We start from the raw sequence: 115,343 nt of genomic DNA on the forward strand, positions 1-115,343 counted from the left end.
TATTTTCGTCCAATATTGGCGAGCCGCCCCGCCCCAAAAATGGACTGCGCGCAACTGACTGGGCCCCTTCCCCCGTTCGGAGCACGCCATGAGCAACAACAGTAAAACACAGCCCGAAACGGGCACCGCCGAACCGCACTTTCTCGGCACACGGATTCGTGGCCTGCGCAAACGGCGGGGCATGACCCTGGCGGAACTGGCGCAATTGAGTGAACTGACAGCGGGCTATATCAGCCAGCTCGAACGCAACCTCGCCTACCCGTCGATCCCCGCGCTGTTCAACATCGCCCGCAGCCTGGGCGTGACCATCCAGTGGTTCTTCGCCAGCGAAGCCAACACTGCGCCCGAAGACAACGGTTACGTGGTGCGTAAAAACAGCCGCATGAGCGTGCATTACGAAGATGGCATCGTCGACCAGCTGTTGACCCCGCAACCCAACCGCCAGCTGGAAATGCTCCACTCACGCTTCCCGCCGGGCACCTACAGCCAGGAAAGCTACAGCCACGAAGGCGAAGAAGCCGGCTATCTGCTGTCGGGCAGTTTCGAGTTGTGGGTCGGGGAACGTTATTTTCAGCTCAATGAAGGTGACAGCTTCAGCTTTTCGAGCCAGGAACCCCACCGATATGGCAACCCGGGCGATGTAGATGCCGTGGTGGTCTGGGTGATTACGCCGCCAACCTTCTAACGACGCACGCGCCCATTCGGCTGAGTGGCGCAAGTGCGCTTGAGGGTGTCACTCGGCAATTCCTTGAACAAGGCCCGGTAGCTGCTGGAAAACCGGCCAAGGTGCCAGAACGACCAGTTCATCGCCACTTCGGCCACGGTCGTTTCCGTCGGTGTGCGGCTCAGCAGTTCACGACGCGCACTGTTGAGCCGGCGCAGGCGCAGCCACTGCGTTGGCGCTATGCCAGTGTAGGTTTTGAACGCGTGTTGCAACTGGCGCAGTGAGACTTCGGCGACCTGTGAGAGCTCCAGCAAATTAAGATTCTCCTCCGGGGTGTCCGCTGCCCATTCACCGATCCGCCTCATGATCGTTCGCTCCCCTGCCCGACGCTGCAACGCCCCGCGATCCAGACAGACACACGCGTTGTCGAGAATGAACAAGCAGTCGTCCAGCAGCTGCTGGGTCAGCGCTTCCTTGCTCGGCGGGTCGATGGTTTGCGACAACCGGGTCAGGGTTCCGCTCAGCCAGCGGCTGAACAGCGCGTTCTGCTGAGAATTGAGCGGGGCCATGAACAAACCCTCCAGCCGCTCGACGCTCAGACCGTGGCGCTGAACGAACTCCGGGCCGAACACCACGGCCACTTCCTGGTAGTTCTCCGGAGTGATCCAGATGTTGCGGCTTTCGCCGTTCAACAGATAAAGCGCGTTGTCACTGCGGTCGAAACAGAACGCCAGCGAGCCCGGTGGCGCGCTGAAATTCTGCTCGACGCGGGTGTTCATGCACTCCTCGTAAATCTGCACCCCTTGCAGGTCCAGATAGCGCACCTGGCCTGCGAAATGCCCGGGCGACATCTGCTGATAGTGCTGCACCCACCCAGGGGTCGCCCGTATCTGTTCGGCGACATCAGCGGTGTTGAAAGCCTGCACGTGCAAGGGGTTTGACTCTGTCATGGAATGACCTGTGCGCACTTTTTTGGTGCGTTCTAGTTCTGCTTAAAGTGGATAGATGGAACGAAACGCCTCGCCCAAGATAGTCGTCAACGCGCTACAGGGGAAGTCTCTTGCCGCTTGTACGGGATGCAGAGAAACACTCTGGCGCTGATAAAACCAACAACGAGGTCTTTATGAATGCCCCTTTCGATCAGCTGTACACATGGCTGAAAGATCACAAGATTACCGAAGTCGAATGCGTGGTCAGTGACCTGACCGGCATTGCACGCGGCAAAATTGCACCCACCAACAAGTTCCTGCATGAGCGAGGCATGCGCCTGCCGGAAAGTGTGTTGTTGCAAACGGTAACCGGGGATTTTGTCGACGACGACATCTACTACGACCTGCTCGACCCGGCTGATATCGACATGGTTTGCAAGCCCGTTGCCGACGCCGTTTATGTGGTGCCTTGGGCCATCGAACCGACCGCCATCGTGATTCACGACACCTTCGACAAGCTCGGCAATCCGATCGAACTGTCGCCGCGCAACGTGTTGAAGAAAGTCCTGAAACTCTACGCTGACAAGGGCTGGCAGCCTATCGTCGCGCCGGAAATGGAGTTCTACCTGACCCAACGCTGCGAAGACCCGGACTTGCCACTCAAGGCCCCCTTGGGCCGTTCCGGTCGAGCCGAAAGCGGTCGTCAGTCGTTCTCCATCGACGCGGCCAACGAATTTGATCCGCTGTTCGAAGACGTCTACGACTGGTGCGAACTGCAAGGTCTGGACCTCGACACGCTGATCCACGAAGACGGCCCGGCCCAGATGGAAATCAACTTCCGTCACGGTGACGCGCTGGATCTGGCCGACCAGATCACCGTGTTCAAGCGCACCCTGCGCGAAGCGGCGCTCAAGCACAACGTTACCGCCACCTTCATGGCCAAGCCCATTGGCGATGAGCCGGGTAGCGCGATGCACTTGCACCAGAGCGTGGTCGACATCGCTACCGGCAAGCCGATCTTCGCCACAGACGACGGTCAGATGAGCGAGCTGTTCCTGCACCACATCGGCGGCCTGCAAAAGTACATTCCAAAACTGCTGCCGATGTTCGCGCCCAACGTCAACTCGTTCCGCCGCTTCCTGCCGGACACCTCGGCACCGGTCAACGTCGAATGGGGCGAAGAAAACCGCACCGTTGGTTTGCGTGTGCCGACCTCAAGCCCCGACGCCATGCGCGTGGAAAACCGCCTGCCGGGCGCCGATGCCAACCCGTACCTGGCCATTGCCGCCAGCCTGTTGTGCGGTTACCTGGGCATGATCGAACGCATCGATCCGAGCGCACCAGTGCAGGGCCGAGCCTATGAGCGACGCAACCTGCGCCTGCCGATCACCATCGAGGATGCGCTGGCGCACATGGAAGACTGCCCGACCATCGAGCGTTATCTGGGGACCAAATTCGTGCGCGGCTACGTCGCCGTCAAACGCGCCGAACACGAAAACTTCAAGCGGGTGATCAGTTCCTGGGAACGGGAGTTCCTGTTGCTGAGCGTCTGACGGCACGTCAGATAAAGCATGAAACCTGTGGGAGCGAGCAGGCTCCGGGCGGCGTTCCGACGATGACGGTGCATGAGTCAATGTTGATGTGACTGCCATGTCCTCATCGCGAGCAGGCTCGCTCCCACAAGGACAGCACTTGACTGACCGGCAGTAGCGCCCGGTGCAACAAACAAATCCAACACATCGAAAACAATCATTCAAAGGGGTGTCGAAATGCGTCTATTGAAATCAGTTGTTCCCGCAGCGCTTGCGCTGTTGTGCAGTGTCGGCGCGCAAGCGCAGCCGAGCGTCAGTGTGTACAACTGGACCGACTATATCGGTACGACCACCCTCGCCGACTTCCAGGCGAAAACCGGTATCAAGGTCATCTACGACGTATTCGACTCCAACGAAACCCTGGAAGGCAAACTGCTCGCCGGGCGTACCGGGTATGACGTGGTGGTGCCTTCCAACCACTTCCTGGCCCGTCAGGTCAAAGCCGGGGCGTTCCTCAAACTGGACCGCTCGCAGCTGCCGAACTGGAAAAACCTCGACCCTAAATTGCTGACGCTGCTGGAGAAGAACGACCCGGGTAACGAACACTCGGTGCCGTACCTGTGGGGCACTAACGGCATCGGTTACAACGTCGACAAGATCAAGCAAGTGCTGGGCATCGATCACATCGATTCCTGGGCCGTGCTGTTCGAACCGGAAAACCTGAAAAAGCTCACCCAATGCGGCGTGTCGATGATGGATTCGGCGGATGAAGTGTTCCCGGCGATCCTCAACTACATGGGCATGGACCCACGCAGCTCGAATGTCGAAGACTACAAAAAAGCCGAAGCCAAGCTGCTGACGCTGCGTCCGTACATCACCTACTTCCACTCCTCCAAGTACGTGTCGGACCTGGCCAACGGCGACATCTGCATCGCGTTCGGCTATTCGGGGGACGTGTTCCAGGCAGCGAACCGCGCCAAGGAAGCGAAGAACGGCGTGAACATCGCCTATGCGATTCCCAAGGAAGGCAGCAACCTGTGGTTCGACTTGCTCGCCGTGCCCGCTGACGCCAGCAATGCCAAGCAAGCCCACGAATTCATCAACTACCTGCTGGAGCCAGAGGTGATCGCCAAAGTCAGCGCCACCGTCGGTTACGCCAACCCCAACCCTGCGGCCAAGCAGTTCATGGACGCGGAGCTGGTGAACAACCCTGAGGTTTACCCCTCCCAGGCGGTGCTGGACAAGCTGTACATCTCGACCACGCCGACACCGGAAATCATGCGTCTGATGACCCGGTCCTGGAGCAAAGTGAAGTCCAACAAATGAATCAGGCAATGGCTATGAACCCGTCGACGGAACACGCCCGCTCCTATTACAACGCCTCGGCCAAAGCGATGGTGCAACACCCGACGCTGATGTCGGATCTTGCGGCCGATGTCTGCGTGATTGGCGGCGGTTTTACCGGCGTGAACACGGCCATTGAGCTGGCCCAGCGCGGGCTCTCGGTGATTCTGCTGGAGGGCCGGCGGATCGGCTGGGGCGCCAGCGGCCGCAACGGCGGGCAGTTGATCCGTGGCATTGGCCATGATGTATCGGGCTTTGCCCGCTACGTCGGCCAGGAGGGCGTGCGCTACCTGGAGCGTGCGGGCATTGAATCGGTCGAGGTGGTGGGCAATCGCGTCCGCCAGCACGGCATCGACTGCGACCTGCGTTGGGGCTTCTGCGAGCTGGCCAATACACCCGCACAGTTCGCCGCATTTCAGGTTGAACAGCAAACCCTGAACGCCCAGGGTTATGCCCACGAAACCCGCCTCGTCAGACCCGAAGACATGCGCCAGGTGGTGAATTCCGGTGTTTACGCCGGCGGCCTGGTGGACATGGGCTCCGGCCATCTGCACCCACTCAATCTGGTACTCGGCGAGGCTCGGGTCGCCGAGTCGCTGGGGGTGCGGATCTTCGAGCAAAGCCCGGTGCTGGAGATCATCCATGGCAGCACCGTACAGGTTCGTTGCGCGAGCGGCACGGTGCGCGCCGGCAGTCTGGTGTTGGCCTGCAATGCGCATCTGGAGGAGCTTGAGCCAAAGCTCAGCGGCAAGGTGCTGCCGGCGGGCAGCTACATCATCGCCACCGAGCCGTTATCGGCGCAGGCTGCCGCCGAGTTGATTCCGCAGAATCTGGCACTGTGCGATCAGAAGGTCGGTCTCGACTACTACCGGCTTTCGGCAGACCGGCGCCTGCTGTTTGGTGGCGCCTGTCACTATTCGGGGCGCGATCCAGCGGATATCACTGCCTACATGCGCCCGCACATGCTCAAGGTGTTCCCACAACTGGCCAACGTGCGCATCGACTATCAATGGGGCGGCCGAATTGGCATTTCTGCCAACCGCTTCCCTCAGGTCGGGCGTTTGCCAGAGCACCCGAATGTGTTTTACGCCCAGGGTTATTCGGGGCATGGTCTTAACGTCACGCACTGGACTGCGCGCTTGCTGGGCGAGGCGATTCACGCCGGGCACAGCCAGGGTATGGATGTATTCAGCGCCGTGCCGCACATTACCTTTCCAGGTGGACGCGCCTTGCGCACGCCGCTCCTGGCATTGGGCATGTTGTGGTATCGCCTGCGTGAAATGCTTGGTTGAGGCACCTGGTCTTTACTTCAGTAATGACTGAGGAGCTTCGTGCAATGGCCACGATCGAACTGCACCGCGCACAACGGGACGAACTGGACTGCATCGAAAACCTGATGCAGTTCTACATGTACGACTTCAGCGAATGGCTGCCGCTGAAGATCGGCGCCCATGGTTTTTTCAATATTCAGCCAAAACTCGACTACTGGAGAAAGCCTGCGACGCAGCCGTTCCTGATCAAGGTTGACGGGGACATCGCCGGGTTTGTGACGGTTGACGACGAGGTTCGTTTTGACGACGTGCAGTACAACATCGGCTATCTTTTCGTCAGCCGCCACTATCGAGGTCTTGGCGTCGGGAAGTTTGTGGTGTCTGCCCTGCTCCAGCAGCTTCCCGGCCAGTGGCAGATTTTCCACATCGACGCCAACCAGCCGGCGCAGATGTTTTGGGCCAAGGTCATCCCGGAACTGACCCAGGGTGAGTTCACTCGCCACCAACTGACTGTCGACGGTTACCCGTGCACGCTGTTCAAGTTCCGCTACCTGGCGAATCAAGCAGCCTTCAGGCAGTGAATGATGCTGGCAATGACTGGCGTACTGCCGTCGCTGCGTCCAGACTCTGGTCACTAGCCGATCCCCTGCGCTGACGATTCGAGGCCCTGTGCATGCTGCTTTTCCTGTTACCTCAGGCTGACTACGACCCCACCGAAAGCAGCGTGCCCTGGCAGGCCTTGCACGACGCCGGGATCGAGGTGCGTTTTGCGACGCCGCACGGTTTGCCGGCCTATGCCGACGCGCGCCTGGTGGACATCGGTTTCGGGCCGCTGAATTCGCTGCTGATGACCCGCAGGGAGGATCTTCAGCATTACGCCGCCATGACCGCCGACGAGAGTTTTCGCTCACCCATGGCCTACGCCGGGGTAGACCCCGAGCAGTTCGAGGGGCTGGTGATCCCCGGCGGCCATGCCAAGGGCATGCGCAGCTTGCTGGAATCCGAAGCTGCACGGCGGATCGTCCGGCACTTCTTTGATGCAGAGAAACCGGTCGCGGCGGTCTGCCACGGCGTATTGCTGCTGGCCCGTACGCCGGATGCCGACAACGCACGCTCGGTGCTGCACGGACGCAAGGTGACCGCGTTGCTGGCCAACACCATGGAGTTGCCCGCCTGGCTGGTCACGGCCCCCTGGCTCGGCCGTTACTACCGCACGTACCCGCAAACGGTGCAGGCCGAAGTCACAGCAGCATTGGCCCGGCCGAACGACTTCCTGCCAGGGCCACTGTTCCCGCAGCGTGATTCGGCCGACAAGCCACAACGCGGGTTTACCGTACGCGACGGCAACCTGCTGACCGCACGCTGGCCGGGGGATTGCCACCGCTTTGCAGCGGAACTGGTCAGCATGGTGCGCCAGACTCGCGGTATTCAAACCCCGAGCCGGGCCGACTGGAAAGTCGGCATGCATTGACGGTGACCGGGCGTCTCACCCGCGCCCGCTGACCGACCACCAGCGCGGCAGCAACTGCTGAACCTTGCTTTCGCCAAAGCGATCATCGATCAACATCACGACGCCTTGATCCTGTTGGGTGCGGATCACCCGTCCGGCGGCTTGCACCACCTTCTGCACACCGGGAAACAGGTAGGTGTAGTCGTAACCGGCACCAAAGATCGCGGCCATACGCTGTTTCAGTTGCTCGTTCACCGGGTTCAGTTGCGCCAATCCCAAGGTCGCGATGAAGGCCCCGATCAGCCGTGAACCTGGCAAGTCGATACCTTCACCAAACGCCCCGCCCAACACCGCAAAGCCGATGCCTTGGCTGGCTGGCGTGAACTGTTGAAGGAACTCCTGACGCCGGGCTTCGTCCATGCCACGTGACTGTGACCACTGGTTGATCTGCGGCCACGTCTCGGCGAACAACTGCGCCACTTGTTGCAGATAATCAAAGCTGCTGAAAAACGCCAGGTAGTTGCCGGGGCGCTCCATGAACTGTCGGGCCATCAGCTCGACAATCGGCCCAAGCGAGGCTTGCCGGTGCACGAACCGGGTGGAGATCCGGCTGACGATCTGCACCTTGAGCTGTTCGGCGCTGAACGGCGACTCGACGTCGATCCACACCGTGGTCGCCGGCAACCCGAGCAAGTCGGCGTAATAGCGCTGCGGACTCAAGGTCGCGGAAAACAGCACCGTACTGCGTGCCGCCGTCAGACGCGGGCGGATAAAGCCGGCCGGTACCACGTTGCGCAGGCACAGCTGCGACAGGCTGCGCGTGCTACTGAGGTCACGCTTGCTGATGTCGAACAGGAAGTGCTCATCGAACAGCTCGGCCACCCGACCAAATTGCAACGCGTCGAAGTAGAAGCCCTGCAACGCAGCGTCCAGCCCTTGCGGGTGATCGTTGAGGTAATCGCCGATAGCCGCCGTGCAGAGCGACAGTGCCTGCAACAATTTGTCCGGGGCCTTGGCGTAGGCCTGATAAGGGCCGATTTGTTCTTTGTGCAGCGCATTCCATTCGCGGTTGACCCGCTGCAAGCCCTTTTTCAGAACCTCGGGGGCGCTTTTACGCACTGCATTCAGGGTGAATTGATCGAGGCTGGCGCTGTACATCTGCCGGCCGCGCTCCACCAGGTTATGGGCCTCGTCCACCAGCACCGCGACCTTCCACTGGTTGGCCTGGGCCAAACCGAACAACAACGCACTGAAGTCAAAATAGTAGTTGTAGTCGGCAACCACCACGTCGGCCCAGCGGGCCATTTCCTGACTCAGGTAATACGGACACACCTGATGTTCCAGGGCAATCTGGCGCAGCGCTGCCTGATTAAGCAGTGTCACCTGACTCGCCGCCTCACGGGCCGCCGGCAAACGGTCGTAAAAGCCCTTCGCCAACGGGCAGGATTCGCCGTGGCAGGCTTTGTCCGGGTGCTCGCAGGCTTTGTCGCGAGCAATCATCTCAAGCACTCGCAACGGTAAACCGTCGCTGCCGTCGACGATCACCTGGGTCGCATCCAGCGCCAGTTTGCGCCCGGGCGTCTTGGCCGTGAGGAAGAACACCTTGTCCAGTTGCTGCGGCGCCAACGCCTTGAGCATCGGAAACAGCGTGCCCACCGTCTTGCCGATGCCGGTCGGCGCCTGAGCCATCAGGCAGCGACCGGTGCTGACCGCTTTGAACACCGATTCGGCGAGGTTACGTTGCCCCGGCCGAAAGTCCGGGTACGGGAAACGCAACACCTGCGCTGCCTGATTACGCGCTTCACGATGAGCCATTTCCTGTTCGGCCCACTGCAGAAACAGCCCGCAGTGCAACGTGAAGAAGCGCTCGAGCTCCACCGCGCTCCAGGTTTCGACCAGGCTGGTTTCCTTTTCGCTGACAATGTCGAAATACACCAGTGCCAGATTGATCTCGGCCAATTGCAGCTTCTGGCACATCAACCAGCCGTAGATTTGCGCCTGCGCCCAATGCAACTGACGATGGTTGGCCGGCATCCGCTCAAGTTCGCCACGATAAGTCTTGATTTCTTCGAGGCGGTTCTGGCCGGGGTCATAACCGTCCGCCCTGCCCCTGACCTTCAACTGCCGATATTCGCCTTCAAGGGCGACTTCGTTTTGATAGGTCTCGCTGCGCCGCGAAGCGACAGTACGATGGCCAACAATGCCTTCCAGGGCGGTCGGCGACGGGGTGAAGCGCAGGTCGAGGTCACCGACCTTGGCGGTAAACTCGCACAACGCACGCACCGCAACGCTATAGCTCACGCCTCGGGTTCCGCCCATTGCACGTAGCAAACCGCGATGGGCATCTGATGCTCGTGGCAGAACTCCAGCCAACGCAGCTGGTTGTCTTGCAGGCGGTCACCTGGTCCTTTGACCTCGATCATCCGGTAGGTCTTGTGCTGCGGCCAAAACTGGATCAGATCCGGCATCCCGGCGCGATTGGCCTTGATGTCCAGCAACAGGCGGTTGAACCAGTGCTTGAGGTGTTCGGCCGGCAGACAGGCCAGCGCCTGTTCAAGCAGTTCCTCGGTCAGCACGCCCCAGAACACAAAGGGCGACTGCACACCCGATTTGACGCGAAAACGCAGACGGATGGTCTCGGCATAACGTCCATCGTCCAGCTCCGCCAGGCAGGCCTGGAACAGGTCGGCACGTCGGAAGTGGAAGTCCTCGTTGAGCAGGTCCACCGGGCCGCGCTGGAACGGGTGAAAAAACGCCCCCGGCAACGGTGCGAAGATCGCCGGCCAGCAGAGCAATCCGAACAACGAGTTGATCAGGCTATTCTCGACGTAATGCACTGGCGCCGTGGGTTCATCGAGATGAGCCTGAACGTGGAATTCGACCGACAGCGCCGGGTCGATTCGCGACAGGCTCAGTTCCAGACGCTCCACCTCGCGTGCCTTGACCCGTGGCGTCGGCGGCCCGCCAAGTTTGCGCCGCAACCGGGGCAGCACCCGCAACAGCTGTTGCTGCTCGGCGGCGCTCTCCGGCGCTTGTTCGGCGTAGGTCGCCAACTCCAGGGCCAATTGAATTTCAGTGCAGCGCTCCAGCACCCGGATCAAGCGCAACCTGGCGCCGGGGTATGCGCATGCGCGATAGATCGTCAGCGCAGCCGAGAAGTCGGTGATGCGCTCGCAGTGTTGCCCGATCTGAAACAGCAGCTTGGCGCGCCGCCGCTCAAGCCAAGGGTTGGCGGTTTGCAGTGCCTGGATCTGTTCGACGACCTGCGCCAGCGCCTCCCCGGCCTCGAAACGCAGCAGACAATCGTGCAGATAGAGAAAGGCCTCCACGTCGTCACGACTGCGCAAGCCTCGGGACTCGGCGCAAAACTCGACTTTCTCGTAGGTATAGATGCCAAGATCAGCCAGCACGAACTCCGACCAATCCTGATACAGGTTGCCGAAGAACATCAGCCGCAGGCGGTCACACAGCGCCATGATGGTCAGGCTCAACAACCGCTCATCCAGCATCGGGCACCAGGCTTTGAAGGCCTGCGGCTCGTCGAACTGCTCACGTAGAGCGGTCAGCCAGTCGGTTTTTTTCGCTTTGGGGTGTTCGATGGTCGCGCTGAAACACTGAAGAATCTCCGGTTTGAGCAGCACCTCGAACAGCTCGTCAATCGACAGCGGCACCTGCTCGTCTACCCAGCCAAGGTTCAGCAAGGGTTCCGCCGCGCGGGCGATTTCGCCGATCTCGGTGTAGTGCAACTTGCCGAGGCGAAAATGCAGGCCCTTGCGCATGACCATTCTCACCAGCAACGCCTGAGAGGCGCGCGGCAACTGGCCGAAATCAACGATGAACTGCTGCTCTTCCACGCTGAGCACGTCGGCATAGCGTTGCTCAAGCCAGGCCAGCACTTGTTGGAAGTTGTTCAGGTAATAGAACGGATCGTCGAGCGGATTGACTGTCACAGAAGGAAAGCGCCATGGCGAGCGGATACTGGTTATGCATACAGATATCAGTTAAGCCACGGTGCTGGCAAATGCAAAAAGACCAGCGGGCGGTTTTGCCGGTGCCAGTCAAGCTCGGCGAACGCAAAACCTGTGGCGAGGGAGCTTGCTCCCGCTGGGTTGCGAAGCAACCCTGATATCAACCACCGCAATTATTCAGATGGACCGCGATTGCCGGATTACGACCGCTTCGCGGCCGAGCGGGAGCAAGCTCCCTCGCCACAAATGTCTGCCAGACGAAAGAATTACGTTAAAGGTCTCAGGGCGTCTGCAGTGTGGGGTCTTGCCCCGGAATACTGTTATCGCAGGAAATGTACTGCCCGCCTCGCTGCAGCAATTGCCCTCTGATCGTTTGGCAACGCTCGTACTCCCGGGCATTCGCGTTATCGATGCTGATGTTGCCGGTCACTGGCGGCGGCTTGCCGTCACCCAGGCTGAGTTTCACCCAAGGTTGTTCGGGCTGAATCTGAAAACGGCTTTTCTCGGGTTCAGGCGCGGTCTGTTCGACCTGTGTGGGCATTGGCAGTTGATCGGCAGTCACGCCGTATCGGTTCAGAATCGAGCCATGAGGCAACTCCTCAGCCATCGCGCTTGCCGATAAAACCATCAGCGCTGCTGCGACTGCCTGCCTCTTGCTGGTACTCACTGTGTTCAATCTCCTGTTTTCAGTTCACCGCGTCTGGCGTCTGTGCCGCGCGAAGGGGGGTGTCTCTTGTTGGAAACCCATGGCCTGGCCGCTGCTTGAATGCCAACGCAGAAAAAACCCGGCAAAGCGCTTTTGTCAGGCATTGGAGCCTTCCCAGTGGCGACAAGTCACTCAGCCCGGAAAAGCCCGGCGCGAAACATCGTTCGCGCCGGGCTTTTTAACGTCAGGCGATGACCACGCCTGAACTGGCCAGATGATCGAGCCCAACCCCGACCAGCGTCACCGAGTCGTTGCCGAAGCTCAGCACGGTATCGCTGCCGACCGCTTTGGCGTGATCGTGCACGTCATAGCTCTGGCCGACGCCCTGCACGCCCATGAACACCAGTTTGTCGCTGGCCTGGTAGCCGAGGATCCGGTCGTTGCCGAAGTGGCCGCTGAACAGGAAGGTATTGTTGCCACCGCCCGACTCCATCAGGTCGTTGCCGGTACCGCCAACCAACACGTTATTGCCTTTACCGCCGATCAAATGGTCGTTGCCGTCCAGGCCAAACAACCACTCGCCACTCGCGTCGGCCTTGAGGACGTTGTCGCCCGCCCCCCCTTTGAGCGATGCCGCATACGGAGTCAGGTGGTTCCCCGCGAGCAGGCCTTTGTCGGTGACGCTATGGGTCACGTCATCCTTGAACAAGCCCCAGAGGAACCCCGGCTCTTTGCTGGTGATGCTGCCGATGTCGCGGGTGATACTGATCCCGCCGTACGCATCGCGCACGTACAGGGTGCCAGCACCGTCGTTGGCAAACTCGAAGTTTTTCACCGACTGCTGCAGGTCCAGGGTATTGCTGCCCTTACCGCCCAGGATGATGTTGTAACCACCCGCATCCCTGAAGGTATCGTTGCCGTCGCCACCCTCCAGGTAGTCATTGCCTTTGCCGCCCTGGATCAGATTGTCACCGTTACTGCCGATGATGAAGGTGCTGCCCTTGTGGGGCTCGGCGTTGCGGTTGAGGTCCTGAACCCAGGTGTTAGCGCGTGCCGGATCCGAGAGGTTGGCGACGATAATCGTCGAGTCCTTGTTCATCAGGTCGTAGAACTTCGAATCCAGCACCCGGGTCATGCCATCGCCGTAACCGGTGGGCAGATGGGAAATCCAGGTCGGGACGTTGAGGATCGAAAACGGCAGCAGGTTCCAGGCGGCCGAAGCGTAATAGTCGTTGAAGCTGACGATGTTGTTGGTTGCCGAATCCTGATGGGCATCGTGCACGCCCACCGATGACAGGTTGAACGTTGAACCGTCCAGCGCGCGGAATACCGGATCGTTTTCGTAACCGATGTTCAGCACTTTGTCGGTGCTGCTTTGAGTCGGCGACGCGTAGGCGATGTAGTTGGAATCCTTGTAGAACCCGTTCCAGTGATCGCCGCTCAGGTCCGCCAGGCTATTGACTGCCAGACCGCCGAGGCTGTGGCCGCTGACCAACACGTCCTTGCCACTCAAACCATTGGCTGCGGCAAATGCGGCGACATCCTTGAGCAACGAACCAAAGGCTTCACCGGTGTAGTTCTTGGCGTAGTCCTTGGGCCCCAGCGCCGCCATCAGGTCGTTGATCACATCGCCGATGGAATCCGAGATTTCTATTTCACGCGGGCCGCTGGTGCCACGGAAGGCGACACCGATTTCCGTGAGATGCCCTTGAGCGTCGTGCTTGCCGAGGATCTCGACTTCAGCCGTGGTGTAACCGGCTTTCTCGCCGAAATAGGTTCCCCGTACATCGACCTTGCCGCCATAGCCTAATTGGCTGGCGGTGATCGGTGTCCAGCCAGCCTTTTGCACGGCGTCCAGCGCGGCTTTTTCAGAATCGGGGTTCCACGGAATGCCGGGAACCACCCCTTGCGAATCCGTGCCACCGATCAGCCCGGCGACGAGCGTCGCCGGAAGTCCGAGGCCAAAACCATTGTGCTGATAGCCCGTGGCGAAGCCATTGTCGAGGTTGTGATAGGAATACAGCGTGATCGCCAGCGCATCGGAAAACAGCGCTTTTGAATCGGCTGAGTTGAGGTTTTTGTAGTCATAAACACCCATGGTATTGCCTCTCTCTTTGTTGAAATTTGTCAGAGATAGCTCACGCAGCAGGAACGCCCCGTAGCACGGGACGTTCCGGCGTATTAGTGCAATGCCTTGTGTTGCGGGTTAAACAAATACGATCCCCGCACCTGAGAGGTTGTCCAGGCCGACACCGACCAGCGTCACCGCGTAGTCGCCGACCTTGAGCAGCGTGTCGTTACCCGATTGCGAAACATGCTGGCTGTAGTCATAGCCCTGCCCCGCACCTTGAACCCCCATGAACACCAGTTTGTCGCTGCCCTGGTAGCCATTGATGGTGTCGAAGCCGAACGCGCCGCTGAACAGGAAAGTGTTGTTGCCGCCGTGGGCATACATGACGTCATTGCCCCCGCCGCCCACGAACGTCACCTGGCTTTTGTCACTGCGCAGCACGTCGTTGCCCGACAACCCGAACAGCCAGTCACCGTAGGCGGTCGCCACCAGCGAATTGCCGTAGGCATCGCCATTGAGCGAGTGGTTGTAGTGCGTCAGCTCGGTGCCGGCCAACAGGCCCTTGTCGGTGACGCTGTAGGTGACGTCCTTGTTGAGCAGGCCCCACATGGCCCCCGACTCCTTGCTCACCAGCGCACCGATGTCGCGGGTCATGCTGATGCCGCCGTAGCTGTCGCGCACATACAGCGTGCCGTCGCCATCGTTGGCAAAGGTGAAGTTCTTCAGCGGTTGTTGCAGCTCGAAAACGTTCTGCCCCTTGCCGCCGAGCAGGATGTTGTAGCCGCCCGCGTCCCGGAAGGTGTCATTGCCGTCGCCACCTTCAAGGAAGTCGTTACCTTTGCCGCCCCGCAGCAGATCGTTGCTGTCGGTGCCGATGATGAAGGTCGTGCCGGTGTGTGTTTCACCACTGCGACCCAGGTCTTCGATCCAGGTACTGGCGCGCAACGACTCCGACAACGTGGAAACGATGATGGTCGAGTCCTTGCTGGTGAGGTCGTAGAAGCCCGAGCCAATCACCCGGTTCAAGCCTTCGGCATACCCGAGGGAGCTGTGAGCCGCCCAGTGCTGCGGGTTGGCAATGCTGAACGGAGTCATCTGGGTGGATGCATAGTGGTCGTTGAAGTTGACGATGTTGTTGGTCGCCGACTCTTGGGGCTTGTCGTGTTTGTACAGCGATGAACTGGTGAAGGTGGTGCCGTCGAGCACACGAAACACCGGGTCGTTTTCGTAGCCGATGTTCAACACATGCGTGCTCGCCGAGCTTTGGGTCGGCGAAGCGAAGGTCACGTAGTTGGCGTCCTTGTAGTAACCGCCCCAGTGGTCGGCACTCAATTCGGCCACGCTGTTGGCGCCCAGACCGCCCAGACTGTGGCCGGTAATCAGCACGTCCTTGGCGTTCAGGCCCTTGCTGCCGGCAAACGCGGCGACGTCCTTGAGCAAGGTGTCGAAGGCGCTTTTGGCGTAGTTCTTCGCATAGTCTTTCGGGCCGACAGCAGCCAGCAGATTGTTCTTCATGTCGCCGTAGGTATCGCTGTAACCCAGGCCACCGGTCCCGCGAAACGCGATGCCGAGGGAGATCAGCTTGCCCGCAGTGTCGTACTTGGCCAGCACCTCGGCTTCGGCGCTGGTGAAGCCATCCTGCTCGCCAAAATACGTGCCCTGGGCACCCACCTTGCCCTGATAGCCCAATTGTCCGGCGGTGACCGGCTTCCAGCCGGAGGCCAATGGCTTGCCGGTCGGCGTGTAGGCGTACAGCGTCAATGCGATCGCATCGCTGTACAACGCCTTGCCGGCTTCGCCGCTGAACGTCCTGTAATCAAAAACACCCATTTTCTTGCCTCTTGGTTATTGCCATTACGTATTGCGGTTTTTCAGATCAAAACTGCCAGTCGAGGGTCAGCCCGACGCCGTGGGTCTTGTCCCGTGAGCCCAGCAGTCCGTTGTAATCCAGGTTGAGCGTGATATCGCGTGCCAACGCCAGGCCTGCGCGAACGCCGACCACGGCCGCGTTGCGGTCCATGGAAACGCTTTGCACGGCGAACGGCGCACCGCCAGATGCAAAGGCCAGGTTTTCTTCGGAATGGACGTTGCTCAGGTTGTGCTGCCAGCCCAGGGTCCCGGACAAATCAAGTTGCTGATGCTCGGTGAGCGCCAGGCGTTTGCTCGCTCGCAGGCCCAGCGTGGAGAGCACGGCATCGCGGTTGTCGTCGCCGCCCTTGAGTGCCGCCGCCCCACCGCTCTCGGTGAAGCTGTCGCTGCCCAGGTGCACGTAGGCCAGATTGGCGAACGGTTCCAGCGCCAACGGTTGCAGGTCCAGGCGATAAGCCGCCTCAGTGAACACCTGTGTGGTGTGTGCATCGCGCTTGGATTTCTGCTTGGCGCTGACGTCGCCGAACTGCAGATCGCGTTTTGTGTCGATGCGATGCCAGCTGTACGCCCCACCGACGCTCAGACGCAGCGCATCCATTTCATGCCCGGCGTACAGGCCCAAGTGGTAGCTGTCGACCGAGGCGGAAGAATGGGTGCCATCGCCCATGCTCAACGAGCTGTCGCTGTAGCCGGTGACGAAACCCAGTCGGGTGTGATCGGCGATCAAACCGTCAGCCCCGGCCAGCAGACCGCCAATGGAGCTGTTGTAGTTGGCGTTGTCGTGACCGCTGTTGGTCTTGCCCCAGGCGCCCAGCACTTTGACCCAGGCGTTGTTCTCGTTGTTGTTGGGCGTTGCGGCGTCATAGAGGCCGCCATCGCGCAGGCGCTCACCGACGGCATCACGCAGATAGCGCGAGTCGTTGACCAGCAAGGTACCAATCGCCGGATGGATTTCCCCGGACAACTGCTGGAAGGCTTGCTGCGCAGTCGCCGCGTTCGGTGACAGCAACAGGCTTTCATACACGGCGTTGCCCGTGCCCAACTGCTCGGCGGCAGCGGCCACGGAGCGTTGATTCGGGGTTTGCCCGACGCTGGCAAAGGCGTTGCCGTTACGCTGGATCGCCAACTGCACGCCGGTGGCCGAGTAGTCGAGAGTCCCGCCAATGAACGCGTAGTTCGGCAGCACCGCACCGAACTGACCCTGGATACCACCGGCTGCTTGCAGGATGTTGTACTGGTGACCAAGCAGGCTGCGGACGTCGCTGGGACTCAACAGCGTCGGGCTGTTTTCCAGCGACAGGCTCACGGTCGCGCCCTGGATCGTAGCTGTGCCACCGGCAACGATACTGTCGCTGTTGGTGGGGGACACCTCGACGGCATAGGTCGAACCGGGTTCGAAGGTCACATCGCCGGCAACGTGCAAGGTGCCGATCGAGTTACCCGGCGCGATGGTGCCGCCGCTTTTCGCGGTCAGTGCACCGACCCGCCCGGAACCGCCGAGAATGCCGCTGTCATTGACCGTAACGGCTGAGAGCAGCGAACCGTTGACCGCCAGCCGCCCCTGATTCACCAGGGTTGGCCCGGCGTAGGTGTTGCTGCCGGTCATCACCAGTGTGCCGATGCCTTGTTTGGTCAAACCGCCGTGACCGGAAATGTCGTTGCGCCAGACGTCGTACCCGCAACTGACATCGTTACAGATCCGCTGCGTGGGCTTGCCGGTGTCAATCACCGCGCCAATCCCTGGCAGGTCGGCGACAAACTGGCCTGCACCATAGGCCCCGGCCACGCGAAATTCCTGCGGAATGTCGGCATCAGCGACAAACATGCCGGGACCGTCGATACCTTTGCGCAGGTTGATCATGCCCCAGCCGTACAACGCGTCGATGCCCGGTGCGCCCATGTCGGTGGCGGTGGTTTTCAATACCGTGGCGATCTGCGCGCCGGTCATGTACGGGAAGCGTTCCATCAGCACTGCTGCCGAGCCGGCAACGTGTGGCGCGGCCATCGAGGTACCGTTCTTGTTGGCATAGCCGATGGTCAGATTGTCGGCGTTGGTGCCGCCGATCACCGAACTGTAGATCTTGGTGCCGGGTGCCGACACACAAAAACTCGCGGTATAGCCGCAGCGCGACGAGAAGGTGCTGATGATGTAGGGATCAGGACTGTTGGTGTCGGGGTTCTTTTGCAGGGCGGCAACGGTGACCCAGTTCGCGGCGATGTCTGGCACGAAGTAACCCAGGCCGGCAATTGCATCCGGGTTGTTGAGGTTGTAGTCGTTACCGGCGGCGAAGATGGTCACGATACCGCTGCGAGCCGCGTCGATTGCTCCTCGGTAAGCGCCACCCTGCTTGGTGTTGAGCAGCGGCTGGATCTGATCGAACTGGGCTTGTCCGTCCTGCACGGTGAAATGCGGGAACGCCGGATCCTTGCCGCCCTTGTTGAAGCGGTCGGTGATGCCGATGCCCCAGCTGTTGTTGATGATCCGTGCGCCGCTTTCTCGCAGCGCATCCCAGCCGGCTTTGTAGACTGCACCGTCGTTGCCCAGAATGATCCCGTCCTCGGGGCCTGGGTCGCCGTTGTCGGCGCTGATGATTTGCGCGTTGAAGGCCACGCCGTGCATCGGGTTGCCGTCGCGGCTGCCGGCGGCAATCCCGCCGACGTGGGTGCCGTGGGAGCCCAGTTTGCCATCGGAACCCACCGACGGAGTGCCGTCATAGCGAAACGCGTCCCCGGCTTTGACCGGAATGTACGGGTCGGTGTATTCGCGAATACCGCTGGTAACCAGGGTCACCACTTTGTTCGCGCCGGAAAATTCCGGGTGCTTGGCGTAAACCGGTTGATCGAAGATGCCCAGTTTGATGTCTTTACCGGTGTACCCGGCCGCGTAGGCATCCTGGGCGTTGATCGCGCCCAGCCCCCACTCGGCGTTGAATTCGGGACTGCGCCAGCTGTCGGGATCGCCGAGCTTGCCGGTTTCCACATAAGGCGCGGCCTGAGCGACACCGGTCGCCGCCAGATAAGCGATAAAGGCCCCGTTGAGGGCTTTTGCCTTGCGGCTGATGCCGATGTGCACAGGCGTGTTGTTACGAGACTTGCCTTCCATCCAGCTACCTTCCTTAGTTGTCGTGCTTCAATCCCCGCGTGTTCACCTGCACGCGTCTTGTTGTGTGCGGCGAATTCCCCTGTAGCTGGCGAAGCCTGCGTTCGGCTGCGCAGCAGTCGTAAAACCATCCAGCTCGGTTTTCCTGACCAAACGCGGTTGCCCTGATTGCGACCGCTTCGCGCTCGAACGCAGGCTTCGCCAGCTGCTACAGAAACCGTGGTGTTTTTAGAACTGCCAATTCAGGCTCAGCCCTACTCCATGGCTGTTTTCGCCGCTGGCCAAACGGCCGCTGTAATCGAGGTTCAAACGAACGTCCCTGGCCAATGCCAGTCCTGCCTGAACCCCGACCAGCGCTGCGTTGCGGGCCAGTGGTGAACTTTCCACCGCGAACGTTGGGCCGCCGCTGGCAAACGCCAGATGGTCTTGCGATTGGGTGGCACTCAGGTTGTGCTGCCAGCCGAGGGTGCCGGCCAGGTCGAGCTGTTGCTGGCTGGAAAGCTTGATGGTTTTCAGCGCTCGCACGCCCAACGTGCTGAGCACCGCATCACGCGTGTCGCGGCCACTTTTCAGCGCCGCGGCATCGCCGTTCTCGGTGAAACCGTCAGTGTCCAGGTGCACGTAGGCAAGGTTGGCGAACGGCTCCAGTGCCACTGGCTGCCGGTCCATTCGGTAAGCGGCTTCGGTGAACACTTGCGTGGTGTTGGCGTCGACCTTGGCTTTCTGCTTGGCACTGACATCGCCGTATTGCAGGTCGCGCTTGATGTCCGCCCGGTGCCAGCTGTAAGACCCGCCGAGGCTCAGGCGCAGCGCGCCCAGTTCGCGCCCGGCGTAAGCACCCAGGTGGTAGCTGTCGACCTGCGCCCGGGAATGGGTGCCGCTGCCCAGGTTCAGCGAGCTGTCGCTGTAGCCGGTGACGAAACCCAGACGGGCGTCTTCGTCGAGCAAACCGTCGACCCCGGCCAGCAAGCCGCCAATCGACGTGGTCGAGCCCGCCGTGTCGTTGCGCTCATCGGTCTTGCCCCAGGCACCCAGTGCCTTGACCCAACCGTTACTGCCGGTTGCCGGATCCGACTGCAAACGCTCCGTCACCGCCTCACGCAGGTAACGGCTGTCGTTAACCAGCAAGGTGCCAAGCGCCGGGTAGATTTCCCCGGACAATTGCTGGAACGCCTGCTGAGCGGAGGTTGCCGACGGCGACAGCAAAAGGCTTTCGTACACCGGATTGCCCGTGCCCAATTGCTCGACGGCAGCGGCCACGGAACGTTGATTCGGGGTTTGCCCGACACTGGAAAACGAGTTGCCATTGCGCTGGATCGCCAGCTGCACGTCAGTCGCCGAGTAATCGAGGGTGCCACCGATGAACAGGTAATTGGGCACTACCGCAGCGAATTGCCCTTGAATACCGCCCGCCGCTTGCAGGATGTCGTACTGGTGACCCAACAGGCTTTGGACCTGACTGGCACTCAACAGCGTCGGACTGTTTTCCAGCGCGAGACTGACGGTGGCGCCCGTGACCGTCGCCTTGCCGCTGGCGACGATGCGATCGCTGTTGGTGGGCGACAGTTCCACCGCGTAGGTCGAGCCGGGCGCGAGCGTCACGTCACCGTTGACCTGCAAGGTGCCGATCGAGTTACCCGGCGCGACGGTGGCGCCGCTGTTGGCGGTCAGTGCGCCGACACGTCCGGAGCCGCCCAGGGTACCGCTGTCATTGACCGTCACTGCCGAGTTCAGCGAACCGTTGACCGTCAGCAAGCCGCCGTTGACGGTGGTCGCACCGCGATAACTGTTGTTCCCGGCCAGAATCAATTGGCCTGCACCGGACTTGATCAGGCTGCCTTCATAGACTCGTCTGGTGGCTGCAGCATCGCGCGCCGTGCCCACCGCGTAATCGGTCTTGTCCTGCTGACTGGCGTTGGTCGCAACGCCATTTTCCCAGCCTTTGTCTTTCAGGGGCTGTTGCCAGGCACTGTGCTCGGCGGCATCTTCGCTCTGGCGTTGAATCAGCGCCTTGTCCGAGAGGTCGTTGCTCCACACATCGCGCTGGCCGGCGCCAAGGTTGGCGTCGAATGAGCCGAGCAACTGCCCCGGCCCGCGCATGGCACGCGCAAGGTCGGGCACGCCCCAACCGACCCGAGTGCTCGGTGCATCAGTGATCGAGCCATCAAGCTGGGTCGCGGTGGTCAGCAACACCTGCAGGGCTTGCTGGTTGTTCATGTAAGGGTAGCGTTCCATCACCAACGCCAAGGCGCCGGTGGCATGCGGGGCCGCCATCGAGGTGCCGTTGTAGCTGGCGTAACCGCCGCCGACGATGGTGCTGTAGATCTGCGCGCCCGGCGTGCTGACGCACCAGTACTTGGCGATCCCGCACTGGTTGTATTTTTGCTGGTTGTTCTTGTCCAGCCCCGACACCGCCAGCCAGTGGCCTTCCAGGTCCGGCTCGAAGTACGGCAGGGCCGCACGCACGCTGGCGTTGGCGTAACCGCTGTTGCCGGCGCTAAACACATTGATCACGCCACGGCGCGAGACATCGGCGGCCGCATCGATCCAGGTGTTCTGATTCCAGTGCTGGGCATAGGCGGCATGCAGACTCTCGATCGTCTTGTAGTCGACATCCTTGGGCTGGCTGCCCCAACTGTTGTTGATCACCCGTACGCCGGCATCGGCCAAGGCGTCATAGGCCGCTTTGAAATAACGCGGATCGGGGCCGGGGCCGAAGAGGAAGCTGTCGTTCTGATTGGTGTTGGCAACATACACATCCGCGTTGAACGCCACGCCGTGCATGCCGACACCGTCACGGGCGGCGCCCATGGTTCCGGTGACATGGGTGCCGTGGGAGTCGTTGTTGGCATTGTGGTTGCCGCTGACGCTGAATGGCGTGCCGTTGAGGTAAGTGCCGGTGGCCGTGACCGCATGAAAGCGCGCGGCTTCGGGATGGTTCGGGTCAAAGCCTGAGTCCAGTGCACCGATTTTCACGCCTTTGCCAGTGAAACCTGCGGCATAGGCCTGATTCGCTTGCATGCGGTCCAGGCCCCAGTCCTGTTGGTATTCCGCTGTTCGCCAACTGGCGGGGTCTCCCACCTGCCCCGGATCAAGGTAGGCCGCGTGAACGGCGGCGGGCAGCGCGGCAACGAGCAACAACAATGAGCCGGTGGTGATCGGCTGGCAGCTATAACGACGTACATCCGTGTTCATGACATCTCGCTTTATTAGACGTGTAGTCCCCCATCCCGGGGGAGTGCTGCAGAGAGGCGTTTATCGGGTGGCTTTACGCGGGCCGAAGGCTTCATCGACCTTGGCCAGGTCCTCTTCACGCAAGTTGCCGGCGTAGTAATGCAACTTGGTCCAGGCCATCAAATAGTCATAACGGGCCTGGGCCAGGTCACGGCGCGTGGTGTAGAGCTGCTGTTCGGCGTTCAGGGCGTCGAGATTGACCCGCTCACCGCCGAGGATGCTTTGCTTGGTCGAGACCACCAGCGCTTCGGCCGACGTCAGGGCCTTTTGATAGGCGCGCAGCTTGCTGACACCCGACAGGCAGGCGCTGAACTGGCGACGCAGTTCGATCAGGGTTTCGCGGGTTTTCGAATCCAGGTCGTATTCGGCCTGCTCCATCGAGCGACTGGCCTGACGAGTCGACGCCGACACTCCACCACCGGCATACAGCGGCACACTGACCTCGATACCGATGGTGTTGGTGTCGTAACGCTGGTTGTAGGTGTTGCCGCTTTCCGATTCGTTTTGCCGCACCGTCGCGTAGGCGCTGACCCTGGGCAAATGCCCCGAGCGATTGCGCTCGACTTCGAACCGCGCGACTTCAACCGCCTGACGCTGGGAGGCCAGGTTCGGGTTGTTGGTCAGCGCGAGTTCATGCCAGGTGTCGAAATTGGCCGGCTGCAAGGTGAATGACTGAAAGGAATCGCCCAACGGTTCGAGGTCTTTGATATCAATATCCCGCGTGCCGATCAGCGCGCCCAGCTCACGCAAGGCTGCATCTTGTTCATCACGCGCCTCGATCTCTTCGGCAGTGGCCAGTTCGTAACGCGATTCCGCTTCGAGAATATCGGTGCGGGTGCCCTCGCCCTGACGGAACATCTGTTCGTTCTGCTGGAACTGCTGTTCAAAGGCCTTTTTCTTCGCTTGCGCGATGTCGATCTGGTCCTGGGCAAACAGCGCCTGGGTGTAATAGGTCAGCACCCGAACCAGCAGTTCCTGGCTCTTGCCGCGAAAGTTTTCATCGGCGAACAGCGATTGGGCCACGCCCTTGCGATACGCCGCATAAGCCTCGTAGTCGAACAGCGGTTGCTGCAGGGTGAACGTCGAGCCATAGCTGTTGTAGTTGCGGTCGTCAGTGCGATTACGACGGTTCTCGTCCAGGTAAGTGGCCTTGGAGTTGTTGCGGCCCTTGTTGTAGTTGTACGACAGTTTTGGCAGCAAACCGGCGCGACCGATCGTGCGGTTTTCCAGGCCTGCGTCACGCTCCTTGATCGCGCCGAGGAACACCGGATCGTTGCGCAACGCCTGTTCGTAAACCTCGAATGGCCCCATGGCGTGAACGTTTGTGCAGACCAGCAATGCAATAGCGGTCCCGAGAATGGAAAGCTTGCTCATACGACGGGACATCCTTATTCCTCGGTCAATGCGGAGCCTGCCCGGTCGAGCAGAGGTTTGAACAAATAGTTGAGAAGTGAGCGTTCACCGGTGCGCACGAACATCTCGGCCGGCATGCCCGGCTTGATCACCAGCCCGTTGAGTTTCTCCATGGCGACATCGCTGACGCTGCTGCGCAGCACGTAGTACGGCACGCCGGTTTTCTCGTCGACCATCTGGTCGGCTGAAATCAGGCTGACTTCGCCGGGTACACGCGGGGTTTTGCTCTGGTTGAACGCGGTGAACAGGATGTCCACCGGCAAGTGGCTGCCGACCTTGTCGATCAGGTTCACCGGCAGGTGACCTTCAACCTCCAGGCGCGTGCCTTGGGGCACGATCTCCAGCAAGGTTTCACCGGGGCGAACCACCGCGCCTTCGGTGTGCACGCCAAGGTTGACGGCGATGCCGTCGGCCGGTGCGATGATTTCACTCTGTTGCAGATTGAAACCGGCCGAGGTCAGTTGCTGCTCCAGGGTCAGGCTCTTGAGCTGCGCGTCCGCCAACTGGCTGCGCACCTCTTTCTGGTACTCCTCGCTGTGCTGTTGCAGCTTCAAGCGCGTTTCAAGAATGCCCTGCTCCACGCGCCCGCTTTCGCCGCTGTTCTGCGCCAACTGCTGTTGTACTTGCGAAAGCTGACGCTGGAACTCCATCAGACGGTTGCGCGGGATGTAACCGTTGTCGGCCAAGGGTTGCAGGTTGGTCAGTTGCTGACGCAGGGACTCCGCCTGCGCGGTCAGGTCGGTGCGCGCCCGGCGCATCCCCGCCAGTTGAGCATTGGCGCCTTCGATGTTGGCGCGCATCCCGGCCTGTTCACGATCAAAAGCTTCACGGCGACTGCTGAACAGTTGCCGCTGGCCTTCGAGCACCAACGCCAGACGTGGGTCGGGGTCGCTGCTCAATTCAGCTGGAAAACTGACCTGCTTGAGGTTGTCACGCTCGCTCTGCCAACGCGCCAGACTGGCCCAGGCCATGCGGTATTGAGCTTGCAAGGATTGCACGTCCGCTTCGACCTGAGTCTGGTCGAGGCGAAACAACGGCTGGCCTTGCTTCACCGCCTCGCCTTCACGCACCAGAATCCGGCTGAGCACCCCGCCACTCATCGATTGCACAGCCTTGCGCTTGCCGGACACCACCACCGTGCCCTGTACCGGGAGCCCCTGATCGAGAGGCGCCAGGCTGGCCCAGAGGAAAAAGCTGCCCGCACCGACCACCGCGAGAATCCAGCCCATGCGGGCAAAAAAACCGGCGTCGCGCTCAGGGCGCTCCGACGCATAACCTTGTTCGATTGTCATGCCGCTGTCCTTGCTCATACACCGCTGCTCTTTGTCGGGGCCTGGTACTGGCGGCTCATGCTGAGCCCGGCCGGTGCGGCGGCGGGTTTTTCCCGTGGGTGTTCCTGTTGTGCGCCAGACAGCGCCTTGAGCACTTCCTGACTCGGCCCGAAGGCTTGCAGACGGCCTTCGTTGAGCACCAGCAACTTGTCGGCCTGGGCCAGCGCCGAGGAACGGTGGGTGACCAGAATCACGCTGGTGCCCTGGGCTTTCATTTGCGCGATGGCACTGGCCAACGCAGCCTCACCGAGGGTGTCGAGGTTTGAGTTCGGTTCATCGAGCACCACCAGGCTCGGCCCGCCATACAGCGCTCGAGCCAACGCCACGCGCTGTTTCTGGCCGCCAGACAAACCACCACCATCCTCGCCCAGCACGGTGTCGTAACCCTGTGGCAGGTGCAGAATCATCTCGTGCACGCCGGCTTGCTGCGCAGCCTCGACAACCTTCTGCGAATCCGCCTCGCGAAAGCGTGCGATGTTTTCGGCGACGCTGCCGCTGAACAATTCGATGTCCTGTGGCAGATAGCCAATGTAGGGGCCGAGGTCGTCGCGGTTCCAGCGATGGATATCCGCACCGTCCAACCGCACTGTGCCGGCCAGGGTCGGCCAAACACCCACCAGCACCCGCGCCAGGGTCGACTTGCCGGAGCCGGACGCACCGAGCACCCCCAGCACTTCGCCGGCCCCAAGGTGGAAATTGAGCATGTGCAGGGTTGCCGTGCGTTGGCCCGGCGGGCCGGCACTGACCTGTTCGAAGGTCACCTGGCCTTTAGGCGCGGGCAACTCCATGGCGCCGTCACTCGGCGGGAACTCTTGCAGCAACGCATCCAGCCGTCGATACGCCAGCTTCGCCCCGCTCCATTGCTTCCAGACGGCAATCAACTGATCGATCGGGCTCAGCACCCGCCCCATCAGGATGGAGCCGGCGATCATCATCCCGGCAGTCATCTCGCCCTTGATCACCAGCAATGCACCCAACCCCAACACCAACGATTGCAGGCACAGACGCAGGGTTTTGCTCAGGGAACTGATGACCGCGCCGGTATCACTGGCCTGATTCTGCAGACCCAGAAAGCGCGAATGCACCTGGAACCAGCGTTTGCGCAGCGCACCGAGCATGCCCATCGCCTGAATGGTCTCGGCGTTGTGCAGGTGACTGGTGGCCAGTTGCGTGGACCGTTGCGAGTAACCGCCGGCCTCACCCAAGGGCTTTTTGGTCATTGCCTCGTTGAGGAACGCCAAACCGATCAACAGCACCGCGCCGACGGTCGCGAACACCCCAAGCCAGACGTTGAACAGATAGATCACGAACAGGTAGACCGGAAACCACGGTGCATCGAAGAACGCGAACAGCGCAGGTCCCGTGACGAACTGGCGAATGTGAGTCAGGTCGCCCAACGACTGGCCGGCATTGCCTTCGCCCTTGAACAGATTGCGCTCGAATGCGGCCTGATAGACCCGCAGGTTGAAACGTCGCTCCAGTTGGCTACCGATGCGAATCACAATGAAGCTGCGCACGGTCTCCAGCAAACCGATAAACACGAAAAAGCCCACGACCATCAGCGACAGCATGGCCAGAGTGGTTTCATTCTGTGACGAGAGCACCCGGTCGTAGACCTGGAGCATATATATCGACGGCACCAACATCAGTACGTTAATCAGTGCGGTGAAACAACCGACGCTGATAAGAATACTTTTATAGTCGCCCAGCGCCTTCAATAGCGGTGCAGTGGGAGTGGTCTTCGCCATTCTCATTGATCTTCCCTGAGCTGATAGCCCGCGCGGTAGTTCGACACGGTTCCAATAAACGGCCCAAACGCTTGTCAGGGCATGCTTTGAATAATACAACTGGCAGGCGAACGAACTCTATTCCATGACGATATAGAGTTCAGTTTATTGACCTGCCAGCGAAAAACTGTGGATGAATCCTTATATCCATTACTGGAAAAGATTCAGTTTGCCGTTGTGCTCTTAGTCTTGAGCGCGCTGCAGAACAATCTGTGGATCAGACTGTTTGGTACTTTGGTAGAGCCCTTCTTGCTGTCGACCAAGATGAATAATTCTTGAACCTTCTTTACCGGTCAGCGATATACCGTCGGGTTCCGGGAACCAACCGATGGGTGTTTCACTCAGCCACCCGGCGAGGCACTCGATATCGCCCGCCAATGTTTGATTCTGCTCAAGTTTCAGTGCACAGATGTTCTGCGGCTGCGCCTTCAGATAAATCTGCCATTGCCCGGCCAGTTCCGACGGGTCCGCTAATCTCAGGCTGCTTGCCATGACTACATCTCCAGAAAACAGTATCAGCGTGGCGATCAGCCAAGCCATTGCCCTGTAGGTAAAGGCGTTATGGGTCATAAGGTGTTTCGTTCCAGGTTGTAGCCTATGCAGCCTCGCCCACTGCAGCGGTGTTGGCAAGGACGAAGGGCAGCGCATCAGCGCCACCCTCCGTTTTCCTTCACGTCGTTTGCCCGCCAGTTCAACAGCGCGGGCAAGCTACGCCGTTACGCTGCGATATCCGAGACTGCTGCCTGGCCAACGATGTTGACGAGGAAGTCAGCAACTCCATGCCCGGAGAAGTCTACAGCCAGGGTGCTGTTGCCACCCGAGTTGGTCAGCACTGCGTCGCCTGCCGATCCCGTGAAGGCATTCCCGAAGTTCAGGCCCGCCCCGTGGGTGATGGCGGTCAGGTCGATTTTGTCCAGGCCACTGGTGAAGTCCATGATCCGGTCGGACGCACCCGGTGCCGAGTCCGAACTGGCGGCATATACGAAGGTATCCGCACCCGAACCACCCCAGAGTATGTCCGCACCACCTGCGCCGTAGATGATGTCGTTGCCGGCACCGCCCTTGAGCACGTTGGCGACGTCGTTGCCGATCAGCAGGTCGTTGCCCGAACCGCCAGTGGCGTTCTCGATGGTGACACCCTGGGCAATGGAAACGTTGCCCACCAGGCCACCAACGTCGGAGAACGAACCTTCATGGAGGTTGATCTTCTGGTTTTGGGTGAAGCCGGAGAAGTCCAGGGTGTCGTTGCCACCACCGTCCCACACCGAGAACACCAGTTTGTCCGACGAGGACGTCGCACTCAGGTAATCACGACCGGTGTTGGAGTTGAAACCGTAGGTGGTATCACCGGCACGGGTGCTCATGTTGGCGCCGTAGAGTTTCTGCACCGCGGCAATATCGTCCATCAGCGGGGCGGACGAATAGGCTTCGACACCGCCCTTGCTGAAGTTCTGGCTGGTGTTGCTTTCACTCCAGTAGCTCATAACGCTGTAGCCACGGGTGTCCTGGCCATAGGACGCATCGTTGTAGGTCGGATTGCCGGTCCCGGCGTTGTAGTCGCCAGGGTGAGACAGACCGAGGGTATGCCCGATTTCGTGAGTCAGGGTCTGACGACCGTAGTTGTTCACGCCCGGGGTCTTGTTGACGTTGTAGCCACTGCCGGTCAGGTACCAGGACTCGCCATCATGGCCAGGTTCTGTACCGGGCAGGAAAGCGAATGCTGCTGCACCTTCCTGGCCGCCACTGTAGTTGCCGAAACTCATGTGACCATCGCCACCCTTTGCCGCTTGGGTAAAGGTGACATTGGCCACGTCTGCCCAGGATTGCATGGCGAGCACGGCCTGAGCCTTTTGCAAGGAGCTGAACTGGCTAAAACCGGTGACACCCAGGTCGCTAAAGTTCGACGTTGGGGCTGTCAGAAACGAGTAGGTGAGGTCGATCTTGCCATTGCCGTTGAGGTCGTGCCAGGAGGCACCGTCACGCAGCAGTTGAGTCGCGGCTTGATCTACCGAGTAGGAGGGTTTGCCATTGACCGTGAGATCACCGCCACGGTCATACTGATGGCTAAAGCTATCAATCTGCGACCACTCGGAACTTGAATCTGCTGCTGCCGACTCAATAGCTTTCACTTTTACTTTCGACATAAACACACTTCCTTGTTTAGCAATGGAACAGTTTTTTGTCAGATAGCGACAATCTCTGGCGAGATCGTCCTATCACTCGCCCAATGAAGGCGAAAGAAAACTGACACAATTTGAAATCAGACGTCCACTACTTTTTTGACGTCAAATTGAACTGTTCCACAAAACTCCCGAAAACAATGACCGGCGAGTCGAAATAATCTTTGTAGTTCAATCTCCAGAATGGATTGTCGGACAATGTCCTATTTAAATATTAAATAGCAGTACAGTTGTACTTGATGACTGCATCGCAGTTTTTACATGGTCTTGCACCATCCAGTTAAACTCAAAGCACGCAGTAAATGTTCGGGTTTAAGTGCATCAACCTGGCGACCGTCGTCGCTGCGCATATCCTCACCTGCTAACAGCGCATTGATGATCGCCTCTTCCACGGCTTCGGCCGCGGCACTGAACAACGGCGAAATGTGATCGTTGTTGAGCATGTCCAGTGGCGTGCTCAAGGGCAGGTCCTTGCGCCCGTAATCCGCCGGTGGCAGATCCTGATTACCGGTGGCGAAGGCCAGGAAAATATCACCACTGGAATCCTCGGTGCCGCCGCCGGTACGGGCAATGCCGATCGACGCGCGTTGTGCCAGTCGCTGGCATTGGTGCGGCAGTAACGGCGCATCGGTGGCCAGTATCACCACGATCGAGCCCATGCCCGGCGTACCTTTTTCAGCGAAGGGAGAATTCATGCCCGACATCTGCCGGCCAACCGGGTAACCGTCGACGCGCAACTCGCGGCGCTTGCCGTGATTGGCCTGTACCAGCGCGCCAACGGTGTAGCCACCCTGCTCCGCTGGCAACTGACGCGACGAGGTACCGATACCCCCCTTGAATTCGTGACAGATCATCCCGGTTCCGCCCCCCACCGCGCCTTCGAGAACCGGTCCCGTCGTTGCGTTCTCGGCAGCTTCGCGAACATGGTGCGGGCCGACGTGCTGACCCCAGATATCGTTGAGGACGCCGTCGTAGGTTTCCATCACGGTCGGCATGCACCAGTACACCGCCGGATCCGCCAGACCGTCGCGCTCCAGCGCTACCAGCGCATCCCGAACAACGCCGACGCTGTGGGTGTTGGTGATTGCAATCGGCGTGGCCAGCAGACCCGCCTCGCGAATCCACTCCAGTCCCGTGGCATCACCGTTGCCGTTGAGCACATGGCAACCGGCGAAGCACGGTTGCTGCCGGGCATGGCCTGGGCGAGGTTGAATCAGCGTCACGCCAGTTCTGACCTGCTTGCCATTGACCGTGTCTTTGAGGGTGCTGTGCCCAACCCGAACCCCCGGTACATCGGTAATAGCATTGAACGGACCCGGTGTTCCCAAGCCCAGGCTGATGCCCAGCTCACGTGCGCGCATGATGACTCCTTTGCGTTTTGACGGTGCCGGACTGATCCGGCGAAAGAACGCTACTCTAGAGCGCGCAAGCGGGAGCGCCAATTACCCCGTTGGGGTATGCAAACTCCGATAACGACCGCTGCGCCAGCTGCTACAAAAACCGTGGCGCACATAATCCTGTAGCAGTTGCCGAAGGCGACGTTCGGCTGCGCAGCAGTCGTAAAACCGGGCACCGCGGTATCAGAGCCAGCACGCGTCCCATAACGGGTAATCATGAACACGTTGAACCAGCCCCGCACGAACCGGGTTTTGAATCACATATCGTGCAAGGGTTTTCACGTCCTCGTCCTCACGAACTGCTCGATCGTGATACCCCTTCTGCCACAAACGTCCTTTACGCCCTAACGCCTGATTCACTGCCAGGCTACTGCGTGATTTGATACGACACATCACTTGCGCCAACGTCCTTTCTCGCAGTTCAAGCACACAATGAAAATGATCGGGCATCACAACCCAGGTCAGAAAGTCTGTCGAGTCATCCTCCTGAACCAGCCTGAACTGCTCCACGACCAACCGTCCCAATCGCCAATCCGCAAAAAACGACTGGCACTGATGAACGACTGCCGTCAGCAAATAAATTCGGCCAGCCTCCGATACCCGCCCTTTGCGCAATCTTCCAGCATTCGTTGAAACAGGCATTCCTTGCCCCCTTATCCATTCAAAGGAGGCTCAGAACTTACAACGTTGACGAGATTCAGGCCGACGTAATGCTCAACGAAATGTAACCACTCAACTCCCCGTCCGAATCTTGTTCCACAACCGTGTGCGGACCCGGTCGATGTTCAGCGGCATGGCTTCCAGGGCGAACAACTTGCCCATCATTTCCGGGCTCGGGTACACCTTGGCGTCGTTCTTGATGGCAGGGTCGATCAGGCTGTCGGCCTGTTCGTTGCCGTTGGCGTAGTGCACATAATTGCTGATGCCGGCCATGACCTCCGGGCGCAGCAGGTAGTTCATGAAGGCATAACCGGTCTTTTCATCCGGAGCGTCGGCCGGCATGGCGACCATGTCGAACCAGATCGCTGCGCCTTCCTTGGGAATCGAGTAGCCGATGTCCACGCCATTCCTGGCTTCCTTGGCACGGCTTTCGGCTTGCAGGATGTCGCCGGAGAAACCCACCGCCACACAGATGTCACCGTTGGCCAGGTCGCTGGTGTACTTGGACGAATGGAAATAGCTGACGTAAGGCCGGACCTTCATTAGCAGCTCTTCAGCTTTTTTGTAGTCCGCCGGGTTCTTGCTGTGGTGCGGCAACCCCAGGTAGTTCAACGCGGCGGGCAGCAACTCCGGACCGTTGTCGAGAATTGCCACGCCGCACTTCTGCAGCTTTTTCATGTTCTCGGGTTTGAAGATCAGATCCCAGGAATCTACCGGTGCGTTGTCACCGAGCACCGCTTTGACCTTGGCAATGTTGTAGCCAATGCCAGTGCTGCCCCACAGGTACGGGAAACCATGCTCGTTACCCGGATCGTTGTTTTGCAGGGCCTTGAGCAATACCGGGTTAAGGTTTTTCCAGTTCGGTATCTGGCTTTTGTCGAGTTTCTTCAGTGCCCCGCCCTCGATCTGCCGCGCCATGAAGTGGTTGGACGGAAACACCACGTCGTACCCCGATTTACCGGTCATCAGCTTGCCGTCGAGGGTTTCATTGCTGTCGTAGACGTCATAGCTGAAACCGATGCCGGTTTGCGTCTGGAAGTTTTTCATCGTGTCGGGCGCGATGTAATCCGACCAGTTGTAGATCTTGACGGTCTCGGCGGCGTGGCTGAGTGATGCAGCGAGCATCAGCGAAGCCACCAACAATGGAGCCTTCATTGATGAAGCTTTGAGCGTACGGATCATGATTCGATTCCTGTATGGCGTTTTTATTGGCAGGTTTTCGGGTGATCAGAGGATCAAAAAATCAAGACGTAGGTTTTGCGCACCGTTTCCTGGATGTCCCAGATTCCGGTGCTGTTGGCTGGCAACATCAGTGCATCGCCGGCTTCTATGTGCAGGGTTTCGCCGTTGTCCGGGGTGAACGTGCAACGTCCCTGGATGAAGTGACAGAACTCTTGAGCAACGATCTGCCGCCGCCAGCGCCCGGGGGTGCATTCCCAGATGCCGGTTTCGACGCCGTCGGTGCGTTCCACGCTGGTGGTCGAACTAACCGCCACCGGCGTGCCCAAAGGCACGGTGACCGGTGCCGACTCTTGCAGGGTGACGTGATGAGTGTTCTTGAACTGGGTAATGCTCATGCTGATACCTGTCGAGGGTGGAAACGCGTTTACTGCATGAAACCTTCCATGAAACCCGCCACCCGAGAGGCCAGTTTGCGGCGCCATGGCGCGCTGGTCGGGTCGGCCAGGGTCTGGTCTTCATGGATGAAACTACGAATGATCGCGTTGTAGCCCAGCCAGCGCAGCGGCTCTGGCTCCCAGACTTTGAGCGTGTCGAGACCGCCCTGTGGGATCACCCACGGCTGACGGACCAACTCGGTGTCGCGCCCCAGGATCAAGTCCGCCAGGGTCCTGCCGCCGAGATTGCTCGCGCCGACACCCTCGCCGCCGTAACCGCCCGACAAGGCGATACCGCTGCGCTGATCGCAGAGCATGTGCGGTTTGAAACGTCGGGACATGCCCAGGTTGCCGCCCCAGGAGTGGGTGATGTTGACGTTCTTCAGTTGCGGAAAAAGCTCGCCGAACAGATAGCGACGCAGCTCGACTTCACTCCGGGTCAGGTCAAAGTCGTGGCGCAGTTTGCCGGCAAACTGATAGCCGCCACGGGCACCGAACACCAGACGGTTGTCGGCTGTGCGTTGACCGTAGGTGACCTGCCGGCTGCTCTCACTAAACGCCTGGCCACCGCTGAGACCAATCTCGTCCCAAGTCGCGGCGGACAGCGGCTCGGTCGCAATCAGCAGGCTCTGCACCGGCAACTGATAACGCCCCAACGGCGCCAGTGTCACGGCGTAGCCCTCCACCGCCGGCACGATCCAACGACTGCGCACCGAAGCCTTTGCTGTGCGCAAGCTGCCGGACTGCCACTGATTGACCGGGGTGTTTTCGTAGATGTCGACGCCCATGCGCTCCACCGTACGCGCCAGGCCACGCACTAACTTTGCCGGCTGGATCGTCGCGCAGTGCGGCGCATAGATACCGCCATAGGGTTTGGCGACCCGGATCTGTTGAGCAAGTTGCTCGGGACTGAGCCAACGGTAATCGGCTTCATTCAGGCCCTGACGGTAGAGCGAGTCCAGATAACGGCGCAGGCTGCGTTCCTGCTCGGGATAGCGGGCGGCGCAGTAGAGCACCCCGCCCTTGCGAAAATCGCAGTCGATGCCTTCACGTTCGAGGACAACGTGCACTTCATCGGGAATGCCGTGCAGCAAATCAAACGATTCACGGCGCTGTTCGGCCGGCAAATCGGCCAGTAAACGATCCTCGCCCAACAGATTACCCATCAACCAGCCGCCATTGCGGCCCGATGCGCCGAAACCGGCGGTCTGGGCTTCAATGATGACGATCTTCAGGTCTGGAGCCTGGCGCTTGAGGTAATAAGCGGTCCAGAGGCCGGTATAGCCGGCGCCGATGATTGCCACATCGACGTCCAGATCCTTCTCAAGGGACGGCCGCGCCAGCAGCGGCTCGTCAAGCTGGTCCATCCACAAACTGATAGTGCGCCACGCCGGCATGCAAGACTCCGCCACTCAAACTTCGATGGCGTCGATCCTAGTGCCTCGGTTCAGTGGCTGTCTTGCGCGCGTGCACGCAAAGAAATTTGCTTGGCATAGGCCTTGGGTGACAGGCCGGTGTGCTGGCGAAAGCAGCTGTAGAACGCCGAGAGCGAGTTGAAACCGGCGGCGAACGCCAGCTCGTCGATGCGCAACGGCGGCGTTGCCGTGTCCAGCGCCGCCAGCAAGTGCCGCAGGCGCGCCTGGTTGACGTAGCGATAGAAGCTTTGCCCCAGCACCTGATTCAGCAGATAGGAAATCTGATTGCGGCTATAACCGCACTCCTTCGCCACCCGTTGCAGATCGAGCTCAGGGTCAAGATAAGGTTGCTGACGCTCGAAGTACTGCTGCAAGTCCTCGGCCATGAAACTCAACTGCCGTGGCGAAAGCCCCAGCCGACTGACCGCCGGACGCAAACTGACCGCCGATTTGCTGGGTGCCTGTTCGTGCACCAGGGATGCGTATTCATTGACCCGCCAGATCAGCCCGTCGCGCACGGTGATTGCTTCGCTGGAACGGAACGACACCAGCCCTTCGCCGCCGCGCAAGGTCACACGGTACTGAATGAACGCGGTGTTGCCGTCCAGGCGAATCCGGTCCGAATGCTCCAGCGCCTCATCCGGATCACGCGGCATGCTTGAGCGCACGTACTCACGCAGTTCGCTCAAGCCGAGAACGCGGTTCTGGAAAAAGTCGTTGTATTGGATGTCCGGGTGATACAGCGCCATGACGCCGTCCAGATCCCGGTGCTTCCAGCACAAGTGATAACGCAGCACGGTCTCACCGGTGGCCAGGGTTTGCAGCGGTCCATCATCCTGGGCAGACATAGGGCACTCAACGACAGAAAAACCGAGCTTGCCGAACTTCGGCCAAGGCTTCAATGGTCAATTCAACGGCGATCAACAGCATCGCTTTGCCGATGATCGACAGAACATGATCCAGCTCAAAGGAAACGGTTCAATCGCCAAACGGCCTGAAAGATTTCACAGACTTTTCACGAGCGAGTGCTATTTTTAAACACTCACACGGTTGGGCCAGTGAAGGCTCATCCCTCCTAACATGAGCTAAGGGAAGCGCTCGATGAAGAAGGTGGGCAACACATGAATAGAGTTTCGTTGAGCAAGGTTACGTTTCCGAACGCCTGCCAGCTGATGCGCTGGCATTTTCATCCCATGGGATTCGAGGCGAGCATGGATGCACCGGGCAGCATGATTGCCCGACTGTTTGATCGTGCCAGTGGCGAGACCATGATCGCCATTGCCGGAATTCCCTGCGCCACAGTGATGAACGCCGCCGATGTCGAACGAATAATCGAAGCCGTGGAAGATGAACTTGAAGCCTTCGTTCCTCCTCTTGCCCTGAAAAGTCTTGCTTGAATCGCCACCGTTGATATCAAAGCCCACACTCCGTGGGCTTTTTTATGTTCGACAGTAGTCCCTGTCCCCACACCATCATGTTCAGAGCGAAAGCTTTCCGGCTCGCTGATCCGCGAAGAAGGGTTTGCCTTGCGCGATCCTGTCGGACGCCTTGGGCATATTGACCGACTGGCTGTCCTGGCTATCGACATACCAATAGCAATGCTTCACGGCGCGGGTGATGCCGACGTAAGCCAACCGCAGGATCTCGTCTTTCTGCGCGCCGTCATAAGGTTCCGCGTCACCGTCCTTGCCCAATCCGGCCATGCGATAGACCTGATTCTTGTACGGTGAACTGGTCAGGTGCTGGCAATCGCCGAGCAGGAATACCGCATCAGCCTGAAGCCCCTTGGCACTGTGATAGGTCAACTGCTTGAGCCGCCGGCTCTCGAATGACAAGCTAGAATCAGCATTAACTACTGGCAATATATGCTCTTCAATCAATGACTTATCGCTACCTTTTCGATACAACATCAAGATTGAATCGCCGTTTCGATAGTGTTCCGTCAGACGCTTGGCCATGGCTGCATCATCCCGATCATGGACGTTGACCGGCAACAACTCGCCTGACTCGCCACTGGCCTTGGCCTTTTTGCCCGGGATCGCCGGCGCCGCGCGCACGATATGCTCGGCAGCGTCGATGATGTGCTGATGACTGCGGTAATTTTCGCTGAGCATCACCCGCGTGGTGCAGGGCGACGGGAATTCCTTGTTGAACTCCATGAAGTACTTTGGCGAACTGCCGCGCCAGCCATAAATGGACTGCCAGTCATCGCCGACGCACAGCAGCGACGAGCGTTGCGCCCCGCGTCCGACATGCATAGCCGGACCGCGGCTGCGAATCTCCGTCAGAGTTGCTCGAATCCAGGCGACGATTTGTGGGGAAACGTCCTGAAATTCGTCGATCATCAAGTGCGACATCGGCCGCAGCAGCTCATCGCTCAGCAGCTTGAGATTTTCCGGCGAATGCTCGCTGAACAAGGCGAACATGCGGTTGTAGGTCATCACCGGCGGCGACTGATCCAGCAGGTGATCCTCCAGAGCCCGCCAATACAGGCTGAGTGCCTCAAAGAAGAAGCGATCCGGATCGTCCTTGGCGAAACTCATCTGGCCCACGGCAGCGGGAACATCCAGCCCGAGGTTTTCGATAAAGCTCGCCGCTGCGACAAAACAATCCAGAAGCGGCGCGGAACCCAGCTCACCCTTGACCTTGTAATCGAACCCCGGCCCGGCACTGGCATCCCCTGCCAGCGTGGCTAAAACGCGCTTTGAAGATTCATAGCTATCAAGCCAAATCAAAGGCTTACGGCAGAAAGCTTGAAACAGGGTGCGCTTGACTGCCCATTCGGCGCGAACCGTCAGTTTCGCATTAGGACGACTGACCTGCGGGTTTTCACGGGGATCGAAACCCAACACGACCCAGGCGTCGAGCGTCGGGATGTAGCCGTGACAATGGAAGGTCGAACCGTTGATTTCGAATGTCTGGCGGCTGGGCTCAATGCCCTTGATCGGCCAGGCGCCCGCACGAAACCACAGATCCTCGACGGCATCGCAGAGTTCTTCATCACGCTTGGCCGCCAGATCGGTCACCGCGATGCGCTTTTGCACATCCGGGTGATCGCGCTCCAGCTCCTTGAGCTGCAAGGCATGGCGGGACAGCGGTTTGATCAGTTCGCGAAAGCGCTCGTCTTGAGTAAACAGCCGGTGAAAACAGGCATTGAGTTGCTGGCGCTGAGTGTCGTTGATCCGCAGATCGAACGGGTTGCTGTCGACTTCTGCGTCATCGAGCAGCGAGCGGGCATTGAGGTTCTCGAAGGCTTGCAGCCGCTCGAATCCTGGCAGGCTGCGGACCATCGGCAGAATGCGTGAGTGGAAGGTTCGCACCAGGTCGCGGGCTTCTTTTTGGGTGAGCGTGCGCCCCCACACCGTAAACAGCCCGATCAGCTTGTTGATGAAGTCCTTGCGCGATTCGCGGGTGAAGGTCACCACGGTCAATGAATCAAGCTCAAAGCCCAGGTAATGGGTCAGCAGCAATATGCGCAACGCCAGGGTCGTCGACTTCCCGGCGCCCGCCCCGGCGATCACCGAGGTCGAGGGGGTGTCGCTGAAGATCATCTTCCACTGTGCGGCGCTCGGCTGTGCCGACTCTGGCAACAAACGGGCAACTTCGGCCTTCATGCGCTTCTTGACGTCAGCACTCAGCGGCAGCCGCCAGTCGTCGAACAGGTTTTCATCGATACGCGGCGCCGGATGCTCGGTGGATCGGCTGTCGCGAATCAGCAGCACCTGGCGGCCTTCTTCTATTCCTTCGAGCTTGCCTTCCTTGTAGCCGTAGTCGACGCCCGCGCTATGCCCACTGCGAAAGCCATCGGCCTGGCCATGCAGCCAGGACGCCCGGTGTTGAGCGCGGAGACGAGTGAGGCCGTGGCCAAAAAAACGCGCGGCCAGGCGTTTGAGCAACGGCATCTCGGCCAGGGGCAAGAGCTCGGGGGGAAGATCGGGGATGTGTCGCGGCACGCTGACTCCAGGGTGTGAGGCTGTTGCGGGTTATGGTGTCTTCATTTGCCGGAGAGTTCTAGTCAAATGCTTATCCATCATTGGTTTAAGCGATGAACTGAATGCTGAAACGTAGAATATAGCCTTCAATTAATATCTACTAAACTGATTGGATTGAGGCAATTTTTACGCTTTTTATCGATTATTAATTGATAGATGATGCTCGCCATCAACCACCGGTTCTCGTTTTGCGGCTCAAGCGTTCTGCCCCATGACGAACCTTTTCAGGAGACGATCATGCTTGAACTCAGACCCTTCAATTCCCTGGGCGGCGCCCATCATGGCTGGTTGGATGCCCATCACCACTTTTCGTTCGCCGAGTACCATGACCCCAAGCGCATGAACTGGGGCAACCTGCGGGTGTGGAACGACGATGTGATTGCCGCGGGCACCGGATTCCCGAAACACCCGCATCGGGACATGGAAATCATCACCTACGTTCGCGAAGGTGCGATCAGCCATGAAGACAACCTGGGTAACAAGGGCCGCACCGAGGCTGGTGATGTACAGGTGATGAGCGCCGGCACCGGGATTGCTCACAGCGAGTACAACCTGGAATCGACGGCAACGAAGATCTTCCAGATATGGATCATCCCGAATGAAGCCGGTTCAGCACCGTCCTGGGGCGCCAAACCGTTCCCCAAAGGCCAGCGCGAAGGTTTCGTGACCTTGGCCAGCGGCAAGGCCGGCGACGATCAAAGCCTGCGGATTCGCGCCGATGCGCGGTTGGTGGCGGCAAACCTGAAGGCCGGAGAAACCGCCGAGTACCGACTGGACAACGGTCGCCGGGCGTACCTGGTACCCGCCACCGGTGTCATTGAAATCAATGGCTTGCGTGCACAAGCTCGAGACGGTGTAGCGGTTGCCGACGAGCAACTGCTGCGGGTGACAGCCATCGAGGATAGCGAAATCGTCCTGGTCGACTTGGCTTGATGCACTAAACGCTGGGCAAAAAAAGGGTGACCACTTTGGTCACCCTTTTTACGTGTTGTCATTGTGGCGAGGGGGCTTGCCCCCGCTCGGCTGCGCAGCAGTCGTAAAACCATCAAACGCGGTCTGCCTGACAGACCGAAGTATCAGGATTTTGGGCTGCTCCGCAGCCCAACGGGGGCAAGCCCCCTCGCCACAGAGCCCTCAATCACTTGGCAGAAATAGCGCTATCCACCAGCGTTTGCGCTTCTTGCACCAATTGCTTGAGGTGATCGTCGCCAATGAAGCTTTCGGCGTAGATCTTGTAGATGTCCTCGGTGCCCGAAGGACGGGCCGCGAACCAGCCATTTTCAGTCATGACTTTCAGGCCGCCGATCGCCTGGTCGTTACCCGGCGCCTTGCTGAGAATGCTCTGGATCGCTTCGCCAGCCAGTTGTGTCGACTTGACCTGATCCGGCGAGAGCTTGCCAAGCAAGGCTTTTTGCTCGGGGTTGGCCTTGGCGTCGACACGTACCGAGAACGGTTCGCCCAGCTCATCGGTCAAAGCGCGATAAGCCTGACTTGGATCACGACCGGTGCGAGCGGTCATTTCTGCCGCCAACAAGGCTGGAATCAAACCGTCCTTGTCGGTGCACCAGACGCTGCCATCCTTACGCAGGAACGACGCACCGGCACTTTCTTCGCCGCCAAAACCCAGCGAGCCGTCGAACAAGCCGTCGGCGAACCATTTGAAACCGACCGGCACTTCGTACAGACGACGATTCAGGCGCTTGGCAACGCGGTCGATCAAGCCACTGCTGACCACGGTTTTACCCACGGCCGCATCAGCGCGCCATTGCGGACGGTTCTGGAACAGATAGTCGATGGACACGGCCAGGTAGTTGTTCGGTGCCAGCAAACCACCGGACGGGGTGACGATGCCGTGACGGTCGTGGTCCGGGTCGCAGGCGAACGCCACGTCGAAACGCTCTTTCAGACCGATCAGGCCTTGCATGGCATAGCTGGACGATGGGTCCATGCGAATCTGCCCGTCCCAGTCGACGGACATGAAACGGAACGTTGGATCGACCTGGGTGTTCACCACGTCAAGGTTCAGACGGTAATGCTCGGCAATGGCCGACCAGTAGCGAACCCCGGCTCCGCCCAGCGGATCCACGCCCAGGCGCAGGTCGGCGCCACGGATGGCGTCGAAGTCGATCACATTGACCAGATCGGCGACGTAAGTATTGAGATAGTCGTGACGATGGGTGGTGTCGGCCTTGAGTGCCTGCTCGTAGCTGATGCGTTTGACGCCAGCGAGCTTGTTGGCCAGCAGTTCGTTGGCCTTGGCCTCGATCCACTTGGTGATGTGGGTATCGGCCGGGCCTCCGTTGGTGGGGTTGTACTTGTAACCGCCGCTTTGCGGTGGGTTGTGGGACGGCGTGATGACGATGCCGTCCGCCAGCCCCGAGGTGCGGCCGCGGTTGTAGCAAAGAATGGCGTGGGAGATGGCCGGAGTCGGCGTGTACTCGTCGCCTTCAGCAATCATCACCGTTACGCCATTGGCCGCCAGGACTTCCAGTGCACTGGCGCCGGCTGGCGTCGATAGCGCGTGGGTGTCGATGCCGACAAACAACGGACCGTCGATACCCTGGGCTTCGCGATACAGGCAGATAGCCTGGCTGATGGCCAGAACATGCCATTCGTTGAAACTCAGCTCGAACGAGCTGCCACGGTGGCCTGAAGTGCCAAACGCAACGCGCTGGGTGGCGATCGAGGCATCGGGCTGACCGGTGTAATAGGCCGTTACCAGTCGCGGGATGTCGACCAACAACTCTGCCGGTGCCGGTTTGCCCGCAAAAGGACTGAGTGTCATGCAAAACCTCTAAAAGAGAGTGGTTCAGGAATTGGGGACGCAGTTTACTGACAGTTTGACCCGAGAGCGACGATATCTATCCAGACAAAATCTATCTAGACTTCAGCAGGGTATTCTGCCGACCGGTCAATCGGTAAGTTCGAGCCTCAACGCATCCGCCAGCATCGTCAAGGCAACATCGAGATCATGCTGTCCACTGAACGTATGGCTGAGCCTGACGTTCTGCGCATGCAACCCTTGCAGGCTGAACAACTCGCCTGGCGCAATCACCACGTGTTGCTTGAGCATGCGCTGGAAGACCCGACGCACATCGACCGGTCGCAATGAGCGCGCCCAGATGGTCGCCCCAGCCTCTGGCTCGACAAACTCCAGCGAGTCGCTCAAACGCTCCTGCAGCAGCTGGGTCATCCTGGTTTTGCGCTCTTTCAATAGCCGACGCAGCACCAGCAAATGCTGATCGATTCGACCGCTGCTGTACAAACGTGCGATGGCTTTCTGACGGATTGGCGACAGGCGAAATGAGCGCAGCAAAAAGTGTCGTTGCAACTCCACGCTCATTTGCCGCGACAGCAGATACCCGAAAGGCGCCTCAGGCCCCATGAGCTTCTCGAAGGTGGAAAACACGATCAGGCGATCAGGATCGAGCAGATCGCGAAAGCGACGTTCATTCGGCTCGTGACCGAGTTCGCCGTACACATCGTTCTCCAGCACCCAACTGCCGTGTTGTTCCAACAGCTCGGCGGCGGACTGCCTGTTGTCGGACGGCATCAGGCTGCCGCGCGGCATGCTGACGCCTGACGACAGTACCACCAGGCGAACCGCCTCGGTCTTGAGCAAATGCCCAAGCGACTCAAGGTCAAGGCAGCCGTTGCCATCAATTGGCAGCTCGATCACCTGCACACCGGCAGTCTGGAACAAACGCAGAATGGTCCAGTCACAGGGCGATTCGACCAACACGGTCGCGTCTTTGAGTTCCAGCACCGCGATCAGAATTTCCAGCACGCCACGCAAGTCGGCACCGATGTAGACATCATCGGCGTGCCAGCAGCGTGCCGGCGAGGTGGTGTAGCGGGCCGCCAATGCGGTGCGCAGTTCCAGCTCACCACACGGCTGCGAGTGAAGCTGCGGTTGACGCGGATACTGACGCACCAATTCCCGCTCAAGCAGTAACAACGGACTGTCCAGGGACTGCAACAGCGCCGGCTCGTCGGCACTCAGGATCAGCATCCCCGGACGCCTTGCGCTGACATAGACCGATTCAAGCAGGTCGTTGCCGCTGCTCAATGACGTGTTCAAAGAAACCGGCAACGCGTAATAGCCGGATTTTGCCACCGAATACACCCGCCCTTCTTTCTCCAGCAGCGAATAGGCGTACTGGATGGTGGATATCGACACATTCAACCGGTCTGCAAGCTGCCTCAACGAAGGCAGCTTGATCGGTGTTTCAGCCGTCATTTCATTGATTAGGCTGGTCAAATATCGGTACACGGCCTGGTAGGCAAAATCAGTCTCTCTCGGCCCTTTCATGGGCGGCGGCCGAACGCAGTACAAGTACCCGGCGCCACGACAGTCGGGCCTGGCGTGCGACCCGACACGCTCAGCCCGGAGATCGTGCGGCAGATGTTTTTTGAATCGGTCAAACCAGGCTCCTTCAATGTCTCGCCGACAGTTCACTCAGCGCATCACCATCCTCGAACCCTCCAGCGCCTTCAGTGCTCAAGCCCGGATCACCCGCCTCATGTCCGATCCCGGCTACCGAACGCATGCCGTAGAGCTTGCAGATCAAGCTGACGGGCAAACCACTGACGTCGATCATCCATTGCATGACTTGCTCGGGGGCGGCATTGCCCTGCATCGCTTTGTGCAGCTCAGGCATCGCTACCAGCATGCCGGGATGGCATCGACGCAAAAAATTCTCGAGCCCGGCACCTGCATCGACAAAGGGCGCAAAAAGCAGACACAGCTGCTGTGCCTCATTGAGCCCCAGCGTTTGCTGAGCCTCGGCCGCCGCCTGGGTCCGTATTTCAGCGATGGCCTGCCGATCGCCGTAAAGCTCCAGCACCTGATCGCAAAGGCGCTCGGGCAGGCGTCGTCTGCGCATCCTCAACAACGCCCGCTGGATGTACTCCCTGAACCCGTTTTCGTAGGTCAGTCCTTTCACGAAACCGGCCTGCAGACCCCGTAAATGAGCCGAGAGCAAAGGATTGGCGTATTCGTTTTCGCGCAGGTGAGCGTCAATTTCATCAGGTTGCAGCCCGAGGAAATCGGTGAGCAATGGCCAGCGCTCTTCCATGTTGCCTGTGACCAGGTCCTGGATATCGATGTAGTCTGTACCGCGTCGCGCCTCAAATCGCTCGCGAGGCCGCCACTCGACGGTTTCATGGCCCGCGTAAAGCTCACGATAATAATCGCCGCCCAACTGATCGAGCGTCGAAAACAACCCATCGAAACTGCAGGCGGGATGAGTGATCGCCGGCAGGCCGGCCTTTTGCGCCCCTCGCGTCAGTCCGGCCAGAAACTGCTTCTGCTGGCGTACTGTTTCAGCGCTGATCAACGCATCGACACCACCCTCCCATCGAGCCATCTGCGTGCAAAACTCGCCCGTTGCCAGATAACACTCGTCACACGCTTCAAAGACCCCGTCAGTCCCTCGCAAGTGACCGAGCATCAGCAGGTTTGTGCGGTTCAAATCGCGGCCAGCGTCAGACATCGGTGTCAAATGACTGAAGGGCAACACCTCTCGGTTATCGACCATCAGCACGTCGACCCGGGGATCGTCGTAGACAAACAGGGCACCGTAGCTTTTATGAATATTCTCCATGATCGTCGGCGTCGTCCCGCCCAGACGAAGCGTGGCGACACGTAGCTGGAAGGTCGCTGGCGCTCTGCCCGCGATACTCAACTGCGCGGCGCGCAGGAATGCCAATGTGTAGCAACTGTCTCGGGTGCCCGGGTGCATCATCAGCACCTTGTAAGTGCCGATTCTCTCCATTCCCCCGGCAGCCACCACCAGACGCTGGATTAAAAGCTGCAATGCAGTACGTTCTGCGCGAGAAAAGAAACTCAGCAACCGCTGCAAAACTTGCTGATAGACATAGTTCATCGCTTGATCATGAGTTGTGCTCATCGTCATTTACCTGATATTCAAAAAATCGGCTTCGAACAAACAATCATTTGCTTGCACGACCTGCGATCGGTGATGGCTGATTACGGCTTATCGTGAGTATCTGCTGTCAAATGCTAACACTTTGATTGTGGCAACTATTTGAAACGAATGTTTAGCAAAAATACTCACGAGCGGACAAGCCGCCTAGAACCCCCGACACAGAGGGCTCCAGCAGGCTGGCCAGGCGGCCTAGGACTATTCCGACAACGTCCCACAGACAATGAGCACGAGAAATAAAGAAGCCAGAACAGGGTAATACCTCGATAACTAACAAACAAGCTGATTACTTGCCGTGTTTGAACGCGAGGCGCAGATGAGTAATGGTGCACACACATAGCACCAGAACCAGTGCCCATTAAAAAAAGATGCCCTGCCATGACTCATTCCTTGAGATGAAAGTAATCATTCAATTATCAGGGCTTATATGATGATTAGAAGATACAGATCAGGAGCAAAAACCAGTTCAGTTGCTGAACCAGTAGATGACGAAGGGGAAATGAGCGGTGTGCACGTCCAACAAAACGCAAGAGCCCGTTAACACGGGCTCTTGCGCAAGCGTCATGCCGGTTCGACTTGAAGCGCCACACGTTCGCGGCACGGACACTCGTCCATGTAACGGTGCGCCTTGACAAACTCGGAGAACGGGAAGACCCGGGTCTTGAGTGGCAGCAGAACACGGTCAACCGTCAACTGGTTGATATCGCGTAACGCCCGCTGCAGTGCGACCTGATCCTGAACGATGCCGAGTTCCGGTTTGCCGGTGAAGTTGCCGATGCAGTGGACGAAGAACTGAATGTTTTTCTGGAACGCTGCACACGCCGGGAATGGAGTCTGGTTACCGCCTTGCAGACCATACAACACCAGGCTGCCACGAGGCGCCAGCACGTCACCGAGCATCGACATCTGTGGGCCGCCAAGGCCGTCGAATACCACGTCGACACCGCGGTTGTCGGTGAGTTTGTTGACCTGCATCAGCAGATCCTGCTCTTCAGTGACGATCACCTTCTCGGCACCGAGGGACAACAGGTACTCGCGCTCGTCGGCGGTTTTGGTCGCGGCGATGACCCGAACACCCAGGGCCTTGCCCAGTTGAACAAAGGATGGTCCCGCGCAGTGGCTCGCATCGGTTACCAGTGCAAACTGGCCGGGTTTGACCCGTGCCAGATCGACGTAAGCAAAATAGGCGACCAACAGCGGCGTGTAATGCACGGCAGCTTCGATCGGGCTGAGCACATCCGGGTAGCGCGTCAGCGCCGAACGCGGCAAAACGATTTGCTCGCCATAGACTGGATAGTCATTGGGGCTTTGCGCCGGGAAGCTGGCGACCTTGTCACCCACCGCCAGATCATCGACATCTTCGCCGATGGCGGTGACCACACCGGACATTTCATGGCCGAGGCCAGAGGGTAACCGGGCATGGGAAGACGCCAGGTTCTGACGCCAGAGAATGTCGTACCAACTGATGCCAATCGCTTCGACACGCACCTGCACTTCGCCCGGCGCAGGCAGAGCCGCCGCATGCTCTTCGCATTTGAGCACCTCGGCTGGACCAAACTTGTGAAAACGGATCGTGCGGGACATCGCAAACCTCGTCAAAGTAACCTCTAATGCCCTGAACTCTATCTGGGCTTTCTGACCAAGACCATCAGTGGCTATTAATAGTCGACATGCCTGTCATTGATTCCGCAGCTCCGGCAAAACGTCAATCAACGTAGAAAACCGAACCAGCATTGTGGGAAAACTGAATTACTCGGTGCAGAGTAACAGCCTTTCCCCGTAAGATTCATGCCGGCCATTGTTCCCATATGGCCGCTCTCGTCAAGTTTGCTGACTCTGCCAGGACTCCAGATGAATCGTAATGACCTGCGTCGTGTCGACCTGAACCTGTTGATCGTGTTCGAAACCCTCATGCATGAACGCAGTGTGACCCGCGCAGCGGAGAAGCTGTTTCTCGGCCAGCCGGCCATCAGTGCGGCGTTATCGCGCCTGCGCGGTCTGTTCGACGATCCGCTGTTTGTGCGTACCGGCCGCAGCATGGAGCCTACCGCCCGGGCGGTGGAAATCTTCGCCCTGCTCTCTCCGGCTCTGGATTCGATTTCTACTGCAGTCAGCCGCGCCGCCGAATTCGACCCGGCCACCAGCACTGCGGTGTTTCGCATCGGCCTCTCGGATGATGTCGAGTTTGCCCTGCTGCCGATGCTGTTAAAGCGCTTGCGTGCCGAGGCCCCCGGCATCGTGCTGGTGGTGCGACGCGTCAACTACATATTGATGCCGAGCCTGTTGGCATCGGGCGAAATCTCGATTGGCGTCAGCTACACCACGGATCTGCCGGCCAACGCCAAACGCAAAGTCCTGCGCCGCAGCATGCCCAAGCTGCTGCGCGCCGACACCGTTCCCGGGGCCTTGAGCCTGGACGATTTCTGCGCTCGACCGCATGCGCTGGTGTCCTTTGCCGGCGACCTCAGTGGCTTCATCGATGAAGAGCTGGAGAAGCTCGGGCGCAAGCGTCATGTGGTGCTCGCGGTTCCGCAGTTCAATGGCTTGAGTACATTGCTGGCAGGCACCGACATCGTTGCCATGGTGCCGGACTACACCGCCGATGCGCTGACCGCGGCCGGTGGCGTGCGCGCTGAAGACCCACCGCTACCGGTGAATGCCTTCGAGTTGCACATGGCCTGGCGCGGTTCCCAGGACAACGACCCGGGTGAACGCTGGTTAAGGTCGCGGATTCAGATGTTTTTTGGCGACCCTGAGAGTCTATGACTGCACAGAGATCAGCGATTACGCCGTCTAGATTTTTCGCCCCACAGACACGATAAAGCCCCGATGAATCGAGGCTTTATCGTTAAATCCAGCGAGCATTCCAGCGTGCCGTGTCGTACCGCCAAGACAGGAGAAAGTCGCAGAACTCTCCCCTGCCTCCAGGCTGGCCGACTGTCAGAAATCAACCGATGCTGAAAGCTGAAGGGTACGCGGCGCGCCCAGGCCGCCGGACAGGCCACTGCCGTCGCCGCCGCTGTAGGAACCGATCCAGTATGCCCGGTTGGCGATGTTCTCTACGTTAGCCCGTAAGGTCACAGGTTTGGACATGACTTTGGTGGTGTACCGACCGCCCACATCGAAAACGGTGTAAGACGGCAACTCCATCCGATGGTCGTCCGTGACGTAGCGGCTGCCTACGTAGTTCGTGCCTGCGGTCAGGGTCAGCCCAGGAACCCTCTCCAGGTCGTACTCGGCCCCCAGCTTGGCGATGATCTTCGGAACGCCGGTCACCTGATTGCCTTCGTTCGCCGCTACCAGCGCCTTCGTCAACACCGCCTGCGTGTAGGAAACACCGCCCATCAAACGCAGATCTGGTTGTGCCTCACCGAAGAAGTTCCATTCCACGCCACGGTTGCGCTGCTCACCGTTTACGCCAAAAATGTTGGTGACCGGGTCGGTAAAGGTGCTGGGTTTTTCGATCTGGAACACGGCCAACGTGGTGGCGAACGTCCCCAGGTCAAGCTTGGCGCCCACTTCATACTGCTTTGTCTGAATCGGGCTCAGGACTTCACCCGGGTTGGCTGCCGTCGTCGGAGCCGCCCCCCCCTTAGACAGACCTTCGATGTAGTTCGCGTAGACCGACACATCGTCGGTCACCTTGACCAGCAACGCGGTAGCCGGCGAAACACGGCTCTCGTTGTAGTGAGAGGTTCTGACGCGCGCCGGTGTCAGGTTCGAGCTTTCCACTGTCTGATTCCGCAAGCCCAGCGTCCATTGGATATGGCCATCAAGGAACGAAAGGGTATCGAGCAAAGCAACACTGCCCAGTTTGTCTTCGGTCCGGGAGGTGACAGCGCCGAATTTACCCAAGGGCGGCGTTGGGCCGAAGTCAAGGTTGTAGTAGTTGGTGGTCACGTAGTTGGGTATCTGAAGATCCTTGTAGCTCATCTGCGACTTGTACTGAGTGGCCACCAGCGACCAGTCGTGGCCTACGGGACCGGTGTCGAATCTGCCCTTCAGGCCAGCCTCGCCCGATTTCTGGGTACCCTGCCCATCCGAGCGATAAGCCAGAACGTTGATATCACCGGCGTTGTTGACCAGCGTGTCGCGCGTCATCAGGGCGTTGCGGCCACCGTCCCTCTGCCCATAGGCCGCAAAGGCGGTGAGCGAGTCATTCAAATCGACCTCGCCTCTGAGCAAGAAGGTTTCGGTGTCGTTGGTGGTGTAGGCCCAGTCAGGTGCCAGCGCGTAATCACCCTTCTTCGCGCGGGGTACTTGGGTGACCTTAGGGTTGATCGAGGCAATACCGAAATAGTTGGCGCCCTCCAGATGTTCACGTTGCTTGTAGGCGTCCAACGACAGGCGGATGCGCTCGGCGCGCCAGTCCAGGCCCAGCGCATTGAGCTGCATGTTTTGTTTCTGATCGTCCACGGCGGTGTCGCCGTCGCGGTACACCCCGTTGTAGCGGATACCAAACTGATTCTGCTCGCCAAAGCGCCGACCCACGTCGGCATGCGCACCGTATAAACCATTGGATTCAAAAGATGTCGTCAGACGTGTCAGGGGTTCGTCGCTTGCGCGCTTGGGCACCATATTGATGCTGCCCGCGACGCTACCATCGGGCGGCATGCCGTTCAGCAGAGCGGACGGGCCCTTGAGCACTTCGATGCGCTCGGCCAGCTCGGTCGCGCCGCGCAGGTTCGGCGCCATACCGATCAGGCCGTTGTAGGTGATGTCGTTGGCGCTGGTATTGAAGCCACGAATGAAGAAGGTTTCGATGATGGCCCGTTTGGAGGGGACGTTCACCGATGGGTCGGTTGCACCGATGACCGAACCGATGTCCTTCGCCTGGTGGTTGCGCACGAAGTCATCGGTGTAGCTGATGGCGCTGAAGGGAGTCTCCATAAAGTCCTTGGTGCCCAGCAGCCCGACTCGACTGCCAGTGGCAACCTGCCCTCCCGCATACGCGGGCGGCAGGTCTCCGGATGCACCCATAGTGCCCTCCACCGTCGTTTCGGACAGGACAAGGCCACCTTCGCCAGTGTCCGTCCGGGACTGCGTTGACGGCTCAGGGGCAGGCGCAGCGGCCACGGCCATAGATCCCCCGGTCAGACCCAGCAGCAGCGCCATCTGTACGGCAGAGAAAGTGCGATTCAAGGTAAACGAAAAAGCGCGTTGCGTAGCCTGCGATGAATCAGGGTTGGCGCGACGTGGGCGGCCGTGTTCCGACATGCTGGATTCCTTTCGATACGAAGAGTTGGAGTGCATTCACTAGGTTTCCGTACCAGAACGCCAAATCCTCAATCTAAATGATAAATATTTGCATCAATTACCACTGAGAACACTCGAAGGGTCTGGATCAGTGGGGATTGGGGGCACCGGCATCAGTCGCAGGCCAGTAGCAAAGGCAGGTGGCAAGCCGCCTGAAGAATTGTTCGCCGCGCACTATTCGCAATGTCGCCCGCTACACCGTTGCTCCAATATCGCTTTTGCTCCAGTGGTCAGGCCGTAGCTCTTGTCGTGATTGCAGGCAATGACGCCCACGGAACAAAGGCGCTTGAGCGCGTCACGAACGCTGATGAGCGATAACGCCAGCGCTCCAAGTTGATCATGTACCGACTTCGCATCCACCGTCGTCCCGCTGACAGCCGCAGCGCATAAAACATTAATGATTTTGAAGCGCAGTAAGCTGGTACGTAGCCCATAGCGATAAAGCATCTCGCGAATGTGCTCGTTGTTACTGTCGCAATCGAAGGGGCGATGCGTGGATGAGCTTTGCCATTGCCGGGACGCTGGAGCTTCTTCCGAGGCTGATCTGTGGTACATGCGAATAGTCCATTTCTATTGTTTTAGACGCCATGGTGGCTGCCGTGCCTGAAATCACCGATGGCGACCTCCCCATGACCGAAGCAAAATGCGAAATCCACAAAAAGGGCCGGCGCCTGAATAGCACCAGCCCTTTGTGCTGCAGATACACGTTGCGAATCAGCCCTTGTAGCCCTGAACCACCTCGTCAGCCATTCGATTGAGACAGGTCACGCTAGCGGTACACAGATACCAGGTCTGAGCGTCGACAAAGATCACATGGCCGTTATTCCAGGCCTTGGTCTTGCGCAGCAGCGGGTTATCCAGGCTCTTGATGTCCAATGCCGGACGATGCTCCATCACTGCGGTACGGTCGATTACATAGAGAATGTCGGGATCGGCCTGCTGGATAAATTCATTGGAAATGGGCTGTCCATGCAAACCGGCTTCGATGTCCTGGCTGGCCGGTTTCACGCCCAAGGTGTCGAAGATAAAGCCGTAGCGCGACTTCACACCGTAGGAGGTGAAGGCCCCGTTGTTATGCAGCACGATCAACGCTTTCTCGGGACGCCCTTCGGTGACGCGCCGGGTCTGTTCCACCTTCGCTTCCATTTCAGCGACCTTCTGACGGGCCAGTTCCTCTTTGCCGAGGATGCGTCCCAAGAGGGTCAAATGCTCCTTGGCTGTGCCGATGAGATTGCCTTGTTTGTTGGTCAGGTCCACGTCGTCGTAGACGGTCGGGGCGATCTGGCTGAGCTCCTTATAGCTTTGTGCCTGGAGCGGAGAGATCAGGATCAGGTCGGGCTTGAGTGCATGCAACCGCTCGAGATTAGGCTGAACAGTCGACCCTACATCCATAACATTCGAGTCGTCACGGTACTGGGTAAGAAAGCTGGTGACGTAGTCCTTCGCGATGCCCACCACCGGTGCCCCCAGCTGATCGAGTGTATCGAGCTCGCTCATATCGAAGGCCACTACGCGCTCGGGTAGTTTAGTCACTACGGTTGTGCCCAGAGGGTGCTCGATCTTGACCGGCTCGTAGTGCGCCTGTGCACTCACTGGCGGTGTGGCCTCTGCCGCCGGCTTGTCACATCCCTGCAGTCCGGCCGCTACGGCCATTGCCAGTAGCACTCCACAGAGTTTTTTCGCGTGATCAGTGCTCATATCAGTTCCCTTGACGGTGATGGGTTGAAGTAGTTGCAGACGAACCCTTGTTCGCTCTGCAGGATTTCGAAATCCAGATCAAAGAGTTCGCGCAGGTGCGCCTCGGTAACAACCTCCGCGACCGGGCCGTGGCAGTGAATTCCCCCGCCTTTCATGGCAACGATATGATCGGAATAGTTGGCCGCGAAGTTGATGTCATGGACCACCAGAATCACTGTGCGGCCTTGCTCATCACACAAGCGACGCAGGGCCCGCATGATTTGTACGCCATGCTTCATGTCGAGGTTGTTGAGCGGCTCGTCCAGCAACAGGTAATCCGTTTGCTGGGCAATGGTCATCGCCAGGAACGCCATCTGCCGTTGTCCGCCGCTGAGCTCGTCGATGTAGCAAAGGCGCAGGGACTGCAAAGACAAGAACTCGATGGCCTCGTCGATAGCCTCGCGATCCTGGGCGGTAAGCGCTCCACGACTGTAGGGGAAGCGCCCGAAGGCAACCAGTTCCTCGACGGTCAGGCGCAGGTTGAAGTCCGGGGACTGACGCAAGGTGGCCACGCGCTTGGCATAGTCGCGAACGGGCACATCCGAAATGCTGCGCCCGCCAATCAGAACGTCGCCACGGGTCGGCGCAAGGAGGCGTGCGATCAACATCAGCAGCGTGGTCTTGCCCGCCCCGTTTGGACCGATCAGCGACGTGACCTGCCCCGGTGGAAACTGGACGCTGACGTCACTAAGGACATGCCTGGTGCCATAGGCCTTGTAAACGTGATTGAGGGAGATCATGGGGTGCCTCGGGTTCGAATCATCAGCGCGAGGAAATACACACCACACACCAGGTTGATGAGAATGCTGACGGAGGTGTTGTAGTTGAATAGCTGCTCGACCAGGTACTGGGCGACAATGAAAATGCCAATGGCGATGGCGCAACTCATGGGCAACGTGACCCGGTGCGAAGCGGTTCGGGCAAGCGCATATGAGATGTTCGCAACGAACACTCCCATGAATGCCGTCGGCCCGACGAGGCTCGTCGAGACCGCCACCAGGATTGCGATAAGTGCCAGTTGAAGCCGCACGCTGCGTGGGTAATCGACCCCCAGGGAAATAGCTTGGTCACGCCCCAGGGAAAGCACATCGAGCACCGGCAGGGTTCGTTGGGCGATGCAGCACACCGCGGCCACCAGCACGCCCGAATAGATCACTTGCCCAGGTTGCGCCTTGTTGAAGGAGGCGTAGTTGAATCCTTGGAAAATCGAGAATTCTCCGGGGCTGATCTTCAACTGGATAAATTGGGTAAACGTCCCCATCACCATGCTCAGTACCAGCCCCAACAGGAGCAGCAGGTACACGTTGTTGCTCCCGTCACGGAACAGCCAACGGTGAATGAGCCATGAATAGCCGAGCATCAACAGGACCGACAACAAGACGTTACCGTTACGCCCCAGCAACACCAGGCTCTGGGTGCCCAGCACCAGAATCAGCAGTGCCTGGAACAGCAGGTAGATCGCCTCATACCCCATGATCGCCGGCGTCAGTATCCGGTTGCCGGCAATGGTCTGGAAAATCACCGACGAATAGGCAATGCACACCCCGGCAATGCACATCGCCGCCAAACGAGTGAGTCGCTTGGGAATGACGTAGTCGAAGTCGAGGCCGGACCCCAGCAACAGGAATGCGATCGCCAGCGCCAGAACCAGCAGCCAGAGACCATAACGGGAAGCCACGCGCCTCATGTGTACTTCCTGATCAGCAGCACAAGGAACAATATGCCGCCCACGCTGCCGGCGGTGAGGCCGATGGGCACTTCAAAGGGGTAGATCAGCAGGCGGCCGAGGATATCGCAGGCCAATAACAACGACGCGCCACACAAGGCGACGATGGGCAATGTTCGCTCCAGGTTTTCGCCGTAGTGCAGCGCTACCAGGTTGGGAATCACCAACCCGACAAAGGGGATCGCCCCCACGGTGATGACCGTGGCGGAAACAGTGACCGCCACGAGCATCAGACCTAGCGCCGCATTGGCTGCGTAGTTCAGGCCCAGGCTGCTGGCCATGCCCTCGCCCATCCCCAGTACAGTAAACCGGTGCGCATAAATGTAGGTGAGCACGACGATCGGCAGAACCAGATAGATGATCTCGTAATTGCCCTGGACGATCTTGGAGAAGTCACCGAGCATCCAACCCTGCATGCTCTGCAAGATGTTGTGACGGTAGGCGTAGAACTCGGCGATGGCACTCAATACGCTGCCGTACATCAGACCTATGACCGGAACCATCACCGTATTCTTGAACTTGATACGGCGGATGATCGCGACATAGATCAGGCTTGCGGCAAAGCAGAACGCCAGGGCAAACAGCATCCTGCCGGCAGCACCTGCGGCGGGGGCCACCGTCAGTGAAATCAGAATGCCCAGCTTTGCGGCATCCAGTCCGCCGGAAGTGGCGGGCTCGACGAACCGATTACGCACAATCTGCTGCAGGATCACGCCGCAGACGGCCAGCCCTACCCCGGTGAGTATCAGGGCAGCGAGGCGCGGAAGGCGACTGGCGGTCAGTGTCAGCCAGGCATCGTCGGAAAATGTGTAAAGTGCTGTCCAGGAGACCTGCTTGACTCCCACCATCAGCGAAAGGCAACAGAGCACAACAAACAGGATCAGTAAGGCTGCACGACTCAAGAATCGTCCTCACTGCCAAACGCCCCGGCAATGCGCCAGCCCTTTGCAGCCCGGCGCTGGGCGAGAAAGTGCGCGTAGAGCCCTGGCTTGGCACTCAATTGCGCGTGGGAACCTTGCTCGCTGATCCGGCCGTTATCGAGCACCAGAATCTGGTCGGCCATGGCCACCGTCGAGAGCTGGTGCGCGATGACGATCAGCGTACGTGTACCACGCAAGCGTGCCAGTGCCTCAGCGATAGCGGCCTGATTCTCGGCGTCGAGCGCGGCGGTGGCCTCATCGACCAACAGAATCGGGGCATCCTTGATCAGCGCACGGGCGATGGAAATCCGCTGACGCTCGCCGCCGGACAGTCGGGCGCCGCCCTCGCCCACGGGTGTATCCAGGCCTTGAGGTAGTCGCTCGATGATCTCCACGACGCCGGCTTGTCTTGCCGCTTCCATCACCTGGGCATCGCTGGCATCGGGTTTGCCGATGCGGATGTTGTCGGCGATGCTGCCCTGGAACAGGTAAGCATCCTGGAAGATCTGACTGATCTGGCCGGCCAGTTGCTCGCCGGACATCTGGCGTACATCCACACCGCCTACGATCACAGAGCCCTGAGTCACGTCGAAGAAACGCGCGATCAGCCTCACCAGCGTGGTCTTGCCCGAGCCGGAAGCGCCGACCAGAGCGGTCATGCTACCTGGCTCGATACGCAGGCTGACATCCCGTAATACATCAGCCTGGTCCTTGGCATAACGAAAGCTCACGTTGCGCAGTTCGACGGACGCATCGACTGGCGCCTGTGGCGTCCGCGGCTCAGGCAGGGGCTTGACCGCAAAGATCTCACGCACGGCTCCCAACTGGCCGCGCGCGCCACGCAGCACCTCGCTATAGCCAGCCACTTCCAGCAGCGGATCGATAAAGCGACTGACCAGCAGCAGTGCAACAATGACAGCGATGACCGACCCCGCCTCCAGGCTTGCGCCCAACAGCTCACCCAGCCATAGCGTGGCGGCCACCAGCAAGACCGCGAAGCTCGCCTGTACAGCCCAGGCATTGAACACCACCGACATCGCCGAGACATGAATCAACCGTCTCGCGGAGTGCTGCTGGCGGCCGATAGCCTGCTCAAGAAACTGTGTGCCACCGTCCTCGCCATTGAACGCCCGCAGCACCGATTGCGCTTGGGCGAACTCGACCATGCGCTGGCTGGTGTGGGCCGCGTTGTGCTGGAAGTCCTGGTCTGCACGCTGACCCAAGCGAGCGGTCAACACAAAGACACCCAACAGGATCGGCAGCATCACCAGCGCGATCAGGCCCATTTGCCAGTGCAGGGCGAACAGCGCAATGAGGATCACTACCGGCGTGACCACGCCTGTAATCAGCGGCGTGAAAACGTGGGCGGGAAGCTGAGCCATTTCCATCATGCCCTGGGACGCGACATGGCTTAGCCGCGCGGTGTTTTGTGCGGTGAACCAACCCACCGGCAAACGCGCCACATGGTCGCCGAGCCGATGGCGGCCCCGCTGGAGAACGGCGATGCCTACACGGATACCGGCTTTCTCCACTGTGCGTCGTAGTGCCCAGCAAATCACCACGCCGATCACCAGCGCGACCAACCATTGCCCCGCTGCGCGCGTTTCACTGCCCAGCAGGCTGGTGAGTATCGGCACCAGGGTGACAATCGTCAGTCCGCAGAGCAGACCGTAGACCAGAGTCATATAGAGATAGCGCCGCAGTACCGGGGCATCTTCACCCAGCAGTTGAATAAAGGTTTTCAGCATGACGACACCGCCTGTTCCTTGGCCTGTTCATAGCCGCCCAGCGCCCACAGTCTGGCGTAGCGGCCTTTGCGGGCGAGCAGTTCGTGGTGACGTCCCTGCTCGCAGATCGTACCGTCGTCGATCAGAATGATCTGGTCGGCATGCTTCACCGTATCGAGTCGGTGGGCGATCACCATCAAGGTGCGACCCTGGGCGAATCGCGACAGCGCTTGCTGGAGCTTCACCTCGTTCTCGGCATCGGCTGCCGCCGTGGCTTCATCAAGCACCAGTACCGGCGGGTCCAATAGCACGGCACGGGCGATACTCACGCGCTGCAACTCGCCGCCGGAGAGCTGCGCATCCTCGCCGATCACCGAGTCATAACCCCGCGGCAAGGCGAGGATGCGCTCGTGAATGCTTGCGGTGCGCGCTGCGTCTTCGATTTCCTGCTGGCTGGCCGAGGGCCGACCCAAGGCGATGTTGTCGCGCAGGCTGGCATGGATAAGACGCACTTCCTGCAGCACAAAACCGATGCGCCGGTACAATTGCGCGCTCTCGATCTGCCTGATGTCGACGCCGCCCAGGGTAATGCGCCCTTCAGTCGGATCGAAGAAGCGCAGCAGCAGGCGTGCCAATGTCGACTTGCCGGAGCCGGAAGCACCGACAATCGCCGTCACGGTACCGGGCTTGAGGGTGAAGCCAATGTCCTTGAGCACCGGGTTCTGGCCGTCGTAGCTATAGCCGAGTTGCTCGACGCGAATTTCGGCATTTTCGGGCAACTGCGGTGACTTGCCCGCCAGGGTTTCCAGTACCGGCGTTTCCAGCAGCGTATGCACACGTTGGGCAGCGGCGGTGGCATTGTTCAGGTCGTGGGTGATGTAGCTCAACAGCAGCAGTGGCGCACAGATGCCCGGCGCCACCAAGACGAAGGGCAAGACCTCTACCGGCGTGATCCAGCCCAGGCTTACCAACAAAGTGCCGAAGGCCAGCACCACCCCGAGTACCGCAACCGGGGTAATCATTGCATGGGCGTTGGCCATCGCGCTGACCAGCGGCCGTGTGAAGTCGGTGAACGCCTCGGCGAAGGCATCCACCGCCCCACGGTAGCTGCCATGAGCCTTGCCCTCGACACCGAAGGCCTTGACCACGGGAATGCCGTTGACGAACTCAACCACTGCGTTGTTGATACGTGCCATACCGGCGCCGAACGATTGCATGTTCGCCCCACTGGCCTTGGTAGCCCTGGAGAAAAACAGGAAAAACAGCGGGAATGGCAGCAAGGAGACAATTGCCATGCGCCAGTCCATGGCAAACAGGTACAGGATGGCGATGAGGATCGCACCCACGGTACGGCCCAGCGTGGTAAAGAAATGCGCAGTCAGGCTGTGCAGCGTACCGATGTCATCCTGCATTGCCTGTTTGACTTCGCCCGAAGCCCGGCTGGTGAACCAGCCCAGCGGCACCTTGGCCAGTCGACGGGTAATCGCCAAACGCAAATGGCCGGTGATGTGATTGTCGGCCAGGTGCGCGACCATCTCGGCCACCGAAATCAACGTCATGCCGAGGAACAGGCACACGAGGCTGACGCTGACAACCCGCCAGACCTGATCCTGCATCTGGACCCAGCCGGTAGCCGCCTCGGCCTGCCCCATCGAGAACTGTGCGATATGGGCGATGCCTGCCAGGGGCACCATCGTCAGCATGGTCCCGATGGCGGCCAGTACCGCGGCGACAATCAGCCGGCCGCGTACGGGTCTCAGTATCCCGGATACCGAGCCGGCGGCGGGTTTGTCTTTAACACTCATGAGCTCTCCTGAATAACCACTGCCGGCAGCCTGAAGGCATACCTGACTTCCGTTGTGTTCGAGCGTTTTGCGCGTTGCGTACCTTGTATTCCGAACAGCGACGCAAAATCCTCAATCGAAATACCGATTAATCCGTTCGCCGCCGTGAACCGAACGACCGATCACAGGCCAACCCCCGATGCAAATGGGTGACAGGCCCGAAGGCCCGCAGCGATGTACTTTTCGACGGAGGACACCGACACCTTCAACTCGGCCGCGATATCCCGGTGACCCATGCCATGCAACTTGCACAGCAGCAGCGCTTCGCGGGCCTTGGGTGGCTTGTTATGCAAGGCAACATCGATCTGAGCCAGGGCTTCGGAGGCCAGCGCGCGAACTTCTTCTGATGGCACCAGAGGCTCGGCTTGTTGCATTAGCCCTTCCAGATGGCTGACCTCAAGATGACGGCGGCGATACAGGTCTATCACCATTCCTTTGGCGATTTGGGTCAGATGACTGCGTGGGTTCTCGGTCGAGGGAACCCGGCCTTTCCTGATGAGGTTGAGATAGACATCATGGGCGAGATCCGCGGCATCCACCGAACTGCCCAGCTTGCGACGCAACAAACTGCACAACCAGCGGTGATGGTCGACATACAGTTTTTCAAATTGCGCCTTGGACGCGAACGCTCCGTTGTCCACAACACCTCTCCTGAGAAGATGGCCTTCGCGATCAGATTTTGACTAATGCGAATAGGTATGATTATTATTTAACATCATACGGTGTTCATGGAGCCCCTGCAATGCGACCTGCTTGCAACTCCTCTGACGCCCGGGATCCTGGGCGTTACACCAGACCGAGGATAGGTCTGTCGGCACTCGGTGCCACCTCTACTTCTTACTGTTCAGTTTGATAAGGCGGGAAATTTCCATGATGGAACTCAGTCCAGATTCGTTACCGAAGCAATCTGTTAACGGTCACGAAGAGCATATCTGGCTCTTGCAGCAACAATACCCCGAACGCATCCTCAAACACCTGAGCGCCTGGCGACTCGACGCTGATGTCAATCTTTCAAGGCTCGAGCTGGCGATCAAGACCGTCATCGAGACACTGCCCGATCTGAATGCGCGCTATCAGTTCAACGACGACGGTGAAGTGGACAAAGTCCACGCCAGTGACTGGCAATCCTGCGTTGAACTCATTCGCTCACACTCCGACGCCGAAGCCACCGAGCAATTGCTCTCGCGGCAATCGGCACCGTGGGACGCGCAAAGCCAGCCGCCGTTCAAGGCACTGATGATTCAAACCGGGCAGAACGTTATCCTGGCGTTCGTGATCCATCAGATCCTCGACCAGACCTGCCAGGAGATCGACCTGTATCGCGGGGTCCTGAATGCCTATGTCGGTCACTCGACCAGCGACACCCCCTGGTTGCGCCGTCAGGCAGATGGCAAGGTTGCAGCGCCAGCAGCCAGTGTACCCAGCGCCCAGCCAGCGGCCGACAGCAATGAAGTCGCGACGATTATCCTTGGCGAATTCCGCGGCGCCCTGGCCGAGCCCGACATGCAACTTACGGATGACTTCTTTGATTTCGGCGGCCATTCCCTGCTGGCCACCCGCATCATTGGCAAGCTGTTGAGCAACCACAGCATTGAAGTCCAGTTCAATGACTTTTTCAGCGCCCCTACGGCCGCAGCCCTGGCATCACGCGCCCAGGTCATTGCGCAAAACAACCCGGTGACATCTGCGGCAGGCCTGCCGCAAGACGTGCAGCGCGCGCCTTTTGCCCTGGCCCAGGCCTCCCTTGGGCGGGCCTATGTCGCCTATGAGTTCGGGACGATTTTCAACCTGCCCTTTGCCTTGGATTTCCTCGATAACGTGGATGAAGCGCTATTCGAGCAAGCCTTCAGCGACCTGCTGAAACGCCATGCCAGCCTGCGCACGACCTTCCACTTCCAGAAGGATGAGGCGTACCAGCAAATCGTGCCGATTGCGCAACTGTCCCACTACAAATGGTTCTGGCCTAGCCATGAGAGCCAAGGGGCAACGCTGGAAAGCGAAGCCTCTTATCAGTTCGACCTGGCCCGCGAATTGCCCCTCAGGGTTCGCTTCATTTACGACTCGCAGCGCAAGCGCCAAACCCTGTCTTTGTTGATCCATCACATGGCCATTGATGAATGGTCGCTCAACGTCATGATGGAAGAACTGGCCCAGGCCTACCTCGCCCGTGCCGCCGACAAAGCGCCGACCTGGAAAGCGCCTGCACGGTCATTCCACGAATTCGCCGCGCAAGAACAGAGTACCGGCGTCAATCAGCGGCATCTCGACTATTGGACGAGCATGTTGCATGATGCAACCCGCCACTTGGCGCTGCCCTCCCCTGACCATCAGGCGAGCGCGTCTGCCAATGCCGCTTCGATGAAGGCTCAATGGTTCGAAATCAAACCCGACCAGGACCTCACCGATAACCTGTATGCCTTCGCCAGACAGAACAACTCGTCGCTGTTCGGCGTGGTCTATACGGCCATTGCGCTGTCCCTGCATAAACTGGGTGGCTTGCAAGATCTGGTGATCGGCACATCGGCTTCCGGGCGAACCGACCCCGGGTTTTATGAGACGGTCGGTTACTTCACCACCATGGTGGCGCACCGGGTGCAGTTCGATCCTCAGCAGGCAGTGGGCACGCTGATCGAAAACGTCACCCACCTGATCAATGACTCCATGGCCTATGCCGATGTGCCGCTGGAGTTGATTCAACAGGCCTTGGGTATGACGGCTGCGGACGGCCTGCTGTTCGACGTCTATATCCAGATTCATGCCAACAACGCCTTGAACGGCACCTTGAGCACGCCAGACGCAGGAACGATCCGCTACCGACAGATTGATCCGGACAAGAACCAATCGATGTTCGGTATTCAATTCGAGATCATGGAAAACCTGATCGACGGCAAACGCTCACTGCGCCTGGTGATCACCTACCGTTCGGATCGTTACAGCGCCGAACAGATGGCACGCCTCAGCGCCATGATCGATCACGTGTTCGCACTCTTCACAACGCCCGATGCAGCCGGCATCGCCCTGGATCATATCCGCGCATAAACCTCAACCAGGGTCTTGGTAACGCCAGAGGTGTTAACAAGACCCTGCACATCAAGCTCTACGCCTCATGCATCCCGTAGCGCTGGAACGAAGAGCGCTTGGGCAAGCGGTAGTGCGCTCGACCGAGTAACTGGTTGGCAATCGTCGCATTGCGAATCGCAGCTATCCCGAGATCCGGTGAACCAACACCATGCTGGAAGATCTCCGCGTTCTGCACGAAAATACGGCCCGTGCCTTTGTCGCAGCGGCGCGCCGTAAAATCTTCCTGGACGATACAGTCACCATATTCATCGGTTTCAAGCACGGCGCCCTTGAGCCGCTCAAACCACTGCGGCCAGGCATGCCCGTATCCCGTCGCGGCAACAATGGCATCCGCTTCGAGGGTGCTGGTCTGATCCAGTTCGCGGTGCCGGTAGGCAATTCGCAGCGTACCGTCGACATACTCCACGGTCTCGACCTCGCAGTTGGAAAGCAACGTCAGCCCCGTATCACTGCCGCCAATCGAGCGTTCGTAGATCAGGTCGTAGATCTGGGCAATGGTCGAAAAACTGATGCCCTTGTACAGCAACCCCTGCCCCGCAACGATCTCTCGGCGACGCTCTCGTGGAATACTGTGGAAGTACTCCATATAGGATGGCGTAAAGCACTCCTGCCCAAGTTTTGAATACTCCATGGGGTGGAAGCCTGGCGAACGCGTGATCCAGCGAATCGAAGCACCGGCCGCGATCCGCTCGGGGGTCAACTCGTTGAACAATGCCAGCACGCACTCCGCTGCACTCTGGCCGGAGCCAATGACCGTGACCCGCCGGCACTGCGCCAACTGCTCCTGCCTTTTGCCGAACTCCGCCGAATGCATGACCGGCGCCGTGCTCTTGAGCTGGGCCCACTTCGGCAACAGCGGCACGGTGCCGACGCCAATCGCCAGGTCCCGGCTGTAGTAATGGCGTTTGAAGCCGGACACGGACTGGCTTTCAATCAGGAATCGGTCAACGCTCGCGTCATAGCTCACATCACAGATGTCTTCGCCGAAGTGGCAGGCGGGCAACTGCTGCGACGCCCATCGACAGTAATGGTCGTACTCGCGCCGCGGTACCTGAAAGTTCTCGTAGTAATAGAACTGGTAAAGGCGATCGTGTTGATGCAGGTAGTTCAAGTAACTCAGTTGATGCGTGGGGTCCGCCATCGTCACCAGGTCCGCCAGGAAGGGAACCTGAAGCGTCGTGCCTGGCAAGAGAAGCCCTTCATGCCAGCGAAATTCCGCTTTGCGATCGAGGAAAATACCCGTCACGCCAGGGTGTTTAGACAGTAATGCAGCCAACCCGAGGTTAAAGGGCCCAATGCCAACACCGGCAATATCTACAGTGGGTATATCCGTCATCCGATCCATCTCCCTAAGGACTGCTGTTTGGGTAGAAGGGAGTGCGCTCTGTGGCGCCCCACTCCCTCCACATCAATATTTTTCAAACGCTCACGAACCTTCAGCCATGAGCAGCCGTTCGACGTCTTGTGCGTTGCGGCAACGCAGTAATTGCCCGGGTGAAAGCACCACCGAAAAGTCTTCCTGGAACCGCGCCGAAATGGCTTTCAAATGCTGGGGACGCAACCCCAGGCTAATGAAATCCACTGCGTCATTTACCTCGTCTTCCAACGGGTGACCCAGTACGCTCAAGTAGATGTCCAGCACCTTGTTTCTTTGAGTCGGCACGATCCTGGCGGCAGGCTCGGCCGCTTCATTCGCGGGCGCCGTGAGCAGGCTGCGGGCACGCTGGCGATCAGGCTTGCCGTTTTGCGACAGCGGCAACTGATCCACCCTCAAGAACCGCGTGGGTACATGGGAGTGCGGCAGATGTTGGCGGGCATAGTTGCGCAACTCGGTTGCCGTCAGCTCTGCGGCGCCCTGCTGGCCGACATACAGCGCACCAATGCAGACCTCACCTTGACGCTGCTCGCCATAATCGACGACCAGCACGTGCCTGACCGATGGGTGATTGATCAGTTCGATCTCGATATCCGGGAGCGACACCCGCACACCGCGAACTTTCACATAGCCGTTGACCCGACTGTCGAAGATCAAGGTGCCATCGCGACGGTAGCGTCCACAGTCACCGGTGCGGAAAGCACGAACGACTTGGCCCTGTTCATCGCTGACGGTCACGAACTCGCTCTGTGTCAGCTCGCCGTTTTCCAGGTACCCCAGCGCGAGATTGACACCGGCCGTGTGAATTCGACCGACAACGCCTGCCGGGCAATGCTCACCCTGTGAATCAAGGGTGAAGTAACTGTTACCGGGCAAGGGCCTTCCATAGGGGATCAGCGCACGGTCATCGGCAGTGATTTCGTGCCAGATACTCCAGATGGTTGTCTCCGTCGGCCCCCCAAGGGAGATCAACCGCGAAGCCGGCAGCAGCGCGCGCAACTCGGCAATGACGGCAGGCTTGATGTAGTCACCTCCCTGGGCAATCAGGCGCAGGCTCTTCAAGTCATGAGTGGCGCGGCAAGAAAGGAGCATCTCCAGGATGGCGGGCACCGAACACCACAACGTCACCTGATGCCGGGCAATCAACTGGTTCCAGCGCACCGCATCCTTTTCCTCGCCCAGGCCGGGAAGTACCAGCGTCGCCCCCGCTGTCAGGCAGCCCAACACGTCGAAAACCGACATGTCATGGTGAAGCGGGGTTACCGACATGAACACATCGCGCTCGGTAACGGCCCAGTGCTCAAGGGTGCTACCAATGACATTGGCTGTGGCTCGGTTGCTCAGGACCACACATTTGGGCTTGCCGGTGGTGCCCGAGGTATAGAGGTAATAGGCTGGCGCTTCGCTTAGCGACAGGTCATCCAACGTGGGCGAAACCTGGGCTTGCGCTGCCAAAAGCTCATCGGGTGTCGCGAACGGATGCTCGACAGGCTCGCCCTGGGTGATCACCACCAGATCAGGCCGACAGTTTTCCAACAGGAAATGCCTTCGCTCTCCAGGTGCTGAAGCATCGATGGGAACCCAGATCAAGCCCGTCAATGCACAGGCCAACGTCACCATCGTGTGCTCTGGGCTGCGGGGTAGACATATGGCAACGACATCGCGCCGAGAAAGCCCGCGCGCTTTCAACGCAGCGATCACCTGGCATACGCCGTCGCCAAGTTCGGCATAGCTGATTTGCCGGTCGCCGCTGATGAGGGCGATTCTGGCGTTGGTACGATCAAAAATATTGCTCGCGATCCGCCCGAGAAACCCTGTGTGGCACGCATCAGTGACCGGGCTATTCAATCGGTAGTGACGCCTATCGATAATCGCCGGGGCATCAATGGCAAAAATACCGTTTGCCGTGATCTGACTGATCGCCCTTTCGAAAGCACTCAAGATATCGCTGACCACAGCCGGATCAAGTACTTCGCGCGCATAGTCGATGTCGAACACCAAGGCACCTTCGGCGTTGGCCGAGAAGCGAATATCCATCGCCACCTGGGGTGTCTGGGTCAGCCCGCCACACAAGCTCATGGGACTGTCCGCCGGCGAGACCGGCCAGGAAAAACCGTTGGTGATCACCACGGGCAGGACGGGGCCTGGACCGTGGGATTCGAACAGCAACCGGGCAAGGTCCACCCCTGAAAAAGCCAGATGCTGCAACCCTTCCAGCACATCCACTTGCAGCTGGGTAGCCCGCTGCGCAAAGCCATCTGGATCGGAGTTCCAATTGACCGCGATAAAGCTTGAGCGATTGGCAAAGGCACCAGTCGTTTGCGGGGCAACAGGCACCGCGACACACAATCCCCCCTCATCGACCCAGTGGGAAAGCACTTCCAGCACCAGCGCCATCAGGGTGGAGTTCTTGAACAGCCGTTGCCGCGCGCCCAGTTTGCAGAAGGCGCTGAACGCTTCTTTGGGCACCAGCAGGCTCTGTCGCTCATAGCGAGAAGCGCCCACCTGGTCCAGCGGGGTGATCCACGGCAAACGTGGAGCACCGCTCACGGAGGCGAGTTTGGCTTTCCAATAAGCGGCATCCGCCTTGCGTTGGCGGGTGAGGTCTTCTGGCTCAGGCGCAACCTCCGTGAGCGGTTCCTCGCCTACTGCACCGTCAAACAGTTCAACCATGAGGGTTGCGATCGAGCGTCCATCGAGAATCAAGGCATCAAGGCGCACAAAAACGCTCAAATGACCTTCCGGGAGCCGGAAGACCGTGACATTCCAGGGCGAACGATCCAGCTCGAACAGCGCATGCGCATAAGCCTCACGGCGCTCCTCAACGTAGCCAAGCGCTTCTTCTGGCGACAGGCCAGTGAGGTCGACTTCCTGCAGGTTTATCTGCACCTCATCACTGACAAACTGCGCGAGTCTCTTCGCATCGATCCGTGTTCTCAGGCTTTCGTGGCGCTGGACCATCCCGGCCAAACGGCTTCGCAGCAGAGCAGGATCCAAAGCGCCGCGGTACTCGCGAAACTCCTGCATCGCCACGCCGCCCAGCGGCATCTGCGCGCTACGCCCAAGCAGATAAGCCTGCTGAAGAGCGCTCAGTGGCTTCTCGACCAACGTGCGCTGAGAAAACGGTTGATCCAGGACAGCGGAACAGACAGACACCTCACGCACGACCGCCACGAAGCGATCGAACAGGTCCGACACCCAGGCTCGCGGCAGGGCATCAAGACGAATGTCCCAATTGATCAATATGCCGCCGTCGGCGCAGGCAATCTGCGCGTCGAGCGCAACCTGGGGCCCCTGGGAGATCACCCAGTTCATCGGCCCGAAGACACGCCGGACGCGCTCCGAGAGAAGATCGCCGCCCGGCATGTCCAGCGCTGCGGTAAACACCACCGGCGCCAGTTGCGGCGAACCATGATGGCGAGAAAGATCGCGCATCAGGTTCACCCCGGGATAGGCGCAATGTTCGAGTAAATCGACCATCTTTTCCGCCAATTGCGTACAAAGGGCTGCGGGGCTCCGGGCCGACTCGATATCCACATCGAGGATCAGCACGTTGGCAAAATCGCCGACTACCCGCTCGACCTCATCCACCAGCGGCGGGCGCCAGAATGTGGGCACGTTGAGGCGGAATTTCCGGTCCCCTGTCTGCGCCCCGAGAACAGCCGCGAAAAGCCCCATCATCAAGGTCGACAGGGTCATTCTTCGCTCACGGGCCAGACGCTGTAACGCACGACGCTCATCGGGGCCAAGCCATGTGCTTAATCGATGGCTCCGGGCTTGATCCGGCTGGACCTCGAGAAACGGCAATGTGGGCGCAGGGGCGACGTCAGCCAGGCGCTCACGCCACCAAATGCGGTCTCGTTCCCGGGCGACTTTGAGCGAGGTATCGGTACGCGCCTTGTCGTACCAATCGAAGAAAGAAGGCGTGTGTGGAACCGGTCCGTCGGGGTCATCATAAAACCGTGCGAGGTCTTCCATTAACGTGCGGAAACTCGACGGATCGATGGCGATCATGTCCGTATCGACATGCAAGCGGCACTTATCGTCCGCCAGCAGGCTGACCGAGAAACGGGCGCCCGGGCAATGGCCGAGATCAAGCTGCTGATGAGTCCATTCCTCACGCTTGCAGAGCAGATGCCGCGCCACTTCCTGCTCGGTCATCAAGCGCAGGTCTTCGACCTCCAATTGCGGCGACTGGTCCATCGAAGCAATGGATTGCAGCCCTTGTGCATTCAGCCGAACCCGAAGCATTGGATGCAGCAGGCATACCCGTTCAAGCGCCTTGCGAAGCCGTTCCAGCTCAATGGAACGACCATCAAACTCGGCATAAAGATGAGCCGAAACTCTCCCTAAAGACGCATGAGCAGCGCGCCCGATCCAACAGGCGGCTTGCATTGAAGTTAACTCTCTCATGGCTCACTCATGTGGTTGACAAATCTTAATGATTTACGTTCTTATTAAAAACGAAAATGATTATATTTCAAGATTTAATTTTTTGACCCATAGGCCACGGAGGCTTCCCCCAAATGAGAACGGGCACCCTAAGAGCGAGTAACACGGATGAGGTGCAAGCCATTGATGAAAAAGAGAGTTTTTCATTCACCTCCGGCGATCGAGAACTAACCGTCGCCGGGATGCTCCAGCGAATCGAAACACCTGCAATCGGCGGCGATAACGCCAAAGGCCTGTTCCAGAAAACCGTTGTGCAAGCCCTCGACCGGGCGCGCAAGGCCGGCCAGAGCAATCCGATAATCGTCGGCGCCATCCCCTTCGATCCTGCCGAAGCCTCTTGCCTCTACATCCCCGAACACGCCGAGTGGCGAGCACGAAGCGCAACTGTGCGGACAGGCGTCGCAACACTGCCTGAACTGATCGAGCAAAAAAACATACCGGACGAGCAAGGCTTCAAACGCGCGGTAGAGCACGCCATCGTCAACTTCCGCCACAGTGACGTGCGCAAGGCCGTGCTCTCGGTGCAACGCGAGTTGGTATTTGCGCAGGATGTTGACGTGGGCGCCATGCAGAACAATCTGCGAGCCCAGAATCAAAGCGGCTATCACTTCCGTGTACCCATGCCGGACGGCGCTACGCTGATCGGCGTCAGCCCCGAGTTGCTTGTCCACAAGGACGGGCTGAGCTTCGTTTCCAACCCGCTGGCAGGTTCGGCCAAACGCATGGCCGATCCACAAGCGGACCGGCGCAACGCAGAGTGGCTATCAGCCTCGGAAAAGGATCACTACGAGCACCGCCTCGTGACCGAGGACATCGCCACTCAACTGGGGGAGCTGTGCACTCAGTTGAATGTGCCCCAGCGCCCTGCCCTCATCAGCACGCCCGCACTTTGGCATCTCTCCACACGCATCGAAGGCACGCTGGCAGATCCGTCGGTCTCGGCCTTGCAGCTTGCCTGCCGCCTGCATCCAACGCCTGCCGTCTGCGGGTTCCCCACCGAGCGCGCCCGGCGCCTGATCCGCTTCGTCGAACCCTTCGAGCGTGGCCTGTTCACCGGCATGGTTGGCTGGTGCGACGCCCAGGGCAATGGCGAGTGGGTGGTGACCATCCGCTGCGGTACCGTCAAGCGCAACAGGGTCCGCCTGTTCGCCGGCGCTGGCATCGTCGAAGCCTCGAGCCCCGACTCCGAATGGACAGAAGTCCAGACCAAACTCGGCACCATGCTGCGCGCATGCGGTCTGGCCCACTAATACGAACTTTTTCAGTAGTGACAATCATGACTATAGAATTTAATCACTGGCCCCTCGACAGAGCGCAGAGCTATCGGGAAAAAGGCTACTGGATCGACAAACCGCTCACACAAATTCTCCGGGCACGCAGCCAGTCGCAACCTCACGCATCGGCGATTATTTGCGGTGACCGTCGTTTCAGCTATGTCGAGCTGGAGCAACTGTCGTCCAACCTGGCTTCGCGTCTGGCGGCCAGCGGGCTTGGCAAAGGCGACACCGCCTTGGTGCAATTACCCAATATCGCGGAGTTTTACATTGTCTTGTTCGCGCTGCTCAAGGCCGGGATTGCGCCCCTCAACGCGCTCTACAGCCATCGGAAACTGGAACTCAAGAGCTACGCCAAACAAATCACGCCAAAGCTACTGATCGCCTCTCGAGAGCATGAAGTCTTTCGCGACGACAGCTACATCGCAGACCTCAAGGAAGTGGGTTCCAGCCCTGAAATCACCCTGCTGCTGGGCGAACCGCGTCACGAAAACAACCTCGCCGCCTGGATCGAAACCCCAAGTGAGAACCACATGGACTTCTCCCCCAGCGAACCGGGTGAAGTGGCGCTATTCCAATTGTCGGGCGGCAGCACAGGCACCCCCAAACTCATCCCGCGCACCCATAACGACTATCACTACAACGCTCGGGCGAGTGCGCAAGTATGCGAGCTCACACCACAGACGCGCTTTCTGTGCGCCCTGCCTGCGGCGCACAACTTCTTGCTCAGCTCGCCCGGCGCCTTGGGTGTCCTGTATGCCGGCGGCACTATCGTCATGGCTCCCAGCCCGGAGCCGCTGACCTGCTTTTCGATCATTCAGCGCCATGAAGTGAATACCGTGGCCCTGGTTCCAAGTGCGGTCGCCTTGTGGTTGCAGGCCGCGCCGGAGCACAAAGAGCAACTGCAGTCGCTGGAATTCCTCCAGGTCGGCGGCGCCTGTTTCGCCGACTCGCTGGCACGCCAGGTTCCCGGAGTGCTCGGTTGCAAGTTGCAGCAGGTGTTCGGCATGGCCGAGGGCCTGATCAACTACACCCGCCTGGACGACTCCAACGAACAGATCTTCACCACCCAAGGCCGTCCGATCAGCCCGGACGACGAAATCAAAATCGTCGATGAACAAGGCATTCCCGTCCTGGACGGCGAGCCTGGCATGCTCGCCACTCGCGGTCCCTACACGTTCTGCGGGTATTACCGAAGCCCCGAACAGAATGCCCAGGCCTTTGACAATGACGGTTACTACTATTCCGGCGACCTCGTTCAGCTCACACCGACAGGCGATTTGCGGGTCGTCGGCAGGGTCAAGGACCAGATCAACCGCGGCGGTGAAAAAGTGGCCTCGGAGGAAATCGAAAACCTTATCGTCCTCCACCCGGACGTGACCCACGCCGGCCTGGTGGCCATGCCCGACGACGCACTGGGGGAAAAGAGCTGCGCCTTCGTCGTCTCCCGCAACCCCAACCTCAAACCACCCGCCTTGAGACGCCACTTGATGGAGCTCGGCATCGCCGAATACAAACTGCCCGATCGCATCCGGCTCATCGAGACCATGCCGCTGACGGCCGTGGGCAAGATCGACAAAAAGCATCTACGCCAGCTCCTGGCGGCGGAAACCACCCGCGCCTGGTTACAAACCCGCGTACTGCAACTCGTCGAGGACTGTGAAGACCTGGACCCGGAGGAAAACCTGATTTTCTACGGCCTCGATTCCTTGCAAGTGATGAAGCTCGCTGCGGAGCTCAAAGAACGCGGCATCGCTGTCAGCTTCGAAGAGCTGGCGGCCTCGCCCACGCTCGCCAGTTGGTGGTCGCTGGTAGACACGAAGCAAAAAGCCGCCTGACCGGGCGGCCTCTAAAAGGAGTTGGAAATGACTTTATCCACTGCCGACCAAAGCAGGCTTGAGCGCTTCTGGCAGCACTGCGTGACGAATCAGTACTTCAATATCGGGTACCCCGAATCAGCGGACTTCGATTACTCCCAGTTGCATCGCTTCCTGCGTTTTTCGATCAACAACTGCGGGGACTGGAACGAGTACAGCAACTACCTGTTGAACTCATTCGACTTTGAAAAGGACGTCATGACGTACTTCTCCGAGCTGTTCAACATCGCGCTCGAAGACAGCTGGGGCTACGTCACCAACGGGGGTACCGAAGGCAACATGTTTGGCTGCTACCTGGGTCGCGAACTGTTCCCGGACGGCACCCTGTACTACTCCAAAGACACCCATTACTCCGTGGCGAAGATCGTCAAATTGCTGCGGATCAAATGCCGTGCAGTCGAGTCATTGGCCAATGGCGAAATCGACTATGACGACCTGATGGCAAAAATAACCGCCGACCAGGAACGCCACCCCATCATCTTCGCCAACATCGGCACCACCCTGCGCGGAGCGGTCGACAATATCGTCACCATTCAACAGCGCCTGCAGCAGGCGGGCATTGCCCGTCATGACTACTACCTGCACGCAGACGCGGCGCTGAGCGGGATGATCCTGCCCTTCGTCGATCACCCACAGCCCTTCTCGTTCGCCGACGGCATCGACTCGATCTGCGTCTCCGGCCACAAGATGATCGGCTCGCCCATTCCTTGCGGGATCGTCGTGGCCAAACGCAAGAACGTCGCGCGCATCTCGGTGGAAGTGGACTACATCCTGGCCCATGACAAGACCATCAGCGGCTCGCGCAATGGCCATACACCGTTGATGATGTGGGCGGCGCTACGCAGCCACTCGTTCGCTGACTGGCGCCAGCGTATCCACCACAGCCTGGAAAAAGCACAGTATGCGGTGGATCGATTCCAGGCTGCAGGCATTGATGCCTGGCGCAACGAGAACTCCATCACCGTGGTGTTCCCTTGTCCGGCGCAGAGGATTGCGAAGAAATATTGCCTGGCGACGTCTGGCGATACAGCGCACTTGATAACGACACCCCATCATCACGACAACATAATGATCGACGCATTGATCGATGAGGTCATTACCGAGCTTGAGACGGATGCCTGGCGATTTGGGGGGGCGCATGCCAAACAAGGGAGTAATGAGCGACGACCTTCAAACTCCGTCAGGGAGACGTGTCCCCGATTCGACGTCATCTGAAATTGGCTATTTTCATCACTAATTGAGACAAGCACTATGTCGCAACTTAAAACGCCTGAAGCCTGCGAGAGCCTCAATGACATTCGGGCAGGCATCGATTTTTTTGATCGCCAGATCCTTGAGTCCTTGAAGCAACGCCTGGGTTATGTGAAAGCCGCTGTGCAATTCAAAGCCAATGAGCAAGCTATCCCCGCTCCCGAGCGGGTCGCGGCGATGCTCGAAGACCGCCGCGAGTGGGCAGTCGCCGCCGGGTTCGAAGTAGCCTTCGTCGAGAAGCTCTACGAGCACATTATTCATTGGAATATCCAACAGCAGATTCTGCACTGGCAAGTAACTTATCCCGACCGAAATTAGGTTGAACCCCATCGCCTTCGCCATATTTTTACGCTAAAGCCATGATTATTCATGGCTTTTTCGTTTCTACCGCTTAACAAACAATCACCCTCCCCGACCATCAATGACTGAGCATCTCCAACGGGCAACTACGGGTGATCGATTCGACTCGCTCGGCACTCATCTCAAACTCCTTGAACCATTGCCCGCTCATCTCCAACCACGGACGGATGTCTGGCTGGCTGGTCTGGCCCAGGTCCGAGCTGTAGATCACACGGGGTACGTCGCGCAGTACTTTGGAAAAGTCTTCTTTGCTCTGATAACCGAGCAGGTAGGTCAGTGCGGTCTGCTCGATGTACAGCGAAGACAGGCTGCCCAGATCCAGAAGGTCTTGTGCGCTCAGGCCAGTCAGTGGGTTGGCGGGCTGGTTGAGCATCAGGCGTGGCACTTGCAATCGATCGGCTGCTTCCACCAGGCGCAGAACCTCTTCGCGGTTGGCATGCCCGGTGGAGATCACCACCGGGTAATCGCGACTCATGCGCAGCAGGTCCAGCGTGGCGAGGTTCAGCTGACCGCTGCTATCGCTGACGGTCAGAGGTTTTATCGGTCGCTCAGTCAGGATTGAGTGACTGAGTGAGCGGGCCAGCCGACTGGTATGCGAACGGCCGGTCACGGTGGGCAGGTGCACGACAAAACGCAGGTCGACGACACCGTGCTGGCACAGTGAACGTTCGACCACCCGCCAATCAAGGCCACCGGCGATTTCATTGAGCACGATTGAACCGGACACCGGCAGTCCTTGTTCGCGGGCTTCCCAGGCTTGGGCGGCGGTGCAGCCCAGATGATTTTTGAGCACCACCCAACCGCCCAGCGCCTGGTAATGATGACCGGCCTGCAGCGCGCTATGGCGACGCAAATAAGCATCAGGGCCGGCGTGGTAATGAACATCAATAAAGCGTGCGCGGGAGGCCGGGGCGGCGGCGGTCGAAGCACTCATGCATGAGCCTCCAGATCGATTCCCAGGTGTGCTCGCACACTGGCGCGCACTCGCGCAAGGTCATCGAGCAGCGGTCGCATCCCGGCTCCGGGAACGCTGACGGCCAGATGTTGCGCGGAGGTCTTGAAGCTGACATTGGTGGCCCTGACCAACTGCGAGTCCGCGCCGAAGATGCTCAACAGGCGCCCCGGCCAGGCCGCCACTTGAGACTCCACGTTGAGCTCGCTCAACAAACGAAAGCCTTGATCCAGACGTCGTCCGGCCTGTTCGTCGGCGGTCGCCGGCGCATCGGGTTGGCGCACCGGCGGCTTCACATGAGCCGGTAACACCCATTGATCGAGCAGCATCAGCGCCGTGTCGACATCACCGGCGTTGGCCAGCTCGGCCATCGTCCCCAGTCGGCGATCCAGGACTTTGTCGGCCTTGGTCGGTGAAGAGATCAGCAACGCCCGCGCCACTTGCTGGCCCACGGTGGTGGCGAGCAACCCCTGAACCACTGCCCCGCCCAGAGCCGAACCGGCGATCAGGGCAATTGGCCCAAGCGACTCGAGCACCGCAGCCCAGCGCTGGGTGAAGCTGAAAAAATCCTCGTGGTCTTCGGCCAGTAGCGAGAGCGTGTCAAAGATAATGACCCGATAGCCTTTGTCGACCAGCGACTGGGTCAATGGGGCGAAAAACTGTCCCTGGTCCCAGGCAGGCATGACCGGCGACATCACCACGACCAGTTCCGGGCCCAGACCAAACTGCACATGTACGGGGGCATTGCTATTCATATCGATTCCTTTCCAGAAGAATACGCGCAGATCGCGTCAATCAAACAGTTTGCGGGCGCCACGCAGGGCCTGGTCCGCGCCGCGCAAGGTCTGCTCGACGATCGTGGCAGCGGGCAAGACATCGTTGACCAGGTCGGCGACTTCACCCGCCCAGATCGCACGAACTTGCGTGTTGTCTTCGCGCAGCGCCTGGGCGTAATCCTCGCCGACACTGGCCGGGGCCTTCACCAGTTCGTGCTCGAAACCCAGCCAGCGGGCAGTGAAGTCGTTGGCCAGCGCTCGACCGCTGTACTGCTCTGGCCACTCGATACCCCGCACCAGGTCAAACGCACGAGTGCGCACGGTATCGCTGGCGGTGGCCCGGACCAGACGTTGCTTGAGTTTGTTGGACGGCAGCGCCTCTTCACTGGCCAGAAACCGCGTGCCCATCATCACCCCATCGGCGCCCAGCAACAGGGCAGCGGCCAGACCCCGGCCATCGGCAATACCGCCGGCGGCGATCAGTACCACGTCGTCGCCCACCGCATCGCGCACGGCCGGGATCAATGGAAACGATGCCCGCCGCAGGCTGTGCCCGCCGGCTTCGGCGCCTTGCACGATCAGCGCATCGGCACCGGCCTCCAGGGCTGCCAGCGCCTGATCGACGTCATGCACCTGAACGATGGCCAGCGCCCCGCTCTGCTTGATCGGAGCGATGAAAGGCCGGGCATCGCCAAACGACAAGGCGACCACGCTGGGCCGATAAGACAGGGCCAGCTCCAGCAGTTCGAAGCGCTTGGCCACGGTGAACATCACCAGCCCAACGCCCCAGGGTTGCTTGACGTCGTTCATCAGCTCCAGCTCGGTTTTCATCCAGTCCGGATCGCCATAGCTGGCGCCTACCAGACCGAGCCCGCCAGCCCGTGAAACCGCAGCGGCCAGTCGTCCGCCGGAAGCACCGCCCATGGGCGCCAGGACCACCGGGTTGGTGGTTTTAAGCAGTCGAGTCAGCGCAGAGTCGAAATTGCTCACGGTGTATCTCCTTGATGTACCGATAAAAGAATTCGCCGAGCGGCAAACCCGCGACACGCAACGTACGCAGGCCTGCACTTCGCTTAAACGAGCGCCGCGGCCACCGGTGCGTAGGCTGCCGGGATGTAGTCGTTGACCTTGTACAAGTGGAACTCCCAGGTACCGGTCTCTTTCAATCGGTTGTAGCGGCTCAGGAATTGCTCATCGCAAAACAGCGAATCGAAGTCTTCTTTGCTGCTCCATTGCGCCTGGTTGATCACCGTCTTGCCGTCGATGCTTTTGAACAGGCGGCTCCACTGGAACGACGGATAAGCCTGCGCCACATAGCTCACTGCCGAGCGCAGTACATCGAGGGCGGCGTCCTGTTGGCCTTCGAAGACATGTACGACGTTAACCAGAAAAATCGCGTCGCTCTCGTCAGGTGTCGGTGCTTCGAATTCAGTCAGGTTGTTCATGGTTGCCTCCTGGCAAACGCAGGTTAAAAAGTTGTCGCGACTCAGTGAATCAGCGCGCAAGACTGTGCCGGTTTACCGTCCTGCCAGAGCAGGGGTGAAATGCGTTCGGTGACCAGCGAGCGCTCGACCCGGCCGACAATCACCTCATGGGTGGCGTAGGTCAGTCGGGCATCCACGCTGCAAAACAGCGTGGCCTGGGCGTCAGGCAGATACGGCAAATCGTCGAACGCCGCCCAGTCACCCTGTTCGAAACGCGCATGCCCCTTGAGCTGGCCGGCAAATACGCCGACCAGTTGGCTTTGCGCCGCATCGAGCAGGTTCACGCTGAACCGTTGATTGGTCAGCAACGGCTCACACAGACTGGCCGAGCGGTTGATGCAGATCAGCAGCGAGGGCGGATCGGTACACAACGAAGTGACCGCCGTGGCGACCATGCCGCTGCGTGCATTGCCAACGCCGGTGGCGATGATCGAAACCGTGCTGGTCAGACGCCGCATGGCCCGTTTGAAGTCCTCGGCCGGCTCCGGATTTAACGGCTCGTCGGCCAGCGCCAAAGCGCTTCGGGCGCTCATGCCACCGCTCCAATGATCCGTCGGGCGCTGTTATGGGGCTGGCGCAGACCGGCGTCTTCCATGCGTGGCAAGACGTCTTCGAGAAACTCGTCGAGGCCACTTTTGTAGTCGAGCCAGGTCAGACAGATACCGTCGATGCCCAGGTCGCTGTAACGCTGGAATTGCTCGGCGATCATGTCAGCGGTGCCCACCAATGGCACCCCGGCGAAACCGGCCTTGAAGTGGAAGCGGAAGCGCTCGGCGTCTTCGGTGCTGGCGAACATCCCGCTCTGAATGCCGATCTCCGAGGTGACGTTATCCAGTGCGACTTCATCGCCATGCTGATTGGCGTAGTAGTCGAGGTACTTCTCGGCTTCCTCCAGCGTGTCCTTCTGCACGACATAGGAGTAGACCCAGATCTGAATCTCGCGGCCATACTCCAGGCGTGCCAGGTCGCGGTAGGCCTTGATCTGCGCGCGAATGGTGTCGTCGTCATCTTCGTGCTTGAGGATCAGGAACGCCGCGTCGCAATGCTCGGCACAAAACCGGCGACCGCGCTCGGAACCACCGGCATTCATCAGGAACGGCTGGTTGAGCGGTTTGGGTTGGGCGAAACCTTGGGCAATGTTGAAGAAGTCGCCCTTGAAGTCGAAATTGGCCGGCTCGTTCCAGGCCATCCGGGCGACTTTCAGCCACTCATCGGCATGGTCGTAGCGCCGGTCATGTTCCAGCTGCACGCCGCCATTGAACATGCCCATTTCTTTACCATACCAGCCGCAGATCATGTTCAGACCGAAGCGGCCACCGCTGATATGGTCGATGGTCGCGGCCTGCTTGGCCGCGAACAACGGGTGCACAGTCGACAGGTGCGAGGTGGTAAACAGGGCGATCTGTTCGGTCACCGACGCCAGTCCCGCGGCCCAGGTGTAGGTTTCGAAAGACACGCCCATCGGGTCGCTGGCGCCACCCCAGCCGCGCCAGCGCCCTACCGGCAGTAGCAACTCAAGGCCGGCCTTGTCGGCTTTTTTGGCGATTTCCAGGTTGCCGCTCCAGTCGCTGGCGTTTAAGCGCTCCGGGACGGTGGTCAGGGTGCAACCCCCTTCGATATTGAGCGCGAACACCCCCAGCTTGATTTTGTTGGTGCTGCTGCGCATCGGATTGGTTTTTACCAAATGGTTCGAAGTCATCTCTCTTCTCCTTAAGTGAGCGTCATGTGCCGTCTCGCATGACGCTTAGTCACCGCACGCAGGTATCCCGCTCAGGCGGCGCTCGGGTTCTTGGCCTCAGCCGCAAGCCACGGCTGGTCATAGCGGTGCAGACGTCGCGCCTCGGCCAGCGACAGGCCTTGCGCCACCGACTCGATGATGTCGCGCTCGGTCTTTTCCACCGATTGGGCGCGCTTGATGACTTCCAAGGCCTTGTCAATGGGGATCACCAGGCAGCCGCTGGCATCGCCGACAATCAAATCCCCCGGATTGACCGTCACCGCACCGATCTGCACCGGCACCTGGGTGGCCTTGAGTTGCACGCGGTTCTTTCCCGATTGCATAAACCGCCCACGGCTGAACAGCGGGTAACCGAGTCGGGTCACGGTGTCGATGTCGCGGGCAGCACCGTCGATCACCGTGCCGCGGATGTTCCGGCTCAAGGCCACATGGGTGAGGATGTCGCCCCAAACGGTAGCGTCCAGGCGCCCGGCATTGCTGGACACCACCACGGAGCCCGGGGGGACGTCGTCAATGTAGTTGGCGGCGTTCTTGAACCCGTCGTTCTGGTTGACCGGCTCGTAGAGCACGGTGAAGGCAAAGCCTGAGCAACGGGTGCCCGGGACTTGTTGGCCGATACCTTGCAACCCGGCATCAATGCCGAGGCTGTCGAGGGCATCACTCAGCGATGCCGTATCCAGAGCAGCGCATTGCTCCAGCAGGGAGGCGCGTTGTTGCACCGAAAGTGAAAGGTGGCTCATACATGGCTCCTTGCGGGCAAAGCCCCGCCGTTGTCGGTTTGCGGGTTGAGTGGACGAAGGTTGAGCACGCTTCTTTCGATGATGGCCGCGGCGCATTGCCGGGTGGTTGCGTGACCACCGCTGTCGTAGGTCTGGCAGTCATGCTTGACCACCTGCGCCACCGCCTGCTCGATGGCCAGGGCCTGGGCGTGGTAGCCCAGGTGTTCGAGCAGCAATGCCAGAGACAGAAACATCGCGCTGGGGTTGGCCTTGTTCTGGCCGACATGCGCCGGGGCGCTACCGTGTACCGGTTCGAAGTAGGCCCCGGCATCACCGATGTTCGCGCTGGGTGCGAAACCGAGGCCGCCCATGACCCCGGCACCGAGATCGGAAAGGATGTCGCCGAACATGTTCTCCGCGACAATCACGCCAAAGCGCTCCGGACGACGAATCATCCACAAGGCGACGGCGTCCACGTTGTCGATGTTGCAGGCGATGTCCGGGTAGTCCGTGGCAACGCTTTCGAGGATGCCCTTGGCAAACGCGCCGCTGTAACGCAACACGTTCGGCTTGTCCGCCAGGGTCACACGCGGGTAGCCGTGCTTGCGGGCGTAGTCGAAGGCGTAGCGAAACAGTCGGGTCAAACCGGCCCGGGTCTGCAATCGCACCGTCATCGTCGCATCCTCAGGCGAGTCGCGGTGCCAGGGCGCCCCGGCCAGTTCCCGCGCCTTGAGCACCGGTTCGAACTCGGCGGGTATCGCGGCAAAGTCCAGCCCGGCGTAGAGCCCTTCGGTGTTTTCCCGGATCACCGTGAAGCGAAACCGGCCTTCACCCAGGACATCGGTGACTGGCCGCACATTGGCGTACAGACTCAAACGCTGACGCAGCTGAATCACCGGCGAGACGTAAACCCGCGAGGTATTGCGCAAGTGCTCCGGCAGCTCGGCCTCGGCTTCTTGCAATGCCTTGCTGGTGATGGCGCCGAGCAACGTGGCGTCGGCGGCGGCGATTTTTGCCCAGGTCTGCGCCGGCACCGGGTCACCGCCGGTTCGCCAGCACTCCCAGCCGATCTGGCCGAAATCCAGGTCGATGGGCAACGCCAGCGCCTCGAAGATCGGCAGGATAGCCTCGACCACTTCCACGCCGACGCCATCGCCGGGCAGCACACAGACTCGATGACGCGCCGGCTGGCCTGGCAACGTCGATGAATGAAGTGCCGTCATCACATTTTCCCTTCAGCGGAAAGACGAGCAGGGAAACTGGCTCGGGAAATCACCGTCGGCCGTGCAGCATGCCGCGCAAACAGGTCCTGCTCGTGCATCGCTCTGAGCGCCTGGAAGGTCGAGTTGATCTGCAACCGGGACATGGTGTCCTCCAGCCGCTGCGACACATCGAACGGCAGATTGTAAGCACCCAGCATCACGTCCATGAGCGGGGCTGGCAGACTGCTCAATGGCACACTTTCAGCGGTGTACTCGGACAATTGCAGGGCCTTGACCAGGTCATAGCCATTGGCACTGCCGATGCGTTCCAGATAGGCGATGAACATGCCCAAGTGCAAGTTGCCCGCCCCTTTGCCCATGCCGCAAATCGAGGTATCGATGTATTCGGCGCCGGCATCGACGGCCGCGATGGAGTTGGAAAGTGCCAGGGAAAGATTGTTGTGCGCATGAAAGCCCAACGGCGCATGCACTCTTCTGGAGATTCGGCTGATCAGCAGTTCGACATCATCGGGAATCATGTTGCCGTTGGAGTCGGCAAAATAAATGATATCGGCCCCGGCCCCTTCCGCACGCAACGCAATGTCGGTAACAACACCCGGTGTTTGCGTGGTGATATGGGTGATGTTGGCACTGGCCAGGAAGTTGAACGACTTGACCAACTTGATGGTTTCCAGCCCTTGCTCAAGTTGATCGGCACGCAGGCATACCCGAATCATTCCGACGCCATGTTCGGCCAGCATTTCGAAGTCTTCGCCGACCACATTACGCGGGTGAACCATGACACACAGCCCTAGTTGTCCGTGCGCGGCGCGGCGTAATGAATCCAGATACTCAGGACTGACCGAACTGCTCAGGCCATGTTCTTTTTTGCGAACGAAAGAGCCATTGCAATAGCCCACTTCAGCGTGAACTACGCCTACATCGGTCAAGTGCCCGACCGCATTAGCGGCATAATCGGCAGTGAACTCAAAGTTATTACGATAACCACCATCACGGAGCGTTACATCAATAATTTTTACTTTGCTCATGATCCAATTCCTTCTGTGGGTTCTCTTAAAACTCTGGACACGCACGCAAGTACGCTCCGGTTTTTTTCCAGTAGTAACGAGGCCGCAATGCCGGATTATTCCTGAACAGGTTTTTACAGGGCATGAGTCGAGGGCCGCGAAGGCCGAAAACAGAAAGTCAAATTTATTTTTTCAGCGTCAGCTGCTCCAGCTGCCATCGAACACGTTCAATGGGCAAATGGAATCATGGCTGTTTTTTTTATTATGGGGGTGTCCGCAACCGGGAAGACGTGTGCCGTGTCCGGTGGGGTGGACTATTGAAAACCCTGGCACAGGTTTTCAATCGTTGAAGGACCAAGCCTGTTTCTTATTCTTGGGCCGATACTGGAATCTGCCCGCTTGTTTGTAAACTCCCCGTATTCACCCTAGGGGGTTAAATAATTCACCTTGTATTAATGCAATAGTGAACTACGCACCCTCTCAAAAAGACGCCTCAGAAATAATGCTCAGTCGGAAAACAACTGACCAGGAAGTCCATCAGCGAACGAATAGGGGCTTCCTTGCGCAAGTCTTCATGCACCACCAGCCAGATATCGATCATCAGGTCTGAACTACGGAACTGGGCCTTTTCCAGCGCCGGGTCTTTCAGGCCATAGAAATTGGGCAACAATGCGATACCGACACCGGCACGTGCCGCCGAGGCTTGGACTTCAAGGCTCCTGGCGCGCAACACCACAGGACGCTCCGCAGCCACCTCGCGCAGCCATACCTGTTGTCGGGAGTGTTCCATGCTGTCGTCATAGACGATGTACTCGTACTGATCGCTGGTGTGCTCTGTCAGGTACTGCGCGCTGCCGTACAGCCCAAACGACACGGTGCCGATCTTGCGCGCCACGAGGTCCATCTGGGTCGGGCGACACAAACGAATCATCAGGTCCGGTTCGGGGTTGCACAAGGTGCCGATATCGTCCTGCATCAGCAGGCTGACATTGATCGAGGGGTGTTCACGACGCAAGCGTCCCAGGTGCGGGGCAATGAACTCGGAGGTCAGCAGGGGCGGTGCACTGACCGAGAGGTCGGCGACCATTTCCGTTTGCACCGAAAGCGCCACCTTGGAAATCGCCTTGGCGTCTTTCTGCATTCGCCCGGCGATTTCGGCGATGCGGTGACCAAACGGCGTCATTTCATAGTTGCGTTTGCGTCGGTCGACGAGTTTGAGGTTCAGTGATGACTCCAGCGCCGCGATCCGCCGCGCGACGGTGGCATGTTCCACGCCCAGCTCCCTCGCCGCGCTGCTAAGCGACTGTGTGCGGGCGAAGGTGACGTAATGGCGCAGGTTCTCCCAGTCGAACATGCTCATGTCGCGCGATTCCAGACCCACGGGCCAGTTGCAGGAAGCATTGTGCAAAGGTAACGAGTTCATGTGGCCTCGATCGATTCTCAATGGAATGACAATCCAGGCTGTCGACCCAAAGGTTTCCTTCCTGGATATCCTTGTTTGGGAAAAACATTCGATGGCGGCCACGCACTGACGAAAATACAACCCCCATCCGTGCGGGCTACGATGCATCGTTCAACTCAGTCTGCGGCGATCTGCGCTCCTCCCTTGCGCAGCTCGGTACTGAAAAACAGAACTTTGACCACGATGACCAATACGGCCAGCGCGGCAAATAGCAAACCACTGTACAGGGTGCCCTGCAAGCCCATGCGTGCCAGGAACCACCCACCCGTAGTTGACCCAATGGTCACGCCCAGGTTGATGAACGAGATATAAATGCCGGTGGCGAACTCGGGCGCTTCCGGCGCTTCGGAGGTCAGCCATATCTGCGTGACGATCAGCCCGCTGGTATGGGTCGCGCCCCAGATCACCACGATAACCAGCATGGTCATCAAGGACGGGCCGGCGAACAGGTACAACAGCCCATAGGCACCGGCCAGCAGGATCGGGTGCAGGATGGTTGTCCGAACCATGTTCTGCCCGATCAGCTTGCCGGCATACAGATTGCCCGCGACACCGCCAATACCGAAGATCACCAGCAGGATACTGATCATCTGCGCGCTCATGCCCGCTTCCTTGGCCAGGTACTCGGCCGAGTAGCTGTACACGGAAAACATCGCGGCAAAAATCAGAGTCGAGGCGGTGATGTTCAGCCAGAGTGGGAATTTGCGCAAAATAGCCAACTGCTCTTTATAGGAAATGCGGGTTTTGTCGGGCGCGTCCGGCAGCCGGGCAATGATCCCCAGGCCGGCAATGCAGTTGACCACGGCGCAGAACAGAAACGAGGCCTCATAGGAAAACTGCGCCGCGATCAGCGTCGTCAACGGCACCCCCAACACCATGCCCATACTGGTACCGACAAAGGCCTTGGCAGCTGCACGGGTCGACTCCTGCGGTGGGTACAGGGAAACGGCCGCGACAAAGGCCAGGGAAAAGTACACGGGGTGAAACAGCGCTGGGATGATGCGCAGCACCATCAACGACTCAAAGTTGGGTGCATAGGCCGACAACACACTGGTGCCGGCAAAAATGAACAATGCAATGGTGAGGACTTTTTTGCGGTTGAAGCGTGACAGCAGCAGCACCATGATCGGGCCGAATACCGCAATGATCAGCGCGAACAGCCCCACCAACAGGCCGGCTTGGGACGCACTGATCGAGAAGCGCTCGATAATCACCGGAAGAATCCCGACTACGCCGAACTCAATGGTGTAAACGCCAAACAGGCCTAGTGCGAGAAAGTAGATCGGATGGAGCATTTTCATGAGTCGGACTCCAGCGTGACCACGACTTTGCCGAACTGCTCGCCCGCTTCCAGATACTGATGGGCGGCAACGATCTGTTCAAAATCGAAGGTTTTGGCAATGACCGGACGCAACGTCCCCTCCCCCAGACCGGCAATGACATACGCCTTGGCGGCCTCGAGCAAGGCTGGCCGGGAGGTGATTTCGTGCAGCAGATAGCCGCGCAACGCCAGGCTCTTGCCCAGCACCTTGAACAGCGGGAACGGCGCGGGCTCGGGGCTCAGAGCGCCGTACACGAGAATGATCCCGCCAATGGCGGCAACGTCGACCAGATGCTCCAGAAACGGCCCGCCCACCGGATCGAAGATCACCCGGGCGCCCTTGCCTGCGGTGATTCGCTCAACCTGTTGATTGAAATCCGCCGACTCGCTGGCCACCACGTGCGCGGCTCCGGCAGACAACAACTGCTCGCGCTTGACCAGGGTGCGGCTGACGGCGATCGGGATGGCGCCAACCTGATTGGCAATCTGAATCGCTGCCAGGCCGACACTGCTTGAGGCAGCCGTGATCAGAACGAATTCGCCGGGCTGCAATGCCGCGACATGAATCAACGCGCCCCACGCTGTGAGGTATTGCATCCACACCGCCGAGGCCTGAGCGAATGACAGGCTGGCGGGATGCTTGACCAGCATCGCCGCCGGCACCACGGCCAGTTCGGCATAAGTGCCCCACTGCGCGATCGAGGCCGGAGGAATCAGGCTGACGATGTCACCGACGGCAAACTGGCCGGCGCGTGCGCCGACGGCCTCGACGATACCTGCCGCCTCGTAGCCCAGACGGGAAGGAAACTGTGCCTCTTCCAGATACTGGCCGGAGCGGAACATGGATTCTGCCCGGTTCAGGCCAATCGCCTTGACGGTGATCCGTACTTCATCAGGCCCCGGTTCAAGCACGTCGATGTCATCGATCCTGAGTACTTCTGGGCCACCATATTGGCTAAACCGCACGACGCGCGTCATTGACTGTCCCTTTATTTCGTTGATTGGCGATAACTGTAAAGTGAGTGCGAATACTGAAAAACAAGCTGCTGTTCCATTCTTAGCGGACAGTTATGTCCGCAACCGACGGCGCAAGGTCGTCCGTCTCCGGGCGTGATCGCCGTGTCGCGAGCAGCCGCAGCGCGACATAGAACACCGGGGTGAACAACAGGCCGAACAGGGTCACCCCGAGCATGCCGAAGAACACCGCGACGCCCATGGCGTGACGCATTTCGGCCCCGGCACCGGTAGAGAGCACCAGGGGCACGACCCCCATGATGAAAGCGATCGAGGTCATCAGAATCGGGCGCAAGCGCAACTGACTGGCTTCGATGGCGGCGCGCACGATGCTGTGGCCCTGCTGTTCGAGCTCACGGGCGAACTCGACAATCAGAATCGCGTTCTTGCTGGCCAGCCCCACCAGCACCATCAGGCCGATCTGCGTAAAGATGTTGTTATCGCCCTGGATCAACCAGACCCCGAGCAACGCCGACATGATGCTCATGGGCACGATGAGCAGAATGACCACCGGCAGCAGCAGGCTTTCATAGAGGGCGGCCAGCACCAGATACACCAGCAGCATGCAGATCAGCAGGATCCACAACGTGGCGTCACCGGAAATGATTTGCTGGTAAGTCAACTCGGTCCATTCGAACTTGATGCCCTTGGGCAGTGTCTCGGCCGCGATTCGTTCCACTGCGGCCTGAGCCTGACCGGATGAATAACCCGGCGCGGGTCCGCCGTTCAGATCCGCAGCGGTGTAGCCGTTGTAGCGCACGACCATTTCCGGCCCATAGGTGGGGTGAACCTCCACCAGGCTGGCCAGCGGGACCATGTTGCCGTCGGCATTGCGGGTCTTCAGTTGCCCGATGTCATCGGCGTGGGCGCGGAACGGCGCATCGGCCTGCACCCGGACCTGATAGACCCGGCCGAGCAAGTTGAAATCGTTGACATACAACGAGCCCAGATAGATCTGCAACGTATCGAAGACATCGGTCATGGCAACCTGCGACTGCTTGGCCTTGACCCGGTCAAGATCGACCTTCAATTGCGGCACATCGATCTGGTAGCTGGAAAAGCTCGGCCCCAGTTCTGGTGCCAGCGCGGCTTGCTTGAGGAACGCACGAACCGCTTCATCGAGTTTTTCAAACCCCAGCGCGCCACGGTCTTCGAACTGCAACTTGAACCCGCCCAAGGTACCCAGCCCCAACACGGGAGGCGGCGGGAACACTCCGGTAAAAGCTTCCTTGATCGCGGAAAACCGCTGGTTCAGCGCGGCGGAGATGGCCCCGGCACTCATGTCCGAACCGTGCCGGTTGGCGAACGGCTCGAGGATCACGAAGATGATGCCGGCGCTCGACGAGTTCATCAGGCCGTTGACCGACATGCCGGGAAATTCCAGAGTGTGGGCCACGCCAGGTTGCTTGAGGGCGATGTCGTTCATGCGCTGGATGACTTGCTCGGTGCGCTCCAGTGAGGCGCCGTTGGGCAGTTGCGCCAGGCCGACCAGAAACTCTTTGTCCTGGGCCGGCACAAAACCACTGGGCAACGAATGACCAAGCCAGGCCGTGAGCCCCAGCAACACCGCGTAAAAACCCAGGGTCATGCCTTTGCGCTGAATCACCCGGCCCAGATTGCTGCCGTAGGACTGCTCGCCCCACGCCGAGAGCCGATTGAAGCGGCTGAACAATGGCCCCAGGAACCGATCGATAGCACGACTGAGGCGATCTCGCGGTGAGTCGTGGGACTTGAGCAACAGCGCGCAAAGCGCCGGTGACAAGGTCAGGGAGTTGAACGCCGAAATGATGGTGGAGATGGCGATGGTCAACGCGAATTGCTGATAAAACTGTCCGGTCAGTCCGGGCATGAACGCCAGGGGTACAAACACACTCGCCAGCGTCAGGGTGATGGCGATGATCGGCTTGCTGACTTCCTCCATGGCCTTATAGGAGGCATCTTTGGGGGTCAGCCCCCGGGCAATGTTGCGCTCGACGTTTTCCACCACCACGATCGCATCGTCGACGACGATACCGATGGCCAGAACCATACCGAACAACGACAGGGCATTGATCGAAAAACCACACGCTAGCATCAGTGAGAGCGTGCCGATGATCGACACCGGCATCGCCAGCAGCGGAATGATCGAGGCTCGCCAGGTTTGCAGGAACAGGATAACCACCAGCACGACCAACAGCGTGGATTCGAGCAGGGTCTGGATCACCGCCAAAATGCTCGAGCGGACAAACTGGGTCGGGTCGAAAACAATCGTGTAGTCGACCCCGGACGGCATGTCTTGCTTGGCCTGGCGCATGATGTCGCGCGCCTGATCGGAGATCGCCAGGGCGTTGCCGCCGGCCATCTGGAACACGCCGAACCCCACAGCGGGCTTACCGTCGACCAGTGAGCGCAAACCGTAATCCGACGCCGCCAGCTCGACACGGGCAACGTCGCGCAGAAAAGTCACCGCCCCGCCCGGCGAACTCTTCAGGATGATGTCGCCGAATTCCTTCTCCGTTTTCAGCCGGCCCTGAGTGTTGACCGACAGCTGTTGGGCCACGTCCGTACGCATGGGCTGACCGCCGATGACGCCGGCCGCGACCTGCACGTTTTGCTCGCGGATCGCCGCCACCACATCGTTGGCGCTCAATCCGCGCTGGGCCACTTTTTGCGGGTCGAGCCAGATGCGCATCGCATAGTCTCCGCCGCCCCAGATCCGGACTTCACCGACGCCCGGGATGCGCTCCAACTGGTTCTTGATGTTGAGAATGCCGTAGTTGCGCAGGTAGGTGGCGTTGTACTGGTCATCCGGCGAGATCAGGTGAATTGCCAGGGTCTGGGTCGACGATGACTTCATCGTTACCACCCCCAGCCGACGCACGTCTTCCGGCAGGCGTGGCAAGGCTTGCGAGACGCGGTTCTGCACCAGTTGCTGCGCCTTGTCCGGATCGGTACCGACCTTGAACGTGACACTGAGCGTGAGGTTGCCGTCGCTGTTGGCCTGGGACTGCATGTACAGCATGTCCTCGACGCCGTTGATCTGCTCCTCCAGCGGCGCCGCCACAGTCTGCGCCACCACCGCCGGGTTCGCGCCGGGGTACTGGGCATTGACCACGATCAGCGGCGGGACCACGTCGGGGTATTCCGAGACGGGCAAGCGAAACAGCGAGATGATCCCGGCCAGCAAAATCAGGGTCGAAAGGGCTCCGGCAAAAATGGGCCGGTCAATGAAGAAGCGCGAAAAATTCATTGACCCTCCCTCACATCGACGCGTTGGGCGAGCAGCGGTCTGACAGTGTCACCCGGCCGCGCCCGATGCAGGCCGTTGATCATGACCCGCTCGCCGGCTTGCAGGCCGGAATCGATGATTCGCAAGTCACCCACCAGGTTGCCAGGGCTGATGCGCCGGTACTCGACCTGATCATTAGCGGTGACCACCAACACAAACTTCTTGTCCTGGTCCGTGCCGATTGCGCTGTCGTCGATCAGCACTGCCTGACGCGGCGGGCCGCCTCCGAGTTTGATTCTGGCCAGCATGCCGGGCCTGAGCAGGCCGTCGGTATTGTCGAAACTGGCGCGCACCCGCAACGTAGCCGACTGCACGTCGAGCTGATTGTCCATCGACGCCAGTTTGCCCTCGCGGGAATAGTCCGTTTCATTGGACAGCCCGAGCATGACCGGCACTTCATTGCCCTTGGCACTGCCGTGATTGAGGTAGCGCAGGAACGTTTGCTCGTCGACGTCGAAAGCGGCATAGATCGGTGAAAGCGATACCAGGGTGCTCAACGGCGCGGCATTTTCACCGGCGCTGACGATATTGCCCGTCGTCACCAGGGCACGGGACATGCGTCCGCTGACTGGCGCGATGATGCGGGTGTGGGCCAGGTCCAGCCGGGAACTGTCGAGTATCGCCTGAGCCTGCCGGACATTGGCTTGCGCTTCGCTGGCAGCGTTTTGTTTCTCGTCCAGATCGCGCATGGCGATGGCATTGGATTTGATCAGCCGTTGTGCCCGGCCCAGATCGGTGGCGGTGTACAGGCTTCGCGACTTCGCCGCCGCCAAACTGGCCTGGGCCTGTTCGACTTGGGCGGTATACGGTCTGGCATCGATTTCGAAGAGCAAGTCGCCTTCCTTGACGATCGCGCCGTCCTTGAAATGCACAGCAATGATTGTCCCGGACACCAGCGGTCGGATGACTACTTTTTCGACCGCCTCCAGGCGCCCGGAATAGTTCTGCCAGTCGGTCACCGGCCTGGACAGCGCCATGGCCACATCGACTTCGGCGGCCGCTGGCGCCACGCTGGCCTTGGCGATAGTGGACGGTTCCCCGCGTAGCACGACCACCAGGGCGGCGACGATAGCGCAAGCAAGACTGGCACGGAGCATGAGCGCGCTGCCCGAGCGTTTGGGTCGGTTCGAGTCCATAAAACAACTTCCCTGTTATTAAGCGACGTGTGGTGAAACGGTCTTTCGAAGGTGCATCAAGGCGCGGTTTCGGGGCTGCCCAAGCTGCTGCCCGGCACCTTGGCTTTCCCGTTCCGGCCCCAGCGCTGCATGACCGGTCGCTCGATAAAGTTGAACAGCAGCCAGCCACCGAAGATGGAGAGCGCGAAGGTGGCTGCGACGATCAACGTGGCCGTCCCGTTATCGAACAGTCGGCCGCCGAGCAGTTGCGTCGCACAGGTCATGATCAGCAGATGGATCATGTAGAAACCGAAGGAGATTTCCCCCAGCCAGACCATCCAGCGGTTGTTGAGCAACCCCTTGCGGTCGTTCAGGTCGCTGGCGGCAATGGCCGTGATCAGTGCGGCGATCGGCACCAGCGTCACCAGGTTGAGGCTGTACTGGAACGGCACCCACATGGCCGCCAGGTAACCGCCGACCATCAGCGCGAAGGCCCAGGGCACACTCAACTCGATCCAGCGTCCAGCCATGAGAATGCGCGCCATGAGCATGCCCAGCACGAACTCGAACATCCGCGCAGGCGGGAAGTAGTAGGACCACCACCATTGACTCAGGGAAATCGGGTACTCATTGATCAGCGGTGTCGCAGGCGCCAGCAAACGTATCGCCACTTGCGTCAGGGCCAGGCCGGCGACCATCGCCCAGGCCCATTGCCACAGGCGCTCCTCGGAAATTTTCCAGATCAGCTTGAGCGCCAGCGGAAACAGCAAATAGAAGAACAACTCGCAGCACAGCGACCAGGACGGACCGTTGACGCTGAGGAAGGTATCCATCCGTGGAATCCAGGAATGCACCAGCAGCAGGTTGGGCAACCAGATCGCCACGCTGGCGGCAGGCACGGCAAACAGCGCCATCGCCAACACCCAGGTGGCGATATGGTTAGGGTAGATTTTCAACAAACGGCGTTTCCAGAAGCCCGTCACGCTGTCGCCTTTGCGGGCCGACCAAGTGATCACGAAGCCACTGAGTACAAAAAAGAATGACACCCCGAGCCAGCCACCGCCGCTGAAGATCCGTTGGAAGGCATTGATCACATCGGTGTCGGCATAGGGGTTGAAACCGATGATCCGGGTCAGTGAGGCGTGAAACATGAACACCATCGCCGCCGCGAGGAAACGGATCCCGGTGAGCGAGTCGAGCTTGCTGTGGATATGCGAATGGTAGAACTCTGCTTTTTTCATTTCCCGATCCCCAAATGGTCATGGCGCGCCCAAGACACCTGCGTGTCCGGGGCGTGCTCCCTGTAAAAAAACACACGACAATCTCAGCGGCGTTGCCAGCATTGCAGGCAATGTTGCGAAGGTCCGTTGACCCCAGGGGTACGGCTAAATGCAGACATTTTTAGTGGCGGAACGCTGGGCGAACCGCCTTTTTTTTTGCGCTTGCGGCCGGTCCCCGGACAGGAACCGGCGCGAAGGTCATTCCCCGTAAACAACGTTGCAAAGGTCAACGGTGAACTGCCCGAACATGCCTTCGAAGGCGGTATTGGTGAAAGCAACGACCGTCAATTGTTCGACCGGGTCGACAAACCAGGAGTGTCCGTATGCACCGCCCAACCGCCAGCTGCCGACCGATTCGGCTGTCTGTGCGGCGGCCGGGTCCTTGAGTACGGTAAAGCCCAGACCGAAGCCGCGACCGGGCCAGTTTTCCAGTTCGAGCTCGCCGGTCTGGTTGCTGGTCATTTCCTCGACCAGCGCTTTAGGCAACAACGGCGCGCCACCTTTGCGCAGGGTTTCGAGCAACTGGAGGAACTCACCGGCGCTGCCGATCAAGCCTGAACCACCTGAGTTGAAGGCCTGTGGGTCCAAGGCCCGACTCGGCTCCAGCTTGATACCGGCAGTGCCTTCAAAAACCGGAACCACTTCCAGCTCTTTCATGCGCCGCGGCTGTGGCTGATCATTCAGGTATGCCGGGCTCAGGCGGCTGGCGTCGGACACGCCGAAACCGATATCGCGCAAGCCCAGTGGCTTGGCAATCAGTGTGTCGATAGCGGCGGCCAGCGAAGTACCGGTAACCGCAGCGATCACGCCGCCCAGTACATCGGTCGCAATCGAGTAGCCCCACGAGCTGCCCGGTTTGTACAACAAGGGCGCGTGGCTCAGGCGACGCAGGTTTTCTTCCAGCGTCAGGTTGCTGCGCTCCATGCCATCGGACACACCGGCATCGCGATAAGGGCCACCTTGATCGCTTTCCAGAAAACCATACGTGAAGCCGGCGGTATGGCTCAGCAACTGACGCACCGTGATCGTCGCCGGCTGGCCGTCGCTCAGGGTTGGCTTGAAGTAAGGCAACCATAGGGTGATGTCGTCATCCAGGTTGAGTTTGCCCTGGCCGATCAGCGCCAGTGCCGCCACCGAAACAATCGGCTTGGATACCGAAGACAGCCGAAACAAGGCATCCTCGCGCATCGGCAACTGCGCCTCACGGTCGGCCAACCCGGCCGCGCGCTGGTAAATGAGCTTGCCGCGGTGAGCCACAAGCACCACTGCGCCCACCAGGCGCTGATCGTGCAGAGTCTGCTCCAGCACCGCGTCGATGCGCGAAGCCAGCTGGACGGGTTCAAACGAGCGTAGAGACTGTAATGGGCGAAGCGGTTCGTTGACTGACATTGGCGGACCTGAATAGTTGGATGAATGACTCGATGTCTCGATGGTAGAGCGGGCCGTTGTCGGGAAACAGAGGTTACAATTCCGAGGTCCACGGACCTTTTTGTCCGCAATCAAAGGAGTGAGTGTTGGATAAGCTCAATGGCATCACGGTGTTCGTGCAGGTCGCCGAAAGCCTCAGTTTTGTTGGGGCCGGCCGCTTGTTGGGGATCTCCGCCTCGGCGGTGGGCAAGAGCATCGCGCGCATGGAAGAGAAACTCGGCGCACGCCTGTTCCATCGCAATACCCGCAGCATCAACCTGACCAGCGAAGGCTCGTTGTTTCTGGAGCGCTGCCGCCGGGTGCTCAACGAACTGGAAGCCGCCGAGCAGGAACTCTCCAGCTCCAGCGAGACACCACGAGGGAAACTGCGCATCAGCCTGCCGCTGCTAGGCAACGTCCTGTTCATGCATCTCTCGCGATTCATGCAGCACTACCCGCAAATCCAGCTGGAACTGGACTTCACCGATCGGCTGGTGGACGTGGTCGAGGAAGGTTTCGACGCCGTGGTGCGCACCGGCCAGTTGCACGACTCCCGGTTAATGGCCAGGAAACTCGACAGCTTCAGCTTCTACCTCGTCGGCGCCCCCAGTTACTTTGCGAGCCACGGCTACCCGCAGAATGTCGAGCAACTGCAGGAACACAACTGCCTGCATTACAAACTGCCCTCCACGGGCAAACTGGAAAAATGGTCACTGTCGGGGCTTGCCGAAGGCGCCGAGTTGAAAATACCGGCCACGATGGTCTGCAATAACCTTGAAATGCTGATCCACATGGCCCGCCAAGGACTGGGCATCGCCTGCGTCCCCGAGTTTGCGGTGCGCGAGGCACTGGCGGCCGGAGAGCTGGTGTCGATACTGCCCGATCAAGTGCTGCGCACGCTCAACATTCAGGTGGTATGGCCGTCGAGCCGCTACCTGACGCCAAAGTTGCGAGCGTTTATTGATTTTGTTTGTGATGGGGGTGTTCGAGACTAAGGCTTTTGCGGGGCTGATAAAGCCTTGCCGTGACTTTGTGCAGGAACATCTGTCGTTGTTCGATCCATTGCGATGAAGCTCTCGAATCGTGCGATGAATTCACGGCTGGCACTGAACATTTGTTGCCAATCGGTGGGAAAGCGAACATTCAACGGCAGTTGATCGATTCTCCAGCGCGGCGGCAGCGCTTCATCAAACCGGGCCGCGACCTGCAACCCCATTTCACTGGTGGCAAACGGTCCCCGCAATACCGTCGGCGTACGTCCGGCACTGTCCACAGCCTGGACCACGTGGGCCAGTAACCAATCGCCGTTCGGCATGCGTACACGCAGGGGCTGACCGATAACGGCGTAGCTGATATTCAGCGGTTCCAGATAAATCCACAGCAGCGGTTCCTCCAGTCGCTCCAGGCGCATCAGCAACGTGCCCGCCCCCACGTTCTCGCCCGAATTGACCAGTACCTCGGCGATCCGACCACTCTGGGCCGCCTTGACGGACAAAGCGGCCAAGCGCGTCTTCAGCCATTGTTGTTCGGAGTTCTGCGCAATGACCTCCCGATCAAAGCCCGGTGGCGACTGGCGCGCCAATTGTTCTCGACGCTCAAACGCCAACAGGTCTGATCGATACCCGTCGCGATCGGACTGCGCCGCCAGTACTTCGCCGCGTGTAGCGGCACCTTGTTCGACGAGGTTCTCCAGCGCCCGAACCCGTTGCTCCGCCCTGCCCACCCGGGCCCTCAGCAACTGACGCTCCTTCTCGCCCAGAGCCGATTGCCCGGGTGGCACTGCATTGACCGGCATGGCGGCCAGTTGCAGTAACCGGGCACGCCACTCGGGATTGTCGAGACTGATCAGCTGTTGGTCGGCCTGCACCTGCTCGCCGGCGATCACAAATAGCTGATCGACCCGGCCGACCACCAGCGCCTGAAGCTGCTCGGGACTCAACTCCAGTTGTGAACCCTGTTGGTTGCCGGGCCAGACGAATCGGCCTTGGTGCAGGCGGCGTGCTGCCAGCCAGATGCCCAGGCCATCGTGAACCAACACCTTCATACGGTTGCCCCGGCGATTGGCAAAGAGATAAGCGCAGTGCGGCTGCGCCGCACCAAAGACCGCCACGACCCGGGCCAGTGCCGTCTCGGTACCGGCGCGCATATCCATCGGCGCGGTGGCCAACCAGATGGAGTCGACGCGGATCATCGAAGCAGGTCTCGTAGAAACGTCGCGCAAGTGGCGGCGTTGTCGGCGGGCCAATTCACCACAACCGTGCCGCGTGCATGAGGGACTTCGATACGGATGGCGGGTATGGCAATTTCTGCCGAAGGGCTTGGCGCCTGCCATTTCAACGGGACGAAGGCCGGTGCACCACCACGTCTCGGCGCGACTGGACGCGGATCCAGCGGTGTACCAGGTTAGCGTTGAGCCCGTGGCGCTGGGCGACGCCGGCAATGGAGATGTCAGGCTGTGCACATTCCCGGATGACTTGGGCTTTGAAAGTCTTGGCGTAAGAGCGTCGTTTGGGCTGCATGAAGGATCCGCTTAAAAAGGCCAGAGATAGTGTCCACTTAAAATGGTGGACACCATGTCGGGGCTTAGCGGGGCTGAGAAGATGGGTTCACCGTTCCCTTACGCACGTTCCAGCCCGGGGCAACGTCTTCAGTTGGGGGAGTGACAAAACTGGCAATCATCTTGCAAAAATTGATTTGATATAGTCCCTCCACTTCGCGTGAAATGGAGGGACTAATAAGCCGAGGCGAGAAATTTCTGAGCTTAGAGCTTGTCGCCCCAAGTTTAGGAATGAGTTATTTCCGGCACCAGCGGAACTACTGATATGCTACCGCCAGAATAAGTAAACTCACCGTTGGTGATATGAAAAACACCGGCACGTCGACCGATCGTTCCTCCAAGATCGATAATCGCTTCCATCAGGCCATTTATTAACAGGGATTCGGTAGTCGGCGTCGAAAAATAACGTTGCAATATCACCAAATCCTGCGCCGAAGGTAATGCTTGCATCAACAGGCAGGATGGGCCTCGGTGCGGCTCTATTCCAAGCTCCACATGTATTTGCAGCGTGGCGACATTGCCAATGGTCGTGACCAGCACCGGGGCGGGGGCATCCCCACTGAACTCCACTGCTTGCCCACCGATCGAGAAGAACTTGTGCCGCACCTGCAAGCCTGCAAACACATCCGCCTTGAGCTCGCCCAGCACAACTCTGCCATCGACGATGGAGTGCTGTTTCACTGCATAATCAATATCAAAAATCCATTCATTGTTCGTGGTAGCGTGTGGATTCGGCCCTAGGGGATTCTGGGCGTCGTAACTATCGATACCGATCGAAACTGGAATAGCGGGCATGACCACTACGCAAGTACCGTTACCGCCTGTGATGTTATAGTTCAGGTGCTGACGTTCGTTTTCGTCGACAACGGTCGGTACGATCAACGTCCGCTGAGTGGCATCCAGTATGGTATTGATGCTGGTAGTATCCAGATCCACGGTGATCTGGTAAATACCCCAATCTGTTGGAAAAGCGTACATGCCCCAAACGAATTGATCGCCATAGTACTCGTGCAAACGACGCAGTGCCGGTGCATTAGCGGTCCTTCGGCCGGTCAATTGCGCATAATTCATCTTGATATGGCGATCCACCCCGCTTGGAAGCAACACGACACTTGCCTGGCTGGCATCGAACGATTGGTTTCTTTGTACGCCAAGGCCGGTATACACATTCAGAAACCCAGTTGGATTTGGGTCGGGACGGGCCAAATAATGGTCCCAGCCACCTGTCACGGTATGCCAGCTTCCCCCTTGGGTCCCGTTGATTAAAACGTAGCCGTATTGTGTTTGGCTTTCTTTAAAATTGATTTTTTTGACGACCGCCCCCGGTTGAAATTGCCAGATTTGGCCATCCTGCCGCAAGCCAGGTATGGAGACGCTGGTCATGATCGCGTCCATATATGCCGAGGCTTGATCGAATCCTTGGCGCAGCCGTTCATAATTTTCGACCAGAATGGGAACGCCGATCGCCAAGCCAGCCAAGGGTACTGCCAGGGCCCCTAGTACACCAGCCACGGTGCCGGCGCCAGCCAGGCCAGCAATCAGACCGGCGATGTTCACCCCGCTGCCAACAACAGCCAAGCCAAGTTTGGATTCAATGGCTGCACGGGCAGCCAAGTCTGAGGTCTGATTCAATTCGACGATAATGGCGCCGATATTGATGGCATCAAACGCCACATTTACTCCCGCCCCCATTCTCCCGATGAGAGTCATTGCTTTGGGCGCCAAGTTTAATTCCGTGCCAAGTGCTGAGCGAACCAGCTGGCCCATCCTGGCGCCATCGTTGACCAATTGAATGCCATTTTGAACCAACTGTGCATACACTTGTACTTTGAGTGCATCGCTCATTGCCGTTAGCTCGCCATTTCTGGAGCGCATCTCGATCAAGGTTTTCAACATGAAAGCGGCATTCAGGGTGTGTATTGCATCTGCCTCCGACAAATCCGGCCGGATCTGTAATCCCTGTTCAGCCTCATGCCATGTGAGTCCCCGGCTGACATCATTGATCAATCCATTTATTTCAGCATGAATCTGAGGATAAATGGCATTGTTATTGGTAGTAATCCAGCGTGACGGTTCTGCTTCGTCAACATTGGCGGCGCGACGGATAAACAAGAGTCTGGCTCTACTCCCATCCTTGTCGCTACTGGTTTTTAGTGTCGGCAGCCATTCCTCGGGCGACAGCTGATGTTGTTGCATCAGGGCGTGTACGGCTTCAACCCACTGCGCGGCAAGAATCGCGCCACGGGTATTTTTAATTGCGAATTGTTCGATAGCCCTTCGGTGTTCCGCGTCTGGGGGATCTAGATCCAAGACCTGCTTGCGAACCTGGTCGCCCACGGTTTGATGCAGACGAACTAGTTCTACCCTATCTGCGTCACTAAGTCCTGGATGGTGTATCACGCTTTCAATTTCTCCACCGGCTTCCATCAGGCCGCTCAGCGGCAGCGGCTTGCGCACGAGTGCAGCGAGTTTGGCATCCCACACTAGCTCCACCTTATGTACAACATCCTTGAGTCGCGCTTCTTCCTTGTTGATCCAGCCCCATTCCGGTGTCAGAATTTCTTTCTTTCCATTTGCAGTGACGCGTACGGCATATTTGCGCGCGCTCAGTGACAGATTGTTCCGACTGATCTGCATGCCGTCACCCGTACTGAGCAACCACTCTCCCAGCTCGCCGGGCAAGCTGGTGGCTAGGGATTGATGCTCATTCAGCAACTCGCAGCCGACCAAATCCAGGTGGATACCTTTAATCTTATCCCGGGAGGTTTGCGCCATCAGTGCAGTCAGACTAGCTTTCAGTTCGTCGACGGTTTTTCCTCCAAACAAAGTTCGTCCATCAATGTTCACGCCATGTCCGACCAAGACTACCTTGACCTGTCCATCGCCATCGAGTTGCAGCGGTGCCTGGGATCTAATATTTGTCTGCGTTTCTCCTGGCTGCAATTGCACCCATTCGGTGTGCCTTGGGTATTTGCCAAACAGAGCCATTACCGCATTAAAACTGACATCATCTCCTTCCAATTGAACGATCAGTTGTCGACGAAAATTCCTCCCTGAGGCCGGTTCGATATGATTACTCCCCAATTCAACCAATTTTCTCAATGAGGGACGCCGCCATCCCTGGGATAAATCAAGACTGCCAAGCGCATTTTCCCGCAGGCGCAAGCCGATAGCGTAGGCTCGCGCATGCTTCGCAAATTCGAGTAATTTGGCAGGTCTATCATTGAGGTTATGGGTGTGAGTCGCCGCGTATTCATCAGCCAATTGAGCCAGGTCACTCAATTTCCCCATCTTTGCCATGACACTGAGGCCATTGGCTTCAGAATGGTATCGATCAAGTTCATCAAGAATACGTGTATACGAAGGACCATCTGGTGTGCCCGCTTTGGCGATCAACCGTTGTCGATTGTCCAGAGTGTCCGGGATACTGCGGGCGCCGTTGTCGATTTCTTCTTTTACGGCCTTGAACGGTGTCACTTCTTTTTCGAAAAGGCGTGCCAGCTCGGCCAGTGTTGCCGTTCGTTGTTCCTCCGTCGGGCGAAGAGAGCGCGGGGTGAGCGGTGAAATCGACAACTGGTATTCTGCATACCTACTTCCCCAGCGCGGATATTCAAGATGATCCTTGGCCCAACCGCGTGCTTCACCTAACAATGTCCATGCCGGATCAGTCAATAGGGGCTCATTTGTTGCGGCTACCGCACTGTTGGCGAGCGCATGAGTCGGAAAATCCCGAAACTTAATGACTACACGACGAAGTCTAGGCAACGCGAGAAATTGTTCCTCCCAATTTTTAGCGCTATCGATAATGGGCGTACCGATACGGTCCGTGGAAAACTGACCGGCCGTTATGTCGATCATTACGCGCTGCTCGTCGATCTTGGCAATCACCACAAAGTGATTGCCGCTGGCACCATCCTCAGCGTTCTCCCATGTTAGCAAGCCTCTCACCTCATAGGCGATATTATTCGTTTGCAGAAGAGTTGTAACGCGACTCGATGCATTTTCGCAATTTAAGAGTGGCTGGCTAATATATTGGTTAATTTCAGTATCACTCGTCAACAAACCAGTAACTCTGCCTAGAGCCTCGTTAAAAGTTGTCATATAGATTTCCTTGTGATGTTTAAGAAAGGCCATCCATCTACCTCTCACTTACACGTGATGGCCGTCCATGTAAATGCTCCACGCGGGTGTCGCATGCGTGCGCAAAATTGACTGTTTGGCGAAATTTCTGATATCTCATCAGACAATAAATAGAGGCTTTTTATGCGCTTGATTTGGCTGGCATAGTATCGGGCCACTAGGCTGCATGTCACAGCAGACGAAGCCGATGCGCGGCTGGCGAAGTTCGGGGATCACAGCAGGATTTACTTTCTTCGCCTTATTTGATTCTCCATAAATCCACCCATTAACGTGAACAAGCATCATGATGCGACTCGCGCACTTTCCAACAATTAAAATCCAGGAATAAAGTATGAAATCCGCCAGATTCGCAATGGCAAACCAGAAAAACAATACCCTCCCACCCGAATCGTTTTATAGAACATCCAGATCGCAAAAAAAAGCAAATATCTGAAATCAGACAACTCGAGAATGCAGACCTGATGAAGTGGTGGTGGATCATCCCTTCAAAGTGATTTGTGAGGCCCGGACTCAAAATCCAGACCGTTTCACAATTAATCCGCACCATCTCATTCCGGGACCGAACACCTAACGCATTAATATCAGCCAATACAAACACGTTAATTAGCTTTGGGCTTTTAACGAGACCATCACACAGGTCTGGCGTCCGGCAAAGATCCAGTGTGGGAGCGAGCCTGCTCGCGATGGCCGCGACTCGGTTTTCAGCTTGACTTTTGCATTCCCCGCAACACTGAATTGTCATTGCGCAGATTGATAGCCACCTAACGAAAGCCCCATGCTAGAGGGCTTGCTTTACGCTTATATCATTCCGAATGATAGTTACCTTCGCTTCATTCGATTCGTGAGATACAAGCCCGCCGAGCATCATCCGTCCATCTCAATACAATTGGCGGATGCATCCATGGAACAGTCACTCAAACATTTGCGCTTCCCCTTGGCCCTCTTGGCCTTGCTGGTGATGAGCGCCTGCGGCAAGACCCCGGGCACCGCTGCCGCCATGCCTGTGACAAAAGTCAGTGTGGCCAAGGTACTGGAACAACCGGTCAATGAATGGGACGATTTCACCGGCCGCCTCGAAGCACCGGAAACCGTCGAGATTCGTCCCCGAGTGTCCGGCCAGATCGATGAAGTCGCGTTCACCGAAGGCGCACTGGTGAAAAAAGGCGACTTGCTGTTCCAGATCGACCCGCGGCCGTTCCAGGCCGAGGTCCGCCGCCTCGAAGCCCTGGTTGCCCAGGGCCACGCCAATGCTACCCGCAGCGAAAACGAAGCCCAACGCGGTGAACGCCTGCGCACCAGCAACGCGATTTCCGCAGAGCTGGCCGACTCGCGTACCAGCGCCGCCCAAGAGGCTCGTGCCGCTGTCGGCGCCATCCAGGCTCAACTGGACCTGGCCAAACTGAACCTGAGTTTCACCCATGTCACCGCCCCCATCAGCGGTCGCGTCAGCCGTGCCGAGATCACCGCCGGCAACCTGGTGACCGCCGATGTCACCGCGCTGACCAGCGTGGTCTCCACCGACAAGATTTACGCCTACTTCGACGCCGATGAGCGTGTGTACCTCAAGTACACCCAGCTCGCCCGCCAGGGCCAACGCGGTCAAACCACTCCGGTTTACCTTGGCCTGTCCAATGAAGAAGGCAACCCGCACCTGGGCCAGATGAACTTCGTCGACAACCAGGTCAACCCGAAAACCGGCACCATCCGGGGTCGTGCGGTGTTTGATAACAGCAAGGGCGAATACACCCCAGGCCTCTACGCTCGCCTGAAACTGGTGGGCAGCGGCACTTACTCTGCCGTTCTGATCAATGACGAAGCCGTCGGAACCGACCTCGGCAAGAAGTTCGTGCTGGTGATGGATGCCGACAACAAATCAGCCTACCGCGCCGTCGAGCTGGGGCCGAAGATCGAAGGGTTGCGCATCGTGCGCAGCGGCCTGAACAAGGACGACACAATCATCGTCAAGGGCTTGCAACGGGTGCGTCCGGGCTCACCGGTCGCGCCTGAAGTCATTCCGATGGCCAGCAAGGAAACCCTCACGGCCCTTGCACAACAACGCCAAGCGCTTGAAGCCAGCAACCTGCCCCAAGTCGCGCCTGCCAAGGTTGCGCCGGGTACGGCTGTGAAACTCGCCGCTGCGACTCCACGCGGTTAAGGGACGACACTGACGATGAATTTTTCCCAATTCTTCATTCAACGGCCGATCTTCGCAGCGGTGCTCTCGCTGTTGATCCTGATCGCCGGCAGCATCTCGCTGTTCCAGCTACCCATCAGCGAATACCCGGAAGTGGTGCCACCGACCGTGGTGGTTCGCGCCAACTTCCCGGGTGCCAACCCCAAAGTCATCGGTGAAACCGTAGCCGCTCCGCTGGAGCAAGCCATCACCGGCGTCGAGAACATGCTGTACATGTCCTCGCAATCCACCGCTGACGGCAAGATCACCCTGACCATCACCTTTGCTCTGGGCACCGACCTGGACAACGCCCAGGTTCAGGTGCAGAACCGCGTCACCCGAAGCGAGCCCAAGCTGCCCGCAGAAGTGACCCGGATCGGCATCACGGTGGACAAGGCCTCGCCCGACCTGACCATGGTTGTGCACTTGACCTCGCCGGACAAGCGTTACGACATGCTTTACCTGTCCAACTACGCCCTGCTCAACATCAAGGATGAGCTGGCGCGGCTGGGCGGTGTGGGTGACGTGCAACTGTTCGGTATGGGCGATTACTCGCTGCGGGTCTGGCTCGACCCGAACAAGACCGCTTCGCGCAACCTGACCGCAACCGATGTGGTCAACGCGATTCGCGAACAGAACCGTCAGGTTGCCGCCGGTGCCCTGGGTGCGCCGCCTGCGCCGAACGCCACCGCGTTTCAGCTCTCGGTCAACACCCAAGGTCGTCTGGTCTCTGAGGAAGAGTTCGAGAACATCATTATTCGCTCCGGCGAAAACGGTGAAATCACCCGCCTCAAAGACATCGCTCGCGTCGAGTTGGGCTCCAGTCAGTACGCCTTGCGTTCCCTGCTGAACAACCAACCGGCCGTGGCGATCCCGATCTTCCAGCGTCCGGGCTCCAACGCCATCGAGATCTCCAACGAAGTGCGGGCCAAAATGGCCGAGCTGAAGAAGAGCTTCCCCGAAGGCATGGACTTCAGCATCGTGTATGACCCGACGATTTTCGTTCGCGGTTCCATCGAGGCTGTGGTGCACACGCTGTTCGAAGCACTGATTCTGGTGGTGCTGGTCGTTATTCTGTTCCTGCAAACCTGGCGCGCCTCGATCATTCCACTGGTGGCCGTGCCGGTATCGCTGATCGGTACGTTCGCGGTAATGCACCTGTTTGGCTTCTCGCTTAACGCGCTGTCGTTGTTCGGGTTGGTACTGGCCATCGGGATCGTGGTCGACGACGCCATCGTGGTGGTGGAAAACGTCGAACGGAACATCGGTCTGGGGCTGACACCGGTCGAAGCGACCAAGCGTGCGATGCGCGAAGTGACGGGGCCGATCATCGCCACGGCGCTGGTGCTGTGTGCGGTATTTATACCAGCGGCCTTCATCTCCGGATTGACCGGGCAGTTCTACAAACAGTTTGCGTTGACCATCGCGATTTCCACGGTGATCTCGGCCTTCAACTCGCTGACCCTGTCGCCAGCCCTGGCTGCCGTGTTACTCAAAAACCATGACGCGCCAAAAGACCGCTTCTCGAAAGTCCTCGACGCGATCTTCGGTGGCTGGTTGTTCCGTCCGTTCAACCGCTTCTTTGATCGTGCCAGCCATGGTTATGTGGGCACCGTGGGTCGTGTGATCCGCAGCAGCGGCATTGCCCTGCTGTTGTACGCCGGCCTGATGGCGCTGACGTTCCTTGGTTTTTCCAGCACACCAACCGGTTTCGTACCGGGCCAGGACAAGCAATACCTGGTGGCCTTCGCCCAACTGCCGGACGCGGCGAGCCTGGACCGTACCGAGGATGTGATCAAGCGCATGTCCGACCTGGCCCTGAAACAGCCCGGCGTCGAAAGCGCGGTGGCCTTCCCGGGTCTGTCGATCAACGGCTTCACCAACAGTCCTAATGCCGGCATCGTGTTCGTCACCCTGAAACCGTTCGACCAGCGCAAGGACCCAAGCCAGTCGGCCGGTGCCATTGCCGGTGCCTTGAACGGCCAGTACGCCGGTATTCAGGAAGCCTACATGGCGATCTTCCCTCCGCCGCCGGTACAGGGCCTGGGCACCATCGGTGGTTTCCGCCTGCAGATTGAAGACCGCGGCAACCTGGGGTATGACGAGCTGTTCAAAGAAACCATGAACATCATCAACAAGAGCCGTACCGTGCCGGAACTGGCCGGGTTGTTCACCAGCTACACGGTCAACGTGCCACAGGTCGATGCCGCCATCGACCGTGAAAAAGCCAAGACCCACGGCGTGGCCGTCAGCGACATCTTCGACACCCTGCAAATCTACCTGGGTTCGTTGTATGCCAACGACTTCAACCGTTTCGGTCGCACCTATCAGGTCAACGTTCAGGCCGAGCAGCAGTTCCGCCTCGAACCGGATCAGATCGGTCAACTGAAAGTGCGCAACAACAAAGGCGAGATGATCCCGCTGGCGACCTTCATCAAGGTCAGCGACACCTCGGGGCCGGACCGCGTGATGCACTACAACGGCTTTATCACCGCTGAAATCAACGGTGCCGCCGCCCCCGGCTACAGCTCCGGCCAAGCGCAAAAGGCCATCGAAAAACTGCTCAAGGACGAACTGCCTAACGGCATGACCTACGAGTGGACCGATCTGACCTACCAGCAGATTCTGTCCGGCAACACCGCGTTGTTCGTGTTCCCGCTCTGCGTCCTGCTGGCGTTCCTGGTACTGGCCGCGCAATACGAGAGCTGGAGCCTGCCGCTGGCGGTGATCCTGATCGTACCGATGACCCTGCTGTCGGCGATTACCGGGGTGATTCTCTCCGGTGGCGACAACAACATCTTCACCCAGATCGGCTTGATCGTTCTGGTGGGACTGGCCTGTAAGAACGCGATCCTGATCGTCGAGTTCGCCAAGGACAAGCAAGAGGAAGGTATGGACTCGCTCAGCGCGGTACTGGAAGCCTGCCGTCTGCGTCTGCGGCCGATCCTGATGACCTCCTTCGCCTTCATCATGGGTGTGGTGCCTCTGGTGTTCTCCAGCGGTGCCGGTGCAGAAATGCGTCACGCCATGGGTGTGACGGTGTTCTCCGGGATGCTCGGGGTGACCTTCTTCGGTCTGTTGCTGACGCCAGTGTTCTACATATTGATCCGTCGTTTTGTGGAGCGCGGCGACGCACGCAAAGCGGCCAAGGCCCTGAAACTGGAGGCGCAACAATGAGTCTGAAAGTCTTCCTGCCGAGCTTGCTGGTACTGGCCCTGAGTGCCTGTGCCGTCGGCCCGGACTACAAGACGCCAGTTACGGAGGCGGCCAACATCACGGCCGCCACCGACGGCGCAAACGGTCAGAAGAACTTCGACCGCGCACGCTTCGAAGGTATCTGGTGGAAGCAGTTCGACGACCCGATCCTCAATCAGTTGGTGACCCAGTCGTTGCAGGGCAACCGTGATCTGCGAGTGGCGTATGCCCGCTTGAAGGCGTCTCGTGCGTTTCGTGATGACGCGGCCACCCAGACTACCCCCAACGTCACCGCCCGCGCCAGCAGCGATTTGGCCAAGGGCCAGATTCCTGGCACCACCACCGACCGCGTCAACAGCGAGCGCTATGACCTGGGCCTGGACATGGCCTGGGAAGTGGACCTGTTCGGGCGCATCCAGCGCAACCTGGAAGCTGCCGATGCTGATCAACAAGTGGCCGAAGCCGATCTGTACCAACTGCAAGTCAGCATGATTGCAGAGTTGGTGGATGCCTACGGTCAACTGCGCGGTGCGCAACTGCGAGAAAAAATCGCGCTGGCCAACCTGCAGAACCAGCAAGAGTCGAGCAAGATCACCGTCAGCCTGCGTGATGCCGGCGTCGGTGATCAGCTCGATGTGGTTCGCGCCGATGCCCGCCTCGCTTCCGTCGAAGCCAGTGTGCCGCAACTGCAAGAAGTGCAAGCGCGCCAACGCAACCGCATCGCCACCCTGCTGGGTGAGCGCCCGGACAAGCTGACCGTCGACCTCAGCCCGGCCAACTTGCCGGCGATTGCCAAGGCCTTGCCGATTGGTGATCCGGGTGAATTGCTGCAACGCCGTCCAGACATCCGCAGTGCCGAACGCAAGCTGGCCGCCGCCACCGCCCGCATCGGCGTGGCCAAGGCCGATCTGTTTCCACGGGTCAGCCTCAGTGGCTTCCTCGGCTTCACCGCCGGGCGTGGTTCGCAGATCGGTTCGTCGGCAGCCAGTGCCTGGGCACTTGGCCCAAGCATTACCTGGGCAGCGTTCGACCTGGGCAGCGTGCGCGCTCGCTTGCGGGCAGCCGATGCTAACGCCGAAGGCGCCCTGGCGACCTATGAGCAGCAAGTGTTGTTAGCGTTGGAAGAGTCGGAGAACGCCTTCTCCGATTACGGTAAACGTCAGCAACGCCTGATCTCGCTGATTCGTCAGAGCGAATCGAGCCGTGCTGCGGCCGACCTGGCGGAAATTCGCTACCGTGAAGGGACCGCGGATTTCCTGGTGCTGCTCGACGCGCAACGTGAACGCCTGGCGGCGGAGGACTCCCAGGCCCAGGCTGAGGTTGACCTTTATCGCGGCATCGTCGCCATCTACAAGGCGCTCGGCGGTGGCTGGCAACCCGAGACGGTCGCCAGCAAGTAAACCACTCCAGAGTTCCTTTGGTTGGCCGCAACCAACCAAATTTTTTGCCCCGCGCCTCATTCGGTCGCGGGGCTTTTTTTTGGTCAGAAACCAGGCCAGTTCCTACGGTTTGGTGGTCTCAAGCACTGTCACCGTTGCGCTGGTGCCCGCACGCAGGCGTTTTTTGCCCGCATAGTCGGCGTCGATATCGATCCTGACCGGCACCCGTTGTGCCAGTTTGACCCAGGTGTAACTGGGGTTGATGCTGGCCAACAATCGGCTGCCCGGTGAGTTCTCCCGGTCAGCAATGGCGAACGCAATGCTTTGAACCTTACCGCCAAACGTTTCACCACTCATCAGCTGAATCCGGACCCGAGCGCCCTCCTCGATTCTCGGCAACTTGGTTTCTTCAAAGTAGCCACTGACATAAAACGAATCGCTGTCGACCAATGCCAGCAGTGCGCTGCCGGCAGCGGCATAATCCCCCTGACGGGTCAGCAGGTTGGTGACGTAACCACTGACCGGCGCCTCGACCCGGGTGCGCTGCAAGTCCAGTTCAGCCTGGGTCAACGCGGCAATCGCCAGCTGCACATTAGCTTGAGCCAGCCCCAGATTGGCTTGATTGCGTAGCAGGTCCGCCTGCGCTACCGCCACTTCAGTGCTGGACTTCTCCCACTCTTCCCCGGAAACCGCAAACCTCTGCTTGAGGGTGCGCCGCCGGTGCTCTTCGCTCTCGCGTTGCTTGAGCAACGCATCACTGGCGACAATCGCAGCGTGTGACTGACCCAGTGTGGCCTTGGCCACCTCCACCGAACGCTTGGCACGTTCGACCGCCAGCGTATAGCGGGCAGGATCGATTTCCAGCAGCAGGTCGCCCTTCGTTACATGCTGGTTGTCCTGGACATGCAGACCGACGATGCGTCCGGACACGTCGGCGGAAAGCGTCACCACGTCGGCGCGAACCCGTGCGTCGCGAGTCCAGGGCGCACGGGTGTAATGCTCCCAGGCAAACCAGCCAAGCACGATGGCCAGCACCACTACCATCAGGGTCAAGCTTTGAGCGAGGATTTTCTTCAACGTCATCAAGCTCCCATCAGCAGAATCACGGTCGCGCAGACGCACGCGTACAGCGCCCCCTCGAACAGCGCCTCATGCCAGACCAGGTGCAGCACGCCGACACGGCGCAAGGCCCAGTCCAGCAGCAAAAAGATCGGCAGCGCCAGCAACAAAGCCTGGGCAATCGGCGGCAAGTAGACGCCACCTATTTCGAAATCAATGGGCAAGAACCGGCACTCCTTCTTCTGATGGCACCAGCAATGAGCGATAACGCTCCAGAAACGCCGCGACGATCAACAACGAAACGCGCATGCGGAATATCGACCACAAGGTGTCGTGGGCAGTCGACTGTCCATCGGCATGCAGGTCGTCGAGTTCATCACCCAGTATCCGCACGTCATTGAGCAACGGCGCCAGCTCGACATCGCGCCGGCCGGCAACCAGTCTTCCCGCCTGGCGTACGGCTGTCAGCAGACGGGTTCGCATTTGCGGGTTCAACAGGACGTTGCTCAGGCTTTGCTGTTTCAATTGGTTCAAGGCCACACCCAATGCCATACACCCGAGGCTGGCTTCAAAAAGCTCGTTCGAGCGCGGATTATTGGCCGCCGGTAATACCCCCAGCATCATGGTCAAGCGGTCGACCATGCGACTTTCAAAAGCAAATTGCTGTTCATCGATGGCCGAGGTTTTCTGCAAGGCGTACACCTGCTCGCGGTTCTCCTTGAACAATCGACGGATACGCAACGCCGGATTGAAGGGAAAAATCAGTGCATAAACCATGAGTGAAAGTACACACGCACTGCTATAGGCGCCCGCAAACTCGAACCACTGGCTGGCCGTGCTCTGCCCGATACCGATGTTCTGCGGAGCGATCATCAGAAAGCCCGAAAGCCCCAGGCCCATGCCAATACCGGCAGTCGCAGGGTTCGACAGTCCCACGGCGACCACATAGAGCAGTGGCGCGAGTATCAGTGCCAACAACTCGAAGCTGTTAATCGCCGGTACCAGCATGAACTGGTACAACGCCGATACCACCAATCCCAGCCCTAGCCCCCTGGCGTAGTTTTGGCTAGCCAGCAACGGACGTGGCAACGTCGCCATCAGCGAGCAGAGGATGCCTATCAGGACCATCCCGGCACGGGCGCCGTCCCAACCGGTTTCGATCCAGATCACACCGCCAACCAGCAATGCCGTGAACGCTCGAATAGCGTTCATCGTCGCCAGGGTGAAATCCAGGTGCAAATGATTGGTCTGGCCCTCCCGGTAAATACAACTGGCCACGCGCCCTTCCTGTATCGCCTCGCTGAGTTCAAGAATCTGCTCCAGTTGCTGCAGCATCCGGGCCTGCTCCCACCGTAGCGCCCAAGCCAGTGAGCGCAAGGTCGCCGGCATCGCCTCGACCCGTTGTTCGGCTTTTTGCGCCTGTCGGTCAAAACGTTGCTGCAGCGCGGCAAAGTGCTGGCGAGACTCTGCCGAAAGCGCGCGCCCGTGAATGGCCAACTCATCAAGAAATGCCAGTTCTTCTGTCCGTAAACGCTGGATATCCTCAGGAAGCTCACCTTTCCAGCGCTCACTGAGCAGCAGCCGCTGATGGCGCAGGACCGTCAACCGCGAACTCAGCAACACCAGTTGGTTACCCAGCAACTGCACCAGGCCATTGGCCCCGCGCAAACGTGGCGCATCGAAATATAAATGCCGTCGCAAGCCCTCCAGTGCACTGATTTCGCCCAAGAGCTTCATTTGCCGCTGATGGAAATCGGCCTCGCTTTCTTCGGTACGAATCACCGCCGCCGCGTGAGTTGCCATCAGTTTGATCAATTGGTCTACCTTGGCGAAGTAACCGCGCGCCACGGCTCCCGGCCGTGCTGTCAGCAAACTCACGACGCAGACACACGCCACCGCCAGTAGGGTTTCAGTCACTCGAGTGATGGCCAGCGTCAAGGTGTTGTCTTGATCGGGCTGAGCCAGCATCGCGACGACTACCGCGGTGTAGCCGCTCAACACAAACGCCTGGGAGCTGGTGTAACGCAGCAATGTGCCGCCGGCGGTGCAGCCCCCCAGCCATATCGCCAGTGTGACAATGAACGGCAGCGGCGCTTGCGGAAAAATCGCCATGATCAGTACCGCCACCGCGGCACCGAGGGTGGTGCCGATAACCTGACCGAAACTGCGTGCCAACGCCATGCCGCCCAACGGTTGGCTGACAATCACCACGGCCATGATTGACCATTTGGGTTGATCCAGATCGAAGAGAAACGCCAGATAAAGAGTCAGCAGGCCAGCCGCCATGGTCCTCAACGCAAACAGCAACGTTGCCTGACCTGGGTTCATGACCATTTTGAAATAGTGAATCAGCGGTTGCATGGGTTGGCTCGATCCGTCATCTCCAGCAAGCGTAGTCACTGCAACGCCACACTGAGAGGTTTCAGCGCCTGCAGGTCAGCTTGAGCCGATCGAGTACGTGTTGAACCAAGTCCCGGGTTTGACTCGCAGCATCAGCTGACGGAAGCTGACAGCTTTGCAAACGCTGTCAGATTCCGGATTCCTGCATGTCCAAGCCTCGCCGCCACCTGTTCATCAGTCTGCTCGTCCTGTTTACCATCGGCATTGCCTGGTTTTCGCTGCGCAGCACAACGCCCGTGGTGCCGCCTGCAATCAAGCAGGGTTATCACGACGCCATGGAAAAAGCCCGTAATGGCCAACCTGGCGCGGCGCGTGTGCTTTATCAGCAATTGGCGCGTCCGGACTTGTCGGACACGCGCCGTGTCTTGTTGCATGCCGAACTGCCAAATTACCCGAGCCCGCAGGCGCTGAAGCTGGCAGACGCCGACCTGCAAAGCCCGGTGGTCGAGGTTCGCCAGGCTGCGATCAGAAGCATTGTCGGGCTGGTGCCCAATGGCCAACGCAGTCTGTTGCTCGGACCGTTGCTCGACGACAGCGAACAAGCTGTGCGTTTTGCCGCAGCGAATGCATTGCTGGGGCTGTCGCCGGATGATCTGGGGCTGTACTTCGGTCCCTTGCAGCAGGTCATCGATGAGTATGAGCACTCGCTCACAGGTCAGCCCGAAAGCGCCGAAACCCACTACCAACTGGCACGCCTGCACCTGCACAACGCCGAACTGAAAGCAGCACAACAAGCGCTCGAACAGACCTTGCGCCTGGATCCGGGCAACCTGCCGGCACTGGTGATGCAAATTGACGTGCTGGATAAACAGGGCCAGGTCGATGCCGCCCAACAAATGTTGGCCAAACAGTTACGGACCCAACCCGACTCCGCCTATCTACAGCATGCTTTAGGCTTGTGGTTGCTGCATCACGGACAAAGCGAGTTTGCCTTGCTCGGCCTTTCAAAAGCGGTAGAACTTGCGCCCGACAACAAGGAGTACCGCTACGACCTGGCCACCACCTTGCACGGCCAGGAAGAACTCGAAGCGGCGCAAAAGCAGCTGCAAGAGATCGTGCAGCGTCACCCGGCCGATCGAAAGGCGCGGGTGCTGCTGATCAATTACTGGAAGGAAAGCGGCCAGCTGCAAAACGTTCAGGTGCTGCTGGCGCAGCTTGAGCAAATGAATCCGGATGACCCGGCGTTGCAGCAAGGGCTGTAAAAGACCACGGCTTTCGACACAAGCGCCTACGGGTATTGCGTAGGACTTACGAAAGCATTTTTTGCATCAATACCTGCAAATCATCCAGGTCGAACGGCTTGGCAAGGATCGGGGCCTTTTGCGCGATTGGACTGCCCGACTCACGAATTTCCTGCGGGTAACCGCTGATGAAAATCACCTTGAGCTCTGGTCGCAGCTTCACCGCGGGTTCGGCAATCTGCACACCGGAGATGCCACCGGGCAAACGGTAATCGGTGATCATCATGTCCAGGTGCGGTTTGCTGGCCAGAATTTCGAAGGCCTGCTCACCATCTTCAGCCTGCAAAACCCGATAGCCTTCGCCCGACAGATAGGCGGCCAGCACCATCAGGATCGAGGGGTCATCCTCAACGATCAATACGACATCTTGTGCATCTTCACTCATGGGAAGCCTTTGTTCGGTCAATAGCTGCTGATACGACCCTACGGTCATGCAGAGGTTGCGTTGCTTTGGCAGTTTTCCTGCAGCGGTAGGCAAACACGAAATAACGAACCTTGATTAATCTTGCTCTCAACGGTGATGGATCCGCCATGGGCTTCGACGATTTGCTCGGAAATAAAAAGCCCCAATCCAAGCTTAGGTATCTACACAACTTTGAAACACGGTGAAGGACCCTGTCCGTAGCAGCTGTCGAGCCTGCGAGGCTGCGTTCGAGGCGGGCCGCGTTCGGACGAAGTCCTCGTAAATCCGGGGTACACGGTTTACCGGAAAGAACGCGGTGCCTGATTTTACGACCGCTGCGCGGCCGAACGCAGCCTCGCAGGCTCGGCAGCTGCTACGAGAGCTAGATCAAAAGATGTGTAGATACTTATGCCAATCCAAGTCCGGTTACCACGGTGGTTTCTTCACGATGCGGTTCATGATTTGCGGTAGATCCGTTCTTGTTTGACCAACGGTTCGAACTGCTTGCCGTAGGTCGAAAACTCCAGGGTTTCCTTGCTGCCCAGCACCAGGAAGCCACGGTGGCACAGCGACTCATGAAACAGGCCGAAGGCGCGATCCTGTAATTTTTTATTGAAATAGATCAATACATTGCGACATGAAATTAATTGAGTTTCTGAAAATACACTGTCAGTCGCCAGGCTGTGGTCGGCGAAGGTCACGTTCTCGCACAGGGTCTTGTCGAAAATCGCGTAGTCATACGCTGCCGTGTAGTAATCGGCGAACGAGCGCTGACCACCGGCCTGCTGATAGTTATGGGTGTAGGCGCGAATGTTCTCCAGCGAGAAGATCCCTTGTTTGGCTTTTTCCAGCGAGCGTGGGTTGATGTCGGTGGCGTAGAGGATAGTGCGCTCGAGCAAGCCCTCTTCGCGAAGCAGAATCGCCATCGAATAGACCTCTTCGCCGGTGCTGCAACCGGCAATCCAGATCTTGATCGAGGGATAGGTCTTGAGCAGCGGTACCACTTCCCGACGGATCGCCTGGAAGTGCGCAGGGTCGCGGAACATCTCGCTGACCGGAATCGTCAATAACTGCAGCAACTGCATGAACGCCGTAGGGTCGTGCAACACCCGTTCCTGCAGCGCGGAAATAGTCTTGCACTCGAACTGATGCAAGGCGTGATTGACCCGGCGCTTGATCGAAGCGCTGGAGTAATCGCGAAAGTCATAGCTGTACTTGAGGTAGATCGCTTCGATCAACAGCCGCAGCTCGATTTCTATATTTCTCTGCACTTAGATACGTTCCATCTTCGGTAACCACACGTGAATCAGCGAGAACAGGCGATCCAGATCGATGGGCTTGGCCAGGTAATCGTTGGAGCCTGCTTGCAGGCAGCGTTCCTGATCATCCTTCATGGCCTTGGCCGTCACCGCGATGATCGGCAACTTGCGCCAGCGCGGGTCCTTGCGGATCTCGATGGTGGCTTCAAAACCGTCCATCTCCGGCATCATCACGTCCATCAGCACCAGGTCGATGTCATCCACCTCATTGAGTTTCTCGATCGCTTCACGGCCGTTACGGCCAATAACCACGATCGCGCCCTTATGCTCCAGTGCGCTGGTGAGGGCAAAGATATTGCGCACATCATCATCCACCAACAGCACCTTGCGGCCTTCGAAGACCTTGTCGCGGCTGCGGGCAGTCTTGAGCATCGTTTGCCGCTCATGGGACAACCGCGATTCGACTTTGTGCAGAAAGAGTGTCACTTCGTCGAGCAAGCGCTCTGGTGAACGCGCACCCTTGATGATGATCGAGCGTGAATACTTGCGCAGATCCGCCTCCTCATCACGGGTCAGGTTGCGCCCGGTGTAGACGATCACTGGCGGGAACGAGCAGATGTCTTCGGTGGACATACGCTTGAGCAAGTCATTGCCGAGCATGTCCGGCAGTTTCAGGTCGATGATCATGCAGTCGTAAAGAGTGCTGCGCAGCAGGTCCAGCGCCTCCTGGGCCAAGCCGACGGCGGTGATCTCGATATCATCGTCACCGATCAGCCGGGCAATGCTGTCGCGTTGCAGGTCATCGTCTTCCACCAGCAGCACGCGTTTGACCTTTTGCGTCAACTTGGCTTCCAGTCGCGCGAATACATCCTTGAGCTCTTCGCGAGTAGTTGGCTTGATCGCATAACCGATGGCGCCCATGTGCATGGCGGCTTCGACACGGTCCTCGACGGAAATCACGTGAACCGGGATGTGGCGGGTTTCGGCATGTTCTTTGAGGCGCTGCAACACAGTCAGCCCGGAATGGTCCGGCAGGCGCATGTCCAGCAGTATCGCGTCCGGAATGAACTGTGTGGCCAGCTCAAACCCTTCATCGGCACCGTGAGCCACCAGGCATTGATACCCCAGCTCATGGGCCAGATCGAAGAGGATGTGCGCAAAGTTCGGCTCGTCCTCCACCACCAGGATGCAACGGGTGGTGAATGGCGCGTTGCCGCGATCATCAGCGAAACGCGCAATATCCGCTTCGGCGATCAGCGCTGCAGGCGCGACAGCCTTGGGCGCAGCAACGACTGGCGCGATCTTCATTGGCTCAACTGGCTCATCACCGGGCTCGACGTACTGCTCGGGCAACACCAGCGTGAATGAGCTGCCCTGCCCCGCTTCGCTGATGAGGCTGATCGAACCGCCGAGCAACGCCGCCAGGTCACGCGAGATCGACAGGCCCAGCCCTGTGCCGCCGTAACGACGGTTGGTGGTGCCATCGACCTGGCGGAAGGCCTCGAAAATTCTGTCTTGCTGATCGTTGGCGATACCGATACCCGAGTCACGGACGATAAAGGCAATGCCGCCGCCCGGATGCTCGGTGACGGTCAGACTGACAGCGCCCTTCTCGGTGAATTTCACGGCATTCGACAGCAAGTTCTTGAGCACTTGCTCCAGACGCTGACGATCCGTGAACAGCATCAACGGCGCATTCGACTGCAGTTCGACGTTGAACGCCAGGTGCTTGTCCGCCGCCAGCGGTTCAAACGTACCGCGCACGCTATCCAGCAGACGCGCGACGCTGGTGTTTTCCGGCCGCATTTCAAGCTTGCCGGCCTCGACCTTGGAAATATCGAGAATGTCGTTAATCAGGTTCAACAAGTCGTTGCCGGCCGAGTAGATCGACTCGGCAAACTTCACCTGCTCGACACTGAGGTTTTGGTGTGGGTTCTCTGCCAGCAGCTTTGAGAGGATCAATGAACTGTTCAGCGGCGTGCGCAGTTCATGGGACATATTGGCAAGGAATTCGGACTTGTACTGGCTGGAGCGCTGCAACTCTTCAGCCCGTTCTTCCAGTTGTGCCTGAGCCTGATTCAACTCACCGTTCTTGCGATCCATTGCATCACGCTGCTCGGCCAGGATGCGTGCCTGTTCAGCGAGCTGCTCGTTGGTCTGCTCAAGCTCGACCTGCTGGGTCTCCAGGCTCGCCTGGGATTCTTTGAGAATTCGCGACTGTTCTTCCAGCTCTTCGTTGGCGGACTTCAGCTCTTCTTGTTGCACCTGAAGTTCTTCATTGAGCTGCTGGGTTTGCGCAAGTACTTCCTGCAGCCGCTGGCGATAACGCGCCGCTTCGATGGAAGTGCCAATGTTCCCGGCAATCAACTCCAGCAGTGCGATATCACGCTCGGTGAGGGCGCGCAGGAAACCCAGTTCGATCACACCGTTGACCTGATCGTCATCACGGGTCGGTACCACCAGCACGCTGCGTGGCGCACCTTCACCCAACCCGGAGCTGACTTTGAAGTAGTCGGCCGGCACTTCATCCAGGCGAATCATCCGGCCCTGTTGCGCCGCCTGGCCGGTAATCCCCTCACCACTGGAAATCGCTTGCTCGCGCGCCTCCTGCTCACGGGAGAAGCCATAAGCGGCTATGCGTTTGAGGCCGCCGTGTTCTTCCTTCACGTACATCGCGCCGACCGCGGTGCCCAGGTACTGCGCGCAGAATTGCAGAATATGGCGGCCCAGCACGTTCGGCGTCAGTTGCCCAAGCACCTGCTCCGCCAACTCGGTCTGGCCGTTGCGCAGCCAGGCTTGTTGTTCCAGGCGTTGCGCACTCTTGTGTTGCTCGGCAAGGTTGGCACTGTAACTGTTCGACAGGCTGAGCAAATCGCGCCGGCCGACGTAGGCCAACAAGCCACTGACTCCGGCAACAAACAGCAAATACAGGGAAATGCTCCAGATTGTCGTGCGGCGAACGTCTTCGCTGCGCGTGGTGCGCAGCTGTTGCTCCATATCGATGACATCTTCGTACTGTTTGCGAATTTCGTCGGTCAGTCGCTTGCCCTTGCCAGCTTTCACCACGGCCCGATAATCACCGCCGCTGCGCTGCAATTCGATCAATTTCTGCGAGTACTCGTTCCACTCGACCTGCAACGCCTCGAGCCTGCGCAGGCGATCAACCTGTGGCAGATTGTCGGCCGTCAGTTCCTGCAAGGTCTTGAGCGCGACAATGATTCTCGGTTTGGCTGTTTCGTAGGGATCGAGAAAATGCTCGTCACTGGACAACAGAAACCCCCGCATCCCGGTTTCCAGGTCGACCGTCAACTTTACCGCTTCGTTGGCGTTATTGATTACCCGGTCCGTGTGCTCGACCCACTGGATCACCGACAACAGGTAGGTGATCAAGGAGACAAAAAACACCGCGCTGAGCACGCCCATACCTAGCGGCAAGCTGATGTTGCGGCTCAGGAGTTTGCGGAAACTTTGCTCATCAACCGAAGACGAAGAGGTCATTGGATGGCCTTGGTGTACTGTTGTCGATGAGGGAGTTTGCCCCATAAACGCGTTTTGGATCCATTTATCTGACAGGCTTCCCGGCAATATCCTGCAGCGTTCTACAATGACTCAAGAAGAACGGTTCTGCTGTCGACTCCTGTACAGTTGTTCTTTGTTTACAGATTCGGGAAAACCCTTATGTCCGCCACAGCGCCCACCATCCTTGTAGTCGAAGACGACACCGTCGTGCGTATGCTGATCGTCGACGTGCTGGAAGAATTGGCGTTCAAGGTGCTGGAAGCCGACAGTGGCAAAGCAGCGCTTGCCCTGATCGAAGATAGCGCGCAAACCATCGATCTGCTGATGACCGATGTGGGATTGCCGGGGATGGATGGCCGAGAGCTGGCCACTCAGGCGCGTGTGCTGCGCCCGACGTTGCCGATTCTGTTTGCCAGTGGTTATGCCGAAAGCATTGAGGTGCCTGAACGCATGTCGGTGATTGGCAAGCCGTTCTCTATTGAACAGTTGCGCGATAAGGTCCTGAGCATGCTCACGGCTTGAGCTCAGCCTTTCTTGCGAACTTCATTCAAGGTACTCGCCACTTTCAAGTGCCGATACAACAGGGTCGACGCCCATTCCCGATCGCCCTGTTCCAGTGCTTCGATAATTTCCAGGTGTTCACGGCAGGAAGTACGAACCCGCTCCAGGTTCGACACAGTATGAAACTCGGTAAGCCGGCGCAGGCGGTTTTGCTGCTGCACGGTTTGCAGAATGAAGCTGTTGCCTGAGGCTGCGGCGAGCAACTCATGGAATTCGGCGTTGGCTTCGAAAAAGCTCAGGCTGTCGGGAGTGCCTTCGAGCAGTGCCTGTTGCTTTTCACGGCAGCGCTGCAAGCGCTCGCGGGGTAGATTGAAAGTTGGCTCAAGCAAGCCTGCAGGCTCCAGGAGCATGCGAAAGCGATAACTTTCGAAGCGTTTTTCGGCCGAACTCAAGGTGGGCAAAAACATCCAGCCGTGTCCGTGTTTGCGCTGCATCACACCTTCGTCGGACAGACGCAGCAAGCACCGGCGCAATACCGCTTTGCTTGCGCCGTAACGACGCAGCAGATCGCTTTCCATCACCTGATCGGGTATCGCCTGAGCCAGGCGATCATCAATCAACCGCCGATACAGTTCCTCATCCTCACCAATCGGCAGGCTGACCTTGGCCAGTTCATCGCTGAGCGGCGTATCCAGCACGCAGTAACCCTGATGGGGCAAGCGTCCGATCACGTGCTCTTGCGCCAGATAGACCAGCGCCCCGCGAATCGGCGAACGAGACACGCCAAAGCGCTCGGCCAGTTCGACCTCCTTGAGGTGACTGCCGGGTGTTAACTCGCCAGACCGGATCGCCATGAGAATCTGCGAGGCGACTTTAGTCTGAAGTGCGGTGGGTTGGGTCATTGAAAAACGTCCATGGATCAGCTGCCAGACGCTAACCCATGAATTGAGAAACTTCCAGTCAATACAAGCGCATAACGCACCGTGAGGCGATTGCCGGGCACAATCGACACCGCCAGCTGTGGTTTAATTGCGCCCCTCGTTTCTCCCCTGCCTTCTGCCTGCATCAAGGAAATCCCGCTCATGAGTCAGCCCCGCGCAACCAAAGTCCTGGTTATTGGTTACGTCTGGCCCGAGCCACGCTCGTCGGCGGCCAGCGGACACGTGATGCAAATCCTTGAAACGTTTTTGCAGCAAGGCTGGGACATCACCTTCAGTAGCCCGGCCGGTGTCGGCGAACACAAGGCAGACCTGACTGAGCTGGGTATTCGTGAAGTCGCCATCGAGCTGAACAACAGCAGTTTCGATACCTTCGTCAGCGAACTGGCACCGGATATCGTGCTGTTCGATCAGTTCATGATGGAGGAGCAGTTTGGCTGGCGGGTCGAGAAACACTGCCCTGACGCGTTGCGCGTACTTGAGACTTCTGATCTGCAGAGCTTGCGGCATGCCCGGCACCAGCGTCTCAAGGAGCGCCTGAAGGCCAGTGACGATGCCAATGACTTCAGCGGGTTGTTCGCACCGGCGTTGCGTGAAGAGTTCGAACTCATGGCCGACACCGATCTGGCCAAGCGCGAAATTGCCGCGCTGTACCGCTGTGACCTGAACCTGATGATCTCGGAGATGGAAATCGAGTTGCTGGTGGAACAGTTCAAACTGCCGCGCCAATTGCTGCACTGGTGTCCGCTGATGATCGAGCCGATCACACAGCCATTCACACCGTTCGAAGACCGCGCGCACTTCCTCAGCATCGGCAATTTCCGCCACGCGCCGAACTGGGATGCGGTGCTCTGGATGAAAACCACCCTCTGGCCGCTGATCCGGCAACAACTGCCCGGTGCGCAACTGCACGTTTATGGCGCCTACACACCACCCAAGGCCACGGCACTGCACAATCCGACTCAGGGATTTCACGTGATGAACTGGGCCGAAGACGCCTTACAGGTCATGTCGGCGGCACGAATCTGCCTGGCTCCGCTGCGTTTCGGCGCCGGCATCAAGGGCAAAATTGTCGACGCAATGCTCTGCGGCACACCGAATGTCACCACGCCGATG

82 protein-coding genes and 1 pseudogene (1 of these 83 running past the window's edge) are annotated in these 115,343 nt (G+C 59.0%); 21 read left to right on the forward strand and 62 right to left on the reverse strand.

What is annotated here, in order from left to right; all coding sequences use genetic code 11:
- Nucleotides 1-88 precede the first annotated feature (88 nt).
- A complete protein-coding gene (locus tag NTD87_RS17125; protein WP_262115197.1) occupies nucleotides 89-685 on the forward strand; it encodes a cupin domain-containing protein in 597 nt (198 codons plus the stop codon).
- Here the strand turns inward: NTD87_RS17125 and NTD87_RS17130 are convergent.
- Nucleotides 682-1,614 (reverse strand): helix-turn-helix domain-containing protein, encoded by a 933-nt coding sequence (locus NTD87_RS17130; RefSeq protein WP_262115198.1) that lies wholly within the window; start codon nucleotides 1,612-1,614, stop codon nucleotides 682-684. The two genes, NTD87_RS17125 and NTD87_RS17130, sit on opposite strands and share 4 nt — an antisense overlap.
- Nucleotides 1,615-1,787: 173 nt before the next feature.
- On the opposite strand from NTD87_RS17130, the gene NTD87_RS17135 reads away from it, so the two are divergent.
- The 5 genes from NTD87_RS17135 to NTD87_RS17155 all read left to right on the forward strand — a co-directional run bounded on the left by NTD87_RS17135 (nucleotide 1,788) and on the right by NTD87_RS17155 (nucleotide 7,211).
- Nucleotides 1,788-3,146 (forward strand): glutamine synthetase family protein, encoded by a 1,359-nt coding sequence (locus NTD87_RS17135; protein ID WP_262115199.1) that lies wholly within the window; start codon nucleotides 1,788-1,790, stop codon nucleotides 3,144-3,146.
- A 216-nt stretch (nucleotides 3,147-3,362) separates the two neighbouring features.
- Nucleotides 3,363-4,451, forward strand: a complete 1,089-nt coding sequence (locus NTD87_RS17140; RefSeq protein ID WP_262115200.1) for a polyamine ABC transporter substrate-binding protein — start codon at nucleotides 3,363-3,365, stop codon at nucleotides 4,449-4,451.
- A 14-nt stretch (nucleotides 4,452-4,465) separates the two neighbouring features.
- Entirely contained in the window at nucleotides 4,466-5,761 is a 1,296-nt protein-coding gene (locus NTD87_RS17145; protein WP_262115201.1) for an NAD(P)/FAD-dependent oxidoreductase, read from the forward strand.
- A 44-nt stretch (nucleotides 5,762-5,805) separates the two neighbouring features.
- Nucleotides 5,806-6,321, forward strand: a complete 516-nt coding sequence (locus NTD87_RS17150; RefSeq protein WP_262115202.1) for a GNAT family N-acetyltransferase — start codon at nucleotides 5,806-5,808, stop codon at nucleotides 6,319-6,321.
- Nucleotides 6,322-6,413: 92 nt separating this feature from the next.
- Nucleotides 6,414-7,211, forward strand: coding sequence for a type 1 glutamine amidotransferase domain-containing protein (locus NTD87_RS17155; RefSeq protein WP_262115203.1), 798 nt, complete (start codon nucleotides 6,414-6,416; stop codon nucleotides 7,209-7,211).
- Nucleotides 7,212-7,226: 15 nt separating this feature from the next.
- Here NTD87_RS17155 and NTD87_RS17160 read toward each other — a convergent pair whose 3' ends face one another.
- The 18 genes from NTD87_RS17160 to NTD87_RS17245 all read right to left on the reverse strand — a co-directional run bounded on the left by NTD87_RS17160 (nucleotide 7,227) and on the right by NTD87_RS17245 (nucleotide 34,725).
- Complete coding sequence (locus tag NTD87_RS17160) at nucleotides 7,227-9,491, reverse strand: ATP-dependent DNA helicase (RefSeq protein ID WP_262115204.1); 2,265 nt, start codon at nucleotides 9,489-9,491, stop codon at nucleotides 7,227-7,229.
- A complete protein-coding gene (locus NTD87_RS17165) occupies nucleotides 9,488-11,140 on the reverse strand; it encodes a VRR-NUC domain-containing protein (protein WP_262115205.1) in 1,653 nt (550 codons plus the stop codon). The genes NTD87_RS17160 and NTD87_RS17165 overlap by 4 nt, the downstream gene beginning before the upstream one ends.
- 298 nt (nucleotides 11,141-11,438) lie before the next feature.
- On the reverse strand, nucleotides 11,439-11,825 hold the full coding sequence (locus NTD87_RS17170; protein WP_262115206.1) for a hypothetical protein: 387 nt from the start codon (nucleotides 11,823-11,825) through the stop codon (nucleotides 11,439-11,441).
- 223 nt (nucleotides 11,826-12,048) lie between these two features.
- Nucleotides 12,049-13,902 (reverse strand): polyurethanase, encoded by a 1,854-nt coding sequence (locus tag NTD87_RS17175; RefSeq protein ID WP_262115209.1) that lies wholly within the window; start codon nucleotides 13,900-13,902, stop codon nucleotides 12,049-12,051.
- 108 nt (nucleotides 13,903-14,010) lie between these two features.
- The gene (locus tag NTD87_RS17180) at nucleotides 14,011-15,705 is read right to left on the reverse strand and encodes a polyurethanase (protein ID WP_262115210.1); all 1,695 of its coding nucleotides are present in this window, start codon (nucleotides 15,703-15,705) and stop codon (nucleotides 14,011-14,013) included.
- A gap of 46 nt (nucleotides 15,706-15,751) precedes the next feature.
- Entirely contained in the window at nucleotides 15,752-18,847 is a 3,096-nt protein-coding gene (locus NTD87_RS17185) for an autotransporter serine protease (protein WP_262115211.1), read from the reverse strand.
- Between the two features lie 225 nt (nucleotides 18,848-19,072).
- A complete protein-coding gene (locus NTD87_RS17190) occupies nucleotides 19,073-22,039 on the reverse strand; it encodes an autotransporter serine protease (RefSeq protein WP_262115212.1) in 2,967 nt (988 codons plus the stop codon).
- 60 nt (nucleotides 22,040-22,099) lie between these two features.
- Nucleotides 22,100-23,464: a TolC family outer membrane protein gene (locus tag NTD87_RS17195; RefSeq protein ID WP_262115214.1), complete on the reverse strand. Its 1,365-nt coding sequence runs from the start codon at nucleotides 23,462-23,464 to the stop codon at nucleotides 22,100-22,102.
- Nucleotides 23,465-23,466: 2 nt separating this feature from the next.
- Complete coding sequence (locus NTD87_RS17200; RefSeq protein WP_262115215.1) at nucleotides 23,467-24,783, reverse strand: HlyD family type I secretion periplasmic adaptor subunit; 1,317 nt, start codon at nucleotides 24,781-24,783, stop codon at nucleotides 23,467-23,469.
- 14 nt (nucleotides 24,784-24,797) lie between these two features.
- A complete protein-coding gene (locus NTD87_RS17205; protein WP_262115217.1) occupies nucleotides 24,798-26,576 on the reverse strand; it encodes a type I secretion system permease/ATPase in 1,779 nt (592 codons plus the stop codon).
- A 216-nt stretch (nucleotides 26,577-26,792) separates the two neighbouring features.
- The gene (locus NTD87_RS17210; RefSeq protein WP_262115218.1) at nucleotides 26,793-27,179 is read right to left on the reverse strand and encodes a protease inhibitor Inh/omp19 family protein; all 387 of its coding nucleotides are present in this window, start codon (nucleotides 27,177-27,179) and stop codon (nucleotides 26,793-26,795) included.
- 146 nt (nucleotides 27,180-27,325) lie between these two features.
- Nucleotides 27,326-28,753 carry a serralysin family metalloprotease gene (locus NTD87_RS17215; RefSeq protein ID WP_262115219.1) on the reverse strand — a complete coding sequence of 476 codons (1,428 nt, stop codon included), beginning with the start codon at nucleotides 28,751-28,753 and terminating at the stop codon, nucleotides 27,326-27,328.
- Nucleotides 28,754-29,046: 293 nt separating this feature from the next.
- Entirely contained in the window at nucleotides 29,047-30,150 is a 1,104-nt protein-coding gene (locus NTD87_RS17220; RefSeq protein WP_262115220.1) for a P1 family peptidase, read from the reverse strand.
- Nucleotides 30,151-30,369: 219 nt separating this feature from the next.
- A complete protein-coding gene (locus tag NTD87_RS17225; protein WP_262115221.1) occupies nucleotides 30,370-30,828 on the reverse strand; it encodes an REP-associated tyrosine transposase in 459 nt (152 codons plus the stop codon).
- Nucleotides 30,829-30,918: 90 nt separating this feature from the next.
- A complete protein-coding gene (locus NTD87_RS17230; RefSeq protein ID WP_262115296.1) occupies nucleotides 30,919-32,001 on the reverse strand; it encodes a polyamine ABC transporter substrate-binding protein in 1,083 nt (360 codons plus the stop codon).
- 80 nt (nucleotides 32,002-32,081) lie between these two features.
- Nucleotides 32,082-32,423: a cupin domain-containing protein gene (locus NTD87_RS17235; protein ID WP_262115222.1), complete on the reverse strand. Its 342-nt coding sequence runs from the start codon at nucleotides 32,421-32,423 to the stop codon at nucleotides 32,082-32,084.
- A gap of 29 nt (nucleotides 32,424-32,452) precedes the next feature.
- On the reverse strand, nucleotides 32,453-33,859 hold the full coding sequence (locus NTD87_RS17240) for an NAD(P)/FAD-dependent oxidoreductase (protein WP_262115223.1): 1,407 nt from the start codon (nucleotides 33,857-33,859) through the stop codon (nucleotides 32,453-32,455).
- A 50-nt stretch (nucleotides 33,860-33,909) separates the two neighbouring features.
- Nucleotides 33,910-34,725 (reverse strand): AraC family transcriptional regulator, encoded by an 816-nt coding sequence (locus NTD87_RS17245; protein ID WP_262115224.1) that lies wholly within the window; start codon nucleotides 34,723-34,725, stop codon nucleotides 33,910-33,912.
- A gap of 273 nt (nucleotides 34,726-34,998) precedes the next feature.
- Between NTD87_RS17245 and NTD87_RS17250 the strand changes: the two genes are divergently transcribed.
- Nucleotides 34,999-35,274: a DUF1652 domain-containing protein gene (locus tag NTD87_RS17250; protein WP_262115225.1), complete on the forward strand. Its 276-nt coding sequence runs from the start codon at nucleotides 34,999-35,001 to the stop codon at nucleotides 35,272-35,274.
- Between the two features lie 81 nt (nucleotides 35,275-35,355).
- On the opposite strand, the gene NTD87_RS17255 is transcribed toward NTD87_RS17250, so the two are convergent.
- Nucleotides 35,356-37,830, reverse strand: coding sequence for a UvrD-helicase domain-containing protein (locus NTD87_RS17255; protein ID WP_262115226.1), 2,475 nt, complete (start codon nucleotides 37,828-37,830; stop codon nucleotides 35,356-35,358).
- A gap of 276 nt (nucleotides 37,831-38,106) precedes the next feature.
- Here NTD87_RS17255 and NTD87_RS17260 point away from each other — a divergent pair, with 276 nt between their 5' ends.
- Complete coding sequence (locus tag NTD87_RS17260) at nucleotides 38,107-38,802, forward strand: pirin family protein (protein WP_262115227.1); 696 nt, start codon at nucleotides 38,107-38,109, stop codon at nucleotides 38,800-38,802.
- A 205-nt stretch (nucleotides 38,803-39,007) separates the two neighbouring features.
- Here NTD87_RS17260 and pgm read toward each other — a convergent pair whose 3' ends face one another.
- The 4 genes from pgm to NTD87_RS17280 all read right to left on the reverse strand — a co-directional run bounded on the left by pgm (nucleotide 39,008) and on the right by NTD87_RS17280 (nucleotide 45,401).
- On the reverse strand, nucleotides 39,008-40,654 hold the full coding sequence (pgm, locus tag NTD87_RS17265) for a phosphoglucomutase (alpha-D-glucose-1,6-bisphosphate-dependent) (RefSeq protein ID WP_262115228.1): 1,647 nt from the start codon (nucleotides 40,652-40,654) through the stop codon (nucleotides 39,008-39,010).
- A 126-nt stretch (nucleotides 40,655-40,780) separates the two neighbouring features.
- Nucleotides 40,781-42,181: a PLP-dependent aminotransferase family protein gene (locus tag NTD87_RS17270; protein ID WP_262115229.1), complete on the reverse strand. Its 1,401-nt coding sequence runs from the start codon at nucleotides 42,179-42,181 to the stop codon at nucleotides 40,781-40,783.
- A 124-nt stretch (nucleotides 42,182-42,305) separates the two neighbouring features.
- Entirely contained in the window at nucleotides 42,306-43,781 is a 1,476-nt protein-coding gene (locus NTD87_RS17275; RefSeq protein WP_262115230.1) for a hypothetical protein, read from the reverse strand.
- Between the two features lie 597 nt (nucleotides 43,782-44,378).
- Entirely contained in the window at nucleotides 44,379-45,401 is a 1,023-nt protein-coding gene (locus NTD87_RS17280) for a zinc-dependent alcohol dehydrogenase family protein (protein WP_262115231.1), read from the reverse strand.
- A gap of 267 nt (nucleotides 45,402-45,668) precedes the next feature.
- Here NTD87_RS17280 and NTD87_RS17285 point away from each other — a divergent pair, with 267 nt between their 5' ends.
- Nucleotides 45,669-46,583, forward strand: coding sequence for a LysR family transcriptional regulator (locus NTD87_RS17285; RefSeq protein WP_262115232.1), 915 nt, complete (start codon nucleotides 45,669-45,671; stop codon nucleotides 46,581-46,583).
- Between the two features lie 174 nt (nucleotides 46,584-46,757).
- On the opposite strand, the gene NTD87_RS17290 is transcribed toward NTD87_RS17285, so the two are convergent.
- The 9 genes from NTD87_RS17290 to NTD87_RS17330 form a co-directional block, all read right to left on the reverse strand.
- Nucleotides 46,758-49,034: a TonB-dependent receptor gene (locus NTD87_RS17290; protein ID WP_262115233.1), complete on the reverse strand. Its 2,277-nt coding sequence runs from the start codon at nucleotides 49,032-49,034 to the stop codon at nucleotides 46,758-46,760.
- Nucleotides 49,035-49,247: 213 nt separating this feature from the next.
- A complete protein-coding gene (locus tag NTD87_RS17295) occupies nucleotides 49,248-49,628 on the reverse strand; it encodes a fe2+ zn2+ uptake regulation protein (protein ID WP_262115234.1) in 381 nt (126 codons plus the stop codon).
- Nucleotides 49,629-49,787: 159 nt separating this feature from the next.
- Nucleotides 49,788-50,771, reverse strand: a complete 984-nt coding sequence (locus tag NTD87_RS17300; protein ID WP_262115235.1) for a siderophore ABC transporter substrate-binding protein — start codon at nucleotides 50,769-50,771, stop codon at nucleotides 49,788-49,790.
- Nucleotides 50,768-51,550, reverse strand: a complete 783-nt coding sequence (locus tag NTD87_RS17305) for an ABC transporter ATP-binding protein (RefSeq protein ID WP_262115236.1) — start codon at nucleotides 51,548-51,550, stop codon at nucleotides 50,768-50,770. The genes NTD87_RS17300 and NTD87_RS17305 overlap by 4 nt, the downstream gene beginning before the upstream one ends.
- The gene (locus tag NTD87_RS17310) at nucleotides 51,547-52,497 is read right to left on the reverse strand and encodes an iron chelate uptake ABC transporter family permease subunit (RefSeq protein WP_262115237.1); all 951 of its coding nucleotides are present in this window, start codon (nucleotides 52,495-52,497) and stop codon (nucleotides 51,547-51,549) included. The genes NTD87_RS17305 and NTD87_RS17310 overlap by 4 nt, the downstream gene beginning before the upstream one ends.
- Nucleotides 52,494-53,438 carry an ABC transporter permease gene (locus tag NTD87_RS17315; protein ID WP_262115238.1) on the reverse strand — a complete coding sequence of 315 codons (945 nt, stop codon included), beginning with the start codon at nucleotides 53,436-53,438 and terminating at the stop codon, nucleotides 52,494-52,496. Before NTD87_RS17315 ends, NTD87_RS17310 begins: the two co-directional genes overlap by 4 nt.
- Nucleotides 53,435-55,204, reverse strand: coding sequence for an ABC transporter ATP-binding protein (locus tag NTD87_RS17320; RefSeq protein WP_262115239.1), 1,770 nt, complete (start codon nucleotides 55,202-55,204; stop codon nucleotides 53,435-53,437). The genes NTD87_RS17315 and NTD87_RS17320 overlap by 4 nt, the downstream gene beginning before the upstream one ends.
- Entirely contained in the window at nucleotides 55,198-56,988 is a 1,791-nt protein-coding gene (locus NTD87_RS17325; protein WP_262115240.1) for an ABC transporter ATP-binding protein, read from the reverse strand. The genes NTD87_RS17320 and NTD87_RS17325 overlap by 7 nt, the downstream gene beginning before the upstream one ends.
- A gap of 161 nt (nucleotides 56,989-57,149) precedes the next feature.
- Complete coding sequence (locus tag NTD87_RS17330) at nucleotides 57,150-57,668, reverse strand: sigma-70 family RNA polymerase sigma factor (protein ID WP_262115241.1); 519 nt, start codon at nucleotides 57,666-57,668, stop codon at nucleotides 57,150-57,152.
- Between the two features lie 229 nt (nucleotides 57,669-57,897).
- Between NTD87_RS17330 and NTD87_RS17335 the strand changes: the two genes are divergently transcribed.
- Entirely contained in the window at nucleotides 57,898-60,066 is a 2,169-nt protein-coding gene (locus NTD87_RS17335) for a condensation domain-containing protein (protein WP_262115242.1), read from the forward strand.
- A 58-nt stretch (nucleotides 60,067-60,124) separates the two neighbouring features.
- Here NTD87_RS17335 and basC read toward each other — a convergent pair whose 3' ends face one another.
- Together basC and NTD87_RS17345 are read right to left on the reverse strand one after the other, a co-directional pair.
- The gene (gene basC, locus NTD87_RS17340; RefSeq protein ID WP_262115243.1) at nucleotides 60,125-61,444 is read right to left on the reverse strand and encodes a putative histamine N-monooxygenase; all 1,320 of its coding nucleotides are present in this window, start codon (nucleotides 61,442-61,444) and stop codon (nucleotides 60,125-60,127) included.
- Between the two features lie 90 nt (nucleotides 61,445-61,534).
- Nucleotides 61,535-65,878, reverse strand: coding sequence for an amino acid adenylation domain-containing protein (locus tag NTD87_RS17345; RefSeq protein WP_262115244.1), 4,344 nt, complete (start codon nucleotides 65,876-65,878; stop codon nucleotides 61,535-61,537).
- A gap of 131 nt (nucleotides 65,879-66,009) precedes the next feature.
- Here NTD87_RS17345 and NTD87_RS17350 point away from each other — a divergent pair, with 131 nt between their 5' ends.
- Genes NTD87_RS17350 through NTD87_RS17365 form a run of 4 tightly spaced genes read left to right on the forward strand, consistent with a single transcriptional unit; the run spans nucleotide 66,010 to nucleotide 70,655 of the window.
- On the forward strand, nucleotides 66,010-67,185 hold the full coding sequence (locus NTD87_RS17350; protein WP_262115245.1) for an isochorismate synthase MenF: 1,176 nt from the start codon (nucleotides 66,010-66,012) through the stop codon (nucleotides 67,183-67,185).
- A 26-nt stretch (nucleotides 67,186-67,211) separates the two neighbouring features.
- Nucleotides 67,212-69,047: a (2,3-dihydroxybenzoyl)adenylate synthase gene (locus NTD87_RS17355; protein WP_262115247.1), complete on the forward strand. Its 1,836-nt coding sequence runs from the start codon at nucleotides 67,212-67,214 to the stop codon at nucleotides 69,045-69,047.
- A 27-nt stretch (nucleotides 69,048-69,074) separates the two neighbouring features.
- Nucleotides 69,075-70,301 (forward strand): histidine decarboxylase, encoded by a 1,227-nt coding sequence (locus NTD87_RS17360; RefSeq protein WP_262115249.1) that lies wholly within the window; start codon nucleotides 69,075-69,077, stop codon nucleotides 70,299-70,301.
- Between the two features lie 36 nt (nucleotides 70,302-70,337).
- Nucleotides 70,338-70,655, forward strand: coding sequence for an isochorismate lyase (locus NTD87_RS17365; RefSeq protein WP_262115250.1), 318 nt, complete (start codon nucleotides 70,338-70,340; stop codon nucleotides 70,653-70,655).
- 100 nt (nucleotides 70,656-70,755) lie between these two features.
- Here the strand turns inward: NTD87_RS17365 and NTD87_RS17370 are convergent, their stop codons facing one another.
- The 16 genes from NTD87_RS17370 to NTD87_RS17445 form a co-directional block, all read right to left on the reverse strand.
- Complete coding sequence (locus NTD87_RS17370) at nucleotides 70,756-71,631, reverse strand: DUF6282 family protein (protein WP_262115252.1); 876 nt, start codon at nucleotides 71,629-71,631, stop codon at nucleotides 70,756-70,758.
- Nucleotides 71,628-72,404: an alpha/beta hydrolase gene (locus NTD87_RS17375; RefSeq protein ID WP_262115253.1), complete on the reverse strand. Its 777-nt coding sequence runs from the start codon at nucleotides 72,402-72,404 to the stop codon at nucleotides 71,628-71,630. The genes NTD87_RS17370 and NTD87_RS17375 overlap by 4 nt, the downstream gene beginning before the upstream one ends.
- A 36-nt stretch (nucleotides 72,405-72,440) precedes the next feature.
- A complete protein-coding gene (locus NTD87_RS17380) occupies nucleotides 72,441-73,415 on the reverse strand; it encodes an NAD(P)H-dependent flavin oxidoreductase (RefSeq protein ID WP_262115254.1) in 975 nt (324 codons plus the stop codon).
- Nucleotides 73,416-73,498: 83 nt separating this feature from the next.
- A complete protein-coding gene (locus NTD87_RS17385) occupies nucleotides 73,499-73,870 on the reverse strand; it encodes an antibiotic biosynthesis monooxygenase family protein (protein WP_262115255.1) in 372 nt (123 codons plus the stop codon).
- A gap of 41 nt (nucleotides 73,871-73,911) precedes the next feature.
- Nucleotides 73,912-74,442: a flavin reductase family protein gene (locus NTD87_RS17390; RefSeq protein WP_262115256.1), complete on the reverse strand. Its 531-nt coding sequence runs from the start codon at nucleotides 74,440-74,442 to the stop codon at nucleotides 73,912-73,914.
- The gene (locus NTD87_RS17395; RefSeq protein WP_262115258.1) at nucleotides 74,439-75,608 is read right to left on the reverse strand and encodes an LLM class flavin-dependent oxidoreductase; all 1,170 of its coding nucleotides are present in this window, start codon (nucleotides 75,606-75,608) and stop codon (nucleotides 74,439-74,441) included. The genes NTD87_RS17390 and NTD87_RS17395 overlap by 4 nt, the downstream gene beginning before the upstream one ends.
- 71 nt (nucleotides 75,609-75,679) lie before the next feature.
- Complete coding sequence (locus NTD87_RS17400; protein WP_262115259.1) at nucleotides 75,680-76,387, reverse strand: RraA family protein; 708 nt, start codon at nucleotides 76,385-76,387, stop codon at nucleotides 75,680-75,682.
- Nucleotides 76,384-77,565 (reverse strand): isocitrate/isopropylmalate dehydrogenase family protein, encoded by a 1,182-nt coding sequence (locus NTD87_RS17405; RefSeq protein WP_410017497.1) that lies wholly within the window; start codon nucleotides 77,563-77,565, stop codon nucleotides 76,384-76,386. The genes NTD87_RS17400 and NTD87_RS17405 overlap by 4 nt, the downstream gene beginning before the upstream one ends.
- 23 nt (nucleotides 77,566-77,588) lie before the next feature.
- Entirely contained in the window at nucleotides 77,589-78,617 is a 1,029-nt protein-coding gene (locus NTD87_RS17410) for a nucleoid-structuring protein H-NS (RefSeq protein WP_262115261.1), read from the reverse strand.
- Between the two features lie 472 nt (nucleotides 78,618-79,089).
- Nucleotides 79,090-80,019 carry a LysR family transcriptional regulator gene (locus NTD87_RS17415; RefSeq protein WP_262115263.1) on the reverse strand — a complete coding sequence of 310 codons (930 nt, stop codon included), beginning with the start codon at nucleotides 80,017-80,019 and terminating at the stop codon, nucleotides 79,090-79,092.
- Between the two features lie 155 nt (nucleotides 80,020-80,174).
- Complete coding sequence (locus NTD87_RS17420) at nucleotides 80,175-81,359, reverse strand: MFS transporter (RefSeq protein WP_262115264.1); 1,185 nt, start codon at nucleotides 81,357-81,359, stop codon at nucleotides 80,175-80,177.
- Complete coding sequence (locus NTD87_RS17425; RefSeq protein ID WP_262115265.1) at nucleotides 81,356-82,357, reverse strand: zinc-dependent alcohol dehydrogenase family protein; 1,002 nt, start codon at nucleotides 82,355-82,357, stop codon at nucleotides 81,356-81,358. The genes NTD87_RS17420 and NTD87_RS17425 overlap by 4 nt, the downstream gene beginning before the upstream one ends.
- 79 nt (nucleotides 82,358-82,436) lie before the next feature.
- Nucleotides 82,437-85,622: an efflux RND transporter permease subunit gene (locus tag NTD87_RS17430; RefSeq protein WP_262115267.1), complete on the reverse strand. Its 3,186-nt coding sequence runs from the start codon at nucleotides 85,620-85,622 to the stop codon at nucleotides 82,437-82,439.
- On the reverse strand, nucleotides 85,619-86,797 hold the full coding sequence (locus NTD87_RS17435) for an efflux RND transporter periplasmic adaptor subunit (protein WP_262115269.1): 1,179 nt from the start codon (nucleotides 86,795-86,797) through the stop codon (nucleotides 85,619-85,621). The genes NTD87_RS17430 and NTD87_RS17435 overlap by 4 nt, the downstream gene beginning before the upstream one ends.
- A 56-nt stretch (nucleotides 86,798-86,853) precedes the next feature.
- Nucleotides 86,854-88,017, reverse strand: a complete 1,164-nt coding sequence (locus NTD87_RS17440) for an acyltransferase family protein (protein WP_262115270.1) — start codon at nucleotides 88,015-88,017, stop codon at nucleotides 86,854-86,856.
- 237 nt (nucleotides 88,018-88,254) lie between these two features.
- Nucleotides 88,255-89,445: a serine hydrolase domain-containing protein gene (locus tag NTD87_RS17445; RefSeq protein WP_262115271.1), complete on the reverse strand. Its 1,191-nt coding sequence runs from the start codon at nucleotides 89,443-89,445 to the stop codon at nucleotides 88,255-88,257.
- 125 nt (nucleotides 89,446-89,570) lie between these two features.
- Between NTD87_RS17445 and NTD87_RS17450 the strand changes: the two genes are divergently transcribed.
- Entirely contained in the window at nucleotides 89,571-90,458 is an 888-nt protein-coding gene (locus NTD87_RS17450) for a LysR family transcriptional regulator (protein WP_262115272.1), read from the forward strand.
- On the opposite strand, the gene tnpB is transcribed toward NTD87_RS17450, so the two are convergent.
- From tnpB to NTD87_RS17465, 3 genes are all read right to left on the reverse strand, one after another.
- On the reverse strand, nucleotides 90,455-91,654 hold the full coding sequence (tnpB, locus tag NTD87_RS17455; protein ID WP_262115273.1) for an IS66 family insertion sequence element accessory protein TnpB: 1,200 nt from the start codon (nucleotides 91,652-91,654) through the stop codon (nucleotides 90,455-90,457). The genes NTD87_RS17450 and tnpB overlap by 4 nt on opposite strands.
- A 142-nt stretch (nucleotides 91,655-91,796) precedes the next feature.
- Complete coding sequence (locus NTD87_RS17460; RefSeq protein ID WP_262115274.1) at nucleotides 91,797-91,982, reverse strand: transposase; 186 nt, start codon at nucleotides 91,980-91,982, stop codon at nucleotides 91,797-91,799.
- Between the two features lie 263 nt (nucleotides 91,983-92,245).
- Nucleotides 92,246-96,154 (reverse strand): TcdA/TcdB pore-forming domain-containing protein, encoded by a 3,909-nt coding sequence (locus NTD87_RS17465; protein WP_262115277.1) that lies wholly within the window; start codon nucleotides 96,152-96,154, stop codon nucleotides 92,246-92,248.
- Nucleotides 96,155-97,061: 907 nt separating this feature from the next.
- Between NTD87_RS17465 and mexE the strand changes: the two genes are divergently transcribed.
- The 3 genes from mexE to NTD87_RS17480 are packed head-to-tail and all read left to right on the forward strand — an operon-like array spanning nucleotide 97,062 to nucleotide 102,928.
- Entirely contained in the window at nucleotides 97,062-98,315 is a 1,254-nt protein-coding gene (mexE, locus tag NTD87_RS17470) for a multidrug efflux RND transporter periplasmic adaptor subunit MexE (RefSeq protein ID WP_262115278.1), read from the forward strand.
- Nucleotides 98,316-98,330: 15 nt separating this feature from the next.
- On the forward strand, nucleotides 98,331-101,510 hold the full coding sequence (locus NTD87_RS17475; RefSeq protein WP_262115280.1) for an efflux RND transporter permease subunit: 3,180 nt from the start codon (nucleotides 98,331-98,333) through the stop codon (nucleotides 101,508-101,510).
- Nucleotides 101,507-102,928 carry an efflux transporter outer membrane subunit gene (locus NTD87_RS17480; RefSeq protein WP_262115281.1) on the forward strand — a complete coding sequence of 474 codons (1,422 nt, stop codon included), beginning with the start codon at nucleotides 101,507-101,509 and terminating at the stop codon, nucleotides 102,926-102,928. Before NTD87_RS17475 ends, NTD87_RS17480 begins: the two co-directional genes overlap by 4 nt.
- 102 nt (nucleotides 102,929-103,030) lie before the next feature.
- Here NTD87_RS17480 and NTD87_RS17485 read toward each other — a convergent pair whose 3' ends face one another.
- Genes NTD87_RS17485 through NTD87_RS17495 form a run of 3 tightly spaced genes read right to left on the reverse strand, consistent with a single transcriptional unit; the run spans nucleotide 103,031 to nucleotide 106,327 of the window.
- Nucleotides 103,031-103,984 (reverse strand): HlyD family secretion protein, encoded by a 954-nt coding sequence (locus NTD87_RS17485; RefSeq protein ID WP_262115297.1) that lies wholly within the window; start codon nucleotides 103,982-103,984, stop codon nucleotides 103,031-103,033.
- Nucleotides 103,985-103,989: 5 nt separating this feature from the next.
- Nucleotides 103,990-104,190, reverse strand: coding sequence for a DUF1656 domain-containing protein (locus NTD87_RS17490; RefSeq protein ID WP_262115282.1), 201 nt, complete (start codon nucleotides 104,188-104,190; stop codon nucleotides 103,990-103,992).
- On the reverse strand, nucleotides 104,180-106,327 hold the full coding sequence (locus NTD87_RS17495) for an FUSC family protein (protein WP_262115283.1): 2,148 nt from the start codon (nucleotides 106,325-106,327) through the stop codon (nucleotides 104,180-104,182). Before NTD87_RS17495 ends, NTD87_RS17490 begins: the two co-directional genes overlap by 11 nt.
- Nucleotides 106,328-106,512: 185 nt before the next feature.
- Between NTD87_RS17495 and NTD87_RS17500 the strand changes: the two genes are divergently transcribed.
- Entirely contained in the window at nucleotides 106,513-107,568 is a 1,056-nt protein-coding gene (locus NTD87_RS17500) for a tetratricopeptide repeat protein (RefSeq protein ID WP_262115284.1), read from the forward strand.
- 46 nt (nucleotides 107,569-107,614) lie between these two features.
- Here NTD87_RS17500 and NTD87_RS17505 read toward each other — a convergent pair whose 3' ends face one another.
- From NTD87_RS17505 to NTD87_RS17520, 4 genes and pseudogenes are all read right to left on the reverse strand, one after another.
- Entirely contained in the window at nucleotides 107,615-107,992 is a 378-nt protein-coding gene (locus NTD87_RS17505; protein ID WP_262115285.1) for a response regulator, read from the reverse strand.
- Nucleotides 107,993-108,036: 44 nt separating this feature from the next.
- Nucleotides 108,037-108,183, reverse strand: a pseudogene (locus NTD87_RS17510) (ATP-binding protein); the annotation flags it as partial.
- A 282-nt stretch (nucleotides 108,184-108,465) separates the two neighbouring features.
- The gene (locus tag NTD87_RS17515) at nucleotides 108,466-109,281 is read right to left on the reverse strand and encodes a CheR family methyltransferase (RefSeq protein WP_262115286.1); all 816 of its coding nucleotides are present in this window, start codon (nucleotides 109,279-109,281) and stop codon (nucleotides 108,466-108,468) included.
- The gene (locus tag NTD87_RS17520; protein ID WP_262115288.1) at nucleotides 109,282-112,767 is read right to left on the reverse strand and encodes a response regulator; all 3,486 of its coding nucleotides are present in this window, start codon (nucleotides 112,765-112,767) and stop codon (nucleotides 109,282-109,284) included.
- A 180-nt stretch (nucleotides 112,768-112,947) separates the two neighbouring features.
- On the opposite strand from NTD87_RS17520, the gene NTD87_RS17525 reads away from it, so the two are divergent.
- Nucleotides 112,948-113,310 (forward strand): response regulator, encoded by a 363-nt coding sequence (locus NTD87_RS17525; protein ID WP_262115289.1) that lies wholly within the window; start codon nucleotides 112,948-112,950, stop codon nucleotides 113,308-113,310.
- Nucleotides 113,311-113,312: 2 nt separating this feature from the next.
- On the opposite strand, the gene NTD87_RS17530 is transcribed toward NTD87_RS17525, so the two are convergent.
- On the reverse strand, nucleotides 113,313-114,191 hold the full coding sequence (locus tag NTD87_RS17530) for a GntR family transcriptional regulator (RefSeq protein WP_262115291.1): 879 nt from the start codon (nucleotides 114,189-114,191) through the stop codon (nucleotides 113,313-113,315).
- Nucleotides 114,192-114,371: 180 nt separating this feature from the next.
- On the opposite strand from NTD87_RS17530, the gene NTD87_RS17535 reads away from it, so the two are divergent.
- Nucleotides 114,372-115,343, forward strand: partial view of a glycosyltransferase gene (locus NTD87_RS17535; RefSeq protein ID WP_262115292.1) — the 5' portion only. The gene runs 324 nt beyond the window's last position; only the first 972 of its 1,296 coding nucleotides appear in the window; the start codon lies at nucleotides 114,372-114,374; the stop codon falls past the right edge of the window.

Origin of the sequence: Pseudomonas sp. 6D_7.1_Bac1, assembly GCF_025465945.1 — a bacterium.
Classification (GTDB): Bacteria; Pseudomonadota; Gammaproteobacteria; order Pseudomonadales; family Pseudomonadaceae; genus Aquipseudomonas.

Coding starts and splice junctions, on each gene's coding strand:
- NTD87_RS17125 (WP_262115197.1), top strand. CDS start 89: ATGAGCAACAACAGTAAAACACAGCCCGAAACGGGCACCGCCGAACCG.
- NTD87_RS17130 (WP_262115198.1), bottom strand. CDS start 1,614: ATGACAGAGTCAAACCCCTTGCACGTGCAGGCTTTCAACACCGCTGAT.
- NTD87_RS17135 (WP_262115199.1), top strand. CDS start 1,788: ATGAATGCCCCTTTCGATCAGCTGTACACATGGCTGAAAGATCACAAG.
- NTD87_RS17140 (WP_262115200.1), top strand. CDS start 3,363: ATGCGTCTATTGAAATCAGTTGTTCCCGCAGCGCTTGCGCTGTTGTGC.
- NTD87_RS17145 (WP_262115201.1), top strand. CDS start 4,466: ATGAACCCGTCGACGGAACACGCCCGCTCCTATTACAACGCCTCGGCC.
- NTD87_RS17150 (WP_262115202.1), top strand. CDS start 5,806: ATGGCCACGATCGAACTGCACCGCGCACAACGGGACGAACTGGACTGC.
- NTD87_RS17155 (WP_262115203.1), top strand. CDS start 6,414: ATGCTGCTTTTCCTGTTACCTCAGGCTGACTACGACCCCACCGAAAGC.
- NTD87_RS17175 (WP_262115209.1), bottom strand. CDS start 13,902: ATGGGTGTTTATGACTACAAAAACCTCAACTCAGCCGATTCAAAAGCG.
- NTD87_RS17180 (WP_262115210.1), bottom strand. CDS start 15,705: ATGGGTGTTTTTGATTACAGGACGTTCAGCGGCGAAGCCGGCAAGGCG.
- NTD87_RS17185 (WP_262115211.1), bottom strand. CDS start 18,847: ATGGAAGGCAAGTCTCGTAACAACACGCCTGTGCACATCGGCATCAGC.
- NTD87_RS17190 (WP_262115212.1), bottom strand. CDS start 22,039: ATGAACACGGATGTACGTCGTTATAGCTGCCAGCCGATCACCACCGGC.
- NTD87_RS17195 (WP_262115214.1), bottom strand. CDS start 23,464: ATGTCCCGTCGTATGAGCAAGCTTTCCATTCTCGGGACCGCTATTGCA.
- NTD87_RS17200 (WP_262115215.1), bottom strand. CDS start 24,783: ATGACAATCGAACAAGGTTATGCGTCGGAGCGCCCTGAGCGCGACGCC.
- NTD87_RS17205 (WP_262115217.1), bottom strand. CDS start 26,576: ATGAGAATGGCGAAGACCACTCCCACTGCACCGCTATTGAAGGCGCTG.
- NTD87_RS17210 (WP_262115218.1), bottom strand. CDS start 27,179: ATGACCCATAACGCCTTTACCTACAGGGCAATGGCTTGGCTGATCGCC.
- NTD87_RS17215 (WP_262115219.1), bottom strand. CDS start 28,753: ATGTCGAAAGTAAAAGTGAAAGCTATTGAGTCGGCAGCAGCAGATTCA.
- NTD87_RS17220 (WP_262115220.1), bottom strand. CDS start 30,150: ATGCGCGCACGTGAGCTGGGCATCAGCCTGGGCTTGGGAACACCGGGT.
- NTD87_RS17225 (WP_262115221.1), bottom strand. CDS start 30,828: ATGCCTGTTTCAACGAATGCTGGAAGATTGCGCAAAGGGCGGGTATCG.
- NTD87_RS17230 (WP_262115296.1), bottom strand. CDS start 32,001: ATGAAGGCTCCATTGTTGGTGGCTTCGCTGATGCTCGCTGCATCACTC.
- NTD87_RS17235 (WP_262115222.1), bottom strand. CDS start 32,423: ATGAGCATTACCCAGTTCAAGAACACTCATCACGTCACCCTGCAAGAG.
- NTD87_RS17240 (WP_262115223.1), bottom strand. CDS start 33,859: ATGCCGGCGTGGCGCACTATCAGTTTGTGGATGGACCAGCTTGACGAG.
- NTD87_RS17245 (WP_262115224.1), bottom strand. CDS start 34,725: ATGTCTGCCCAGGATGATGGACCGCTGCAAACCCTGGCCACCGGTGAG.
- NTD87_RS17250 (WP_262115225.1), top strand. CDS start 34,999: ATGAATAGAGTTTCGTTGAGCAAGGTTACGTTTCCGAACGCCTGCCAG.
- NTD87_RS17260 (WP_262115227.1), top strand. CDS start 38,107: ATGCTTGAACTCAGACCCTTCAATTCCCTGGGCGGCGCCCATCATGGC.
- pgm (WP_262115228.1), bottom strand. CDS start 40,654: ATGACACTCAGTCCTTTTGCGGGCAAACCGGCACCGGCAGAGTTGTTG.
- NTD87_RS17270 (WP_262115229.1), bottom strand. CDS start 42,181: ATGAAAGGGCCGAGAGAGACTGATTTTGCCTACCAGGCCGTGTACCGA.
- NTD87_RS17275 (WP_262115230.1), bottom strand. CDS start 43,781: ATGAGCACAACTCATGATCAAGCGATGAACTATGTCTATCAGCAAGTT.
- NTD87_RS17280 (WP_262115231.1), bottom strand. CDS start 45,401: ATGTCCCGCACGATCCGTTTTCACAAGTTTGGTCCAGCCGAGGTGCTC.
- NTD87_RS17285 (WP_262115232.1), top strand. CDS start 45,669: ATGAATCGTAATGACCTGCGTCGTGTCGACCTGAACCTGTTGATCGTG.
- NTD87_RS17290 (WP_262115233.1), bottom strand. CDS start 49,034: ATGTCGGAACACGGCCGCCCACGTCGCGCCAACCCTGATTCATCGCAG.
- NTD87_RS17295 (WP_262115234.1), bottom strand. CDS start 49,628: ATGTACCACAGATCAGCCTCGGAAGAAGCTCCAGCGTCCCGGCAATGG.
- NTD87_RS17300 (WP_262115235.1), bottom strand. CDS start 50,771: ATGAGCACTGATCACGCGAAAAAACTCTGTGGAGTGCTACTGGCAATG.
- NTD87_RS17305 (WP_262115236.1), bottom strand. CDS start 51,550: ATGATCTCCCTCAATCACGTTTACAAGGCCTATGGCACCAGGCATGTC.
- NTD87_RS17310 (WP_262115237.1), bottom strand. CDS start 52,497: ATGAGGCGCGTGGCTTCCCGTTATGGTCTCTGGCTGCTGGTTCTGGCG.
- NTD87_RS17320 (WP_262115239.1), bottom strand. CDS start 55,204: ATGCTGAAAACCTTTATTCAACTGCTGGGTGAAGATGCCCCGGTACTG.
- NTD87_RS17325 (WP_262115240.1), bottom strand. CDS start 56,988: ATGAGTGTTAAAGACAAACCCGCCGCCGGCTCGGTATCCGGGATACTG.
- NTD87_RS17335 (WP_262115242.1), top strand. CDS start 57,898: ATGATGGAACTCAGTCCAGATTCGTTACCGAAGCAATCTGTTAACGGT.
- basC (WP_262115243.1), bottom strand. CDS start 61,444: ATGACGGATATACCCACTGTAGATATTGCCGGTGTTGGCATTGGGCCC.
- NTD87_RS17345 (WP_262115244.1), bottom strand. CDS start 65,878: ATGCAAGCCGCCTGTTGGATCGGGCGCGCTGCTCATGCGTCTTTAGGG.
- NTD87_RS17350 (WP_262115245.1), top strand. CDS start 66,010: ATGAGAACGGGCACCCTAAGAGCGAGTAACACGGATGAGGTGCAAGCC.
- NTD87_RS17355 (WP_262115247.1), top strand. CDS start 67,212: ATGACTATAGAATTTAATCACTGGCCCCTCGACAGAGCGCAGAGCTAT.
- NTD87_RS17360 (WP_262115249.1), top strand. CDS start 69,075: ATGACTTTATCCACTGCCGACCAAAGCAGGCTTGAGCGCTTCTGGCAG.
- NTD87_RS17365 (WP_262115250.1), top strand. CDS start 70,338: ATGTCGCAACTTAAAACGCCTGAAGCCTGCGAGAGCCTCAATGACATT.
- NTD87_RS17370 (WP_262115252.1), bottom strand. CDS start 71,631: ATGAGTGCTTCGACCGCCGCCGCCCCGGCCTCCCGCGCACGCTTTATT.
- NTD87_RS17375 (WP_262115253.1), bottom strand. CDS start 72,404: ATGAATAGCAATGCCCCCGTACATGTGCAGTTTGGTCTGGGCCCGGAA.
- NTD87_RS17385 (WP_262115255.1), bottom strand. CDS start 73,870: ATGAACAACCTGACTGAATTCGAAGCACCGACACCTGACGAGAGCGAC.
- NTD87_RS17390 (WP_262115256.1), bottom strand. CDS start 74,442: ATGAGCGCCCGAAGCGCTTTGGCGCTGGCCGACGAGCCGTTAAATCCG.
- NTD87_RS17395 (WP_262115258.1), bottom strand. CDS start 75,608: ATGACTTCGAACCATTTGGTAAAAACCAATCCGATGCGCAGCAGCACC.
- NTD87_RS17400 (WP_262115259.1), bottom strand. CDS start 76,387: ATGAGCCACCTTTCACTTTCGGTGCAACAACGCGCCTCCCTGCTGGAG.
- NTD87_RS17410 (WP_262115261.1), bottom strand. CDS start 78,617: ATGAGCAAAGTAAAAATTATTGATGTAACGCTCCGTGATGGTGGTTAT.
- NTD87_RS17415 (WP_262115263.1), bottom strand. CDS start 80,019: ATGAACTCGTTACCTTTGCACAATGCTTCCTGCAACTGGCCCGTGGGT.
- NTD87_RS17420 (WP_262115264.1), bottom strand. CDS start 81,359: ATGAAAATGCTCCATCCGATCTACTTTCTCGCACTAGGCCTGTTTGGC.
- NTD87_RS17425 (WP_262115265.1), bottom strand. CDS start 82,357: ATGACGCGCGTCGTGCGGTTTAGCCAATATGGTGGCCCAGAAGTACTC.
- NTD87_RS17430 (WP_262115267.1), bottom strand. CDS start 85,622: ATGAATTTTTCGCGCTTCTTCATTGACCGGCCCATTTTTGCCGGAGCC.
- NTD87_RS17435 (WP_262115269.1), bottom strand. CDS start 86,797: ATGGACTCGAACCGACCCAAACGCTCGGGCAGCGCGCTCATGCTCCGT.
- NTD87_RS17440 (WP_262115270.1), bottom strand. CDS start 88,017: ATGAAAAAAGCAGAGTTCTACCATTCGCATATCCACAGCAAGCTCGAC.
- NTD87_RS17445 (WP_262115271.1), bottom strand. CDS start 89,445: ATGTCAGTCAACGAACCGCTTCGCCCATTACAGTCTCTACGCTCGTTT.
- tnpB (WP_262115273.1), bottom strand. CDS start 91,654: ATGATCCGCGTCGACTCCATCTGGTTGGCCACCGCGCCGATGGATATG.
- NTD87_RS17460 (WP_262115274.1), bottom strand. CDS start 91,982: ATGCAGCCCAAACGACGCTCTTACGCCAAGACTTTCAAAGCCCAAGTC.
- NTD87_RS17465 (WP_262115277.1), bottom strand. CDS start 96,154: ATGGCCTTTCTTAAACATCACAAGGAAATCTATATGACAACTTTTAAC.
- mexE (WP_262115278.1), top strand. CDS start 97,062: ATGGAACAGTCACTCAAACATTTGCGCTTCCCCTTGGCCCTCTTGGCC.
- NTD87_RS17475 (WP_262115280.1), top strand. CDS start 98,331: ATGAATTTTTCCCAATTCTTCATTCAACGGCCGATCTTCGCAGCGGTG.
- NTD87_RS17480 (WP_262115281.1), top strand. CDS start 101,507: ATGAGTCTGAAAGTCTTCCTGCCGAGCTTGCTGGTACTGGCCCTGAGT.
- NTD87_RS17495 (WP_262115283.1), bottom strand. CDS start 106,327: ATGCAACCGCTGATTCACTATTTCAAAATGGTCATGAACCCAGGTCAG.
- NTD87_RS17500 (WP_262115284.1), top strand. CDS start 106,513: ATGTCCAAGCCTCGCCGCCACCTGTTCATCAGTCTGCTCGTCCTGTTT.
- NTD87_RS17505 (WP_262115285.1), bottom strand. CDS start 107,992: ATGAGTGAAGATGCACAAGATGTCGTATTGATCGTTGAGGATGACCCC.
- NTD87_RS17520 (WP_262115288.1), bottom strand. CDS start 112,767: ATGACCTCTTCGTCTTCGGTTGATGAGCAAAGTTTCCGCAAACTCCTG.
- NTD87_RS17525 (WP_262115289.1), top strand. CDS start 112,948: ATGTCCGCCACAGCGCCCACCATCCTTGTAGTCGAAGACGACACCGTC.
- NTD87_RS17530 (WP_262115291.1), bottom strand. CDS start 114,191: ATGACCCAACCCACCGCACTTCAGACTAAAGTCGCCTCGCAGATTCTC.